Origin of the sequence: Streptococcus catagoni (genome assembly GCF_011421425.1) — a bacterium.
Lineage (GTDB): Bacteria > Bacillota > Bacilli > Lactobacillales > Streptococcaceae > Streptococcus > Streptococcus catagoni.
Genome location: NZ_WPCW01000005.1, coordinates 1 through 103,000, shown reverse-complemented (window position 1 = coordinate 103,000; position 103,000 = coordinate 1). Strand labels below are relative to the sequence as shown.

Annotated in this window: 112 protein-coding genes, 13 tRNA genes, 1 rRNA gene, 7 pseudogenes and 1 riboswitch; of the genes and pseudogenes, 130 read left to right on the top strand and 3 right to left on the bottom strand. The window is 39.1% G+C overall.

All coding sequences use genetic code 11. The features are described 5' to 3' along the window. The first annotated feature begins 53 nt into the window (after positions 1-53). The 28 genes and pseudogenes from HBN42_RS09205 to HBN42_RS09070 all read left to right on the top strand — a co-directional run bounded on the left by HBN42_RS09205 (position 54) and on the right by HBN42_RS09070 (position 16,940). Positions 54-126, top strand: a tRNA-Thr gene (locus HBN42_RS09205). A 13-nt stretch (positions 127-139) separates the two neighbouring features. Continuing rightward, positions 140-211: transfer RNA gene (locus HBN42_RS09200), tRNA-Gly, on the top strand. Between the two features lie 8 nt (positions 212-219). Continuing rightward, positions 220-304, top strand: a tRNA-Leu gene (locus HBN42_RS09195). Between the two features lie 14 nt (positions 305-318). Beyond that, positions 319-392: transfer RNA gene (locus tag HBN42_RS09190), tRNA-Arg, on the top strand. 6 nt (positions 393-398) lie between these two features. Continuing rightward, a tRNA-Pro gene (locus tag HBN42_RS09185) sits at positions 399-472 on the top strand. Between the two features lie 5 nt (positions 473-477). Further along, positions 478-551 (top strand) — tRNA-Met (locus HBN42_RS09180). A 26-nt stretch (positions 552-577) separates the two neighbouring features. After that, positions 578-651: transfer RNA gene (locus HBN42_RS09175), tRNA-Ile, on the top strand. 6 nt (positions 652-657) lie between these two features. After that, positions 658-747 (top strand) — tRNA-Ser (locus HBN42_RS09170). An 11-nt stretch (positions 748-758) separates the two neighbouring features. After that, positions 759-832, top strand: a tRNA-Met gene (locus HBN42_RS09165). Between the two features lie 22 nt (positions 833-854). Then, a tRNA-Phe gene (locus HBN42_RS09160) sits at positions 855-927 on the top strand. A 9-nt stretch (positions 928-936) separates the two neighbouring features. Further along, a tRNA-Gly gene (locus tag HBN42_RS09155) sits at positions 937-1,007 on the top strand. 26 nt (positions 1,008-1,033) lie between these two features. Then, a tRNA-Ile gene (locus tag HBN42_RS09150) sits at positions 1,034-1,107 on the top strand. A gap of 5 nt (positions 1,108-1,112) precedes the next feature. Next, positions 1,113-1,200, top strand: a tRNA-Ser gene (locus HBN42_RS09145). Between the two features lie 58 nt (positions 1,201-1,258). Continuing rightward, on the top strand, positions 1,259-2,077 hold the full coding sequence (gene mreC, locus HBN42_RS09140) for a rod shape-determining protein MreC (protein ID WP_165994728.1): 819 nt from the start codon (positions 1,259-1,261) through the stop codon (positions 2,075-2,077). Continuing rightward, a complete protein-coding gene (gene mreD / locus HBN42_RS09135) occupies positions 2,078-2,566 on the top strand; it encodes a rod shape-determining protein MreD (protein ID WP_165994727.1) in 489 nt (162 codons plus the stop codon). Positions 2,567-2,671: 105 nt separating this feature from the next. Next, positions 2,672-3,910 (top strand): peptidoglycan hydrolase PcsB, encoded by a 1,239-nt coding sequence (gene pcsB, locus HBN42_RS09130; protein WP_165994726.1) that lies wholly within the window; start codon positions 2,672-2,674, stop codon positions 3,908-3,910. A 113-nt stretch (positions 3,911-4,023) separates the two neighbouring features. Beyond that, entirely contained in the window at positions 4,024-4,983 is a 960-nt protein-coding gene (locus HBN42_RS09125) for a ribose-phosphate diphosphokinase (protein ID WP_165994725.1), read from the top strand. A 417-nt stretch (positions 4,984-5,400) separates the two neighbouring features. Beyond that, complete coding sequence (gene recO / locus HBN42_RS09120; RefSeq protein WP_165994724.1) at positions 5,401-6,174, top strand: DNA repair protein RecO; 774 nt, start codon at positions 5,401-5,403, stop codon at positions 6,172-6,174. Between the two features lie 145 nt (positions 6,175-6,319). Further along, positions 6,320-7,327 (top strand): phosphate acyltransferase PlsX, encoded by a 1,008-nt coding sequence (gene plsX, locus HBN42_RS09115; protein WP_165994723.1) that lies wholly within the window; start codon positions 6,320-6,322, stop codon positions 7,325-7,327. Next, the gene (locus HBN42_RS09110; RefSeq protein WP_165994722.1) at positions 7,320-7,574 is read left to right on the top strand and encodes a phosphopantetheine-binding protein; all 255 of its coding nucleotides are present in this window, start codon (positions 7,320-7,322) and stop codon (positions 7,572-7,574) included. Before plsX ends, HBN42_RS09110 begins: the two co-directional genes overlap by 8 nt. A gap of 283 nt (positions 7,575-7,857) precedes the next feature. Next, positions 7,858-8,565 (top strand): annotated as a pseudogene (purC, locus tag HBN42_RS09105) (phosphoribosylaminoimidazolesuccinocarboxamide synthase). Between the two features lie 70 nt (positions 8,566-8,635). Next, positions 8,636-10,401, top strand: a pseudogene (locus HBN42_RS09100) (AIR synthase-related protein). A 232-nt stretch (positions 10,402-10,633) separates the two neighbouring features. After that, positions 10,634-11,168 (top strand): annotated as a pseudogene (gene purN / locus HBN42_RS09095) (phosphoribosylglycinamide formyltransferase). An 89-nt stretch (positions 11,169-11,257) separates the two neighbouring features. Continuing rightward, the gene (locus HBN42_RS09090) at positions 11,258-11,773 is read left to right on the top strand and encodes a VanZ family protein (protein WP_165994721.1); all 516 of its coding nucleotides are present in this window, start codon (positions 11,258-11,260) and stop codon (positions 11,771-11,773) included. 13 nt (positions 11,774-11,786) lie between these two features. Next, positions 11,787-13,306: pseudogene (gene purH, locus HBN42_RS09085) on the top strand (bifunctional phosphoribosylaminoimidazolecarboxamide formyltransferase/IMP cyclohydrolase). 565 nt (positions 13,307-13,871) lie between these two features. Beyond that, on the top strand, positions 13,872-14,795 hold the full coding sequence (locus HBN42_RS09080) for a glycosyltransferase family 2 protein (protein ID WP_165994720.1): 924 nt from the start codon (positions 13,872-13,874) through the stop codon (positions 14,793-14,795). Then, complete coding sequence (locus HBN42_RS09075) at positions 14,792-16,555, top strand: glycosyltransferase family protein (protein WP_165994719.1); 1,764 nt, start codon at positions 14,792-14,794, stop codon at positions 16,553-16,555. The genes HBN42_RS09080 and HBN42_RS09075 overlap by 4 nt, the downstream gene beginning before the upstream one ends. Then, complete coding sequence (locus tag HBN42_RS09070; RefSeq protein ID WP_165994718.1) at positions 16,512-16,940, top strand: GtrA family protein; 429 nt, start codon at positions 16,512-16,514, stop codon at positions 16,938-16,940. The genes HBN42_RS09075 and HBN42_RS09070 overlap by 44 nt, the downstream gene beginning before the upstream one ends. Positions 16,941-17,097: 157 nt before the next feature. Here the strand turns inward: HBN42_RS09070 and scrM are convergent, their stop codons facing one another. Continuing rightward, a complete protein-coding gene (gene scrM / locus HBN42_RS09065) occupies positions 17,098-18,225 on the bottom strand; it encodes a peptidoglycan hydrolase ScrM (RefSeq protein WP_165994717.1) in 1,128 nt (375 codons plus the stop codon). A 578-nt stretch (positions 18,226-18,803) separates the two neighbouring features. Between scrM and HBN42_RS09060 the strand changes: the two are divergent. From HBN42_RS09060 to HBN42_RS09040, 5 genes and pseudogenes are all read left to right on the top strand, one after another. After that, positions 18,804-19,127, top strand: a pseudogene (locus tag HBN42_RS09060) (AIR carboxylase family protein); the annotation flags it as partial. Next, positions 19,114-19,633 (top strand): annotated as a pseudogene (locus HBN42_RS09055) (ATP-grasp domain-containing protein). The pseudogenes HBN42_RS09060 and HBN42_RS09055, both read left to right, overlap by 14 nt. 27 nt (positions 19,634-19,660) lie before the next feature. Continuing rightward, entirely contained in the window at positions 19,661-20,434 is a 774-nt protein-coding gene (locus tag HBN42_RS09050; protein WP_165994715.1) for a restriction endonuclease, read from the top strand. 124 nt (positions 20,435-20,558) lie between these two features. Further along, positions 20,559-21,851: an adenylosuccinate lyase gene (gene purB / locus HBN42_RS09045; RefSeq protein WP_165994714.1), complete on the top strand. Its 1,293-nt coding sequence runs from the start codon at positions 20,559-20,561 to the stop codon at positions 21,849-21,851. A gap of 84 nt (positions 21,852-21,935) precedes the next feature. Beyond that, positions 21,936-22,868, top strand: coding sequence for a helix-turn-helix domain-containing protein (locus HBN42_RS09040; RefSeq protein ID WP_235925366.1), 933 nt, complete (start codon positions 21,936-21,938; stop codon positions 22,866-22,868). Positions 22,869-23,031: 163 nt separating this feature from the next. Here the strand turns inward: HBN42_RS09040 and HBN42_RS09035 are convergent, their stop codons facing one another. Further along, a complete protein-coding gene (locus HBN42_RS09035) occupies positions 23,032-23,892 on the bottom strand; it encodes a hypothetical protein (RefSeq protein ID WP_165994713.1) in 861 nt (286 codons plus the stop codon). 519 nt (positions 23,893-24,411) lie between these two features. On the opposite strand from HBN42_RS09035, the gene ruvB reads away from it, so the two are divergent. From ruvB to rpsH, 24 genes and pseudogenes are all read left to right on the top strand, one after another. Continuing rightward, positions 24,412-25,410 carry a Holliday junction branch migration DNA helicase RuvB gene (ruvB, locus tag HBN42_RS09030; protein ID WP_165994712.1) on the top strand — a complete coding sequence of 333 codons (999 nt, stop codon included), beginning with the start codon at positions 24,412-24,414 and terminating at the stop codon, positions 25,408-25,410. A gap of 445 nt (positions 25,411-25,855) precedes the next feature. Beyond that, positions 25,856-26,296 (top strand): low molecular weight protein-tyrosine-phosphatase, encoded by a 441-nt coding sequence (locus HBN42_RS09025; protein ID WP_165994711.1) that lies wholly within the window; start codon positions 25,856-25,858, stop codon positions 26,294-26,296. Between the two features lie 28 nt (positions 26,297-26,324). Further along, entirely contained in the window at positions 26,325-26,726 is a 402-nt protein-coding gene (locus tag HBN42_RS09020; RefSeq protein WP_165994710.1) for an MORN repeat-containing protein, read from the top strand. Beyond that, positions 26,723-28,501, top strand: coding sequence for an acyltransferase family protein (locus tag HBN42_RS09015; RefSeq protein ID WP_165994709.1), 1,779 nt, complete (start codon positions 26,723-26,725; stop codon positions 28,499-28,501). The genes HBN42_RS09020 and HBN42_RS09015 overlap by 4 nt, the downstream gene beginning before the upstream one ends. A gap of 317 nt (positions 28,502-28,818) precedes the next feature. Then, positions 28,819-31,467 carry a bifunctional acetaldehyde-CoA/alcohol dehydrogenase gene (gene adhE / locus HBN42_RS09010; RefSeq protein WP_165994708.1) on the top strand — a complete coding sequence of 883 codons (2,649 nt, stop codon included), beginning with the start codon at positions 28,819-28,821 and terminating at the stop codon, positions 31,465-31,467. 270 nt (positions 31,468-31,737) lie between these two features. Then, positions 31,738-32,757: an alcohol dehydrogenase AdhP gene (gene adhP, locus HBN42_RS09005; RefSeq protein ID WP_165994707.1), complete on the top strand. Its 1,020-nt coding sequence runs from the start codon at positions 31,738-31,740 to the stop codon at positions 32,755-32,757. A 261-nt stretch (positions 32,758-33,018) separates the two neighbouring features. Continuing rightward, a pseudogene (thrC, locus tag HBN42_RS09000) lies at positions 33,019-34,287 on the top strand (threonine synthase); the annotation flags it as partial. Positions 34,288-34,315: 28 nt separating this feature from the next. Beyond that, positions 34,316-35,614 carry an MATE family efflux transporter gene (locus HBN42_RS08995; protein ID WP_165994706.1) on the top strand — a complete coding sequence of 433 codons (1,299 nt, stop codon included), beginning with the start codon at positions 34,316-34,318 and terminating at the stop codon, positions 35,612-35,614. Between the two features lie 198 nt (positions 35,615-35,812). Next, positions 35,813-36,121, top strand: coding sequence for a 30S ribosomal protein S10 (gene rpsJ / locus HBN42_RS08990; RefSeq protein WP_003046044.1), 309 nt, complete (start codon positions 35,813-35,815; stop codon positions 36,119-36,121). Positions 36,122-36,367: 246 nt separating this feature from the next. Further along, the gene (rplC, locus tag HBN42_RS08985) at positions 36,368-36,994 is read left to right on the top strand and encodes a 50S ribosomal protein L3 (protein ID WP_165994705.1); all 627 of its coding nucleotides are present in this window, start codon (positions 36,368-36,370) and stop codon (positions 36,992-36,994) included. Positions 36,995-37,017: 23 nt separating this feature from the next. Next, entirely contained in the window at positions 37,018-37,641 is a 624-nt protein-coding gene (rplD, locus tag HBN42_RS08980; protein ID WP_165994704.1) for a 50S ribosomal protein L4, read from the top strand. Continuing rightward, positions 37,641-37,937: a 50S ribosomal protein L23 gene (locus HBN42_RS08975; RefSeq protein ID WP_165994703.1), complete on the top strand. Its 297-nt coding sequence runs from the start codon at positions 37,641-37,643 to the stop codon at positions 37,935-37,937. The genes rplD and HBN42_RS08975 overlap by 1 nt, the downstream gene beginning before the upstream one ends. A gap of 17 nt (positions 37,938-37,954) precedes the next feature. Beyond that, positions 37,955-38,788 (top strand): 50S ribosomal protein L2, encoded by an 834-nt coding sequence (gene rplB, locus HBN42_RS08970; protein ID WP_165994702.1) that lies wholly within the window; start codon positions 37,955-37,957, stop codon positions 38,786-38,788. A 91-nt stretch (positions 38,789-38,879) separates the two neighbouring features. Further along, positions 38,880-39,158 (top strand): 30S ribosomal protein S19, encoded by a 279-nt coding sequence (rpsS, locus tag HBN42_RS08965; RefSeq protein WP_008087547.1) that lies wholly within the window; start codon positions 38,880-38,882, stop codon positions 39,156-39,158. A gap of 15 nt (positions 39,159-39,173) precedes the next feature. Continuing rightward, positions 39,174-39,518: a 50S ribosomal protein L22 gene (gene rplV / locus HBN42_RS08960; RefSeq protein WP_165994701.1), complete on the top strand. Its 345-nt coding sequence runs from the start codon at positions 39,174-39,176 to the stop codon at positions 39,516-39,518. A gap of 12 nt (positions 39,519-39,530) precedes the next feature. Further along, complete coding sequence (gene rpsC / locus HBN42_RS08955; RefSeq protein WP_165994700.1) at positions 39,531-40,184, top strand: 30S ribosomal protein S3; 654 nt, start codon at positions 39,531-39,533, stop codon at positions 40,182-40,184. 3 nt (positions 40,185-40,187) lie between these two features. After that, complete coding sequence (gene rplP / locus HBN42_RS08950; RefSeq protein ID WP_003086024.1) at positions 40,188-40,601, top strand: 50S ribosomal protein L16; 414 nt, start codon at positions 40,188-40,190, stop codon at positions 40,599-40,601. A gap of 9 nt (positions 40,602-40,610) precedes the next feature. Then, entirely contained in the window at positions 40,611-40,817 is a 207-nt protein-coding gene (rpmC, locus tag HBN42_RS08945; protein ID WP_003046054.1) for a 50S ribosomal protein L29, read from the top strand. A 27-nt stretch (positions 40,818-40,844) separates the two neighbouring features. Next, positions 40,845-41,105 (top strand): 30S ribosomal protein S17, encoded by a 261-nt coding sequence (gene rpsQ / locus HBN42_RS08940; RefSeq protein ID WP_165994699.1) that lies wholly within the window; start codon positions 40,845-40,847, stop codon positions 41,103-41,105. Positions 41,106-41,129: 24 nt separating this feature from the next. Further along, the gene (rplN, locus tag HBN42_RS08935; RefSeq protein ID WP_000615920.1) at positions 41,130-41,498 is read left to right on the top strand and encodes a 50S ribosomal protein L14; all 369 of its coding nucleotides are present in this window, start codon (positions 41,130-41,132) and stop codon (positions 41,496-41,498) included. 82 nt (positions 41,499-41,580) lie between these two features. Further along, positions 41,581-41,886, top strand: coding sequence for a 50S ribosomal protein L24 (gene rplX, locus HBN42_RS08930; protein WP_165994698.1), 306 nt, complete (start codon positions 41,581-41,583; stop codon positions 41,884-41,886). Positions 41,887-41,910: 24 nt separating this feature from the next. Beyond that, positions 41,911-42,453, top strand: a complete 543-nt coding sequence (gene rplE / locus HBN42_RS08925; protein WP_165994697.1) for a 50S ribosomal protein L5 — start codon at positions 41,911-41,913, stop codon at positions 42,451-42,453. A gap of 15 nt (positions 42,454-42,468) precedes the next feature. Next, on the top strand, positions 42,469-42,654 hold the full coding sequence (locus HBN42_RS08920) for a type Z 30S ribosomal protein S14 (RefSeq protein ID WP_012514742.1): 186 nt from the start codon (positions 42,469-42,471) through the stop codon (positions 42,652-42,654). Between the two features lie 157 nt (positions 42,655-42,811). After that, positions 42,812-43,210, top strand: coding sequence for a 30S ribosomal protein S8 (gene rpsH / locus HBN42_RS08915; protein WP_003102399.1), 399 nt, complete (start codon positions 42,812-42,814; stop codon positions 43,208-43,210). A gap of 79 nt (positions 43,211-43,289) precedes the next feature. On the opposite strand, the gene HBN42_RS08910 is transcribed toward rpsH, so the two are convergent. Then, on the bottom strand, positions 43,290-43,532 hold the full coding sequence (locus HBN42_RS08910) for a hypothetical protein (protein WP_165994632.1): 243 nt from the start codon (positions 43,530-43,532) through the stop codon (positions 43,290-43,292). A 108-nt stretch (positions 43,533-43,640) separates the two neighbouring features. Between HBN42_RS08910 and rplF the strand changes: the two genes are divergently transcribed. From rplF to HBN42_RS08545, 73 genes are all read left to right on the top strand, one after another. Next, positions 43,641-44,177, top strand: a complete 537-nt coding sequence (gene rplF, locus HBN42_RS08905) for a 50S ribosomal protein L6 (protein ID WP_165994696.1) — start codon at positions 43,641-43,643, stop codon at positions 44,175-44,177. 92 nt (positions 44,178-44,269) lie between these two features. Next, complete coding sequence (rplR, locus tag HBN42_RS08900) at positions 44,270-44,626, top strand: 50S ribosomal protein L18 (protein ID WP_165994695.1); 357 nt, start codon at positions 44,270-44,272, stop codon at positions 44,624-44,626. An 18-nt stretch (positions 44,627-44,644) separates the two neighbouring features. Next, on the top strand, positions 44,645-45,139 hold the full coding sequence (rpsE, locus tag HBN42_RS08895) for a 30S ribosomal protein S5 (protein ID WP_165994694.1): 495 nt from the start codon (positions 44,645-44,647) through the stop codon (positions 45,137-45,139). Between the two features lie 14 nt (positions 45,140-45,153). Next, a complete protein-coding gene (gene rpmD / locus HBN42_RS08890) occupies positions 45,154-45,336 on the top strand; it encodes a 50S ribosomal protein L30 (RefSeq protein ID WP_165994693.1) in 183 nt (60 codons plus the stop codon). Between the two features lie 211 nt (positions 45,337-45,547). Continuing rightward, the gene (rplO, locus tag HBN42_RS08885; protein WP_165994692.1) at positions 45,548-45,988 is read left to right on the top strand and encodes a 50S ribosomal protein L15; all 441 of its coding nucleotides are present in this window, start codon (positions 45,548-45,550) and stop codon (positions 45,986-45,988) included. A gap of 16 nt (positions 45,989-46,004) precedes the next feature. Continuing rightward, positions 46,005-47,309, top strand: a complete 1,305-nt coding sequence (gene secY / locus HBN42_RS08880) for a preprotein translocase subunit SecY (protein ID WP_165994691.1) — start codon at positions 46,005-46,007, stop codon at positions 47,307-47,309. Between the two features lie 135 nt (positions 47,310-47,444). Then, positions 47,445-48,083 carry an adenylate kinase gene (locus tag HBN42_RS08875; RefSeq protein ID WP_165994690.1) on the top strand — a complete coding sequence of 213 codons (639 nt, stop codon included), beginning with the start codon at positions 47,445-47,447 and terminating at the stop codon, positions 48,081-48,083. A 120-nt stretch (positions 48,084-48,203) separates the two neighbouring features. Next, positions 48,204-48,422, top strand: coding sequence for a translation initiation factor IF-1 (infA, locus tag HBN42_RS08870; protein ID WP_001040189.1), 219 nt, complete (start codon positions 48,204-48,206; stop codon positions 48,420-48,422). Positions 48,423-48,447: 25 nt separating this feature from the next. Beyond that, complete coding sequence (gene rpmJ, locus HBN42_RS08865) at positions 48,448-48,564, top strand: 50S ribosomal protein L36 (protein WP_000868345.1); 117 nt, start codon at positions 48,448-48,450, stop codon at positions 48,562-48,564. 17 nt (positions 48,565-48,581) lie between these two features. Further along, positions 48,582-48,947, top strand: a complete 366-nt coding sequence (gene rpsM / locus HBN42_RS08860; protein WP_165994689.1) for a 30S ribosomal protein S13 — start codon at positions 48,582-48,584, stop codon at positions 48,945-48,947. A 17-nt stretch (positions 48,948-48,964) separates the two neighbouring features. Beyond that, positions 48,965-49,348 (top strand): 30S ribosomal protein S11, encoded by a 384-nt coding sequence (gene rpsK / locus HBN42_RS08855; RefSeq protein WP_001118387.1) that lies wholly within the window; start codon positions 48,965-48,967, stop codon positions 49,346-49,348. 48 nt (positions 49,349-49,396) lie between these two features. Then, positions 49,397-50,335 (top strand): DNA-directed RNA polymerase subunit alpha, encoded by a 939-nt coding sequence (locus HBN42_RS08850; protein ID WP_165994688.1) that lies wholly within the window; start codon positions 49,397-49,399, stop codon positions 50,333-50,335. Between the two features lie 17 nt (positions 50,336-50,352). Next, a complete protein-coding gene (gene rplQ / locus HBN42_RS08845) occupies positions 50,353-50,739 on the top strand; it encodes a 50S ribosomal protein L17 (protein WP_003104597.1) in 387 nt (128 codons plus the stop codon). A gap of 720 nt (positions 50,740-51,459) precedes the next feature. After that, a complete protein-coding gene (locus HBN42_RS08840) occupies positions 51,460-51,915 on the top strand; it encodes a EutP/PduV family microcompartment system protein (protein WP_165994687.1) in 456 nt (151 codons plus the stop codon). Positions 51,916-51,960: 45 nt separating this feature from the next. Beyond that, positions 51,961-53,067, top strand: a complete 1,107-nt coding sequence (gene cobD, locus HBN42_RS08835) for a threonine-phosphate decarboxylase CobD (protein WP_165994686.1) — start codon at positions 51,961-51,963, stop codon at positions 53,065-53,067. Continuing rightward, positions 53,048-53,917 carry a GHMP family kinase ATP-binding protein gene (locus HBN42_RS08830; RefSeq protein WP_165994685.1) on the top strand — a complete coding sequence of 290 codons (870 nt, stop codon included), beginning with the start codon at positions 53,048-53,050 and terminating at the stop codon, positions 53,915-53,917. The genes cobD and HBN42_RS08830 overlap by 20 nt, the downstream gene beginning before the upstream one ends. After that, positions 53,918-54,979, top strand: coding sequence for a nicotinate-nucleotide--dimethylbenzimidazole phosphoribosyltransferase (cobT, locus tag HBN42_RS08825; protein WP_165994684.1), 1,062 nt, complete (start codon positions 53,918-53,920; stop codon positions 54,977-54,979). It begins immediately after the preceding gene. Between the two features lie 12 nt (positions 54,980-54,991). After that, positions 54,992-55,588, top strand: a complete 597-nt coding sequence (locus HBN42_RS08820) for a cob(I)yrinic acid a,c-diamide adenosyltransferase (RefSeq protein WP_165994683.1) — start codon at positions 54,992-54,994, stop codon at positions 55,586-55,588. 326 nt (positions 55,589-55,914) lie between these two features. Continuing rightward, positions 55,915-56,061: riboswitch (adenosylcobalamin (AdoCbl) riboswitch) on the bottom strand. 324 nt (positions 56,062-56,385) lie between these two features. Further along, positions 56,386-57,522, top strand: coding sequence for a 1-propanol dehydrogenase PduQ (locus tag HBN42_RS08815; RefSeq protein ID WP_165994682.1), 1,137 nt, complete (start codon positions 56,386-56,388; stop codon positions 57,520-57,522). An 88-nt stretch (positions 57,523-57,610) separates the two neighbouring features. Continuing rightward, complete coding sequence (gene eutS / locus HBN42_RS08810; protein WP_235925367.1) at positions 57,611-57,955, top strand: ethanolamine utilization microcompartment protein EutS; 345 nt, start codon at positions 57,611-57,613, stop codon at positions 57,953-57,955. Between the two features lie 20 nt (positions 57,956-57,975). Further along, positions 57,976-58,551, top strand: coding sequence for an ANTAR domain-containing response regulator (locus tag HBN42_RS08805; protein WP_165994681.1), 576 nt, complete (start codon positions 57,976-57,978; stop codon positions 58,549-58,551). Next, on the top strand, positions 58,538-59,971 hold the full coding sequence (locus HBN42_RS08800) for a sensor histidine kinase (protein WP_235925365.1): 1,434 nt from the start codon (positions 58,538-58,540) through the stop codon (positions 59,969-59,971). The genes HBN42_RS08805 and HBN42_RS08800 overlap by 14 nt, the downstream gene beginning before the upstream one ends. 109 nt (positions 59,972-60,080) lie before the next feature. Beyond that, positions 60,081-61,514, top strand: coding sequence for an ethanolamine ammonia-lyase reactivating factor EutA (eutA, locus tag HBN42_RS08795; protein WP_165994680.1), 1,434 nt, complete (start codon positions 60,081-60,083; stop codon positions 61,512-61,514). Positions 61,515-61,543: 29 nt separating this feature from the next. After that, positions 61,544-62,914 carry an ethanolamine ammonia-lyase subunit EutB gene (locus HBN42_RS08790; RefSeq protein ID WP_165994679.1) on the top strand — a complete coding sequence of 457 codons (1,371 nt, stop codon included), beginning with the start codon at positions 61,544-61,546 and terminating at the stop codon, positions 62,912-62,914. Positions 62,915-62,930: 16 nt separating this feature from the next. Next, a complete protein-coding gene (eutC, locus tag HBN42_RS08785) occupies positions 62,931-63,839 on the top strand; it encodes an ethanolamine ammonia-lyase subunit EutC (RefSeq protein ID WP_165994678.1) in 909 nt (302 codons plus the stop codon). Between the two features lie 19 nt (positions 63,840-63,858). Then, positions 63,859-64,512, top strand: coding sequence for an ethanolamine utilization microcompartment protein EutL (eutL, locus tag HBN42_RS08780; protein WP_165994677.1), 654 nt, complete (start codon positions 63,859-63,861; stop codon positions 64,510-64,512). Positions 64,513-64,528: 16 nt separating this feature from the next. Further along, positions 64,529-65,131 (top strand): BMC domain-containing protein, encoded by a 603-nt coding sequence (locus HBN42_RS08775; protein WP_165994676.1) that lies wholly within the window; start codon positions 64,529-64,531, stop codon positions 65,129-65,131. Positions 65,132-65,137: 6 nt separating this feature from the next. Beyond that, the gene (locus HBN42_RS08770) at positions 65,138-66,625 is read left to right on the top strand and encodes an acetaldehyde dehydrogenase (acetylating) (protein ID WP_165994675.1); all 1,488 of its coding nucleotides are present in this window, start codon (positions 65,138-65,140) and stop codon (positions 66,623-66,625) included. 68 nt (positions 66,626-66,693) lie between these two features. Then, positions 66,694-66,987, top strand: coding sequence for a BMC domain-containing protein (locus HBN42_RS08765; RefSeq protein ID WP_165994674.1), 294 nt, complete (start codon positions 66,694-66,696; stop codon positions 66,985-66,987). Positions 66,988-67,012: 25 nt separating this feature from the next. Beyond that, the gene (gene pduA, locus HBN42_RS08760) at positions 67,013-67,288 is read left to right on the top strand and encodes a propanediol utilization microcompartment protein PduA (RefSeq protein WP_002896373.1); all 276 of its coding nucleotides are present in this window, start codon (positions 67,013-67,015) and stop codon (positions 67,286-67,288) included. 98 nt (positions 67,289-67,386) lie between these two features. Continuing rightward, complete coding sequence (locus HBN42_RS08755; RefSeq protein WP_165994673.1) at positions 67,387-68,031, top strand: hypothetical protein; 645 nt, start codon at positions 67,387-67,389, stop codon at positions 68,029-68,031. A gap of 21 nt (positions 68,032-68,052) precedes the next feature. Continuing rightward, on the top strand, positions 68,053-68,679 hold the full coding sequence (gene eutD, locus HBN42_RS08750; RefSeq protein WP_165994672.1) for an ethanolamine utilization phosphate acetyltransferase EutD: 627 nt from the start codon (positions 68,053-68,055) through the stop codon (positions 68,677-68,679). 30 nt (positions 68,680-68,709) lie between these two features. Continuing rightward, positions 68,710-69,342 (top strand): ethanolamine utilization protein, encoded by a 633-nt coding sequence (locus HBN42_RS08745; RefSeq protein WP_165994671.1) that lies wholly within the window; start codon positions 68,710-68,712, stop codon positions 69,340-69,342. A 12-nt stretch (positions 69,343-69,354) separates the two neighbouring features. Continuing rightward, on the top strand, positions 69,355-69,630 hold the full coding sequence (locus tag HBN42_RS08740; RefSeq protein ID WP_165994670.1) for a EutN/CcmL family microcompartment protein: 276 nt from the start codon (positions 69,355-69,357) through the stop codon (positions 69,628-69,630). A gap of 21 nt (positions 69,631-69,651) precedes the next feature. Then, positions 69,652-70,746, top strand: coding sequence for an ethanolamine utilization protein EutH (locus HBN42_RS08735; protein WP_165994669.1), 1,095 nt, complete (start codon positions 69,652-69,654; stop codon positions 70,744-70,746). Between the two features lie 24 nt (positions 70,747-70,770). Next, positions 70,771-71,220: a cupin domain-containing protein gene (locus tag HBN42_RS08730; protein WP_165994668.1), complete on the top strand. Its 450-nt coding sequence runs from the start codon at positions 70,771-70,773 to the stop codon at positions 71,218-71,220. 271 nt (positions 71,221-71,491) lie between these two features. Continuing rightward, a complete protein-coding gene (locus tag HBN42_RS08725) occupies positions 71,492-72,853 on the top strand; it encodes a cobyrinic acid a,c-diamide synthase CobB (protein WP_165994667.1) in 1,362 nt (453 codons plus the stop codon). Continuing rightward, entirely contained in the window at positions 72,850-73,797 is a 948-nt protein-coding gene (gene cbiB, locus HBN42_RS08720) for an adenosylcobinamide-phosphate synthase CbiB (protein ID WP_165994666.1), read from the top strand. Before HBN42_RS08725 ends, cbiB begins: the two co-directional genes overlap by 4 nt. A gap of 10 nt (positions 73,798-73,807) precedes the next feature. After that, positions 73,808-74,506, top strand: a complete 699-nt coding sequence (locus HBN42_RS08715; protein WP_165994665.1) for a cobalt-precorrin-8 methylmutase — start codon at positions 73,808-73,810, stop codon at positions 74,504-74,506. Beyond that, the gene (locus HBN42_RS08710) at positions 74,507-75,199 is read left to right on the top strand and encodes a cobalt-precorrin-8 methylmutase (protein ID WP_165994664.1); all 693 of its coding nucleotides are present in this window, start codon (positions 74,507-74,509) and stop codon (positions 75,197-75,199) included. Between the two features lie 12 nt (positions 75,200-75,211). Further along, a complete protein-coding gene (gene cbiD / locus HBN42_RS08705; RefSeq protein WP_165994663.1) occupies positions 75,212-76,336 on the top strand; it encodes a cobalt-precorrin-5B (C(1))-methyltransferase CbiD in 1,125 nt (374 codons plus the stop codon). Further along, positions 76,327-76,986: a cobalt-precorrin-7 (C(5))-methyltransferase gene (locus tag HBN42_RS08700; RefSeq protein WP_165994662.1), complete on the top strand. Its 660-nt coding sequence runs from the start codon at positions 76,327-76,329 to the stop codon at positions 76,984-76,986. Before cbiD ends, HBN42_RS08700 begins: the two co-directional genes overlap by 10 nt. After that, on the top strand, positions 76,931-77,485 hold the full coding sequence (locus HBN42_RS08695; RefSeq protein WP_165994661.1) for a decarboxylating cobalt-precorrin-6B (C(15))-methyltransferase: 555 nt from the start codon (positions 76,931-76,933) through the stop codon (positions 77,483-77,485). Before HBN42_RS08700 ends, HBN42_RS08695 begins: the two co-directional genes overlap by 56 nt. Before the next feature lie 13 nt (positions 77,486-77,498). Next, entirely contained in the window at positions 77,499-78,257 is a 759-nt protein-coding gene (locus tag HBN42_RS08690) for a cobalt-precorrin-4 methyltransferase (protein ID WP_165994660.1), read from the top strand. Continuing rightward, the gene (locus HBN42_RS08685) at positions 78,247-79,308 is read left to right on the top strand and encodes a cobalt-precorrin 5A hydrolase (protein ID WP_413251934.1); all 1,062 of its coding nucleotides are present in this window, start codon (positions 78,247-78,249) and stop codon (positions 79,306-79,308) included. Before HBN42_RS08690 ends, HBN42_RS08685 begins: the two co-directional genes overlap by 11 nt. A 16-nt stretch (positions 79,309-79,324) precedes the next feature. After that, positions 79,325-80,050 carry a precorrin-3B C(17)-methyltransferase gene (gene cobJ, locus HBN42_RS08680; protein WP_165994658.1) on the top strand — a complete coding sequence of 242 codons (726 nt, stop codon included), beginning with the start codon at positions 79,325-79,327 and terminating at the stop codon, positions 80,048-80,050. Then, positions 80,047-80,808, top strand: coding sequence for a precorrin-6A reductase (cobK, locus tag HBN42_RS08675; RefSeq protein WP_165994657.1), 762 nt, complete (start codon positions 80,047-80,049; stop codon positions 80,806-80,808). The genes cobJ and cobK overlap by 4 nt, the downstream gene beginning before the upstream one ends. A gap of 10 nt (positions 80,809-80,818) precedes the next feature. Next, entirely contained in the window at positions 80,819-82,279 is a 1,461-nt protein-coding gene (cobA, locus tag HBN42_RS08670; RefSeq protein WP_165994656.1) for a uroporphyrinogen-III C-methyltransferase, read from the top strand. Positions 82,280-82,281: 2 nt separating this feature from the next. After that, on the top strand, positions 82,282-83,052 hold the full coding sequence (locus tag HBN42_RS08665) for a sirohydrochlorin cobaltochelatase (RefSeq protein ID WP_165994655.1): 771 nt from the start codon (positions 82,282-82,284) through the stop codon (positions 83,050-83,052). A gap of 3 nt (positions 83,053-83,055) precedes the next feature. Next, complete coding sequence (locus HBN42_RS08660; protein WP_165994654.1) at positions 83,056-83,760, top strand: cobalt-factor II C(20)-methyltransferase; 705 nt, start codon at positions 83,056-83,058, stop codon at positions 83,758-83,760. 27 nt (positions 83,761-83,787) lie between these two features. Next, on the top strand, positions 83,788-84,516 hold the full coding sequence (locus HBN42_RS08655; protein WP_165994653.1) for an energy-coupling factor ABC transporter permease: 729 nt from the start codon (positions 83,788-83,790) through the stop codon (positions 84,514-84,516). Continuing rightward, positions 84,513-84,797, top strand: coding sequence for an energy-coupling factor ABC transporter substrate-binding protein (locus HBN42_RS08650; RefSeq protein WP_165994652.1), 285 nt, complete (start codon positions 84,513-84,515; stop codon positions 84,795-84,797). Before HBN42_RS08655 ends, HBN42_RS08650 begins: the two co-directional genes overlap by 4 nt. A 23-nt stretch (positions 84,798-84,820) precedes the next feature. After that, complete coding sequence (gene cbiQ / locus HBN42_RS08645; protein ID WP_165994651.1) at positions 84,821-85,498, top strand: cobalt ECF transporter T component CbiQ; 678 nt, start codon at positions 84,821-84,823, stop codon at positions 85,496-85,498. 3 nt (positions 85,499-85,501) lie between these two features. Next, positions 85,502-86,308: an energy-coupling factor ABC transporter ATP-binding protein gene (locus HBN42_RS08640; protein ID WP_165994650.1), complete on the top strand. Its 807-nt coding sequence runs from the start codon at positions 85,502-85,504 to the stop codon at positions 86,306-86,308. Further along, positions 86,302-87,798, top strand: coding sequence for a cobyric acid synthase (locus tag HBN42_RS08635; RefSeq protein WP_165994649.1), 1,497 nt, complete (start codon positions 86,302-86,304; stop codon positions 87,796-87,798). The genes HBN42_RS08640 and HBN42_RS08635 overlap by 7 nt, the downstream gene beginning before the upstream one ends. 2 nt (positions 87,799-87,800) lie before the next feature. Beyond that, positions 87,801-88,382 carry a cob(I)yrinic acid a,c-diamide adenosyltransferase gene (locus HBN42_RS08630; protein ID WP_165994648.1) on the top strand — a complete coding sequence of 194 codons (582 nt, stop codon included), beginning with the start codon at positions 87,801-87,803 and terminating at the stop codon, positions 88,380-88,382. Between the two features lie 9 nt (positions 88,383-88,391). Beyond that, positions 88,392-88,835, top strand: coding sequence for a precorrin-2 dehydrogenase/sirohydrochlorin ferrochelatase family protein (locus tag HBN42_RS08625; RefSeq protein ID WP_165994647.1), 444 nt, complete (start codon positions 88,392-88,394; stop codon positions 88,833-88,835). Positions 88,836-88,838: 3 nt separating this feature from the next. Beyond that, positions 88,839-90,101 (top strand): glutamyl-tRNA reductase, encoded by a 1,263-nt coding sequence (gene hemA / locus HBN42_RS08620; protein WP_165994646.1) that lies wholly within the window; start codon positions 88,839-88,841, stop codon positions 90,099-90,101. Further along, entirely contained in the window at positions 90,088-91,008 is a 921-nt protein-coding gene (gene hemC / locus HBN42_RS08615; protein WP_165994645.1) for a hydroxymethylbilane synthase, read from the top strand. The genes hemA and hemC overlap by 14 nt, the downstream gene beginning before the upstream one ends. Continuing rightward, positions 90,993-91,709, top strand: a complete 717-nt coding sequence (locus tag HBN42_RS08610) for a uroporphyrinogen-III synthase (RefSeq protein WP_165994644.1) — start codon at positions 90,993-90,995, stop codon at positions 91,707-91,709. Before hemC ends, HBN42_RS08610 begins: the two co-directional genes overlap by 16 nt. A gap of 2 nt (positions 91,710-91,711) precedes the next feature. Then, the gene (hemB, locus tag HBN42_RS08605; protein ID WP_165994729.1) at positions 91,712-92,680 is read left to right on the top strand and encodes a porphobilinogen synthase; all 969 of its coding nucleotides are present in this window, start codon (positions 91,712-91,714) and stop codon (positions 92,678-92,680) included. 11 nt (positions 92,681-92,691) lie between these two features. Next, on the top strand, positions 92,692-93,978 hold the full coding sequence (gene hemL / locus HBN42_RS08600; protein WP_165994643.1) for a glutamate-1-semialdehyde 2,1-aminomutase: 1,287 nt from the start codon (positions 92,692-92,694) through the stop codon (positions 93,976-93,978). 4 nt (positions 93,979-93,982) lie between these two features. Then, a complete protein-coding gene (cobU, locus tag HBN42_RS08595) occupies positions 93,983-94,567 on the top strand; it encodes a bifunctional adenosylcobinamide kinase/adenosylcobinamide-phosphate guanylyltransferase (RefSeq protein WP_165994642.1) in 585 nt (194 codons plus the stop codon). Continuing rightward, positions 94,564-95,286: an adenosylcobinamide-GDP ribazoletransferase gene (gene cobS / locus HBN42_RS08590; RefSeq protein WP_165994641.1), complete on the top strand. Its 723-nt coding sequence runs from the start codon at positions 94,564-94,566 to the stop codon at positions 95,284-95,286. Before cobU ends, cobS begins: the two co-directional genes overlap by 4 nt. Next, a complete protein-coding gene (locus HBN42_RS08585) occupies positions 95,283-95,897 on the top strand; it encodes a histidine phosphatase family protein (protein ID WP_165994640.1) in 615 nt (204 codons plus the stop codon). Before cobS ends, HBN42_RS08585 begins: the two co-directional genes overlap by 4 nt. Continuing rightward, on the top strand, positions 95,875-96,978 hold the full coding sequence (locus HBN42_RS08580; protein ID WP_165994639.1) for an NADH-dependent flavin oxidoreductase: 1,104 nt from the start codon (positions 95,875-95,877) through the stop codon (positions 96,976-96,978). Before HBN42_RS08585 ends, HBN42_RS08580 begins: the two co-directional genes overlap by 23 nt. A gap of 55 nt (positions 96,979-97,033) precedes the next feature. Next, positions 97,034-98,650 carry a nickel ABC transporter substrate-binding protein gene (gene nikA / locus HBN42_RS08575; RefSeq protein ID WP_165994638.1) on the top strand — a complete coding sequence of 539 codons (1,617 nt, stop codon included), beginning with the start codon at positions 97,034-97,036 and terminating at the stop codon, positions 98,648-98,650. Then, the gene (locus tag HBN42_RS08570) at positions 98,647-99,615 is read left to right on the top strand and encodes an ABC transporter permease (RefSeq protein WP_165994637.1); all 969 of its coding nucleotides are present in this window, start codon (positions 98,647-98,649) and stop codon (positions 99,613-99,615) included. The genes nikA and HBN42_RS08570 overlap by 4 nt, the downstream gene beginning before the upstream one ends. Before the next feature lie 2 nt (positions 99,616-99,617). Beyond that, entirely contained in the window at positions 99,618-100,424 is an 807-nt protein-coding gene (locus tag HBN42_RS08565; protein WP_165994636.1) for an ABC transporter permease, read from the top strand. Then, the gene (locus HBN42_RS08560; protein ID WP_165994635.1) at positions 100,412-101,197 is read left to right on the top strand and encodes an ATP-binding cassette domain-containing protein; all 786 of its coding nucleotides are present in this window, start codon (positions 100,412-100,414) and stop codon (positions 101,195-101,197) included. Before HBN42_RS08565 ends, HBN42_RS08560 begins: the two co-directional genes overlap by 13 nt. Next, positions 101,190-101,912: an ABC transporter ATP-binding protein gene (locus tag HBN42_RS08555; RefSeq protein ID WP_165994634.1), complete on the top strand. Its 723-nt coding sequence runs from the start codon at positions 101,190-101,192 to the stop codon at positions 101,910-101,912. The genes HBN42_RS08560 and HBN42_RS08555 overlap by 8 nt, the downstream gene beginning before the upstream one ends. A 41-nt stretch (positions 101,913-101,953) precedes the next feature. Next, positions 101,954-102,520, top strand: a complete 567-nt coding sequence (locus tag HBN42_RS08550) for a flavin reductase family protein (RefSeq protein ID WP_165994633.1) — start codon at positions 101,954-101,956, stop codon at positions 102,518-102,520. Between the two features lie 398 nt (positions 102,521-102,918). Next, positions 102,919-103,000, top strand: a 16S ribosomal RNA gene (locus tag HBN42_RS08545); the annotation flags it as partial.

The window sequence follows — 103,000 nt, the reverse complement described above, 5'->3', positions numbered from 1 at the left end:
ATCTGGCGCTTAACGGCGTGGGGGTTCAAGTCCCTTAACCCGCATAATAAAAAGCCGGCTTAGCTCAGTTGGTAGAGCATCTGATTTGTAATCAGAGGGTCGCGTGTTCAAGTCATGTAGCCGGCATCACCAAGATTTTGCGAACGTAGTTCAGTGGTAGAACATCACCTTGCCAAGGTGGGGGTCGCGGGTTCGAATCCCGTCGTTCGCTTTTGAGGCGCCGGGGTGGCGGAACTGGCAGACGCACAGGACTTAAAATCCTGCGATGGTTCACATCGTACCGGTTCGATTCCGGTCCTCGGCATTAATTTAATAATAGCACCCTTAGCTCAACTGGATAGAGTACCTGACTACGAATCAGGCGGTTAGAGGTTCGACTCCTCTAGGGTGCATCAATTCGGGAAGTAGCTCAGCTTGGTAGAGTACTTGGTTTGGGACCAAGGTGTCGCAGGTTCGAATCCTGTCTTCCCGATTGATGGCGGTGTAGCTCAGCTGGCTAGAGCGTCCGGTTCATACCCGGGAGGTCGGGGGTTCGATCCCCTTCGCCGCTATTTATTGTTTTAATATGGATGACTTGGGACCTTTAGCTCAGCTGGTTAGAGCACTCGGCTCATAACCGAGCGGTCGTAGGTTCGAGTCCTACAAGGTCCATTATTTGGAGGATTACCCAAGTCCGGCTGAAGGGAACGGTCTTGAAAACCGTCAGGCGTGTAAAAGCGTGCGTGGGTTCGAATCCCACATCCTCCTTTTTAGACTATCGCGGGATGGAGCAGCTAGGTAGCTCGTCGGGCTCATAACCCGAAGGTCGTAGGTTCAAATCCTGCTCCCGCAATATACATAAGTTATGTAGAGTTGGCTCGGTAGCTCAGTTGGTAGAGCAATGGATTGAAGCTCCATGTGTCGGCGGTTCGATTCCGTCTCGCGCCATTATATAATGCGGGTGTAGTTTAGTGGTAAAACTACAGCCTTCCAAGCTGTTGTCGCGAGTTCGATTCTCGTCACCCGCTTTATAGTTTACCCAAGCTATATGCTTGGGCGCGTAGCTCAGGTGGTTAGAGCGCACGCCTGATAAGCGTGAGGTCGGTGGTTCGAGTCCACTCGTGCCCATTTCTGGAGAATTACTCAAGAGGCTGAAGAGGACGGTTTGCTAAATCGTTAGGTCGGGTAACTGGCGCAAGGGTTCGAATCCCTTATTCTCCGTATTGATAAACGAATATCTTTTGATATTTCGTTTTTTTTTATTTTCGTGAGGCATATTATGTTTAAATATAGATTTTCAAAATTCTTTTTCTGGTCCTTATCATCTTTAATTGTTTTTATTTTCTTTATTTTTTTATTTCGATCTTCTATTTCTCCCTATATTTCTTCTATGACATCAACCACATTATCAACCTTTGATGCTTTGGTGTCTAAGCCTTTTACTGTGGTTAAAGAGACCTTTTCTACTTCTAAAGATTTGGTAGGTGCTTTTGAAGAAAATAAAGTTCTCAAAAAAGAGCTAAGGGAACTTAAAAATAATAGCATGGATCTGGAAAAACTGAAAAAGGAAAATGAGGAATTGAAGGGCTTTTTAAAAGCTGATCTATCTGCTCCCTTTCAAGTAATGTCACAAAGTATTGTGCGTACACCGCAGTTATGGGATGAATCACTTGTTATCTCCTCGGGGAAAGCTGAAAAGATTAAGGAAAACATGCTTGTTACTGTAGATTCGGCATTAATTGGAAAGGTTACAAGCTCAACTTTGAATAGTTCACGTGTTGATTTATTAACAAATGGTAGAATTTTTGATTTACCTATTAAAATAGAGGATGGATCTACAGTTATCTATGGTAATTTGAAATCCTTTAATCAAGAAAAGAAGGTCATGCAAGCTAGCGAGTTCAATTCAAATGATAAAATTAGTAAGGGGTCGAGAGTTTTTACCAGTGGTTTAGATGGTGAAACTGTAGCGGATATTCCGATAGGTAAGGTTGTTTATGTCAAAAATGATGATGATAAATTGAAACGCCAATTTGACATCGAATTGGATGCGAACTTTTCTAATATCAATTATGTAAAGGTCATGGGGAAACAATAAATGACTAAAAAATCAATTTTTAATCTGATCTTACTCTTACCTTTAATGTTACTTGATCCACATATTTCAGAAGTATTGAATTTGTTGCTTCCAGCACCAATTACGGTGACTTCATTAGTTTTTGTGGTTTGCTATTTTTGGCTCTCTTTAAAAAGTGAAATGTACTTAAGGATAGTCTGTTCCTTGATATTAGGAATGATTTTTGATTATTATTATTTTGATTTTTTGGGTGTTATGATCCTTGCTCTCCCTCTTGCTACTATCATACTGTTGGTTATCAGGATGATCATGCCCCAGGACATTTCTATTTTTCAATCTCTCTTGTTATTTTCGATCTTTCTTTTTGTTTTACTGTTTGTCAGTTATTACTTGTTAGAATTATTTCGTTACTCAGGTATTTCCCTGCCCTACTTTATAACTTATAAGTTTTTACCGACCTTATTGTACAATTTAGTGATTTTTGTAACATTGAGTAAATATTTTCAATGATCTTTTATTGGTTACTACATATAAATGTAATATAGGCGTAACATTCTTTGACTCTTTTTCTGGTAGAATATAAGATGTCTTATCGAAAAGGAGTAGTTTTAAATAATGAAAAAGAGAATATTATCAGCCGTTCTTGTAAGTGGTGTGACCCTTGGAGCTGCAACAACAGTAGGAGCAGAAAATCTTGATTCGCAAATTGCTAAGCAAGAATCAGTTATTTCAAATTTAACTGAAGAACAAGCTGCTGCGCAGAAACAAGTTGTTACTTTACAAGGCCAAATTGGTTCATTGCAAACTGAGCAAGATAATTTAACTCAACAAAATGAAGAGCTTAAAGCACAGTCTGCTAAATTGAGCGAAGAGATTCAAGCACTTTCAAGCAAAATTGTTGCTCGTAGCGAAGCTTTGAAAAAACAAGCTCGTAGCACTCAAAAGGGAGTTACAACTTCTAGTTATATTAATACCCTTTTAAACTCACAATCAATTTCCGATGCTGTTAACCGTATCGTTGCTATTCGTGAAGTTGTAAGTGCAAACGCTAAAATGTTAGAGCAACAAAAGGCTGATAAACTTTCTTTAGAAGAAAAGCAAGCTGCTAATCAAAAAGCTATTAATACAGTGGCAGAAAATATGAAAACTCTTGCTGCAAATAAGGTTTCACTTCAAACTCAGCAAGCTAGTTTAGAAGTGGCGAAACTTGATCTGTCTGCTAAAATGGCTACAGCTCAAGATGAAAAAGATCGTCTGTTAAATAAAAAAGCAGAAGCTGAAAAAGCTGCTGCTGAAGCAGCAAGAGCACAAGCGGAAGCTCAGGCTAAAGCAGAGGCACAAGCTAAAGCACAGGCTGAATCTGTTGCTGCAGCACAGGCTGCTGTCCAAGCAGCTACTCAAGCTCCAGCAGCTTCCACAGCAGCAGCTCCAATAGCAGTATCTCAAGCGCCAGCTGCTTTACAATCTTCAACACCAGCCGCTGTGGCTCGTCCTGTATCAACTCCTAGACCAGTATATGGTACAGCCAATACTTATCCAGTGGGTCAATGTACATGGGGAGTTAAATCTCTAGCACCTTGGGTTGGTGATTATTGGGGTAATGGTGGTCAGTGGGCTTCTAGCGCATCTGCAGCAGGTTTCGCTGTTAGTTCAACTCCAGTAGTTGGATCAGTAGCAGTTTGGTCAGGTGGCGGTTATGGTCACGTTGCCTATGTTACAGCAGTTGAAAGCTCAAGCAGAATTCGTGTTATGGAATCTAACTTTAATGGCATTCAAACAATTGGTGATCACCGTGGTTGGTTTGACCCAACTTCAACTTACCAAGGATCAGCTGTTTATATCTATCCACGTTAATAATGTAGAGACCAGCATTTTCGCTGGTCTTTTTTGCTGAGATCACTGAATTCAATTGAAATCTAGGTTAAAAAACGTTAAAATGGTATAGGATTAAAACTTTGGAGGAAAAAATGTCGTATTCTGATTTAAAATTATTTGCCTTATCATCAAATAAAGAGCTTGCAGAAAAAGTTGCTTCATCAATAGGACTTCAGCTTGGGAAGTCTACTGTTCGTCAATTCTCAGATGGTGAGATACAGGTAAATATAGAAGAATCAATTCGTGGACAACATGTATTTGTCTTACAATCAACAAGTTCCCCTGTCAATGATAACCTTATGGAAATATTGATCATGGTGGATGCGTTGAAGAGAGCCAGTGCTGAGACAATCAGTGTTGTTATGCCATACTATGGTTATGCACGACAAGATAGAAAAGCTCGCGCTCGGGAGCCTATCACATCTAAACTTGTGGCTAATATGCTTGAAGTTGCTGGTGTCAATCGCTTATTAACTGTTGATTTACATGCAGCTCAAATACAAGGATTTTTTGATATTCCAGTTGATCACCTTATGGGTGCACCTTTAATAGCAGATTATTTTGATCGTCATGGCTTAATTGGAGAGGATGTCGTTATTGTTAGTCCCGACCATGGCGGTGTAACAAGAGCTAGAAAATTAGCTCAATTCCTCCATACACCGATTGCTATTATTGATAAACGTCGTAGTGTGACTAAAATGAATACTAGCGAAGTCATGAATATCATAGGAAATGTTAAAGGTAAGAAATGTATCCTAATTGATGATATGATTGATACCGCAGGTACGATTTGCCATGCTGCTGATGCTTTGGCTGAAGCTGGTGCAACAGAAGTTTATGCTTCATGTACTCATCCTGTCTTATCAGGCCCTGCTATGGACAATATTGAAAAATCAGCCATTAAAAAACTAATTGTTTTAGATACCATTTTCCTACCAGAGGAACGTTTAATTGAAAAAATTGAACAGATTTCTATTGCAGATTTAATTGGTGAAGCCATTATCAGAATTCATGAAAAACGTCCTTTATCACCACTTTTTGAAGTTGATTAAGGAAAGACAGATACATTTTTTAGAAATAAAGAAAAGAGCCTTAGAACAATAGCTTCTAGGGTTCTTTTAACTTAGTGTCAGTATTTTTAAAGTTGATAGGATAGCCTAAAAAAGATCCTTATGCAATTATGGATTATTTTGTGTATAATAAAAGTAATATTTTGGAGAGAGCCCATATGAATCTAACCCAAAGAACCAATAACATGGAGATAAAGTTGAAATATCACTGATTGGGGATTTTGTCCCAGCCATCTCTAGTAATCCAGGCATTGTAAGACTGATTTTAGGAGAAACAGTCCCATTATAGTACTATGAGTGGTTTGTTGGTATTAAGGGAAGCTCTTGCCACTAGCCCAGGTATGACTTTTAGAAAGTATGGAGAAGCAATGGATCATTTGAAATTGTTTATGGATAAGTATGAAAACTAAAGAATCACTAGGTATTGTCCTTTATAACCGCAATTACAGAGAAAATGATAAGCTTGTTAAGATCTTTACAGAACAAGCTGGAAAGCGGATGTTTTTTGTCAAACAAGCTGGTAAGTCAAAATTAGCTTCTGTTATTCAACCACTGACATCAGCCGATTTTATTTTTAGATTAAATGACAGTGGTTTATCTTATATAGAAGATTATAATGGTGTCCAGTTTTATAAAGCTATCAATCAAGACATTTTTATGCTCTCTCATGCAAGTTATGTTATCGCCTTAGCTGATGCTGCCATCTCAGATAATCAAGCTGATCCTCAGCTTTTTGCATTCCTAAAAAAAACCTTAGATTTGATGGAAGAAGGTTTGGATTATGAAATATTAACCAATATATTTGAAATTCAGATCTTAGAGAGATTTGGTATTGAGATTAATTTTCATGAATGTGCTTTTTGTCATCGTGTTGGCTTGCCCTTTGACTTTTCTCATCAGTATACAGGAGTATTATGCCCGCAACATTTATCAGAAGATAGGCATAGAAATCATATTGATCCCAATGTTATCTATCTCTTAGACAAGTTTCAAACGATTCACTTTGATGAGCTCAAAACTATCTCATTAAAAAAGGAGATGAAGGATAAATTACGCCATTTTATAGATGAGATCTATGAGGATTATGTGGGCATTCATCTTAAAAGTAAAAAATTCCTTGATGATTTGAGTTCCTGGGGAACTATCATGAAAGATAAAAATGATATCAAATGAAAGAAAAAGAATTCTTAGAAAATTACTGTTAGGAATCCTTTTTTGAAGTTTAGTGAAAGAGACTGGTAGTGTCAAAAAATTTAGAGTATGCTATAATAATGACATTGTTTCTATAGAGTTCATTCAAATAGTTAAAGGAGTTATCATGAAGAAAATAGCAATAGATGCGATGGGGGGAGATAATGCTCCTAAAGCAATCGTAGAAGGTGTCAATCAAGCTATTGAAGCTTTTCCAGATATTGAGATTCAGCTTTATGGAGATCAGGATAAGATTAAGCAATATTTAAAAGAGTCAGACCGTGTTAGTATCATACATACGAATGAAAAAATCAATTCTGATGATGAGCCTGCAAAAGCTATTCGCCGCAAAAAAAATGCTTCAATGGTCTTAGCTGCAAAAGCTGTTAAAGATGGTCAAGCCCATGCTATTCTCTCTGCTGGGAATACGGGGGCGCTACTAGCAGCTGGTTTGTTTGTAATAGGACGTATAAAGGGCGTAGATCGTCCAGGACTCTTGACCACTCTACCAACGACAAATCAAACAGGATTTGACATGTTAGATTTAGGGGCTAATGCTGAAAATACAGCTCAACATTTACATCAGTTTGCTATTTTAGGATCTTTTTATGCTAAGAATGTCAGAGGGATTAGTCGCCCTCGTGTTGGCTTGTTAAATAATGGAACTGAAGCTACAAAAGGAGACCCCTTAAGAAAAGAGACCTACGCCTTACTTGATGCTGAAGAGTCCATTAACTTTATTGGTAATGTAGAAGCGCGTGATTTAATGTTGGGCTCTGCTGATGTGGTAGTTGCTGATGGTTTCACGGGAAACGCTGTTTTAAAATCAATTGAAGGTACTGCTATAGGCATCATGTCACAATTAAAAAGGGCTATTAAATCTGGTGGCTTAAAAGCAAAATTAGGTGCGCTCTTATTAAAAAATAGTTTATATGACCTAAAGGATACACTAGATTATTCTAGTGCAGGTGGAGCAGTCTTGTTTGGGTTAAAGGCCCCAGTTGTTAAATCGCATGGTTCTAGTGACGCAAAAGCAATTTTTTATACTATCAAACAAATTCGACTGATGCTAGAAACAAATGTGGTTAATCAATTAGTTGAAGAATTTTCCAAGGAGACTAGTAATAATGACTAGAAAAATGATATTAGACAAACTACTTTATTTGATTAATGAACAAGATCCTAGTAAGACGGATTTGATTAATGAAAACTCAAGCTTAAAAGACGATTTAGGCGTTGATTCCATTGAGCTAACAGAATTTATCATTAATATTGAGGATGAGTTTAAGCTTTCTATTCCTGATGAGGCTGTCGAACAGATGGAAACAATCAGTGATATAATGACTTACTTAGAAAAACATTCACATACAAGAACAAAATAAAAAAGAGCTCGGCTTCAGATCGAAGGAAAAGTCTATTATAGACTGATTTTCTTCGGTCTTTTTATTTTTAGCTTAAGGGAAGATCAAAAAACGTATCTATTTTTTTAAGCCATATTTTTTCTGCCTTTATGATATATCTTGGACTTCCTTTTAAGGAATTGGCTTCTTTGACAGCTTAATACGAACGATAGTATAAAAAATAATTTAAATATCAATAAATCATTTAATATATTCTTTTCTTATGTTATTCTAAATAAAAAATATAGAAAAGACGAACGATTTTGTGATGAATCAACTTATTTATTCAGGCAAGGCTAAGGATCTTTACAGTACAGAAGATGAGGGAATTATCAAATCTGTCTATAAGGACCAGGCAACCATGCTAAATGGTGCTAGGAAAGAAAAGATTGACGGAAAAGGGATACTGAATAATAAGATATCGTCGCTTATTTTTGAAAAACTGAATCAGGTTGGTATTAAAACACATTTCATCAATCAGATTTCAGATACAGAACAGTTAAATAAAAAAGTAACCATTATTCCTCTTGAAGTTGTTTTGTGAAATGTAGCTGCGGGAACCTTTGCAAAGCGCTTTGCTATTGAAGAAGGTGTCAAACTTGAGACCCCCATCCTTGAGTTTTACTATAAAAATGACGACCTAGATGATCCTTTTATTAATGATGAACACGTCAAGTTCTTACAAATTGCAGATGATGAAGAGATTGCCTATCTTAAAGAAGAAACGCGTCGTATTAATGTCCTCTTATTAGAATGGTTTAAGGCTATTGACCTGCAACTGATTGACTTCCAGTGAAAATTTGGTTTTGATCTGGAAGGAAATATTATCTTAGCTGATGAGCTTTCACCAGATAATTGTCGTCTTTGGGATGCTGAGGGTAATCATATGGACAAAGATGTGTTTAGAAGAAACCTTGGTAGTCTAACTGATGTTTATCAAGTCGTTTATGACAAACTAAAAGCACTAAACTAAGAAGAGATTAGCAGATAGATTATGCTAACTAGTTACTACAGGGTGTAGGACTATTTGAATAGGAGATAAAATGGACAAACGTATTTTTGCAGAGAAAAAAGAAGATTTTCAGGTTAAAGCAGAGTCACTTGTAAAGGAATTAAATCATAAGCTTCAATTACAAAGTTTGAAAAGCCTGAGGGTTATTCAAGTTTATGATGTCTTTTCAATTGATGAGGCACTTCTTTAGAAAGCAGAGAAACGCATTTTTTCTGAACAGGTGACGGATACTTTTTTAGAAGAAGCTAAACTTTTAAAAGAATTAGAGACCTATGCTTTTTTGCTATTGAGTCATTACCTGGACAATTTGATCAGCGTGCCGCAAGTTCACAAGAGGCCATTATTTTACTTGGTGGTTCAAGTGATGTGAGTGTAAGCACTGCACAACTTTATCTGGTTAATCAGGATATTGAGGCTTCAGAATTAATGCTTCTGAAAAATTATCTCTTAAATCCAGTTGATTCACGTTTTAAAGATATTACACAGGCTATTAGCAAACATAATTTTTCTGAATCTGATAAAACTATTCCAAATCTTGATTTCTTTTCATCATATACAGCTGAAGATTTTAAAGCCTATAAATCAGAGACTGGTCTTGCCATGGAAGTTGAAGATTTACTTTTCATCTAAGATTACTATAAAACAATTGGGCGTGTGCCAACTGAGACAGAACTTAAAGTTTTAGATACTTACTGGTCTGACCATTGTCGTCATACAACTTTTGAAACGGAATTAAAAGCTATTGATTTTTCAGAATCTAAATTCCAAAAACAATTACAAGCAACTTATGATAAGTATCTTCAAATACGTCAAGAATTGGGACGATCAGAAAAACCTGAAACTCTAATGGATATGGCAACTGTCTTTGGACGTTATGAACATGTTAATGGACGCCTTAATGATATGGAAGTTTCAGATGAAATCAATGCCTGTTCTGTTGAAATCGAAGTCGACGTTAGTGGTGTGAAAGAACCTTGGCTTTTGATGTTTAAAAATGAAACACATAATCACTCAACAGAAATTGAACCTTTCGGTGGCGCAGCAACCTGTATCGGAGGGGCTATTCGTGACCCCTTATCTGGTCGCTCCGATGTTTATCAAGCTATGCGTATTTCAGGCTCAGGCGACATCACTATGCCAATTGCGGAAACGTGTAAAGGTAAATTACCACAACAAGTTATTTCAAAAACAGCGGCGCACGGCTATTCTTCTTATGGTAACCAAATTGGTCTAGCTATAACTTATGTTAAAGAATATTTCCACCCAGGATTTGTGGCAAAACGTATGGAACTTGGTGCTGTTGTGGGTGCCGCTCCTAAGGAAAATGTTGTTCGTGAAAAACCTGAGGCGGGCCATGTGGTAATCCTCTTAGGTGCCACAGGATCTTCTAAGGTTCAAACGGTTGAATCTGTAGAAACAGCTGATGCTGAAGTTCAAAAAGGAAATGCCATTGAAGAACGTAAGATTCAACGCCTTTTCCGAAATGGTCAGGTTACTCGTTTAATAAAAAAATCAAATGACTTTGGTGCTGGTGGTGTTTGTGTGGCTATTGGTGAGTTAGCTGATGGTCTTGAAATTGATTTAGACAAGGTGCCAGTTCTACCTATTTTCAAGGCTATTGAAAAATATAGGAATATCAGGCATGAAGAAATGTTTGAAATCTTTAATATGGGTATTGGTCTGATGATGGCCGTCAAAGCTGAAAATGTGGAAACCATCAGAGAGTTTCTAGATGAACCTCTTTATAAGATTGGACGTATCGTTAGCAAAGAAGACAAGAGTGTCGTGATTAAATGACATCATCTTTAACAGTAAAGACACCATAAATTTTAGAAAGGAAAGTTCAGTTCATTTGTCAAACTGGACACGGGACAATAATTTTTTAGCCTGCAAATAATAAAATGCGAATGAGTGGTAAATCTCCCTCTCGCTTTCACATTTCAAGGCTTGAGCCTCAGATAGTTGACAGAACTGTTTGAGTTTTCTACAAAAATTTTCAGCCAGCCGAATTGTCCTTTTATATCAAATTATGAAGATTGCAGTTTTTGCATCTGGTAATGGGTCAAACTTTCAAGTCATTGCGGAGCAGTTTTCTGTTGATTTTGTCTTTTCAGATAAAAGGGGAGCTTATGTTTTAGAGAGGGCAAAAAATCTGGGCCTTGCCTATTATAGTTTTGAACTCAAAGACTTTGCAAGTAAGGTTACCTATGAGGAAGCTATCGTGATCCTGCTTGAAAAGCATGACATTGACTTAATCTATTTGGCTGGTTACATGAAAATTGTTGGCCCAACCTTACTGAAGGCCTATAAAGGACGTATAAAGCCTATTTACCAGAATTTCCTGGCGCCCATGGATAGATGATGCCTGGGAAGCTGGTGTTGATCAGTCAGGTGTGACCGTTCATTGGGTTGATAGTGGTATTGATTCTGGTCAAATTATTAAACAAGTCAGAGTATCTCGTCTAGAAGATGATGCACTTGAAAGTTTTGAAGCCAGAATCCATGAAGCAGAATATAAGCTTTATCCACAGGTATTGGATAGTTTGGGAGTTAATAGAAAATAAGGCCTGGCCTAGTTGACTCTACTTATGAAAAGTTTTAGACTTAATGTGAATTAATACTGCTCTGATTGAGTCCATTGGAGGTGTTTTCATTGATAGCGTCTAAAAAGGTTACTACTTTTCTATTTTGTCTTTATTTATTATTACTCACTTGGTGTGTTTTATTTAAGTTCGAAACTCAGTTTCAGTATATTAACTTTTTCCAGGAAAAACGGATGATTAACTGGATTCTCTTTACCCAACCATTAATTGTCAATGGGGATATCGTTTTTGCAGAAATGGGATTCAATTTACTTTTCTTTGTTCCCTTGGGAGTTTCTTTGCCTTTAATGTTTCCTAAATGGTCTTATGTCAAAATAATAGGGTCAGGTTTTTTACTTAGTTTGATCTATGAAAGTTTACAATTTATTTTGGCTATAGGCAAAGCAGATGTAACTGACTTATTATTTAATACTTTGGGTCTCTGTATAGGTTTATTACTCTATCCCTTATTAGTTAAGCTATTTAAAAATCGAGTGAGATTCTGGATAAATGTTATTGGAATCGTATGTATAGGTATTCCCGCAATTGGGCTTATCCTATTTGTGATTATTGGATTATTAGTATGATTAAGGAGAAAAATTGACAAAACGTGCACTGATTAGTGTTTCAGATAAAACTGGCATTGTTGACTTTGCCAAAAACCTAAAAAATCTAGGTTTGGATATTATCTCAACTGGTGGGACAAAGACTGCCCTTGATGAATCAGGTATTGAAACCGTTGCTATTGAGGATGTGACTGGCTTTCCAGAGATGATGGATGACCCTTCATCCCGATATCCATGGAGGCTTACTTGCTCGCAGGGACATGGATATGCATTTAAAAGCTGCCAAGGATCATAAGATTGAACTCATTGATTAATCTTTATCCTTTCAAGGAAACCATTCTACGTCCAGATGTGACTTATAGCAAAGCTGTGGAAAATATTGATATCGGTGGGACATCAATGCTTCGTTCAGCAGCTAAAAACCATGCCAGTGTAACGGTTATTGTTGATCCAGCAGATTACGAGCTAGTACTGAAAGAATTAAGAGTAGTTGGCGAAACGGACTATGCACCCCGTCAACGTTTGGCAGCCAAGGTTTTCCGTCATACAGCAACCTATGATGTCTTGATTGCAGAGTACTTCACAGAGCAAGTTGGGGAAGAAAAACCTGAAAAGTTAACGCTAACTTATGATTTGAAACAAGCTATGCGTTATGGTGAAAATCTGCAACAAGAGGTTGATTTCTATCAAAAAGTTATTCCAACCGACTATTCTATTGCTTCTGCCAAACAGTTAAATGGGAAAGAACTGTCATTTAACAATATTCGTGATGCGGACGCCGCTATCCGTATTATCCGTGATTTCAAAGACAGACCTACGATTGTCGCCCTTAAACACATGAATCTATGTGGTATTGGCCAGGGTGATAGTATTGAAGAAGCTTGGGATTATGCTTATCAGGCCGATCCTGTTTCTATCTTTGGTGGCATTGTTGTCTTGAACTGTGAGGTTGATGCAGCGACAGCTGAGAAGATGCATCCTATCTTCCTAGAAATTATCATTGCACCAAGCTATTCTCAAGAAGCGCTAGCCATTTTAACAAAGAAAAATCTTCGTCTTTTAGAATTGCCATTTGATGCCCAAGAAACTAGTCAAGCGGAGCCGGAATTCACTGGTGTTGTGGGTGGTATGCTGGTGCAAAATCAAGATGTGATTGAAGAAAATCCAGAAGCTTGGCAGGTGGTGACAGATCGTCAACCAAGTGAGCGAGAAAAGGCAGCCCTTGACTTTGCTTGGAAAGCTATCAAATATGTAAAATCTAATGGGATTTTGATTGCCAACGACCATATGACTCTAGGTGTTGGGCCTGGTTAAGCCAACCGTGTGACTTCTGTTCGTATTGCCATTGAGCAAGCTAAAGACCGTCTTGAAGGCGCAGTTCTTGCTAGTGATGCTTTCTTCCCCTTTGCAGATAATATTGAAGAAACTGCGGTCGCAGGGATCAAAGCTATCATTCAATCTGGTGGTTCAGTTCGTGACCAAGATTCTATTGCTGCTGCCAACAAACACGGCATTGCCATGGTCTTTACAGGGGTTTGTCATTTTAGACATTAAACTTATTGGATTTAAGACTGTAAAACCCTTATAGGAAACACTAAAGAAGAGACTTTAGTATTTTTTTAATTTTCCTTTTGAAGAGCTATCTCTGACTATAAAAAATTAAAATAGGATTAATACCAGATTCTAAGGGAGAACTTACTCAGTCAAGAAGAGAAAAACTATCATAAAATAGCTGCCTAGCCTTGCTCTCATAATCTTTGTCTTAGTTAAGAAGGAAACTGTGAAATTAAGATTATTCTTATTTATGGCTTTTATAATGATGAGGACATTATTTTCTTTTTATAAAATTAAATTATTTTGCAGCTGTCTAGACCTCTTGTGTTATAATGTAAGAAAAAGTAAAGTAGCTATGCCCTATTTGCTTTAAGACGAGGACCAATCACAGTTTGGCTCCAAAAATTTTCTTAGTCTTTTGTCTGCCTGTTAAGGTTTTGGGGATGAGTATATCCTCTTAGAGCCTATCTTTTCTATGACAGGACATATAGGTAGTCATCTTGTTGGTAGTAGGATATAAACAAGCTAGTTTGCACTAGTTTTTTATAAATAGAAATGAGAAAGCATGAAAAAAATTAGTATCGTTGTTCCTTGTTATAATGAGGAAGAAAGTATTCAATTATTTTTAGAAGCCATATTTAAAGTTGAAAGACAGATACCAAACTATAGACTTGAGTATCTTTTTATTAATGATGGTTCAACAGATAAAACACTAGAAGTGCTTAGGGAAGTTAGTGATCGGTATGACAGAGTGCATTATCTCTCTTTTTCACGTAACTTTGGGAAAGAAGCAGGACTGCTAGCCGGTTTAGAATACTCTGTGGGAGACTACGTGGCAGTTATGGACGCTGACCTTCAGGATCCTCCTGAACTCTTACCTCAGATGATTTCTTTAATTGAAGAAGGCTATGATATTGTCGGAACGAGAAGAAAGGATAGAGAAGGCGAACCCTTTATACGTTCATGCTGTGCTAAATTATTCTATAAAATCATTAACAAGGTGTCAGATACAGAAATGGTAGATGGTGCTAGAGATTTTAGATTAATGACTAGACAGGTGGTAGATAGTATCTTGGAGCTAACAGAGGTCAATAGATTCTCTAAGGGTATCTTTTCTTGGGTTGGCTATCGGTCTACCTATATCAGCTTTGAAAATAGAGCGCGCGTGGCAGGAGAAACTTCGTGGAGTTTTTGGGCGCTGGTTAAATACTCTCTAGAGGGCTTTATCAATTTTTCAGAAGCACTGCTAAATTTAGCAACTTACAGTGGCATCTTATCATTTGTCGCTTCATTAATAGGAATCCTCTTTATTGTAATCCGTAAGTTAACCATTGGCAGGAGTGTTGATGGTTGGGCTTCTCTTGTAACTATTATTTTGTTTATAGGAGGCGTCCAACTTTTGAGCCTTGGTATACTTGGTAAATATATGTCTAAAGTGTTTTTGGAAACAAAAAAAAGACCCCTATATTTTATTAAGGAGAAAAAATGAAGAGAATAATTGATTATCTTGAGAATCATAGTATCATTCTAAGCTTGATTTTATTAGTTTGGTCTGTGATTTTTGCAAGTGTTTCAATGACAGTAATTAATGGTTATGTACCTGCCTATGACTTTAATTTTCATTTAGCCAGAATAGTAGGATTAGCTCAGTCATTCCACTATGGAGATTTTCTACCAAGCCTTAATAACATCTTTTCTTGGGGAACTGGTTATGCCAGCAATATGTTCTATGGGAACTGGCAATTTTATATCCCTGCATTCTTTTACCTGCTCACCAAAAACACAATTATAGCCTATGGTATCTTTGGCTGGATGCTCATTCTTTTTGATAGCTTTAGCACTTATTTTTTCTTATCAAAAATAAGTAAGAAGAAATGGAACAGTTTTCTTATTGCCCTAGTTTTTCCTTGCTTTTTTCCCGCTTATGGATTTGGAATGACTATGGTTGTTGGATTTGTCCCAATGTTGACCTATGCTTTATACAAGGTCATCTATGAAGATAAAACCAATCCCTTTTTACTGGCCATAACCATAGCTCTATTGATTCAGACCCATATCATATCTACCTTGGTTTTAGCCATTGCCTCTATGTTTTTTCTGCTCTTTAATATCAAAAGGATCACATTAAGGCATGTCATTTCATTTACCCTATCAGCTTGTCTTGGCTTGCTATTAACTTCGGGTTTTATTATTCAATATATAGAGCAGGTTAGGTCTCAGCCCTTCTTTTTCACCTGGAAGACACGGAATTTTCCCGTTAATAGCGATTTAATGTTTGATTTAAAAAAAAGCTTTAGTTCAGGCTTTCACCCCTTGACTAACTTTTTTGATATCCCTTTAAAATTGCTAGCTTTGCATTATCTCTTTAACTTTAAAAGCTTAAAAAGACCCTCAAAAGCTATCTTGTTTCTTGTCATTGCCATGTATCTATCAATGACCTCCTTATTGCCATGGAAGTCTCTTCTGAGATATACCATACTGGGAACCATGCAATATACAGAAAGGTTATCCTACTTTGCTCCTGCCTTTTTGTTAATGATAGTAACTATAGAAGCCAATATAAAATTTATAAAAAGTCTAGTAGTAGGTGTACTAGTAGTCTACTTCTTTAATATCGTCCAAGTCACGGGTGTAGCTAATGGAGAAGAAAATCAAAGACGGATCAATGATAATAATAGAAAAATGTCAGTCGTTTATGACAATCCTACAAGTGAATTTGTCAATCCTATTGGGAATGAATATTATACCATTGATTTTGACCATGTAGCAGTCAAGGATCATCACTTTTTAGATGTATCCAATGAAAAAAATGTTCTTGTAAACAGTATCAGATATGGTTATAATAAGGTCGAATTGAGCTATGAGATCATTGATCCTGCAGAGCCTGCGAGCTTTGTTATTCCAAGGATCTATTATAAGGGTTATAGGGCTAAGTATTCTGATGGGGCATCAGGAAGTCAGCCAATATTAGAAAAACGTCAAAAAACAGCTAAAGAAAAGAAATTGGCTGAAAAGCTTGGTATGCCTAAAACAGATGAAAAGATATTGAATAATGGGAAGATATATCTTAAATTATTTAAGAGTGGCAAAGTATTGGTTGAATACAAGAAAACACCACTACAAAAAATAGGTTACCTAATAGAATTTCTATCTTGGATAATTATTTTAGGACGTTTGGTAGCTATTAAGGTAAAGGATCGTAAGGATGAAGCAGATACTAGAGAACAAGACCTACAAAGAAGTTATTAATTACTTTATATTTGGAGTATTAACGACATTAGTTTATATTGTTACAAGGTGGTTGGTCTTTACGGTTAGTCAAAGAGTTTTAGTGGCAGCTGTCATCGCTAATGTCGTAGCAATTGTATTTGCTTTTATTACCAATGATAAGATCGTTTTTAAACAGGTGCAAGAAGGGCAATTGCTTCGCTTTATTAAGTTTGTCACTATGAGATTAGTTGCCTTAGTCTTGGATCTGCTTTTAGCCTATCTCTTTGTTAAAAGATACCCTGGATTGATCGGTTATTTTGTCAATAATGATATAGGGGCCATTAATTTGATTGAAACTCTTTTTTCACAAGGCGTTATCATCATCTTAAATTATATTTTGAGTAAGTTTATAGTCTTTAAATAAAAACTGTCTAGCTTAAGAATGATTTTATCTAAAATCTCTTATTAGGCTACGTCTAAAAATCCAATGAAATCCATGAAGATCTCATTGGTTTTTTAATATGTTATAAGTATTAAACTCTTTCACAATTTGGTCTAGAGACTAGTAGATTCTTGATTTTCTAGACTTTTTGGGCTTTAGCCATGGTTACCCATGTAGTGTAAGATCCAATTTGGACTTGGATACCTGCGGTTTTTTGATCAACTTGTAAGACCTTGTATTTACCTGGGATGGTTATGTATTCTCCGGGGTAAAGTCTTTGATCTCCGGCAATATTACCATGCTGGTCAGACTCATTGACTGGTCCTGGGTCGATCCAATTAAGTCTTGAAGGATGACCTCCAGCTAAATCTGCGCTTGAAATAAGAGCTCCATGACTTTGTGTCACTCTAAAAACACCGGGGAACGTGACGGTATCACCCCTAGCAATAGTTTGCGCTTGTAGATTTTCTTGCTTAAGCACGGGTTCTGAACTTGTTCGTTCTCCAATCTGAATGTAGCGACGATTGCCACTTGCGCCAATATAGCTTAACCATTGATAGCCGTCTGCAGTAATAATCTTGTCATAGTGAACAAATTGCCCGGCTTGATAATGTACCAGTTCTGGACTGGATAGTTTAGCTTCTGCGCGGACTATTCCTTTTTCTTTAAAGTAATAGGTTCCACTTGTTGGCAGCAAATCCCTTCTTTGGACACTAGAGTTGATGCTTGTTGATGGGTTTTCAGCTAAATCTTTAAAGTGGATAAAGCCGCTAACCTGGCTTTTGTGAAGTTGACGCTGATGATATTTTTCTGGACCTTGTCCTGCATTATAATTATATTCTTCCAAGGTGACGTAATCTCCATTGACGTCAGCGACCCAGGAAACATGGCCATAATCTTTGTGGGAGTGGTTAACTCCTTTATCAAACCAGGCTACAGATCCTATAAGTGGCTGGCTGTCAACCAGATAGCCCTGGCGACGAGCTATGTGACCCCAAGTATCAGCATTTCCATAGCCTCCAGGTAAGGAAAAACCGTTACTGTGACTTAGTCGGAAAGCCACAAAAGAAGTACACTGTCGCAAGAACATTCCCCATGAATCGGTTCCCCGACCAGTTTTCCAAATCATGGGATAGTTATCGCCAAGGACTGCAGCCTGAACACTTTTTGTAGTAAAAAGTGTTTCTTGAAGAGAACCTATGGGAAATACTGTAAAAAGTGTAGTAACCATAAGTCCAATTGATATGAAATGTTTTAGTTTTTTCATTTTCTACCTCCTGTAATTGATTATTCGAAAGTTGGTAGAAAAAAAGAGAAAAAGACATAAAAAAGATTGAGGAAAAAAGAGTTTTCTTCAATCTTAGTCAGTCTTTTAAGAGGTTCTAAAAAAGAGTTTCCTATTTAAAGGCTAATTCTGTTTATCTTTGTATATCAAGAGGGTTAATAAGGCGATAAAATTCACCCAAATTGGAAAGGACAAATCATTTAAATTAAATAAAACTGTACTAGAAAGTACGATAGTAGCCAATGTGCATAAGATAATAATCTTTTTTTCTCAAGTCAATTTTCATATTAAACCTCTTGTTAAAACTGTATTATTTTAAATAATGGTAACAAAGCACCTTGCTTAGTAAATCGCAAAAATGTCTTGTAGTAAGATCATGGGATGTTGAGCCTTCAGGGCTGATGCTTTAGCTGAGCCCTGTCTTCTGAGAGTTATAAATGATAAAGATAGATGATTTTCCGTCTATCTTTTTTAAATTCCGAACATATGCGTTATACCATCATTATAAAATTCGTAATAAGAGGTGGATGATGAAACTTTTAGTTCTGGGGTCAGGTGGTCGTGGTATTAAAATAATCATTGCAGGAGCTGGTGGCGCTGCCCACCTACCAGGTATGGTAGTAACAAAAACTAGCTTACCAGTCATTGGTGTGCCAATCAAATCACGCGCTCTTTCCGGGGTTGATTCTCTTTATTCTATCGTTCAAATGCCAGGCGGCTTGCCGGTGGCAACCATGGCTATTGGTGAAGCGGGAGCTACAAATGTCGCTCTCTTTGCTCTTCGTATCTTGTCCATAGACCATACAACTATTGCAAAAGCGCTAGCTGATTATACAGAAAAACAAGGAAAACTAGCAGAGGAGTCGATAAATGAACTCATCTAAAATCGTTGGGATTATTGGCGGCAGCCAAATGATGGCCATTTCGGCTATTTATATGGGTCATAAGGTGGTGGACTTTGGATCCGTCTGCTGATTGTCCGGCTTCTCGTGTCAGTGACATGATTGTGGCACCTTATGATGATATGGCGGCTCTGCGGGAGCTTTCTCAGCATTTGAATTTGGCTGGAAGGCTCTGCGTGGAAATGTTTGCTTCAGCAGATAAGATTGTGGTCAATGAAGTTGCCTCACGCCCTCATAATTCTGGGCACTATTATATTGAAGCTTGTGATTTCTCACAGTTCGACACTCATATTCTGGGTGTGCTTGGTTTGCCGCTGCCAGCTATTCATTTGCATACACCAGCAGTTATGCTAAATGTTTTGGGGTAATATACGAATAAAGCGAAGCAATTTCTTCAAGACAACCCTAGCGCCCACCTACACCTTTATGGTAAACTAGAAGCGAAGCATAACCGCAAGATGGGACATGTGGCGGTGTGTGGCAATTGAGGAGTTTTAGAAGTATGGAACGATAGTATGGTAAATACTGGAAAAAAATTAGAAGATTATGCACAATACGTGTATTCGCGTCTGCTAGAATTAAATGATTATGAAAATGTTTTAGTTTCAACAAAGGTTAAGATAAAGGGCCAAAGTGGAGCTACAAATGAATTTGATGTTTATTACCAATTCACACATTTAAATATAGAGTGTCGGGTTGGTATAGAATGTAAAGATTGGAAAAAAAGAGTCTCCGTTAAAGAAATACGTGATTTTTCTACAAAATTAAAAGATGTAGGAATGGGAAATATGATTGGGATAATGATTTCTCAAGCAGGATTTCAAGAGGGAGCTAAAATTTTTGCAGAATCTAATGGAATAAAGTTAATGACAGTAGCTGAATTACCAACTATTGTTGATGTACTTTCAGGTGTCCTCAAGAAAGGTTTTTTACCGGATGAGAAAGTGAAAGGTGAACCATTTTGGATGATTATGGAGCAATGTAATGGAGAGGTAACTGGTTCTCTTTACCAAACTCCAAATGGTAACAATGGTCCTGCAACTATTCCTTTATTTTATTCCAAAAATCTTGCGCAATTATATTATGAAAAAATTCCTGATAAAGAAAAATATTGTGTCAGAGGAGTTTCAAGGTATCAGTTAAAAGGGCTTGTTAAGATGGCAGAATTGATGCAGATACAATTTGTTCTGTTTCCACTTCCTTTTTCATTAGAGGGAACAGACTTGACACAAATCATTGCAATTACAGTATCCTATGAAGTAATAAAAAAAGATTATCTTGAGATTTAAGGAGGAATATTATGAGTGATATTTTATCAAAAATTGACCAGGAAAATAGTGATGATATAAAAAGAATTATTTAAAGATTTATTTGATACCTCAGATATTAGTCAAACTACATAAAGGAGAAAACATGTTAACACGTTATTCACGCCCGGAAATGGCGGAGATTTGGAGTGAGGAAAATAAGTACCGTGCTTGGTTAGAGGTTGAGATTTTGGCCGATGAAGCTTGGGCTGAGTTGGGTGAGATTCCTAAGGAAGATGTGGCTAAGATTCGTGAGCATGCGGATTTTGATGTGGACCGCATTCTTGAGATTGAAAAAGAAACCCGTCATGACGTGGTGGCTTTTACACGTGCTGTTTCTGAAACGCTTGGTGAAGAGCGTAAGTGGGTTCACTATGGTTTGACATCAACTGACGTTGTTGACACTGCCTACGGCTACCTTTACAAACAGGCTAATGACATTATCCGTCGCGACCTTGAAAACTTCACAAATATTGTGGCTGACAAGGCACGTGAGCATAAGATGACCATTATGATGGGGCGTACTCATGGCGTACACGCTGAGCCAACCACTTTTGGTCTTAAGTTGGCAACTTGGTACAGCGAAATGAAACGTAATCAGGAGCGTTTTGAACATGCTGCTGCTGGCGTTGAGGCTGGGAAAATCTCTGGCGCGGTAGGTAATTTTGCCAATATTCCTCCATTTGTGGAAGAGTATGTTTGTGGCAAACTTGGCATTCGTCCTCAAGAAATTTCAACTCAGGTATTACCACGAGACCTTCATGCAGAATATTTTGCTGTGCTTGCTAGCATCGCGACATCTATTGAACGTATGGCAACTGAAATCCGTGGTCTGCAAAAATCTGAACAACGTGAAGTAGAAGAGTTCTTTGCCAAAGGGCAAAAAGGTAGCTCTGCCATGCCTCACAAACGTAACCCAATTGGTTCAGAGAATATGACAGGCTTAGCGCGTGTTATTCGTGGGCATATGCTGACAGCTTATGAAAATGTGGCATTGTGGCATGAACGTGATATCTCGCACTCATCTGCAGAACGGATCATTACACCTGATACCACCATTTTAATTAACTACATGCTTAACCGCTTCGGCAATATCGTCAAAAACTTAACAATTTTCCCTGACAATATGCTTCGTAACATGAATTCTACCTTTGGTCTTATTTACAGTCAAAGGGTGATGTTGACGCTGATTGAAAAAGGCATGACACGCGAAGAGGCTTACGATTTAGTGCAGCCTAAAACAGCTTATTCGTGGGATAATCAGGTTGACTTCAAGACTTTGTTAGAAACAGATGAAGAAGTAACTTCCCGCCTCAGTCAGGCTGATATTGATGAATTGTTTGATCCTACTTACTATACTAAACGCGTTGATGAGGTGTTTGACCGTTTGGGACTTTAAAAAATAGAGAAAAAAGGCTACGGCCTTTTTAATTTCCGAAAAAATTCTATCATTTTATGTTAATCCTATTATAAACGTGTTATAATGGATAAAATAATTTTGGGGGATATTATGTGGAGAGATTTTGGTGAAAAAGTTAAGAATTTAAGAATTGCAAAGAAGTTGACCAGAGAGGACATCTGCGGGGATGAAAAAGAGTTATCCATTAGGCAGTTGGCTAGAATAGAGTCGGGACAGTCCATACCGAGTCTAGCAAAAGTTATGGTTATAGCTAAGGCGCTAGAAGTTTCAGTAGGTTTATTAACAGATAGTAAAGACTTTGAATTACCTAGAAGATATAAGGAATTAAAATATAGTCTCCTCAGAACTCCAACCTATACGGATGAATTTAGGTTGTCGCAAAGAGATAATCAACTTTCTGAGATTTTCATTGACCACTATGAGAGTTTACCAGAAGTTGAACAGATTATTGTTGATTGTTTACAGACTTCTATGGATGTAACCTTAAGTGATAATACCAATTATGGTTGTGAAATAATAAATGAGTATTTAGAACAATTAAAAATTAAGGAAAGATACTTAGCGAATGATTTAATATTAATTGACCTCTACCTTGTTTGTTGTAGAACTTCTAAATTTTCAAAAGAATGGTATGATGAAAAACTTTATAATTCTTTGTTAGACAAAGTTTTAGGTCAAATTGATCTATTAGATGTAGAAGACTTATTTTTGTTGAATCAACTATTAGTAACCTTTTTTTCTATCTCAATCCAATTAGAAAATAAAATACAAGTTAAAAAGATTGTTAAAGCTAGCAAAAAAGTGACAACTAAAATTCAGGATTTTCAAAGAATGCCTATACTAAATTTAATGGAGTGGAAATATAATCTTTATTTTAAAAAAGACCAACTAACTGCAGAAGTTTGCTATAACAAGGCACTCCAATTTGCCCTATTAATGGGAAATCATCATTTAGAAGAAAACATAAGGAGAGAATGGGAAAATGATATAAAGTGACATATATGTCATGTTACATTTTCTAAGTTTCTTTTATAATAGCTTTATAAAAAAAGGAGGTGGATTTATGAGAAAAACAACAAAAAATAAATTATCTATTTTGTTGACAATGTTAAGCTTAGCAGCATTAATTGCAGCTTCACATGAATGGTGGTGGCTCTAATTAAAAAGACTGGTGGAATATTGGATAAATAAGAACCTCAGTCAAGTTGACCAAGGTTCTTAGCTTTATATAGTTAGGTCTATGGTTCCTAGAAAGAGTGATCGTAAATGTTTTCAGTTGCTTATTAAATTGAACTTGTTTGGCAACATATTTTTGCCCATCTTTTCCAATAATAAGTTTTTCTAAGCCTTGATAGTTTTTGGAATTCTCATCAGAAATACTGTTTTTTCCAGTTTTTATAGTGACACCATTACATATGTAACTAGCTGGATAGGTCTGAGAATCTGAAACTTGTGATTCATCTATATAGGAGTGTTTCTGTTTTTTGGGACCGATAATATATTGTTCCCAAATGGAATCGCTATTATCAAGCTCTTTATTTTGTCCAAGTGTATCATGATAGATATAGTAGACTTGTCTTGCTTTCACTTCATATGAAAAAGCTTCTGGGAACTGATTATCATATAAAGTAATACGTCTTTTACCGTAATCTAACGTGTAATCTTCGTATAAAGTTGTTTTCAAACGCCCAACAATTTCATAATTTTGGAAGGCTGCATGATTGGCAATTAATGATTTTGCATAGTTTGTAAAATCAGCAGAGGTTATTTTTCTTCCAATAGCTAATGTATCAATGTGATCATTTTGGTAGGTCATATAAACAGAGAGTTGCCCTGTTGAGGGATCTTGTAGAAGAAATTGGGCACTATAAGACAATTTTACCTGACTGGCAGGATCAGTTATGGTAGTATTGACTTTTTCAAGTCTAACTGTCCCGTTAAGGCGATATTTCTTTTGGATGCGTTGCCGATCTCCATTTAGTATTATTTCTTCATTTTTAGTGTCATACTTTTTTTTCATTATCAGCTAGTATAATATCACTATTTAGACCTACAACCTTTAATGGCTGCTGAAGCCCCAATGCTTGTAACTTATCTGCAATGGCAGCTATTAACTCTTGTTTCTGAATACTGCTGCGTCCATTTAACTCGAAGTCAATAAAAGGAATATGAATAACCTTATTGGCATCGTTGTTTATTAGGCCTTCAACGTTAATAACAATAAAATCTCCGGAAGGCTCTACAGGTTGATGATCAAGAATATTGTCACCAGAAGTAATGGCTTCTACCCTATGAATTGAGCCAATAAAAACAGTAAAATGCTAAGGGAAAAATGATCGATATCTTTTTCATTAGTTAAAATCTCCTATCCTAAACTTTCATATAACTAAAAACAAAAGCGACACAATATACTTTTATATCTATCAACCGCCCCCTTAGACACCAATACGTCATTATAGCGCAATATTATAATTAAATTAACTGTTAACTCGTTAATCAATTAATTTTTAAATCACTTAAATCATGCTATAATAAGTCCATGGCTAGAATTTTAGATAAGGATTTAATGGGAGACGAAGAACTTGTGGAGAGAACCTTACGTCCCCAATACTTAAGAGAATATATTGGACAGGATAAGGTTAAGGATCAATTAACCATATTTATAGAAGCCGCAAAGATGCGCGATGAATCATTAGATCATGTCTTGCTTTTTGGGCCTCCAGGACTGGGTAAGACAACCATGGCCTTTGTGATTGCAAATGAGCTTGGTGTTAATCTCAAACAAACATCAGGACCTGCGATTGAAAAGGCTGGGGATTTGGTTGCCATTCTTAATGATTTGGAACCTGGTGATGTTTTATTTATTGATGAAATCCATAGGTTACCAATGGCTGTAGAGGAAGTTCTTTATAGTGCTATGGAAGATTTCTATATTGACATCATGATTGGTGCAGGAGATGGCAGTAGAAGTGTTCACTTGAATTTGCCTCCGTTTACGCTCATTGGAGCAACCACTCGAGCGGGGATGCTTTCTAATCCTCTTAGGGCTCGTTTTGGTATTACGGGGCATATGGAGTATTATCAAGTGGGAGACTTAACTGAAATTGTTGAAAGAACAGCAGACATTTTTAAGATGGAAATTGTTCATGAAGCGGCGCACGAACTAGCGCGTCGTAGTCGTGGAACCCCACGTATTGCCAATCGTCTCTTAAAAAGGGTTAGGGATTATGCGCAGATCTTGGGAGATGGGATCATCACCAGTCAAGTAACTGATAAGGCTTTGGATATGTTAGATGTTGACCGAGAAGGTCTGGACTATGTGGACCAAAAGATACTGCGTACCATGATTGAAATGTACAAGGGAGGTCCAGTTGGTTTAGGGACTTTATCTGTTAATATAGCCGAGGAAAGAGATACTGTTGAGGATATGTACGAACCTTATCTCATTCAAAAAGGTTTTATTATGCGCACTAGAACAGGACGTGTTGCAACTGAAAAAGCCTATAAGCATCTGAACTATCCTTTCCTTAATAAATAACATATTTTAAATAGTATAAGAAAATTAAAAGTTCTAGAGTGTCTAGGACTTTTTTTGGCTTTGCCTGAGAGGCTTAGAGCTCCGTCATTTTAAAAGTTTTTATATTAAAAATAGGAAAAATTTCGGAAATAAGTGAAAGCATGTTATAATAATTGGGATACTTGGCTTATACATTCTGAGAACCGAACGTTTATTTTTAAGAACTCATTTAAGTTAGCTATAAAAAGACTAAAGAAACTCCTCATTTATTGGAGAGCTTCTGTCTGTATCTTGTTTTATCAAATGTTTTTTAGGATAAGAACAACCTAAACTTAAGCACTCTTAAAAATCTTGGAAAGTCTATGAATTACTAATAATGGGATAGTGTAAATGATGTGAAAATAGTAAATCTATTTGAGCGTAATGAGATGATAATTTGTTATAATTTAAGACAAGGAGTATTTTGATGAAAAAAATTTGTTTTGTCTGTTTAGGGAACATTTGCAGAAGTACAATGGCTGAATTTGTGATGAAGTCTCAAGTTGGAAGTCAGGATTTTATCATCGAAAGTAGGGGAACTTCCAACTGGGAACATGGTAACCTTATTCATCCAGGGACTCAAAAGATACTTCAAAAATACGGAATTGACTATAATCACCAAAAAAAGTCCCAGCAAATTACTGAAGATGATCTAGCAGCATTTGACTATGTTATTGGTATGGATCAGGAAAATATAAAAGATTTACAAAAATTATCCAAGGGTAAATGGGATCATAAAATCCACTTGTTTAATGATAGTGGGGTGCCAGATCCTTGGTATACAGGTGATTTTGAAGAAACCTATCAGCTGGTTACAAAGGGCTGCCAACTTTGGTTGTCTCAATGGCAGGATCAGCAAAAACATTGATATATTTATTAGATTGAAGAGAGCAATGATGATAAAAGTAAAAGAGTTTATTCAAAAACTTAATATTTCACGAACTAAATTGGAGATTTTCGCGCTTATTGTGATTTTAGTCTGCGGACTCTCCGTTTTGACCGTTAATCATAAATCAAAAGCAGCACTGACCTTTAATAATGGCAAAATAAAGTATACTGGTTATGTTGTCAACCATCGTATGAATGGCAAGGGAAAACTCGTGTATGAAAATGGAGATTACTATGTAGGCGATTTTCACGATGGCGTTTTCGAAGGTAAAGGAACTTATAATGCCAAAACAGGCTGGTCCTATAAGGGCGACTTCAAAAAAGGGGAAGCTGATGGTAAAGGGGTTCTGAAAGCAAAAAATAATAAGGTTTACAAAGGGACCTTTAAGCAGGGGATTTTTCAAAAATGAGAATAAAATGGTTTTCTTTCATTAGAGTTACAGGCTTACTTTTAGTATTACTCTATCATTTCTTTAAAAATAGTTTTCCAGGTGGCTTTATTGGTGTTGATGTCTTCTTTACTTTTTCTGGCTTTCTGATTACTGCCTTAATGATTGATGAATATTCAAAAACAAAAACAATTGATATCATTGGTTTCTATAGAAGACGTTTTTATCGGATTGTGCCTCCCTTGGTCTTAATGGTTCTTTTTGTTATACCTTTTACCTTTTTGGTTAAGAGTGACTTTGTTGCAAGTATAGGCCATCAAATTGCTGCAACCTTTGGATTTACAACTAATTTCTATGAAATTTTGACAGGTAGTAGTTATGAAAGTCAATTTATTCCACACCTTTTTGTGCATACATGGAGCTTAGCCATAGAAGTTCATTTCTATATTCTATGGGCTTTAGTTGTGTGGTTTCTTGCTAAAAAGGATTATGAAGAAAAGCAACTTCGTGGTGTCTTGTTTATCATTTCTACGGCTATCTTCCTAGTTAGCTATTTAACTATGTTTATCAGGGCTTTCTTTACACCAAATCTGTCATTGATTTACTTTTCTAGTCTCTCACATATTTTTCCATTCTTTATTGGAGCTATGTTTGCAACTACAACAGGAATTAAGGACACAACACTTAGGTTTCAAAAAAATGTTCGTCTATGGCCACGTAAATATATGATAGGAGTTATGGTTGGTGCCTTTGCCCTTCTTTTTCTCCTTACCCTTTCTCTAGATTTTAACCATACTATGACCTACCTTTTTGGATTTGTTCTAGCAAGTCTTTTTACGGCAGTTATGATCTATGCAGCAAGAACTTTACACGAACAGACACCTGATTTGGAAGAGCCTAAGGTTGTCACTTATATAGCAGATATCAGTTATGGTGTTTACTTGTTCCACTGGCCCTTTTATATTATTTTTACGCAATTAACGTCTAATATTTTAGCTGTTATCTTGACACTTTTCTTTTCTACATTATTTGCAAGCTTATCCTACTATATTCTAGAGCCTCTGATTGCTGGGAAATCACCAAAACTTCTTGGTTTAGAGGTGGACTTTAAGCCTTATAAGAAATGGCTGTGCTTGGGAGCCTTGGCTCTACTCTTCTTAACGATTGGTCGGAGTTGGACAGCGCCTGCAGTGGGTAAATTTGAAAGAGAATTAACTGTTGGGGCTTTACAACAAAGTCAAAATAATATTAATCGTACGCATACTTTAGCAGCTGGGGATGCCAATGCCTTGAGTGATGTTAGTATCATTGGAGACTCAGTCGCCCTTCGTTCTAGCACTGCCTTTGCTAAGATAATGCCAGCAGCTCAATTAGATGCTGCAGTGAGTCGAAATTTTAGTATTGCCTATGATATTTTTGAAAACCATATTAAAAGTAAGACCTTGTCTAAGACAACTGTCTTGGCTGTAGGGGTGAATTCCTTGTATAATTACAAGGAAGACTTGCAAAAATTTATTGATAACCTACCAAAGGGAAGTCGATTAGTGCTTGTATCTCCTTACAATTCTAAAAACCCAGCTCAGACAGCAGAAGCTAGGGATTATGAGTTATCTTTAGCTAAGAAATATTCTTATGTCACAGTTGCGGACTGGTATAAGGTCGCTGTTGAAAACCCTGATATTTGGGTCGGAAGTGATGGTGTTCATTATAGCGATGCCGATACAAAAGGTGCCGAACTCTATGTGAATACGATTAAGAATGCTATTGAACAGGCAGCCAAAAAGAAAGCAAAATAAGATTTTAAAAAATTAGACACTCGCTAGGTTGGATTTTTCTGTCCAGTCTTGCGGGTGTTTTTTGTGTCTTTAAAGTCAAAGATTAATAAATAAAAAGGTAGTAAGTGTATAGACTTGTTTTAGGCTAAAGAAAACCCAGCTATATGAATGGATTGGGAGTTTTTTGGCTTTTAGGTATTTTCTGTTTTAAAGAAAGAGATTGAAAAAAATTTACAAAAATATTGTGAAACTATTTACAAACATTTGAAAAATGCTATAATAATTTCATAAAGAATATTGTGAAACATTTAACAAGTTTGTTTCTAGAGGAGATCAAAATGGTTGAACAAAAAAAGACACCAGAAGATAGATTAAAAGAAGCGCAGGTACATGTTGATGGACTTGTTCAAAAAGGCTTAGTCGCTTTAGATGACTTCCGCAAATTGAATCAAGAACAAGTTGACTACATTGTTGCTAAGGCTTCAGTTGCTGCCTTGGATGCACATGGCATCTTAGCTATGCACGCCTATGAAGAAACAGGACGTGGTGTTTTTGAAGATAAAGCAACAAAGAACTTGTTTGCTTGTGAGCATGTTGTTAACAACATGCGTCATACAAAAACAGTTGGGATAATTGAAGAAAATGACACAACTGGATTAACCTTGATAGCTGAACCGGTCGGTGTTATCTGTGGTGTTACTCCAACAACTAATCCAACGTCTACTGCTATTTTTAAATCATTAATTGCTTTGAAAACACGTAATCCAATCATCTTTGGTTTCCATCCATCAGCTCAAGAGTCTTCAGCTCATGCTGCTCAAATTGTTCGTGATGCAGCTATTGCAGCGGGCGCTCCAGAAAACTGTATCCAATGGATTTCAAAACCTTCTATGGAAGCAACTGGTGCTTTGATGAATCATGACGGTATTGCAACTATTCTTGCTACTGGTGGAAATGCCATGGTTCGTGCAGCATACTCTTGTGGAAAACCTGCTCTTGGTGTAGGAGCTGGGAACGTTCCAGCTTATGTTGAAAAATCAGCTAACATCCGTCAGGCAGCCCATGATATTGTCATGTCTAAATCTTTTGATAATGGAATGGTCTGTGCCTCAGAACAAGCTGTTATCATTGATAAAGAAATCTATGATGAATTCCTTGAAGAATTTAAATCTTATAAAACTTACTTTGTTAATAAAAAAGAAAAAGCCTTGCTTGAAGAATTTTGTTTCGGTGTTAAGGCTAAAAGCAAAAACTGTTCTGAAGCTAAGTTAAATGCTGATATTGTTGGGAAACCAGCTACATGGATAGCTGAACAAGCAGGATTTACAGTTCCAGAAGGTACCAATATTCTTGCAGCTGAATGTGTTGAAGTTGGTGAAAAAGAGCCTCTTACCCGTGAAAAACTATCACCAGTTATTGCAGTACTTAAGGCAGATTCAACTGAAGATGGTCTTAAAAAAGCACGTCAAATGGTTGAATTTAACGGACTTGGTCACTCAGCTGCTATTCATACAAAAGATGAAGCATTGGCAAAACGTTTTGGTACTGAAATGAAAGCAATGCGTATCATTTGGAATTCACCGTCAACCTTTGGTGGTATTGGTGATGTTTATAATGCCTTTATCCCATCATTGACATTAGGATGTGGTTCTTATGGACGTAACTCAGTAGGTGATAATGTTAGTGCTATCAACCTATTAAATATCAAAAAAGTAGGAAGACGTAGAAATAATATGCAGTGGTTTAAGGTTCCTTCAAAAACATACTTCGAAAGAGATTCTATTCAATATTTACAAAAATGTCGCGATGTTGAACGTGTCATGATTGTAACAGACCATGCAATGGTTGAGCTAGGTTTCTTAGATAGAATTATTGAGCAACTTGATCTTCGTCGCAATAAGGTTGTTTATCAAATCTTCTCAGATGTTGAACCTGATCCAGACATTTCAACAGTTATGAAGGGTACTGAATTAATGCGTACCTTCAATCCTGATACCATTATTGCTTTGGGTGGTGGTTCTCCAATGGATGCTGCTAAAGTAATGTGGTTATTCTACGAACAACCAGAAGTGGACTTCCATGACCTTGTTCAAAAATTTATGGATATCCGTAAACGTGCCTTCAAGTTCCCTGAGCTTGGCAAGAAAACTAAGTTTATTGCTATTCCAACCACTTCAGGAACTGGTTCAGAAGTAACACCGTTTGCAGTTATTTCAGACAAGAAAAATAATCGTAAATACCCAATTGCAGACTATTCATTGACACCAACGGTTGCTATTGTTGACCCATCACTTGTTATGTCAGTTCCAGGCTTTATTGCAGCTGATACAGGTATGGACGTGTTAACCCACGCGACAGAAGCCTACGTGTCACAGATGGCTAATGACTTCACAGATGGACTAGCTCTTCAAGCTATTAAGATTGTCTTTGAAAACCTAGTGTCTTCAGTGAATAATGGTGACTTTGAAGCTCGCGAAAGAATGCATAATGCATCTACAATGGCTGGTATGGCCTTTGCCAATGCCTTTTTGGGAATAAGTCATTCTATGGCTCATAAGATTGGTGGAGTTCACCACACTATTCATGGTCGTACCAATGCTATTTTACTTCCTTATGTCATCCGATATAATGGTACACGTCCTTCTAAAACAGCGACATGGCCAAAATATAACTATTGGAAAGCTGATGAAAAATATCAAGATATTGCAAGGTTGTTAGGCTTGCCAGCTTCAACACCTGAAGAAGCAGTAGCTTCTTATGCTCAAGCTGTTTATGACTTAGGTGTAGCAGTTGGTATCAAGATGAACTTCAAGGACCAAGGCATTGATGAACAAGAGTGGAATGATAGCTTGCATGAAATGGCTCTTCTTGCCTATGAAGACCAATGTTCACCAGCAAATCCACGTCTGCCAATGGTAGCTGACATGGAAGAAATCATGGCTGATGCTTATTATGGCTATGCAGAGCGTCCTGGACGGTTAAAATAAAGCTAGTTAATGACATAGATTCCTTCTATATTAAAGAGTAGCTAGCTTGATCTTAATGACCACACTAGCGACTATAATAAGATAAGATTTTGAGAAGGTTTTTGGGCCTTCTCTTTTTCTTAGCCTATAATGTTAACTGGTTAAGTATATTTTCAGAAAATTTGCAAAAAATGTAATAATCTTATTGACAAAGCTTGTGAAAAGTTATACAATTTAATGAGAAAGCGTTTTCAAATACAAGTTTTATCATTTCCTTGGAGGTAGTTAAATATGAAAGCAGTAGTCGTTAATGAGTCTGGTAATGGCGTAGAAGTTGTTGAACATGATCTTCCAAAACCTGGACATGGAGAAGCCTTGGTAAAAGTTGAGTACTGCGGAGTCTGTCATACAGACTTGCACGTAGCTCACGGTGATTTTGGTGCAGTTCCTGGCAGAATTTTAGGACATGAAGGTGTCGGAATTGTTGAAGAAATAGGACAAGGCGTTGATTCTCTCAAGGTGGGTGACCGTGTTTCTATTGCTTGGTTCTTTGAAGGCTGTGGACATTGTGAATACTGTACAACTGGACGTGAAACACTCTGTCGTTCTGTTAAGAATGCCGGTTACACTGTTGACGGAGGAATGAGTGAGTATGCTATTGTAACTGCTGATTATGCTGTCAAGGTTCCAGATGGTTTAGATCCTGCTCAAGCTTCTTCAATCACATGTGCGGGGGTAACAACCTATAAGGCAATCAAAGAAGCAGGGGCTGCTCCTGGTCAATGGATTGTCGTTTTTGGAGCTGGTGGTTTAGGAAACCTTGCCGTTCAATATGCCAAAAAAGTTTTCAATGCACATGTTGTAGCTGTTGATATTAATAATGATAAATTAAATCTTGCAAAAGAACTGGGGGCAGACATTGCTATTAATGGAAAAGAAGTTGAAGATGTTGCTGCAATGATTCAAGAAAAAACTGGCGGCTGTCATGGTGCAGTAGTTACTGCTGTATCTAAGGTTGCCTTTAATCAAGCTATTGATAGTGTTAGAGCTGGTGGAACTGTAGTTGCTGTTGGTCTTCCGTCTGAATATATGGAACTTTCTATCGTGAAGACTGTTCTTGATGGGATAAGGGTTGTTGGTTCCTTGGTAGGAACTCGTAAAGACTTGGAAGAAGCATTTGCTTTTGGAGCAGAAGGCTTAGTTGTCCCAGTTGTTGAAACCGTACCTGTGGATTCAGCTCCACAAGTATTTGAAGAAATGGAAAAAGGTTTGATCCAAGGGCGTAAGGTTCTTGATTTTTCAAAAATTTAGTTCAAACTTTAGTTTTTCGGTTTACAAGTCCTATAACAAGGAGTATAATGTAGCTGAAATTTAAAGTAGTTACAGGGGGTAAGGATAATGACTGAACGTATATTTGACGTTCTAGCATTGGTCTGGATTGGCATAGCGGGCACAGACTCTCGCTGGGTAAAATAGTCTGAAAAACCATTAGCCTTTTAGCTAGTGGTTTTTTTCTTTGAGACAAGAGAAGCGTTGGTAAAGTCTAGCTGAAATATGTTACAATAGCAAAAAGACTATTGTATCCGTTTAGCATATGATCATAAGTTTGATACTGACTTAATTGCTCCGCTGATTTCACTGACGGATTACCATAATTTAGAACTTTTCCATGGTCCTACTATTGCCTTTAAGGATATAGCTCTTTCTATCTTGCCCTATCTTTTAAAAATAGCTGCCAAAAAGCAAAAGGTGGATGCTAAAATTGTTATCCTTACCGCGACTTCTGGTGATACTGGAAAAGCCGCTATGGAAGCTTTTGCGGATGTTCCTGGGATAGAAATTCTTGTTTTTTACCCTAAAGATGGGGTTAGTAAGATTCAAGAATTACAAATGGTCACCCAAAAAGGGGAAAACACACATGTTATTGCAATTGATGGTAATTTTGATGATGCCCAAACAGAGGTGAAAAGGCTCTTTAATGATTCTCAACTAGCTAGGAAGCTGGGGGAAAAGAAGATGCAACTGTCTTCTGCCAACTCAATGACTATTGGCCGTTTGATTCCTCAGGTGGTCTATTATATCTACGCCTATGCTCAGCTGGTTAAAGAGGGTGCTATTGCTGCGGGGGATCAGGTTAACATTACTGTTCCGACTGGGAATTTTGGGAATATCTTGGCTGCTTACTATGCTAAGCAGATTGGTCTGCCGGTGCATCGTTGTATTTGTGCTTCAAATGAAAATAATGTCTTATCAGATTTTTTTGAGACTAATATTTATAACAAAAAAAGAGACTTTAAAGTGACTTCTAGTCCTTCCATGGATATCCTTGTGTCTTCCAACCTTGAAAGGTTGATCTTCCATTTATTAGGTAATGATGCCCAAAAAACTAAGGACTTAATGGAGACTTTGGATAAAGAGGGTTCCTATCAGCTGGATCAGTTCGATCAGGAAATCTTAGATTTGTTCCAGGCAGGTTACGCTACAGAAAGTGAAACCAGTTTAGAGATTAAAGAAATATTTGCTTCTGATCACTATGTGATTGATCCTCATACAGCTGTTGCCTCAGCGGTTTACCGCAAGTATCGAAAGGAAAGTCAGGATACGACTCCTTCCCTTATTGCTTCGACTGCCAGTCCTTACAAGTTTCCAAGGGTAGTGGTAGAAGCTATTAGTCAGCAGCCTATTTCAGATGATTTCACAGCCATCAAGCTTTTAGAGAAAATTTCTAAGGTCAAGATTCCAAAAGCAATTGATAAGCTATCAAGGGCGCCTATTAAGCATCATAGGGTGGTGACTTTAAAGGATATGCAAGAAGCAGTAGAAAATGATTTAGGAGTTTAAAAGGGGCTGAGAGGCTCTTTTATGGGGTATGAAAATAAAGCTACTTAATAGAAGAAAAATATATTCTCTAGCTCTACCAGCCATGGTAGAGAATATTTTGCAGATGGCCATGGGTTTTGTTGATAACTACCTTGTAGCTCAGTTTTCCCTAGCGGCTGTCTCTGGGATTTCCCTGGCCAATAACATTATTACGGTCTACCAAGCTCTCTTTATTGCTTTAGCTTCAGCAATATCTAGTTTGGTTGCTAGAAGTATCGGACAGGGTCAGGCTAAAAAACAAGTCAAGTTTATGGCTGACGCTATCGTTTTGACTGTTTTAGTCTCTCTTCTTGTCGGCCTTGTGAGTTTCTTTTTTGGAGAAAAGATGCTCTATGGACTTGGTGCCTCAAAAGCTGTCGCTGAAAAGGGGACTGCTTACTTAATGATTGTTGGTGGTGCTATTATTAGTTTAGGCTTGATGACAAGTTTGAGCGCTATTGTACGTGCCCAAGGCAGAGCTAAGATACCTATGCAAGTGAGCGTCCTTATTAATGTGGTCAATGCCATCTTGTCAGCTTCGTCTGTCTATGTTTTTGGCTTTGGTGTAGCTGGTGTTGCTTGGTCCACTGTTATTTCTAGGCTCTTTGGTATTGTCTTACTCTCTAGAGAGCTTCCTATGAAAGAGATATTTTCACAGATCACTTGGTCCTTGGATGAAGAGATGTTCACACTCTCCTTGCCAGCAGCTGGTGAAAGGCTGATGATGAGACTAGGTGATGTCTTGATTGTTAGCATCATTGTTCATTTTGGGACAAGAACCTTAGCTGGTAATGCCATCGGAGAAACCATATCACAATTCAACTATATGCCAGCCATGGCTATTTCGACAGCCACAGTTATTTTGGTTGCCAATTCGGTTGGTGAAAAAGACTTTTCCAATCTTAAAATGCTTGTCAGAGACTCCTTTATCATGTCTACAATGATAATGATCTTTGTCAGTTTGGCTATCTATCTTTTAGGGCCAGCTATCATAGGCTTGTTCACAGGAGATCAGGTCGCTAGTCAGGCAGCCATGATTGTCTTGTTATTTTCACTTTTAGGAGCACCGACAACTGCAGGAACCTTGGTTTATACGGCCTTATGGCAGGGACTGGGGAATGCTAGCTTACCCTTTTATACCACTTGTATAGGTATGTGGTTGATTCGGATTGTTATGGGCTATATTTTAGGAATCGTCTTGAACCTAGGTCTAAGTGGGGTATGGATTGCGACTTTGCTTGATAATTTAGTCAGATGGATGATATTAAGAATCATCTTTAGAAGATATGAAAAGGTTACCATTGATTAATGGTAATCTTTTTTTAAAATCTGATAATAAGCCTTGCAATATCAAGTCTAATCTGCTATTATATTATGGTGCTGTAAAAATTACAGCTATAGCTATGATACGAGAGGTTGCGACACGCTCGGTTGCATTGCCACGCAAGAGCTGTTGGTTTTTCTCGAGGAGCTAGCCTATTATCGTAAATAGACGAGAGGAGAAAAGATGGCAAACAAAAAAATCCGTATCCGTTTGAAAGCGTACGAACACCGTACACTTGACACAGCGGCAGAAAAAATCGTTGAAACTGCAACACGTACAGGTGCTACTGTAGCGGGGCCAGTTCCACTTCCAACAGAACGTAGTCTTTACACAATTATTCGTGCGACTCACAAATATAAAGATTCTCGCGAACAATTTGAAATGCGTACACACAAACGTCTTATCGACATTGTGAACCCAACTCAAAAGACTGTAGACGCTCTTATGAAATTGGACTTACCAAGTGGTGTAAACGTAGAAATCAAACTTTAATCAGTGAGATTTTGCAAGTACAGTTGGTGTTTAATGAAAATTGAACACGAGCTAAACTCTACGTGAAAAAGATAAATCTTCCTCGAAACTGAAGTTTCTGTGTCAGATTTCCTGTTTTCATTTTGAGTTTGACGCTCTTTGTATCTTGTTTGGAGCACAAAAAACGCTCGTAAAAAACTTTTTTGAGCATGAAAAACGCTCATAAAAAACTTTTTGAAATAATATAAGAAAAGGAAATATTTTCTCATGACAAAAGGAATCTTAGGGAAAAAAGTGGGAATGACTCAAATCTTCACTGAAACTGGTGAATTTATTCCTGTTACTGTCATCGAAGCAACACCAAACGTTGTGCTTCAAGTTAAAACTGTTGAAACAGACGGTTATGAAGCAGTTCAAGTTGGTTTTGATGACAAACGCGAAGTATTGAGCAACAAACCTGCCAAAGGCCATGTAGCTAAAGCTAACACAGCTCCTAAGCGCTTCATTCGTGAATTCAAAAACATTGAAGGCTTAGAAGTTGGTTCAGAAATTACTGTAGAAACTTTCGCAGCTGGAGATGTCGTTGATGTAACGGGTACTTCAAAAGGTAAAGGTTTCCAAGGTGTAATTAAACGTCACGGACAATCACGCGGCCCTATGGCTCATGGTTCTCGTTACCACCGTCGTCCAGGTTCAATGGGACCTGTTGCTCCTAACCGTGTTTTCAAAAATAAACACTTAGCAGGACGCATGGGTGGCAATCGTGTGACAATTCAAAATCTTGAAATTGTACAAGTTATACCAGAAAAGAACGCTATCCTTATTAAAGGTAACGTACCAGGTGCTAAGAAATCTCTTATCACTATCAAATCAGCAGTAAAAGCTGCTAAATAATAAGAAAGGAGAAAACAGTTAAAATGGCAAACGTAAAACTATTTGACCAAACTGGTAAAGAAGTTAGCTCAGTTGAATTAAACGACGCTATCTTCGGTATCGAACCAAACGAATCAGTTGTTTTTGATGTTGTAATCAGCCAACGCGCAAGCCTTCGTCAAGGTACTCATGCGGTTAAAAACCGTTCAGCAGTATCAGGCGGTGGACGTAAACCATGGCGTCAAAAAGGAACTGGACGTGCTCGTCAAGGTTCTATCCGCTCACCACAATGGCGTGGTGGTGGTGTGGTCTTTGGACCAACTCCACGTTCATATGGATACAAACTTCCACAAAAAGTTCGTCGCCTTGCTTTGAAATCAGTTTACTCAGCTAAAGTTGCTGACAAAAAATTTGTAGCTGTAGAAAGCCTTTCATTTGCAGCACCTAAAACTGCTGAATTTGCAAAAGTTCTTTCAGCGCTAAGTATCGATTCAAAAGTACTTGTTATTGTTGAAGAAGGAAATGAATTTGCAGCACTTTCTGCTCGTAACCTTCCAAACGTTAAAGTTGCAACTGCAACAACTGCAAGTGTTCTTGATATTGTAAATAGCGATAAACTTCTTGTCACTAAAGAAGCAATCTCTACAATTGAGGAGGTTCTTGCATAATGAATTTGTACGACGTAATTAAAAAACCAGTTATCACTGAAAAATCAATGGTTGCCCTTGAAGAAGGGAAATACACCTTTGAAGTGGACACACGTGCACACAAACTTCTTATCAAACAAGCTGTAGAAGCAGCTTTTGAAGGAGTTAAAGTTGCAACAGTAAACACTGTGACTGCTAAACCAAAAGCAAAACGCGTTGGTCGCTATACAGGCTTTACTTCAAAAACTAAAAAAGCTATCGTCACTCTTACAGCTGATTCAAAAGCAATCGAGTTGTTTGCAGCTGAAGCTGAATAATCTAAGGAGGAAATAAGGTGGGTATTAAAGTTTATAAACCAACGACAAATGGCCGTCGTAATATGACTTCTTTGGATTTCGCTGAAATCACAACAAGCACACCTGAGAAATCATTGCTTGTTGCTCTTAAAAACAAAGCTGGTCGTAACAACAATGGTCGCATCACTGTTCGTCACCAAGGTGGTGGACACAAACGTCATTATCGTGTGATTGACTTCAAGCGTAATAAAGACGCAGTTGAAGCAGTTGTTAAAACTATCGAGTACGATCCAAATCGTACTGCTAACATCGCTTTAGTACATTATACTGACGGTGTTAAGGCTTACATCATTGCACCTAAAGGTCTTGAAGTAGGTCAACGTATTGTATCTGGTCCAGATGCAGATATTAAAGTTGGTAATGCATTGCCACTTGCTAACATTCCAGTTGGTACAGTGATTCACAACATTGAAATGAAACCTGGTAAAGGTGGAGAACTTGTTCGTGCTGCCGGTGCATCTGCTCAGGTATTAGGTCAAGAAGGGAAATACATCCTTGTTCGTTTACAATCAGGCGAAGTTCGCATGATTTTAGGCACTTGCCGTGCAACAATCGGATCTGTTGGTAATGAACAACAATCACTTGTTAACATTGGTAAAGCCGGACGTAACCGTTGGAAAGGTGTTCGCCCAACAGTTCGTGGTTCTGTAATGAACCCTAACGATCACCCACACGGTGGTGGTGAAGGTAAAGCACCAGTTGGACGTAAAGCACCATCTACTCCTTGGGGTAAACCAGCGCTTGGTCTTAAAACTCGTAATAAGAAAGCTAAATCAGACAAACTTATTATTCGTCGTCGTAACGAAAAATAAGCGATTAGCTAAGGCTTATTAAACTTCCGCCAACTCGGTAGCCCAATGGGCAAGCCGTTGTGGTACAACATTTAAAGGAGAATACTACAAAATGGGACGTAGTCTTAAAAAAGGACCTTTCGTCGATGAGCATTTAATGAAAAAAGTTGAAGCTCAAGCAAAAGACGAAAAGAAAAAAGTAATTAAAACTTGGTCACGTCGTTCAACGATTTTCCCAAGTTTCATCGGATATACAATCGCAGTTTATGATGGACGTAAACATGTTCCTGTTTATATCCAAGAAGACATGGTAGGTCACAAACTTGGTGAATTTGCACCAACTCGTACTTACAAAGGTCACGCAGCTGACGACAAGAAAACACGTCGTTAATAGGAGGAGGACACAATGGCAGAAATTACTTCAGCTAAAGCAATGGCTCGTACAGTGCGTGTTTCACCTCGTAAAACACGTTTAGTACTTGATCTTATCCGCGGTAAGAACGTTGCTGACGCAATCGCAATCTTAAAATTCACTCCAAACAAGGCAGCTGTTATTGTTGAGAAAACTCTTAACTCAGCAATTGCAAACGCAGAAAACAATTTCGGTTTGGAAAAAGCTAACTTGGTAGTATCTGAAACATTTGCTAATGAAGGACCAACAATGAAACGTTTCCGTCCACGTGCGAAAGGTTCAGCTTCACCAATCAACAAACGTACAACTCACGTAACTGTAGTTGTATCAGAAAAATAAGGAGGTAAAATCGTGGGTCAAAAAGTACATCCAATTGGTATGCGTGTCGGAATCATCCGTGACTGGGATGCGAAATGGTATGCTGAAAAAGAATACGCGGATTACCTTCATGAAGATTTAGCAATCCGTAAATTTATTCAAAAAGAATTAGCAGAAGCTTCAGTTTCAACTATTGAAATTGAACGTGCTATCAATAAAGTTATTGTTTCACTACATACTGCAAAACCAGGTATGGTTATCGGTAAAGGTGGAGCAAACGTTGACGCACTTCGCGCTCAACTTAACAAATTAACTGGAAAACAAGTTCACATCAACATCATTGAAATCAAATCACCAGATCTTGATGCTCACCTTGTTGGTGAAAATATTGCTCGTCAACTTGAGCAACGTGTTGCTTTCCGTCGTGCTCAAAAACAAGCTATCCAACGTACAATGCGTTCTGGAGCAAAAGGTATCAAAACCCAAGTTTCTGGTCGTTTGAACGGTGCAGATATCGCCCGTGCTGAAGGTTATTCAGAAGGAACTGTTCCACTTCACACACTTCGTGCTGATATCGATTACGCTTGGGAAGAAGCAGACACTACATATGGTAAACTTGGTGTTAAAGTTTGGATCTATCGTGGTGAAGTTCTTCCAGCTCGTAAAAACACTAAAGGAGGCAAATAACATATGTTAGTACCTAAACGTGTTAAACACCGTCGTGAGTTCCGTGGGAAAATGCGCGGTGAAGCCAAAGGTGGAAAAGAAGTATCATTTGGTGAATACGGTCTCCAAGCTACAACAAGCTCATGGATTACTAACCGTCAAATCGAAGCTGCTCGTATCGCTATGACTCGTTATATGAAACGTGGTGGTAAGGTTTGGATTAAAATATTCCCTCACAAATCTTATACAGCTAAAGCTATCGGGGTTCGTATGGGATCTGGTAAAGGTGCACCTGAAGGTTGGGTATCACCTGTTAAACGTGGTAAAGTGATGTTTGAAATTGCTGGTGTATCTGAAGAAGTTGCACGCGAAGCTTTCCGTCTTGCTGGACACAAATTACCAGTTAAAGTAAAATTCGTAAAACGTGAAGCAGAATAAGGAGAAGACATGAAACTTGAAGAAATCAAAAAGTTTGTTGCTGAGCTTCGTGGCTTGTCTCAAGAAGAGCTTGCTAAAAAAGAAAACGAACTCAAAAAAGAACTTTTCGACCTTCGTTTTCAAGCTGCAGCAGGTCAACTTGATCAAACTGCTCGTTTGAACGAAGTTAAAAAACAAATTGCACGCGTAAAAACAGTGCAATCTGAAATGAAATAATAGATTGGGAAAGGAGAAATTCTAATAATGGAACGTAATCAACGTAGAACCCTTGTTGGACGTGTAGTATCTGACAAGATGGATAAAACAATCACTGTTATAGTTGAAACTAAACGTAACCACCCAGTCTATGGTAAACGTATCAACTATTCTAAAAAATACAAAGCACATGACGAAAACAACATTGCTAAAGAAGGCGATAAAGTTCGTATCATGGAAACTCGTCCACTATCAGCTACAAAGCGCTTCCGTCTTGTAGAAGTTGTGGAAAAAGCTGTTATTATCTAATCAAACTAAAAGGAGAAAATTGAAATGATTCAACAAGAAACTCGCTTGAAAGTTGCTGATAATAGCGGTGCCCGTGAGATCTTGACCATTAAAGTTCTTGGTGGTTCAGGACGTAAATTCGCTAACATCGGCGACGTTATCGTTGCTTCAGTAAAACAAGCTACTCCTGGCGGAGCAGTTAAAAAAGGTGATGTTGTGAAAGCTGTTATTGTTCGTACAAAAACTGGTGCTCGCCGTCCAGACGGCTCATACATCAAATTTGACGACAACGCTGCTGTAATCATCCGTGATGACAAAACTCCTCGCGGAACTCGTATCTTCGGCCCTGTTGCACGTGAATTACGTGAAGGTGGCTACATGAAGATCGTTTCACTTGCACCAGAAGTACTTTAATTTTAAAAATTAAACAAACTAAGTCCCCTAGGCTTTCCTAGGGTGCCCCTAGGGCGTAAGAAAATAATAGGAGAAACCCAGAATGTTTGTAAAAAAAGGCGACAAAGTTCGCGTTATTGCTGGTAAGGATAAGGGAACTGAAGCAGTAGTTCTTAAAGCTTTACCAAAAGTTAACAAAGTTGTTGTTGAAGGTGTTGCTATGATCAAAAAACACCAAAAACCTAACACAGAAAACCCTCAAGGAGCTATCGTAGAAAAAGAAGCTCCAATCCATGTATCAAACGTACAAGTACTTGATAAAAATGGTGTTGCAGGACGTGTTGGTTATAAAGTTGTTGACGGCAAAAAAGTTCGTTACAGCAAAAAATCAGGCGAAGTGCTTGATTAATCACGAAGGAAAGGAGAAGCATAAATGGCAAATCGTTTAAAAGAAAAATATACTAACGAAGTAATCCCTGCCTTGTCAGAGAAATTTAATTATACAACAGTTATGGCTGTGCCAAAAGTTGAGAAAATTGTTCTTAACATGGGTGTTGGTGATGCTGTTTCAAACGCAAAAAACCTTGAAAAAGCTGCTGCAGAATTAGCACTTATTTCAGGTCAAAAACCGCTTATTACTAAGGCTAAGAAATCAATCGCTGGCTTCCGTCTTCGTGAAGGTGTTGCGATCGGTGCGAAAGTAACACTTCGTGGCGAACGTATGTACGAATTCCTAGACAAATTAGTTAGCGTTTCACTTCCTCGTGTTCGTGATTTCCATGGTGTCCCAACAAAATCTTTTGATGGACGTGGTAACTACACACTTGGTGTGAAAGAACAACTTATCTTCCCAGAAATCAACTTCGATGATGTTGATAAAGTGCGTGGTCTTGATATCGTAATCGTCACTACTGCAAATACTGACGAAGAATCACGTGAATTGCTTAAAGGCCTTGGAATGCCTTTTGCAAAATAATAGGGGGTAAATAAATTGGCTAAAAAATCTATGATTGCTAAAAACAAACGTCCTGCGAAATATTCTACGCAAGCATATACACGTTGTGAAAAATGTGGACGTCCACATTCAGTTTACCGCAAATTTAAACTTTGCCGTGTTTGCTTCCGTGAGTTGGCTTACAAAGGCCAAATCCCAGGTGTTGTTAAAGCTTCTTGGTAAAACACACAATGTAGAAACCTTTCTCTGCTATTAATTAAGTTTAATGAGGAAGGTAGAACATTGTTTCTGGTATGGGATTATCCTCATACCACACCGCCTTCGGGCGCACTAACTAGCAAGTGATTATTCAAACTACTAGTAAAAGGAGAAATCAAAAATGGTTATGACTGACCCAATTGCAGACTTTCTAACACGTATTCGTAATGCTAACCAAGTAAAACACGAAATGTTAGAAGTTCCTGCTTCAAACATCAAAAAAGGGATTGCTGATATCCTTGTACGCGAAGGTTTTGTAAAAAACGTTGAAGTTATCGAAGATGACAAACAAGGAATCATCCGTGTTTTCCTTAAATATGGTCAAAATGGTGAACGCGTTATTACTAACTTAAAACGTATCTCAAAACCAGGTCTTCGTGTTTACACAAAACGTGAAGATGTTCCTAAAGTTCTTAATGGACTAGGAATCGCAATCATTTCAACTTCAGAAGGTCTTTTGACTGACAAAGAAGCTCGCCAAAAAAATGTTGGTGGGGAAGTGATCGCTTACGTTTGGTAATTAATAGCACAATCATTCCTATGCGATATTGCGTTGGCTTGTCTTGGTTAACTTCAAGTTATACCTTCGACTGCGTCGCCTAATCTCGCTTTGGACTAGCTGTACTATTAAAATAATGATACAAAAGCCGTAAGGAATAATCTAAAATTAGAAAACGGTTGTAGTTTGCTTGCAAACAAAATAGTTGGTCTATTTTAGATGGCAGTTCGCCGGCTGTGTTCAAATATTGAATACTATCTTTTAACAAACGTAAAAGAACTAATTGAACACGGGCTAAAGTCTGTGTGAAAAAGATAAACTTTTCTAGAAACCTTGGTTTCATAGTAAAGTTTCCTATTTTCACTTTGCCTTTTACGCCCTTAGTATCTTAGTTCGCCCCGTGAAAACTCGTCGCTTAAGCGGCCTGACAATTTAACAGGAGAAAATAAACATGTCACGTATTGGTAATAAAATAATTACTATGCCTGCAGGTGTTGAAATCAGTCAAGACGGAAACGTTGTTACTGTAAAAGGCCCTAAAGGCGAACTCACTCGTGAGTTCAACAAAAACATTGAAATCAAAGTTGAAGGAACTGAGATCACAGTTTCACGTCCTAACGACTCAAAAGAAATGAAAACAATTCATGGTACAACTCGTGCAAACTTGAACAACATGGTTGTTGGTGTTTCTGAAGGTTTCAAAAAAGATCTTGAAATGAAGGGTGTCGGTTACCGTGCTCAACTTCAAGGTACAAAACTTGTCCTTTCAGTAGGTAAATCTCACCAAGATGAAGTGGAAGCACCAGAAGGAATTACATTCACTCTTGCTAACCCAACTTCAATTTCAGTTGCCGGAATCAACAAAGAACTTGTTGGTCAAACAGCTGCTTATATCCGTAGTCTACGTTCACCAGAACCTTATAAAGGTAAAGGTATTCGTTACGTTGGTGAATATGTACGCCTTAAAGAAGGTAAAACTGGTAAATAATAGTTTAGTAGCTTTGTTAGTTAATATTAACCAAATACTGACTCATTTCCGTTTTGTATATAAATTAACTTAAAAATTAAGAGGTGAAAATTGTGATTTCAAAACCAGATAAAAACAAAACCCGCCAAAAACGCCATCGTCGCGTACGCGGTAAACTCTCTGGAACTGCAGAACGCCCACGTTTGAACGTTTTCCGTTCTAATACAGGCATCTACGCTCAAGTTATTGATGACGTAGCGGGTGTAACGCTCGCAAGCGCATCAACTCTTGATAAAGACGTTTCTAAAGGATCTAAAACTGAACAAGCCGTTGTAGTCGGCAAACTTGTTGCTGAACGTGCAGTGGCTAAAGGTATTTCTGAAGTGGTGTTTGACCGCGGTGGATATCTATATCACGGCCGTGTTAAAGCTTTGGCTGATGCAGCTCGTGAAAACGGATTGAAATTCTAATAGGGAGGACACAAAAAAATGGCATTTAAAGATAATGCAGTTGAACTTGAAGAACGCGTTGTTGCGATTAACCGTGTTACAAAAGTTGTAAAAGGTGGACGTCGTCTTCGTTTTGCTGCTCTTGTAGTAGTTGGTGATGGCAATGGCCGTGTTGGTTTCGGAACTGGTAAAGCTCAAGAAGTACCAGAAGCTATTCGTAAAGCAGTTGAAGCTGCTAAGAAGAGCATGATTGAAGTACCAATGGTTGGAACTACTATTCCTCACGAAGTTTTCACAAACTTTGGTGGAGCAAAAGTATTGTTGAAACCAGCTGTTGAAGGTTCTGGAGTTGCCGCTGGTGGTGCAGTTCGTGCCGTAGTGGAATTAGCAGGTATTGCTGATATTACTTCAAAATCACTTGGTTCAAATACTCCAATCAACATTGTTCGTGCAACTGTTGAAGGACTTAAACAACTTAAACGTGCTGAAGAAGTAGCCGCATTACGTGGTGTTTCAGTAGCTGACTTAGTATAAGAAAGGGGATCGTAATGGCTCAAATTAAAATTACTTTGACTAAGTCTCCAATCGGACGTAAGCCAGAACAACGTAAAACAGTTGTTGCTCTTGGACTTGGTAAATTAAACTCATCAGTAATTAAAGAAGATAACCCTGCTATCCGTGGTATGGTTAATGCAATCTCTCATTTGCTTACTGTTGAAGATGTTAAATAAAACTTTAAACTAAAGACCTTATTTTCAAAAAAAATAATCAATGCATAAAGCCGACTTTTGTAAGTTGTTAATCTTAACAACATGCAGTAGTCGGTTAGTGCATATATTAATCAATCGTTTCAAACGATTCAAACAATGTATAGGCGAGTTTCTATAGGAGGATCCTTTCTCTTCATAGAGGCGCTAGCATTTTACAAAAAAAGGAGAAAAAATGAAACTTCATGAATTAAAAGCTGCTGAAGGCTCACGTAAAGTACGTAACCGTGTAGGACGTGGTTCTTCATCAGGTAATGGTAAAACATCTGGACGCGGACAAAAAGGTCAAAAATCTCGTAGTGGTGGTGGCGTTCGTTTAGGTTTTGAAGGTGGACAAACTCCATTGTTCCGTCGCATGCCAAAACGTGGATTCTCAAACATCAATGCTAAAGAGTACGCTCTTGTTAACCTTGATCAATTAAACGTTTTTGAAGATGGTACAGAAGTAACTCCAGTCGTTCTTAAAGAAGCTGGAATTGTTCGTGCTGAAAAATCAGGCGTTAAAATTTTAGGTAAAGGCGAATTGACTAAAAAATTGACTGTTAAAGCAGCTAAGTTCTCAAAAACTGCTGAATCAGCAATTACTGCTAAGGGTGGTTCAATAGAAGTCATCTAATGAGGGGTAGCTCATTATGTTCTTAAAAATATTAAAAGATGCATTGAAAATAAAGAATGTAAGACATAAAATTTTTTACACTATCTTTATTATTCTAATATTCCGAATCGGGACTCATATTACAGTTCCTGGTGTTAATGCAAAAAGCTTAGAGCAGTTGAGTGAACTTCCCTTTCTAAATATGTTGAACTTGGTCAGTGGTAATGCCATGCGAAACTTCTCTGTTTTCTCAATGGGGGTAAGTCCATACATTACAGCTTCTATCGTAGTCCAACTTTTACAAATGGATATTTTGCCGAAATTCGTTGAATGGGGAAAACAGGGTGAGGTAGGTAGACGTAAGCTCAATCAAGCAACACGTTACATTTCACTAGTTCTTGCTTTTATCCAATCAATCGGTATTACGGCAGGCTTTAATACCTTATCAAATGTTGCTTTAGTGTCCACACCAAATGTCAAAACATATTTGTTAATTGGTGCTTTGCTAACAACAGGAAGTGTTATTGTTACCTGGCTTGGTGAACAAATTACAGATAAAGGCTTTGGAAACGGCGTTTCGATGATTATCTTTGCAGGTATCATCTCATCCATTCCAAATGCCATTGCAACTGTTCGTGATGATTACTTTGTCAATGTTAAAACTGGAGACATGCGTTCTTCATATATCATTGTCGGTATTTTAATTTTAGCAGTTTTGGCAATCGTCTTTTTCACAACCTTTGTTCAACAGGCAGAATTTAAAATTCCAATCCAATATACCAAACTTGTTCAAGGTGCGCCTACAAGTTCTTATCTTCCTTTGAAGGTTAATCCAGCTGGTGTTATTCCCGTTATCTTTGCTAGCTCGATTACAACAATTCCAAGTACAATCATACCGTTCTTTCAAAATGGTAGAGATATTTCATGGTTAAATAAATTACAAGAAATTTTTAATTATCAAACCCCAACAGGGATGTTAGTTTATGCCTTGTTGATTATCTTGTTCTCATTCTTCTATACTTTTGTACAAGTAAATCCTGAGAAAACAGCTGAAAATCTACAGAAGAATTCGTCCTATATTCCAAGTGTTCGACCTGGACGAGAAACAGAACAATTTATGTCATCATTGCTGAAAAAATTAGCAACTGTAGGGTCTGTTTTCTTAGCCTTTATATCTCTAGTACCAATTGCAGCACAACAAGCTCTCAACCTATCAGCAGGTATTGCTCTAGGGGGAACAAGTTTGCTCATTTTGATCTCAACAGGTATCGAAGGAATGAAACAACTTGAAGGTTATCTTCTAAAGAGAAAATATGTCGGATTTATGAATACAGCAGAATAGTATATAGGTTGACTTTGTCAACCTACTATTTTGTTTTAAGGTGATTGTAAGACTTTCATAGTATTTCTTATGATCATTTGAAAACAAAATGAAATGTTTCATTTAAACTAACTTTAAGTCAAAGAGGAGACTAACATGAATCTATTAATTATGGGTTTACCGGGTGCAGGTAAGGGTACACAGGCCGCAAAAATTGTTGAAGAATTTGGATTAATCCATATTTCAACTGGAGATATGTTCCGTGCGGCAATGGCTAACCAAACTGAGATGGGAGTTCTTGCTAAATCTTACATTGATAAAGGAGATTTAGTTCCAGATCACGTTACTAATGGTATTGTCAAAGAACGCCTTGCACAATCTGATATTAAAGAAAAAGGCTTCTTATTGGATGGTTACCCACGAACAATTGACCAAGCTCATGCATTAGATAAGACCTTGGCAGAATTAGACTTGAAACTTGACGGTGTGATTTCTATTGAAGTTGATCCAGCTTCACTTATTGAACGCCTAAGTGGACGGATTATCAACAAAAAAACGGGTGAAACCTTCCACAAAGTCTTTAATCCACCAGCTGGTGATTACGATGAAAATGATTTTTACCAACGTGAGGATGATAAGCCTGAAACTGTTAAACGTCGTTTAGATGTTAATATTGAACAAGGCCAACCAATCATTGATCACTACCGTAAAGAGGGTATTGTTCAAGATATTGATGGCAATCAAGACATTTCAGAAGTTTTCGTGGAAATCAAAAAAGTCATTGAAAAGCTATAATAAATTCGCATAAATAACTTGCGAAAGATGACTTGACATGCTATAATAGGCTAGTCTGACTTATAATTGTTACCTCTGTATTCAGAGGACATCAAATCGAAATTTAGGGGGTACTTTTGCGTGGCAAAAGAAGACGTGATTGAAATTGAAGGTAAGGTTGTTGAAACCATGCCAAATGCAATGTTTACTGTTGAATTAGAAAATGGACATCAAATTCTAGCAACTGTATCAGGAAAAATCCGTAAAAATTACATTCGTATTTTAGTGGGTGATCGTGTAACAGTAGAAATGAGTCCTTATGACTTAACACGTGGACGCATCACATACCGCTTTAAATAATCGAAATAATTGGAGGGATTAGAACATGAAGGTAAGACCATCGGTTAAACCAATTTGCGAATACTGTAAAGTTATTCGTCGTAACGGTCGTGTTATGGTGATTTGTCCAACAAATCCAAAACACAAACAACGTCAAGGATAATATAGAAAGGAGAACAAATGGCTCGTATAGCTGGAGTTGATATTCCAAATGATAAACGCGTAGTAATTTCACTTACTTATGTGTACGGTATTGGACTTGCAACATCTCAAAAAATCTTAGCAGCTGCAGGTGTTTCAGAAGACATCCGTGTTAAAGATTTAACTACTGATCAAGAAGATGCAATTCGTCGTGAAATCGATTCAATCAAAGTTGAAGGTGACCTTCGTCGTGAAGTGAACATGAACATCAAACGTTTGATGGAAATCGGATCATACCGTGGAATTCGTCATCGTCGTGGACTTCCTGTCCGTGGACAAAACACTAAAAATAACGCTCGCACTCGTAAAGGCAAAGCTACTGCGATTGCAGGTAAGAAAAAATAAAATAGGAGGTAAAACAATTGGCTAAACCAACACGTAAACGTCGTGTGAAAAAGAACATCGAATCTGGTGTTGCCCATATTCACGCTACATTTAATAACACTATTGTTATGATTACAGATGTTCATGGTAACGCTCTTGCATGGTCATCAGCTGGTGCTCTTGGATTCAAAGGATCACGTAAATCAACACCATTTGCTGCTCAAATGGCTGCTGAAGCCGCTGCGAAATCTGCCCAAGAACACGGACTAAAAACTGTTGAAGTTACTGTAAAAGGTCCTGGTTCAGGTCGTGAGTCAGCTATTCGTGCACTTGCTGCTGCAGGTCTTGAAGTAACTGCAATTCGTGACGTGACTCCTGTACCACATAACGGTGCTCGTCCTCCAAAACGTCGTCGTGTATAATCATAATTACTAATATAGTACACAAGTTTCGTTTCGAGGGGTGAAAAAATGATTGAGTTTGAAAAACCAATAATAACAAAAATTGATGAAAATAAAGATTACGGAAGATTTGTCATCGAACCATTAGAACGTGGTTATGGGACAACTCTAGGTAATTCACTTCGTCGTGTACTCTTGTCTTCACTACCAGGTGCAGCCGTTACGTCAATCAAGATTGATGGAGTACTACACGAATTTGATACAATCCCAGGTGTGCGTGAAGATGTCATGCAAATTATCCTTAATGTTAAGGGACTTGCAGTTAAATCTTACGTAGAAGACGAAAAGATGATCGAACTAGATGTTGAAGGACCAGCAGAAGTAACCGCTGGAGACATTTTAACAGATAGCGATATCGAACTTGTTAACCCAGATCATTATCTCTTTACCATTGCAGAAGGACACTCTTTGAAAGCAACAATGACTGTTGCCAAAAAACGTGGTTATGTTCCTGCAGAAGGTAATAAAAAAGATGATGCACCTGTTGGAACATTGGCTGTTGATTCTATCTATACGCCAGTGAAAAAAGTTAATTATCAAGTTGAGCCTGCCCGCGTTGGTAGCAATGATGGCTTTGATAAATTAACAATTGAAATCATGACAAATGGAACAATCATTCCTGAAGATGCCTTAGGTCTATCTGCTCGAGTTTTAATCGAACACTTGAATCTCTTTACTGACCTAACAGAAGTTGCAAAAGCAACAGATGTTATGAAAGAAACAGAAAAAGTTAACGACGAAAAGGTACTTGACCGCACAATCGAGGAACTTGATTTATCCGTACGCTCATATAACTGCTTAAAACGTGCAGGTATTAACACTGTATTTGATTTAACAGAAAAATCTGAGCCTGAAATGATGAAAGTCCGCAACTTAGGACGTAAGAGTCTTGAAGAAGTTAAGGTTAAACTTGCTGACCTAGGTCTAGGACTAAAAAACGATAAATAATAATAGAGGAGGACAAAATGGCTTACCGTAAACTAGGACGCACTAGCTCACAACGTAAAGCAATGCTTCGTGATTTAACGACTGATCTTTTAATCAACGAATCTATTGTAACGACAGAAGCACGTGCAAAAGAAATCCGTAAAACAGTTGAAAAAATGATTACTTTAGGTAAACGTGGTGATCTTCATGCACGTCGTCAAGCAGCAGCTTATGTACGTAATGAAATTGCATCAGAAAACTATGATGAAGCTACTGATAAATATACATCAACTTCAGCTCTTCAAAAACTATTTTCTGAAATTGCACCTCGTTATGCTGAACGTAACGGTGGATACACACGTATTCTTAAAACAGAACCACGCCGTGGAGATGCTGCTCCAATGGCAATTATTGAATTAGTATAATTTTTATCAATTTTGTTGAGTGTTATGATGATGGAATAGTTTCAATTCTATTCTTAGTCTAGCTCTGGTCTACCGCTAGGATTTATTCCTAGCGGGAACACTCATCATATTGTTAGTGGTAACGCTTGTTTACGAAATGGAGCTAAGGCTAGCCCCATTTCGTAAGCAGGCGTTTTGTCATCATGTCGGTCAATAAATCAAAAAGCCTTCTTTCCGAGAGAAGAAACGTATGACAGACAAAGTGACTAGCCAAAGAAGTGGGTCCTTAAAAAGAGAGGCATTCTAAACCGACTGCCCAAGATCCTTTTCTTTCAACAGCTGGGATACCCACATCTAGGCTGAAATTCCTAAATGATAGTGGTACTCATCTCTTCACTTAGAAAAAGTTTCAATCTGAGAGCTTCACAAGAGGCTCTTTTTTGCTTGTTAAGTATAAGCTCAGCTTATATTTATGGTTGACTGGAAGACAAGGATGCTATATAATAATTTTATTAAGCGGTTACAATTTTATAATCAACAAATGGCAAAGGGGCCTTATCTGAACGCAAAGAAGCGAGTATTTCAGACGATCAGGCTTTCCTATGCTCTTTTTTATTCCTCAAGATCCTGTCTCTAACTGAGCAAACCTAAGTTTAAAAGCTGGCCAGTACAGGTTCTAGGATAAAACAGATGATATAGGCTCATTAAGAAAACTCATAAGATGAAAAATTTGGAGAAGAAATGAAAAAAATTATGTTTGTTGGCCCTGTCGGCGTGGGTAAAACAACGCTGACGCAACGTCTGAAGGGACTAGATTTAAACTATTATAAAACACAATCCATTCAGTTTTATGACGCCATCATAGATACCCCAGGCGAGTTTTTACAACATCGTAAGTATTATAATGCTTTAAGTGTGACTGCAAACGAAGCTGATGTGATTGGACTTCTGGTCTCATCTCTGGAAAAAATGCAGACATTTCCCCAAGGCTTTGCCTCACTTTTTAATAAGGAAGTTATTGGTATTGTGACTAAAACAGATATGGCTGAATCCCTTTCACAGATTGAAAGGGCTAAAGAAGAGTTGAAGAATGCAGGAGCAAGTTCTATTTTTGAATTATCAGCTGTCAAAGATCAAGGAATTAGTCAACTCAAAGACTTCCTCTTGTCAGATGAAAAAGACAAAAGTGATAAATGAAATGGACTTCATAGGTAGACTAGCAGAAAGAAGGAGAAAAAATAGATGGAAATTGAACATGGAGGAAATGTTCAGCAATTAGCTAAGCAGTTGGGAATTAATGTTCAAGACTGCCTGGACTTTAGTGCCAATATCAATCCATATGGGCTATCCCCCAAGCTCAAAAAACATTTGATTGATCATTTAGAAAGCTTGACGCAGTATCCAGATATTCACTATCAAAAGGCAAGAAACTACCTGGCAGACTATCATGGCTATAGTCGTGATAATGTCCTACTTTCTAATGGTGCCGTGGAGATTTTTTACCAATTGGCCGATCAGCTCAAGCCAGAAAGACTTCTAACGCTCAGCCCCACCTTTATGGAATATCAAAAAGCCTTCAAGCAGGTTGGCGCAAGGATCAGTCATTTGCATTTAGAAGCTCCTCATTATCAATGGGATTTTCAAAGCCTATTATCTCAGTTAGAGGATTTACAAGAAGGAGATGTGGTTCTAATCTGTAATCCCAACAATCCCACTGGTAGCTTGGTCAATAATAAGGTCCTAAGAAAGGTGGCGAATTATCTAAAGGAAAAAGCTATCTTTCTGATCTTGGATGAAGCCTTTATGGACTTTATTGAAGATGATGAGGTCTATAGTTTTATTTCCTATCTGGCAGATTTTCCTAATGTTATTGTGGTTAGGTCTCTAACCAAATTTTATGCCATTCCAGGTTTACGCCTGGGCTATGCAGTGACCTGCCACAAGACTTGTTTGCAAGATATTGCCCAAAAAAGAGCCCCTTGGACCATCAATGCCTTGTCTGAAAGTGCTATTCCTCTATTGTTAAGTGATGAGCACTATATTGCGCAAACCAGACAATGGTTAAGAAAGGAACAATATTTTTTATATAAAGCCTTTACAGCTATTTCACAGATTAGTGCTGTCAAGCCGACTGCCAATTATTTGTTCTTTGAATGCCAGGCGCCCATAGATTTGCGTCAAGCATTATGGCAAAAGAAGATTTTTATCAGATCTTGTCAAAATTATGATCACCTCAGTGAGAAACATTATCGTGTGGCCATTCGTAGTCATGCTGAAAATAGCCTATTAGTAGAGGCCATAAAAGACATTTTGAAAGTAAGTGGAAGCCATGAAAAAGATTCGTGTTAGCTGTCCAGGCTCATGTGGCGAATTATTTCAGGGCGTTTACCAGGGTCAGGAAGTTTTACTCTCTTATAATATCAACAAGGTCAGCCAGATAACCCTATCCAGTCATCCCAAAAAGCACAAACTCCCCAAAAGAAAAAGCAAACTTAGGGCAGCTCTGCAATTATTACCCGACTTAGAGAAAATCAGGGTGGATCATAAAAGCCAATTGCCCATAGGTAAGGGCTACTCTAGTAGCACAGCTGATTTGGCTAGTTTTTTACAGGCAGCTTTTTTATATCAGGGAACTTTCAAGACAGCAGACGAAATCAGCAGACTCTGTGCCCAGATCGAGGCCACAGATTCGGTTGCCTTTTCAGATTGGACGGTCATCAATCCCTTGACAGGAGAGAGGATATGGCAGACATCTTGGAAGCCCGATCTATATGTCTATGTTTTAGAACCAGATGTTTCTATTGAGACAGACAAGATTAGAAGGATAACAGCCTGCGATAGTTATGCCACTGTAGAATCTGAAAACCTCTTCCCACTTTTTCAGGAGGCCTGCCAGGAAGAAAGTCTTGAAAAATTAGGAAAATTAGCCACCTATAGTGCCCTATTAAATAACAAACGTTTACCCAAACCTTACTTAGAAGAGGTGCTTGAACTGGTCTTTAGCAATCAGTACCTTGGCATAAATATTGCCCATAGTGGCAGTTTAATTGGTATACTACTGAAAAAAGAAGAACTTGCTAGTCTGGACAAATTTGAAAAGCAAATCAAAAACAGTCCCCTTGCAGCTTATTATAAGTCAAGAAGTCTCTGCCAGGTGACCTATCAAGGCATGGTAAATTTAGAGGAGGTGAGTAAATAGGTGATAAGCTTAGATGATATCCTAAAAGATATTAAACCTATTGATAGAGCTAAGGAAAAAGAAGGTCAGGCCTACTGTGATTCATTGGCTAAACCATTAGGTTCTCTGGGAAAGATGGAAAAGATCTATGCCAAGCTCTTTGCTATGTTTGAGGGGGAAATTAATCTGACCCCAAAAGTGGTGATGGTCTATTCAGCAGATAATGGCGTTGTGGCCGAGAAGATATCTGCCAATCCCCAAGAAACCACCTATCAGGTGTCAGAAAATATTCTTGCTGGGAAAACAGGCCTCTGTGCCATTTCTCAAGAGTTGGGATCAGATATTTATCTGATTGATATTGGCTGCAAAAAAAATATTTTTAGCACTTCTGAATCTAAGGTCATGGCAGGAACCCATAATATGCTCGAAAAGCCAGCTATGAGTGCTGAAGATTGCATAAAAGCTATCTTGGTTGGTTATGAGAAGACTCAAGAGCTGATTAAAGAAGGTTATAGCTTGTTTGGCACTGGCGAAATGGGTATTGGAAACACCACTACCTCAGCAGCTGTCATCAGTGCCATATTAGAATTAGCTCCAGAAGAAGTCACTGGTTATGGGGCTGGACTGACAGAACCTATGAAGGCTCACAAAATAGCAGTGATTAAGGCAGCTATTAAAAAGCATTCCCCATTCAAGGATGTCCTAGACATCGTAGCTAAGGTTGGAGGACTTGATATGCTTGGGATAGCAGGAACTTTTTTGGCATGTGCCCAGGCTCAGCTTCCCTGTGTAGTTGACGGTTTGATCTCTGTGACAGGCCTACTGATTGCCAGTCAATTATGTTCCCATGTCCTAGATTATAGTTTTGCTTCGCATGTCTCTACTGAGCCAGGTTATGACAAGGTTAGTCAATATTTAGGCTTAGAGCCCATGCTTATGATGGATATGCGATTAGGTGAAGGATCGGGTTGTCCCTTAGCCTTTTCCTTGATAGAAACTTCTGTTTCGACAATCAGGAAAATGCCAACCTTCTCCCAGACTCAATTAAATAAAGAAGATTATATTGATATCCGTAAAGGATAGAATGGAGGAACTATGCAATTATATACCAAAACAGGTGATAAGGGCCTAACAAAATTAGTAGGTGGCCAAAGCATCGCTAAGGATGCTGCCCGTGTAAAGGCCTATGGCACAATTGATGAATTGAATTCTTGGATTGGTTACATTATCTCTAAGCTAAAAGCAGAGGACCAATTAAAAGATGAACTGCTTCAACTACAACATTACTTGTTTGACTGTGGTTCAGACCTATCAACTCCCCAGGGAGTTTATCCTTATAAGGTGGATCAAGACCTGATTGACTGGATTGAAGAAAGAATAGATACCTACGCAGATATCCCTCCAGCTCTTGAAACCTTTATCTTGCCAGGAGGTAGCGAGATAGCTTCCATGGTACATGTGGCAAGAACAATTGCAAGACGAGCAGAACGCCACATTGTGTCCACCATGTGGTCAACTGATATTAATAATCAGGTGCTTATTTTTGTCAATCGACTATCTGATTACTTCTTTGCTCTAGCGCGCGTGGTGAATTATAGCCAGAAACAAAAGGATATTGCCTATGAACGTGGCGAAAAAGTCTTTCATAATATTACCAAGGCGGATGTCGAAAGATGGTCGCAGTCACAGTAGAGTGTAGGAGTAGTTAAGTTATAAGATTTAAGGATTTGACCAAAGAAAAAGGCTTTCTGTTTATACAGAAAGCTCTTCTTTTTTAGAAAGAGTGGTCTACTAAAAAACTCCCTACCATAAGCTGGTAGAGAGTGTGATTAGCAAAAAGAAAGAAAGCCCTATACGTCACTGTACGATTTACTAAGCGTCGTTGGTTAGCTGCAGCTTTCCCCATTATTGACCCTGCGCCATTGCAAGTAAGATAAGATAAATCTTATCTTTAGAAATTGATACGTACTTATACGTAGAGCCAATAATGGAAACTGCTGTTGACGTAGTATCCAATTATGACATCACCGCCTTACATCGAGACAAGTGAAATCTACTAAAATTTAAGCATAAAGACCTGACTTAAAGCTGACGCTTATCACAGTGGCGGGACCGCGTTGGATTTTCACCAAACTTCCATATCCTTAAAAGTACTAAAATCAGTTTCTAGTAATTTCATTCTAACACCTTTCATTATCTTTGACAAGCCTGATCTTCTTAAAAGTTTTAAGCACTAGCTTTTCTTAGCCAAAACTTCCTATCTCTTTATGGTGTACCTACTAGCACAGGCCTGACTTTAACAGAAATTATTTTTAAGAATTGAATTGCACTGAAAGCGCTTTTGTGTTATAATGCTCTCAAGGTACAAAGGGGTACTAATGAATACGAAGCAATGTTGCTGCGTGAGGAAACTACACTGATGAAAGAGTAGTTTGTTTCATGCGGCTTCTTTTATTTGTCAGATATTTTGTTAGGTGAAAGGAGTGAAAATGTACAGTATTTTCTATAAAACAAAATTATTTGTCGGTAAAGGTGCTTTGGAACAATTGAGTGTTTATAGGGACCAACAAATTTTAGTGGTAACAGATCCCTTTTTAAAAACGTCAGGTCAACTAGACCAAATATTAGGACATCTTGATCCAAGTAATGATCTTACCGTTTTTGACGAGATTGTTCCTGACCCTCCTATTGATACAGTGGTTGAAGGAATAAAAAAGGCAGGAGACAAAGCCATAACTATTATTCTTGCTATTGGTGGGGGCTCTGCCATTGATGCGGCTAAGGCCATGTATTACTTTGCAAAAAAGAAATCTATCTTTCCTCAAGCAACATTAATAGCAGTACCGACTACAAGTGGAACAGGTTCTGAAGTGACGGATTTTTCTGTCATTACAGATGCTGAAAAAGGGACCAAATATCCTTTGGTTTCTAAAGAAATTTTACCCGACATAGCCATCTTAGACTCTAATTTGGTCTTGTCACTACCCAGTCAGATAACAGCTGATACGGGTATGGATGTTCTAACGCATGCCATCGAAGCTTATGTTTCAACAAAAGCGACTGATTTTTCAGATGCTTTGGCAGAAAAAGTTATTAAGTTAGTTTTTGAGTACTTACCTAGGGCCTTTAAGGATGGCTCAGATAGTGAAGCGCGTGAGAAAATGCATATTGCCTCTACCTTAGCAGGTATGGCTTTCAATACCGCTTCACTGGGAGTTAACCACAGCCTAGCCCATGCAGCTGGAGCTAAGTTTCATATTCCTCATGGACGCTTAAATAGCATACTGCTGCCTCATGTTATCAGATATAATGCTGACTTAGGCCAGCGGGTATCAGCTGATATGAACAAAGAGACCGCTCAACGCTACCAGGCCATTGCCAAGCTACTAGGCTATAGTGCTTCTAATCCAGCTTTGGGGATTAGACAATTATTAGAAGCTATCAAAAAGCTTCAAAGGCAGTTAAAGCTTCCGATGTCTTTATCTAGTTATGGTATTTCTAGCCAGGACTTTAATAGTTATAAGGCAGAAATTGCGGAATCAGCTTTGCAGGACAAGTGCACAGTGACCAATCCAAGAGATTCTTCGTCCCAAGAATTATTAAAAGTTTTAGAAAACTCCTTTTGAAATAATATTGAAATTTTATTTACAAAATATTATAATACTAGGAGCATGAGCTAGACTTCTAAATCACAAGGAAGAAAGGTTTATGATGTTGGAAGAAAAACAAAGAATGATCCAAGAGTATGTGCCTGGTAAACAGGTGACACTGGCGCATCTCATTGCCAATCCTGATCAGATTATCTTTGAAAAACTTGGTCTGCAAGTGGAAGATAAAGGTGCCATAGGGATTTTAACCATTACACCAAGTGAAGCAGCTATTATTGCTGTGGATATTGCCACTAAGGCGGCAGGTGTTCAGATTGGCTTTGTAGACCGTTTTAGTGGCTCTGTTGTCATGTCGGGTGATGTGTCATCCGTTGAGACTGCTCTTAATTCCGTTTTACAAGGATTGGAGCAGATTTTAGGCTTTTCAAGCACTACAGTAACAAAAACATAATATAATCGCCGGGGGAACTTATGAAGGGTAGAATACTTCTTGTTGACGATGATCCGATAGTTAGACTAGACATTCGCAGCATTTTGGAAGCAGCGCATTATGAAGTCGTTGCTGAAGCTTCAGATGGCTTTGAGGCCATAGAGCTGTGCCAAAAACACAAGGTTGATCTAGTGATAGTAGATATCAAGCTACCACTACTAGATGGTCTAACAGCTAGCAAGAAGATTCTAGATGATGCTTTAGCTCATAGTGTCATTTTACTTTCTGGCTATAGCGATGATCACTATATTCAAAAAGCAAAGCGTTATGGAGCCAGTGCCTACTTGGTAAAACCATTAGACGCTAAGTCCCTAATACCTATGGTTGAAGTTTGTATTGAAAAGGGAAGGCATTTGCAAAAATTATCCAGTGAGATGGTCAAACTGTCAAAGAAGATTGATGACCGTATCGTCATCGAAAAGGCAAAAGGTCTATTGATGTTACGCGATAATTTAACAGAGCCTGAAGCATTTAAACAAATTCGAACAATCAGTATGAAAAAAAGGGTTCCCATGGTTGAAATTGCAAAATTACTAGTACTTAATGATGAAGTATAAAGAAAAAATTAAACAAATTTGTCAAGAGCAAACCGATCTGGAAGAAAGAGACATTGATTATCTGGTATCAAAAGCAGATGAATTGTTGATGGATTCTGCCTATGCCAATGATGATGTGTTTATAGATGTTAAGAATGTCTATACCGCTGATAATGCTATCGTTATCTTTCATAAAAAACCCAAAACAAGAAATAGTCTTTATGAAAAGACAGTTGTTGGCGCAGAAGCCTACCTGCAAAATGAGCCGGGAGTGATACGAACCCTGCAAACAGGAATGCCTTCCATCGGCTTGTCAGCACTTTCCCAAGAGGGAGTCCAGATTTATCAGACCGTTTTTCCCATCTTGAGAAAACAAAAGGTCATTGGAACACTGATTGTGGAAACAGATTCAACACAACTATCACCTAGTTTTGTCTTGAAGAAGCAGTTACAAAGTGATGTTTATGAGGTTGTTGAACAAAGCTTAGCAGAACGCTTTGCTATGCTAAATTATGTTGATGATGTTATCTTAATCTTCAATTCAGAAGGCTACCTTGTCTACCACAATGAGATGGCTCAAGAGGTTTACTGTCATCAACTAGGTTACCTTGATTCCATTGAAGGCATGCACTATGATAATCTTGTCCTAGATAATGTCCAATTTGAAAATATTTGGCATTGTTACTTACAAGAGTCACAGCAGTATGCCGAAACGGAAGTGGAATATGGCAGTTATCATTTCTTAATAAAGCGGCATTTTATCAAGGCTGATAATGCCCTAGTAATGATTTGTAAGGATATTACACATCTTAAAAGTGTGGAGTTTCAGCTTTTAACACAGGTCACCTCCCTACGTGAAATGAATCATCGTGTTAAAAATAATCTGCAAACAGTGGTTTCCCTACTACGCCTACAAGCAAGGCAAAGTCAGTCAGAAGAAACCCAGAAAGCATTGGTAAATGGTGTCAATCGCATCTTGTCAATTGCCAGTATGCATGATATCTTATCCTCTGGTAGTGACGCCTCAGTCTCTGTGGAAATACTGCTTAAAAAGGTATTAGAGAATGTTCAGCGCTGCTTCTTAGGGCATCTGGATATCTCAGTGACCTATGATATTAAGACAACTGTTTTTTTAGATAGTAGCCGAGCAACCTCAATGGCTCTAATAGTCAACGAGCTCTTGCAAAACAGCTATGATCATGCCTTTAATCAGGCCGATCAGAAAAAGCCACAGATCCATCTTAAACTAGATTCAAAAGCGGGTTTAACGAAAGTTTCTGTAAGCGATAATGGTAGCGGTTACAATGCAAAAGGTTATTTCTCCAATAACCATTTGGGACTGTTGCTGGTCAGTCGATTTGTCCAAAGTAAGCTACAAGGCAAACTGGATGTCCATTCAGATAGTAATGGAACAACCACAACTATTACATTTAAAAATTGAATACCAATAGCTAACACTGATGTTAGTCATAAAAAAAGCAATGGCGCTTAAAGGATATAAACGTTTCCTCGTTTATATTCTTTGAGTGTCTTTTTTTGGAGGTTTAAAAATGTCAGATCGGATTTTGAGCGTTGGCCTTGATATTGGAACAGCGACCACTCAGCTCGTTCTATCAGAGTTAACCATTGAAAATATTGCATCTGTTTTTACCATCCCACGCGTCTATATAACAGATAAAAAGGTTTTATACAAGAGCGATATTATCTTCACCCCCATTTCTGATCAGCTCTTGATAGAGGTTGATCAGATCAAAGATTTTGTCATTAAAGAATACGCAAAAGCGGGCATTCAAAAAAGTGATATCCAAATGGGAGCTGTCATTATAACAGGGGAAACAGCTCGTAAAGACAATGCTAGTCAGGTTTTACAAGCTCTGAGTGGTTATGCTGGAGATTTTGTCGTGGCAACGGCAGGACCTGATTTAGAAAGTATTATTGCAGGTAAGGGGGCTTGCAGTCATCAGTATTCTCAAGAACATCATACCTCAGTAGCCAATATTGATATTGGTGGAGGAACCTCTAACATAGCCGTTTTTAGAGAGGGAGACGTCATTGATACCGCGTGTTTTGACATAGGGGGACGGCTAATCAAATTAGATCCTCAGACTCACTGTATTTCTTATATAGCACCTAAATTAAAAACCATTATTGCTGATAAAAGCTTAGCTTTGACAGTGGGAGAAAGGGCTAAGAAAGAAGATCTAGAGGAGTTGATCCAAGAAATGGTCACAGTACTAGAAGAGGCAGTCGGCATTGATCATCAAAGTCCCTACTATGATTTACTCCAGACAAACCACGGTCTGAGTTTGGCCTATGATATCAACTGTATCTCTTTCTCAGGTGGTGTGGCAGATGCTATTTTGGAAGCAGAAGATTCTCTGGATGATTTTAAGTATGGTGATATCGGAATCCTATTAGGACGAGCTCTACAGAAATCTAAGATCTATGCAGAAAAACGTGTTATTAAATCTGCCGAAACCATCCGAGCAACGGTTGTTGGAGCAGGTAGTCACACCACAGAAGTTAGTGGCAGCACCATTACCTATATAGCAGATACCCTCCCTATCAAAAATATTCCCGTTCTTAAGCTAAGTCAGTCTGATGAAAGCTGCGGCGCAGAAGAGCTGCAAGGAGTTATCAAAGATAAGCTGAGATGGTTTATGCTGGAAAATGAAGTGCAACAAGTTGCCCTAGCCCTTGATGGCCAAAAGAGCCCATCATTCAGTCGAGTACTTGACTATGCCCAAGCTATTGTAGGAGGAATGAAAGAAAGTATTGAAAAAGATATACCCTTAATCATTGTCGTTCGTGAAGACATGGCAAAAGTCTTAGGACAGTGTCTCTATGCACAACTACCAGAACATTACCCTTTTGTTTGTATTGATTCTGTTGATGTTCAAAATGGCGACTACATTGATATTGGAAATCCAGTGATTGAAGGATCGGTATTACCAGTCGTTGTTAAGACACTGGTCTTTAACTAACATTTAAATAAAAAAGGAGGATATACTCAATGATTTTGAAAACAAAATTATTTGGTAGAATCTATGAATTTAAATCCGTCAAGGAAGTTCTTGCCAAAGCTAATGAATATAAGTCAGGCGACCAGCTAGCAGGTGTTGCAGCAAGCTCAGCAGAAGAGCGCGTAGCTGCAAAAGTTGTCTTAGCTGAATTAAAGTTATCTGATTTATTTAACAATCCAGTCGTTCCCTATGAAGAAGACGAAGTAACCCGTATCATCATTGATGATGTTAACTTACGAACCTATGAAAAAATTAAAAATTGGACAGTCCAAGAACTAAGAGAGTGGATCTTGGATAACAAAACAACAAATATTGATATCCAATGGATTTCCAGAGGTCTAACATCTGAAATGGTTGCTGCTGTGGCCAAATTAATGACCAACCTAGACTTAATTGTCGGTGCCAATAAAATTATTATTACAAAGACAGCCAATACAACCATTGGTCTACCAGGAACATTTTCATCTCGTTTACAACCAAACCACACAACTGATGACCCAGATGGGATCATGGCTTCGACCATGGAAGGATTTGCCTATGGTTGTGGGGATGCTCTCCTAGGTCTGAACCCCGTTGATGATTCGGTTGAAAGTACCAAACGGATCCTTCACAAATTTAATGACTTTATTGAGGAATATAAAATTCCAACACAACATTGTGTCTTGGCCCATGTCACCACACAAATTGAAGCCATGAATCAAGGAGCTCCGACAGGACTTGTCTTCCAATCCATTGCCGGTTCTGAAAAAGGAAATACAGCCTTTGGTTTTGATGCTAAGACTATTCAAGAAGCAAAAGACACAGCTCTTAAAGTCGGCTCAGCTGCTGGTCCTAATGTCATGTACTTTGAAACAGGACAAGGTTCAGAGTTGTCATCAGATGCCCATCATGGTTCAGACCAAGTCACCATGGAAGCTCGCTGTTATGGTTTTGCTAAACGCTTTGATCCTTTCTTAGTCAACACCGTTGTCGGCTTCATTGGTCCAGAATACCTCTATGATTCAAAACAGGTTATCCGTGCAGGTCTAGAAGATCACTTCATGGGCAAACTAACAGGTATCTCAATGGGCTGTGACATCTGCTACACCAACCATATGAAGGTTGACCAAAATGATGCTGAAAACTTATTAGTCCTATTGGGAGCAGCCAATGTTAATTATATTATGGCTATTCCACATGGTGATGATATTATGTTGAACTACCAAACAACAGGTTATCACGAAACCGCTACCATACGTGACTTATTAGGTAAACGTCCAATTAAAGAATTCGAAATCTGGATGGAGAAAATGGGCTTGATGGAAGATGGTCATCTTACTAGTATCGGGGGAGATGGCTCGGTGTTTATGAAGTCAAATTAATAAGGGGGAAATCATTGTGGATGAACAACAATTAAAAGAAATGATTCGTTCAATGTTAAGCGAGATAGCCGAGGATTCAGAAGCTAAAAAGGCAGAAACTGAGACAGATTCATCAAAAGAAGACTTAAAAGAGAATAAGAATCAAGAAGAAAGTACTATTGAAGATGGCTGTATTCCTGATATTACAGAAGTTAATATCCAGGAACAATTTCTAATACCACATGCTATTAATGAAGAAGCCTATCGTAAAATCAAAAAATTTACCCCGGCACGTCTTGGTCTATGGCGAGCTGGAAACCGTTACATGACCCAGTCAATCTTACGCTTTAGAGCAGACCATGCGGCAGCACAAGACGCAGTATTTTCTTACGTTTCAGACGATTTCGTGAAAGAAATGGGCTTTGTCGCTGTGCATACCATGCCTAAGACTAAAGACGAATATTTGACCCGTCCAGATTTAGGCAGAATCTTTTCTGAAGACCAACAAAAGATTATTCAGGAAAAATGTCAAAAAAATGCTAAAGTTCAAGTCATTGTTGGTGATGGACTCAGTTCTTCAGCTATTGAAGCCAATGTCAAAGACTTCTTACCAGCCCTTAAACAAGGTTTGAAAATGTTTGGCTTAGACTTTAATGAAGTTCTCTTTATCAAGCATGCCCGGGTAGCAGCTATGGATAAAATTGCAGAGCTAACTGGCGCAGAAGTAGTTTGTATGCTGGTTGGTGAGCGTCCTGGGCTTGTGACAGCAGAATCAATGAGTGCTTATTTAGCCTATAAGCCAAGTGTAGGCATGCCAGAAGCTAAACGCACAGTCCTTTCTAACATCCATAAGGGTGGGACTCCTGCTGTTGAAGCGGGTGCCTATGTAGCCGAAATTATTAAGAAGATTCTTGAACATAAAAAATCTGGAGTCGATTTGAAATAACTGATAGGAGGTAGTTGTTTTGAAAAATGAACGTTTAGGAGCAACCGTTTTAAGTGCTCTTCTCATTTCAAATGTTGATGCGGGCTTAGCATCATCTCTCAATTTAAAACCCTATCATCGAAGCTTGGGAATTATCACCTCTGACTGCGATGATGTGACCTATGTTGCCTTAGATGAGGCAACCAAAGCAGTAGACGTTGAAGTCGTCTACGCACGTAGTATGTATGCTGGGGCTGGCAATGCGTCAACAAAATTAGCAGGTGAAGTTATTGGGATCATTGCTGGTCCAAATCCTGAAGAAGTACGCAGTGGTTTGGATGTGGTTGTTCAAGAAATTGAAAATGGAGCAAGTTTCTACAGTGCTAATGATGACAATAGCATTCCTTACTTTGCCCACTGTATCTCAAGAGCTGGTACCTACCTATCAGAAGGTGCCAACGCAGAAGAAGGAACAGCCATTGCTTACTTGATAGCTCCACCAGCAGAAGCCATGTTAGCACTTGATGCTGCCTTAAAGGCTGCGGATGTAACCATTGGAGCCTTCTACGGACCACCTAGTGAAACAAACTTTGCAGGAGGACTTTTGGTAGGATCCCAATCAGCCTGTCGTGCAGCCTGTGATGCCTTTGCTAATACAGTCCTAACGATCGCAGAAAATCCGAAGAATTATTAAGTTAGGGGTTAATGAGATGGCAAATAAAGCATTAGGCTTAATTGAGATACGTGGTTATCTAGGTGCCATTGTCGCAGCAGATGCAGCTCTCAAGGCAGCAAATGTATCACTACTAGCAATTGAGACCATCAAAGCAGGTTTAAACACGGTACAACTTATTGGAGATGTCAGTGCTGTTAAATCTGCTGTAGATACAGCGGTCAATTTGGTGCAGGAAAAACCTTACTATATAACTAGTCATGTCATTGCTAGGCTTGATCAGCAAACCGAGACCCTTTTTCCAAAGTCAGACCCAAAGAAAACCATTGAACAAAATGAAACCTTAATGGGAGGATATGTCTCCAGTCAACCTCAAGAAGATAAGCCAGCCAAAGAGGATTTAAGAGGAAATGAGTTCAAAGAAAGACCTCTAGCCCTTGAAGTTCCAGAGCCCATAGAGCTTGAAAAAGAAAAAAGTCATAAGAAATATACACGAATGGAACTTGAAAGACTAAAAGTTGTCCAGCTCAGAAGTCTAGCTTATAGAGAAGACAAGGTTCGACTAAGTAAGAAAGAAATTAAATTTGCTAACAAGCTCTTATTAATTGATGCTTTGACAGAAATAGAAAGAGAGGAGTAAGAGTGAATGTATTTAGAAGATAAAGACCTTGTATCAATCCAAGAGACACGTAAACTAGTTCGTGGTGCCAAAAAAGCCCAAGAAGAACTAGCAAAAATGAGTCAGGAACAGATTGATACCATTGTAAAAGTTGTTGCGAAGGCTTGTTATGATAAGCGTGAACAACTAGCAAAATTAGCAGCCAAAGAAACAGGTTTTGGCCGTTGGGAAGATAAGGTTTTAAAGAATGCCTTAGCTTCAAAGGGTGTTTTTGAAGAAATCAAAGACATGCGAACAGTCGGTATCCTCAGTGAGGATAAGGAAAAGAAAGTTTTAGAAGTGGGTGTTCCGGTAGGGGTGATTGCAGGTCTTGTTCCTTCAACCAACCCAACCTCTACAGTTATCTATAAGGCACTTATTTCTTTAAAGGCTGGAAATAGTATTGTTTTTTCTCCCCACCCAAGTGCCCTCAAATCTATCATTGAAACCGTTAAGGTGATTCAAGAAGCCGCTAAAACAGCAGGTTGTCCTGATGGTGCAGTGTCAGTTATCGAAAAAGTTTCCCTAGCTGCCACAAGTGAGTTGATGAAACATAAGGATACTAATCTTATCCTGGCAACCGGTGGAACAGCAATGGTCAAGGCTGCTTATTCATCAGGAACACCAGCTATAGGAGTGGGACCAGGAAATGGCCCAGCCTTCATTGAAAAAACAGCTGATATTCCAAAGGCTGTTAAGCAGATCATAGACTCTAAAACCTTTGATAATGGCGTTATCTGTGCTTCAGAGCAATCTGTCATTGTTGAAGAAGAAATGAAAGCAAGTGTTATTTTAGAATTTAAAAAGCAAGGCGCTTACTTTGTCCCAGAAGAGGATGCCAAGATCTTAGGTAACTATATTATCCTACCAAGTGGTGCTATGAATCCTAAGATGGTCGGAAAGACTCCTCAGGTTATTGGCCAACTAGCAGGAATAGATGTTCCAGCAGATGCCAAGGTTCTCATTGCTGAAGAAAGTAGAGTTGGTAAAGATGCCCCTTACTCAATGGAAAAATTGGCCCCTATCCTAGGTTTTTACACTGTTAAGAATTGGCAAGAAGCTTGCGAATTAAGCATTAAAATCTTACACCATGAAGGCGCTGGACATACACTAGCTATTCACACACAAAATGAAGACATCGTTCGTGAGTTTGCCCTCAAGAAACCTGTCTCAAGAATACTGGTTAACACAGCAGCAGCCTTGGGAGGTGTAGGAGCAACCACAGGACTATTCCCAGCCTTTACACTTGGTTGCGGAGCTGTGGGTGGCAGTGCCACTTCAGATAATGTTAGTCCACTAAACTTATACAATATTCGACGTGTGGCCTATGGAACATCAGAACTATCAGACCTACGCCAAGCAGAAAATCAACAAATAGCTGATAAATCATCTCACAAGGTTCAGATTGTTAATCTGGACGACGACAAACTCCTTGATCTTGTCGTTAAACGTGTCTTATCACAAATTGGAAAATAAAATCAGTAGAACTCATTCAAAGGGGATAACCCTTACTTAATATATTTGAAAAATTGGAGGAAAAGAATATGGCAAACGCAAATGCATTAGGAATGGTAGAAACAAAAGGTTTAGTAGGAGCAATAGAAGCAGCTGATGCAATGGTAAAAGCAGCAAATGTTACCCTAATTGGAAAAGAACAAGTAGGAGCAGGCTTAGTAACTGTTATGGTACGTGGTGATGTAGGAGCAGTCAAAGCAGCCACAGATGCCGGAGCAGCAGCTGCAGAAAACGTAGGTGAATTGATCTCAGTACATGTCATCCCACGTCCACACGCAGAAGTAGAAGTCATCTTACCAGAACAAAAAAGCAAAGAATTATAAAAATAGATATTAGGAGGAAAAGAATATGGCAAACGCAAATGCATTAGGAATGGTAGAAACAAAAGGTTTAGTAGGAGCAATAGAAGCAGCCGATGCAATGGTAAAAGCAGCAAATGTTACCCTAATTGGAAAAGAACAAGTAGGAGCAGGCTTAGTAACTGTTATGGTACGTGGTGACGTAGGAGCAGTCAAAGCAGCTACAGATGCCGGAGCAGCAGCTGCAGAAAACGTAGGCGAGTTGATTTCAGTACATGTCATCCCACGTCCACACGCAGAAGTAGAAGTAATCTTACCTAAATAAGTTTCAGTGGCTCTATTCAGGCACATATATCGTAATACTGCTTTTCAGTCATTGCGGTATATGCTGTCTTAATTTATTCAATAAAAGGAAGTGAATACATGCCAGTTTATACAGAAACAAAGATTAGAAAATTATTTAGGGAGTCACTTATTTCTGATCATGGTCTTTTAGAGATAAGAGATAAAGACAGGCTAACGCCAGCAGCAAAAAGTTTCTTAAATGATCACCATGTTAGAATCCGCTATGTTGATCAGAAATCCAACAAGCACTCAGATACAGATGACGAAGGCTTATTAGAACCCATTTCAAGTCTTGAAGATTCGGCTGTGTATCCACGACTATTTCACTTGAGCAAGCTATATCCTTATCTCTTAAGGACACAAAAAGAAGTGCATCTAGCATTTGAAATGGCTAAGCTTGAACAGATCCAGTCAATCATTGATATCGTAGATCAGGTGCTTGATGGCCAAATACTAGCTGATCCTAGTCATTACCGACAAGAGCTAGCTGGTGGAGAGGACTTAGAAGCTATCCGCCTAAGAGAGGGTCTAGATCAGCTTAGAAGACCAGATTATAAAAGTAGTGACTGGCAGCTTTCTTGCTATCAAACCTATATTGAGACAGTGTTTCTGCGTAAAGAATTCCAGACGCTGCTTAAGGGGGACAGAGATTTATTTGCTTGTCAATTAGTGAGCTTATTAAAATCGCTGGAAGTGCTCTTATGGCTTGTAATGAGTGAATAAGGAAGAGAAAGAAGATTGGTGATGACTTTAGAAAATTTGATAAATAAAATTGTTGTTAAAGTAGAAGAGGAGTTAGCAGGAAGCTTTGAAGTGGAAGCCAGTGGACGTCATATCCATTTAAGTCAAAAGGATTTAGAGGCCCTCTTTGGCCCAAATTACCAGCTGACAAAGGTTAAGGATTTATCCCAACCAGGTCAATTTGCCTGTCAAGAAAGGCTAACAGTTCTTGGCCCTAAGGGTCAGTTTCACAATGTTATTATACTGGGACCTGTTCGTAAGGAATCACAGGTGGAAGTTTCTCTGACAGACTGCCTCCAATTAGGAGTAAAGGCTCCAATTAGAGAAAGTGGTGATATCGGAGGAACACCAGGAATCATTCTCACCAATGGAAATCGCTGTATTGCCTTAGATAAAGGCTTAATAGTGGCCAAACGTCACGTTCATATGACCCCTGAAGATGCCCAAAAGGCAAATGTTCAGAATCATGAAATTGTCCAAGTGAAAGTAGACGGTGAGCGGCCTATGATTTTTGATGATGTGGTCATCCGTGTCAGCCCTAAATTTGCAACCTATATGCACATTGACTATGATGAAGCCAATGCTTGCGGCTTTAAAAAAGGGCTACGTGGTCGCATCCTTAAAAAATAAAAACAGACATAGGCGGAAAGGTTGAAAATAATGGTAAATATAGACAAATTGGTTCAAGAAATAACTGACCGTTTATTAGAAAACCTCCATCAAGAGTCAATGGCTAAAAAAGTCTATGTGATTGGGCAAGTTGAAAATGAAAGCCACTTGCTTCAAGAAGGTTATAAGATTGTCGACCAAGAAGACAGTGCCGATTACCTCATTGTCACTAGTCTTTCTAGGGATTCCCTCTTGAGGGTGGCTTCACTCTGCCCAACCAGCAAAGAAGAATCCATATTATTATCTGCCCTCTTAGAAGGAAAGCCGGTCTTTGTATGGTCAGCTTGTTTACAACTGGCTCATTATCAAAAAAAGGCTAAGTCTTTACTTTATCGTGAGATGTTGGAACAAAAAAGAAAATTAGACAATTATGGAGTTCAATTTTATGAAAAAGAGACCTTAATGGCTCTTTTAAAGAAAAAGCAGCAGCTTAAAAAAGCTGAGCTTCAAGGCGATCAAAAACTTAACAAAAAAGTCTCTAAGAAAAAGAATTTGATAACAGAAGCCAAGCTAAAAAATTTGCAGTTAAGAGCTGGTCAGTTCTTTAGACTAGAAGAAGATATGATCATAACAGATCTAGCTAGGGACTACTTAAAAAGGCATCACATTATAATTGAAGAATAGGAGTGTAAAGAGATGTTTGTTGGGAATGTAAAAGGCAGTCTATGGGCTACTAGAAAAGATGAAAAATTGAATGGTCTGAAATTTTTAGTGGTGGAACGCCAACTAAATGAACATCAAACAGACTCTGCTCTTGTTATTGCAGCCGACTGTATTGGTGCTGGAGAAGGAGACCAAGTTCTAGTGACTACAGGCAGTGCTGCACGAATCAACTTAGGAAAAGATAATATACCAGTTGATATGCTTATCGTCGGAATTATTGACAAAGTTGATTATCAAAATGATCAATAAAAAAATTAAAAGGTGACAAATATGAGTATAAATGAAATCATCATTTACATCATGGTTCTATTTATGGTAATCGGTGCAATAGATAAGTGCATCGGTGGAAAATTAGGATTAAGTGAAAAATTTGAAGAAGGTATCATGGCAATGGGAGCACTTGCCCTTTCAATGGCAGGGATCATGGTTGTGGCTCCTATACTTGCTAGCGTTTTAAAACCAATAATAGTTCCCTTATATGGTTTAGTTGGAGCTGACCCTTCGATTTTTGCAACAACTTTTATTGCAAATGATATGGGTGGAGCACCATTGGCACTTAGCTTAGCCCAAAATGAAACTGTAGGGAACTTTGCAGCCTATGTTTTAGGCTCTATGATGGGACCAACCATTGTCTTTACCATACCAGTTGCTTTGGGAATCATTGACAAAGAAGACCGTCCCTTGTTAGCACGAGGTATTTTATATGGCTTAGTAACCGTTCCTATTGGATGTTTGATCGGGGGTCTCTTAGTTCCTGGTTTACCTGCAGGAACCTTACTCATCAATTTAATTCCAATTATCATTGTATCAGCTCTAATCTTCGCTGGTCTTTTATTGGCTCCAAATGCCATGATAAAAGGTTTTGAAGTCTTTGGTCAAATTATTGTCATTATAGCTACACTAGGTTTAACACTAGGAGCAGCTCAGCTTCTAACAGGTAACCAATGGTTGATTAACCTTTATCCTAAAGGTCCAGATACCTTAAAAGAAGCCTTTGTAGTGGTTGGGACAATTGCCGTTACCTTAGCCGGAGCTTTTGGTCTTGTGGCTGTCTTTACCAAAGTAGCTAATAAACCCCTATCAAAAATTGGTAAAACCTTGGGCATGAACGAAGTTGGTGCTGCAGGTTTGGTAGCTTCTTTAGCTAACAATATTGCCATGTTCCAAATGTTGAAGGATATGGATAAGCGCGGTAAGATTATCAACGTTGCCTTTGCTGTTTCAGCTTCATTTGTTATAGGAGACCATTTAGGATTTACAGCTGGGCAAAATGCAGAAATGATTGTTCCAATGATGGTTGGCAAATTAGTAGGTGGTATTACAGCAGTGCTTCTAGCCTTTTTCTTAACCAAAAAGGAAGCTTAATAAGGCTTGTAAGGAGATGATATAATGGAAGATATTAAGAAATCAGATTTAGAAAGCTTGGTTCGTCAGATTTTACTAGAAGAGCTGGCAAAAACAGATTCCAGTAAAAAAGTTAGCAAGTCCGGAGTGGCTTCAATTGCTTTGAAATCAGTAGATGTACGTCCAGAAGATCGCTTGGATACTGGCAATGCTAATGACTCTGTCTATACAAGGGATCTCTTAAGCTTAGAAGAAAGTCCAAGACTTGGGCTAGGCTTAATGACCATGGAAGAAACAACTTTCCCATGGCACTTGGACTATGATGAAGTTGACTACGTTATTGAAGGTCAGCTAGATATCATAGTTGGTGGTGAGGTGATGAGCGCAGGTCCTGGTGAACTACTTTTCATTCCTAAGGGAAGTGATATTAAGTTCTCAGTTAAGGGTAAGGCTCGCTTTATCTACGTCACTTATCCAGCTGACTGGCAGTCTTAAATAGTAAAGGTTATCAGTCTGTAAGAGCCTTTTTAATCAGTCAAAAGCTATCTATCAAGCTCAAGCAAAAGGAAGCAGCAGTGCTTTTGTAAGAGCTTACCCACCTTCGAAAAAACTTGACGAAGGATAACTTTTATATTAAAATTGATGTAAGGTTAGGGTAAGCCCTTACATAAACACAACGGAGTGTTTCCAATAAGAGAGCAACGGTGCTACAAAAAATAGAAATATTTTTTGTAGCTTTTTTATTTCATCAAAAAAGTGAGATCCAATGAAACAATTTATGATAGCAGGTGTATCAAGTGGCGTTGGTAAAACAACCATAACTTTAGGACTATTAAAGGCCTTGGCAAATAGAGGCTATAAGGTGCAACCTTACAAAGTTGGTCCTGATTATATTGATAGTTCTTATCACAGTCGCATTACAGGCAGAGCATCACGAAATTTAGATAGTTTTATGATTCCAAATAGGGACTACTTAAACTGGGCCTACTATCATTGTCAAGAAGACGCAGATGTGGCTCTTGTTGAAGGAGTCATGGGTTTATTTGATGGTCTGGGTACAGACAAGGATTGTGCTTCTTCAGCAGATATAGCTAAAAAACTAGATCTTCCAGTTATTCTGCTTGTAAATGGCAAGTCCAGCTCTACTTCAGTAGCGGCCATAGTACACGGCTTTGACACTTTTGATCCTCATTTGCAGATAGCAGGTGTTATTATCAATGGTCTAGCTTCACAGGGACATTATCAGTTGATCAAGAAGGCCATTGAACGCTATAGTCAAGTCCCTGTCTTAGGCTATTTCCCTAAAAACACAGAGTTCAAATTACCTTCCAGACATCTAGGGCTTGTTCCTGACGTCGAACTAGAAGATTTTGAGAAGACCATGACCCTCCTTGGGGACATGGCTCAAGAGCATATTGACCTTGATCAGCTCTTAGAAGTAGTGGAAAGACCAAAACGTCCTGTGAAGAATCCTTTTACCCTTTGGAAAGGAGAATCCTTAAGGATTGCCTATGCTCTGGATCAAGCTTTTCATTTCTATTATGAGGATAATCTTGAATTACTAAGGTCTTTGGGAGTAAGCTTACTTCCTTTTAGTCCCCTAAAGGATCAGCAATTGCCAGAGGCAGATGCTTATTACTTTGGCGGCGGTTTCCCAGAGGTTTTTGCCAAGCAATTGTCAGACAATCATAGCTTTCGGAAGTCAGTCTTAAAAGCTCATAAAGAGGGAATTCCCATCTTTGCAGAATGTGGCGGTCTCATGTACCTAGGAAAAGACTTACAAATAGAAGAAGATTGCTATGACATGGTTGGTATTTTTGAGGGAGAAAGTATCATGACTTCAAGGCTCAAACGTTTTGGCTACTGTCAGGCGAAGACAAAGACAGACGGTTTATTTGGGCCAAAAGGTACAGAAATCAGAGGGCATGAGTTCCACCACTCTGTATTTCAAACCAAGGAAGAGCCAGTTCTGTCCATGAAAAAAGTCAGAGATCAGGAGCTGGTTGCTACTTGGGAATGTGGTTACCAAAAAGGCCACAGCTTTGCCAGCTATCTTCATATTCATTTTTACCAAGATGAGGCTCTACTGGCTCATTTCTTAGACTATATTAGGAGGGCAAAGAAATGACACTGATTGCCATCTTACTGGCTCTCTTACTAGATTGGACCATTGGAGATCCTTACTCCTGGCCCCATCCCATAAAAGCCATTGGTTCTTATATTAACTTTTTTCTACAACTAAAAGATAAGTTTCTTTTTTCGGACTATCTTTTTGGGGCACTTCTATGGCTATCTACCATTAGCTTGAGCCTAGGTCTAACAGCTGGTCTTTTATGGTTTAGTTCGACCATTCATTGGCTTTTCTATTGGCTTATTTGGATTTATCTGGCCTATGCTTGCTTGGCTACAAAAAGTCTTGCCCATGAAGCTAGAAAGGTCTATGAAAAGCTGACCACAGCTAGTCTAGATGAGGCAAGAGATCAGGTTGGCATGATTGTTGGACGTCAAACCTCTGAGCTCTCAGAAGAAGAAATTACAAAAGCAACCATAGAAACAGTTGCTGAAAATACCAGTGATGGGGTCATTGGCCCCCTTCTCTGCCTCTTTCTAGGCGGCCCGCTCTTAGCTATTTTTTATAAGGCTGTCAATACCTTGGATTCCATGGTGGGCTACAAAACCAAAAAATACTTTAAAATTGGCTATGTTTCTGCCAAAATAGACGACCTTGTCAACCTTATTCCAGCAAGGCTAACCTGGCTAAGCTTATTAGTGGCCAGCTACATGCTTGAATTGGACGGAGTTTGTGCACTTAGGATTGGTATTCGAGACCGTTACCAACATGCCAGTCCCAACAGCGCCTTTCCAGAGTCAGTTGTAGCAGGTGCCCTCGGCATTCAACTGGGTGGCGGCCATTATTATCATGGGGAATTTCTTGACAAGCCAAAAATTGGTGACAATAGGAGAAAAGCTTGTCCAGAGGATATCAAAAGCTGCCTGTCCTTACTCTATATGTCTACCATGATAGCCCTTATCTTAGGCATTATCGGCTACCTTATTTTAAGCAATTTATAGGAGAACTTTTATGTCATATGTCAAAAATCCTTCCTCCATTGAGGAAAAAAGCTTTCAAATCATACAATCAGAGATTGCAAAAGAGCATCCTGATTATCAGTTTGAAACAGCTATGCAAGAGGCCATCATCAAAAGAGCCATCCATACCACAGGAGATTTTGACTACCTCTATAATATGCGTTTCACCCATGGTGTTAATGAGGTCATAGAAGAGATCTTTAAAAACAAAGGAACCATTATTGTGGACTCCACCATCTCATTAAATGGAATTAATAAGCGTGTTTTAGATCAGATGGGGGTTAACTATACCTGTTTATTGACAGATCTCAGGGTTAGCCAACTGGCTAAAGAAAAAGAGATCACCCGCTCAATGGCAGCTGTAGAACTTGCAAAATCAATCAAAGGCCCCAAACTCTTTGCCTTTGGAGGAGCACCTACCGCCTTATCCCATTTACTGACCTTAGTAGAACAAAAAGAGCTAGTAGCAGATGCCCTTATCGGGGTACCAGTAGGTTTTATCCAAGTGGAAGAATCTAAAGAAGCTCTACTAGCCTCTCAGATACCAGCCATTATTACAGTAGGTCGTAAGGGAGGAAGTACCATTGTGGTAGCTACGATCAATGCCATTCTTTACCAGTTAAAGGCAGTAGCAACAGAAGATTACATTCGCTACTCTTCTGACTATATTCGAAAAGAAGGAGAAAAATAGATGCCTTATCTAAGACAGGCTCATGAGATTGAGCAAGCCAGCTTCCAAAAAATTCAAGCTATCATTGATCAGGAACATCCATCTATCCACTTTTCAGATCCTTTTGAAGAAGCTATTTTAAAGCGTGTGGTCTTTACCAGTGCTGACTTTGATTACCTCTATAACATAAGTTTTTCAAATGATGTCATAGCAAAAATATGTCACGTCTTAAAAGAAAAAGGCACCATTTTTACAGATACAACCATGGTCTTGGGTGGTTTTAACAGGAAACTATTAGACCAGATGGAGGTAAGCTATCGTTGTTTGGTCAATGAGCCAGAAATCTTCAAAGAAGCTAAAGAAAAAGGCATCACAAGATCAATGGCAGCAGTGGAATATGCAGCCAAGTGTAAAGGGCCAAAGCTTTTTGTCTTTGGCAATGCCCCAACTTCCATTTTCAAGGTGCTAGATATGGTGGGTGAAGAAAGGCTTGAAGCAGATGCAGTCATTGGCGTTCCGGTTGGTTTTGTCGGAGCAGCAGAATCAAAGCTAAAGCTCCATGAAAGTTCTTTACCTTCCATTGTCGCTTTAGGTCGTAAGGGAGGAAGTACCATTGCAGCTGCCATTGTCAATGCTATTTTATATCAGCTCCTAACTGATATAAAGGATGACAAGGATGATACTGTTCCAACAAGAGATCATAAGGGTGAGTGAAGGTGCTTGCAGATGGAAGAATATACCTATGTTAATGGTAAAAAATTAAAAAAAGGTTTCACTACAGGAACCTGTGCCACCGCAGCTACTGTTGCTGCTCTTAATATGATTCTCAATCAAGAAATTGAAGAAGAAGTAAGAGTTAAAACAGCTTCTGGCCTTGAAGTGAATATGACTGTTTGTGATCCTTCTTATGGACCACAAGAGGCTACTGCTGCTATTGAAAAAGACGGTGGAGATGATGCTGACGCCACACACGGGCTCTTGATCTATTCAACAGTAACTTTACTAGCAGACCAAGAAACCATTAGCATTGATGGTGGAGAAGGTGTTGGGCGCGTGACCCAGGCAGGCTTAGCAGTTGGTGTTGGCTCTGCGGCCATTAATCCAACACCCAGACGGATGATAGAAGAGTCGGTCAGACAAATCATCGGTCCAGACTGTGGTGCCAAGGTCCTTATATGGGTGCCAGAAGGAGAAGAAAGAGCCAAGCAGACCTATAATTCACGTCTAGGGATCGTAGGTGGCATCTCTATTCTAGGAACCACAGGCATAGTCAATCCCATGTCAGAAGAAAGTTGGAAGGCTGCTATCACTATTGAGCTAAGCATGCTCTATAATCAGGGTCACCGTTCAGTCGTCCTTGTTCCTGGTAATTATGGTGAAGGCTTTGCGGTCTCAGCTTTGGGATTGCCTAAGCATAAGATCGTCAACATGAGTAACTTTGTCGGTCATGTCCTAAAAGAAGTGCAACGCATAGGTTTTACCAAGGTTTTGATGGTTGGTCATCTGGGAAAATTTGTTAAGGTAGCAGCAGGCATCTTTTCGACCCACAGTAAAGATTCTGATGCCCGCATTGAAACTCTCATTGCCAATCTAGCTCTAATGGGAGCCCCTCTTGACTTCCTTGAAAAGATTGATGCCTGTATCACGACTGAAGCAGCAGCTGCTCTTATCGAGGAATACCATTTTGAAGGTCTTTATCAGATTTTGGCTGATAAGATCAAAAAGAAGAGTGAGCGTCTTTTAAGATTCCGTAAACCAGAGGTTAGTGTAGATGTACTGATCTTTACTTCAGAAAGAGGCTATCTAGCCTCTACAAAAAGTCTAGATCAGCTAAAGGAGGAATGGAAATGATTGATCTTATTGGCATTGGTCCTGGGAATCAGGCATACAGCCTGGTCGGCCATCAAAAACTCTTTCAAGAGGCGGACCTTATTTTAGGAAGTGAACGGCATTTAGCTATTTTGCCAAGTGTCTATAAGGAAAAAGGGCAGATAGCTCCAAAGAAATTGCAAGCCCTAGAAGAACTGCTCCGCCATTTACCTGAAGAAAGGAAGGTTCTTTATCTAGCTTCAGGAGATCCCTTGATCTATGGCCTAGGAAGGTGGCTGGCAGAAAAATTTCCCAGTCGTGTCCGTATTATGGCAGGTGTCAGCGCTATGCAATACTTGGCCAGTCGAATTTGTCTGTCTATGAACGATGCCTACCTAACCAGTAGTCATGCTAAAGCTCCCAATTATGATCTAATCATGTCTTTGCCTAAGGTTTTTATGGTAACAGACCAAAAGACTGGTCCCTACCAGATTGCTCAAGAGATTCTTAGAAGAGGCTTGAAAAAACAGCTTGTTATTGGGGAGCAGCTCAGCTATCCAGACGAAAAAATTACAATTTTACCAGCAAAGCAAGTGCTGGATAAAGAATACAAAATGAATGTAGTGGTGGTATTAGATGAAGGATTCAGAATTTATCAGAACCAAGGTCCCTATGACCAAAGAAGAAGTTAGAGCTATTAGCCTAGATAAGTTGGCTCTGCATAGAGCAAAACGACTCTTAGATGTAGGCTCAGGTACAGGTAGTGTCAGTATTCAGGCAGCCAAGGCCTATCCCCATTTAGAAGTGGTTGCCATTGAAAGAAATCCAGAAGCAGTGGCTCTAAGCAAGGAAAATAGCCTATCTTTTAATTGTCACAATGTCAGGATCCATGAGGGCCTAGCTCCTATGTCTGTTGAAGGGCAATTTGACGCTATTTTTATTGGTGGAACAGGTGGAAATTTAGCAGAGATATTGGAGTGGGCTGACCACCTAATGTCATCTGGTGGACGCCTGGTTTTGAACTTTATTTTACTAGAAAATGCCCTAGGAGCTATTGAACTGATGGAAAAGATGTCTTGGAAAGACATCGAAATGGTCTCTATTCAAGCCAGTCGCTGGACTGGATTAGGTAAGGGACATTACTTTAAACCCCAAAATCCGACCATCATTATTTCCTGTCAAAAATCATAAAGTGAGGTAACTTATGTCAAAAGTACATTTTGTTGGAGCAGGGCCAGGCGATATCGAATTAATCACCTTAAAAGGCTACAACTACTTATCAAAAGCAGATGTTGTTATTTACGCAGGGTCCTTAGTTAATCCTGATTTACTAACTTATTGCAAAAAAGAAGCTACCATCTATAACAGTGCTCACATGCACCTTACAGAAATCATTGATGTCATGGAAGATGCAGTTAAAGAAAATAAAGAAGTGGTCCGCTTACAAACAGGTGACTTTTCTATCTATGGTTCTATTCGTGAGCAAATCGAAGAAATGAAAAAAAGAGATATTGACTTTGATTGCATTCCAGGTGTTAGTTCCTTTTTAGGAGCGGCTTCTAGTATTGGAGCTGAATATACTGTACCTAAGGTATCGCAAAGCTTAATTATCACTAGGATGGCGGGAAGAACGCCTGTGCCTGAAAAGGAAAGCCTAAGGAGCTACGCTCAACATAGGACCTCAATGGCCATTTTTCTATCTGTTCAAGGCATTGAGAAGGTGGTAGCTGAGTTGGTAGAAGGAGGCTATCCACAATCAACGCCAGTAGCTGTTATTTATAAGGCTACTTGGCCAGAAGAAAAGAAGGTGTTTGGAACTTTAGAAGACATTGCTAAAAAAGTTAAGGAAGCTGATATTAGTAAAACAGCTCTCATTTTAGTAGGTGATTTTCTAGGACAAGAGTTCTATTACTCAAAATTATATGATAAAGAGTTTGCCCATGAATACCGCAATTTCCAGTAAAAAAAGGCGCCCCTATGCCATTGTAGCCCTTACAGAAAGTGGGAAAGAGACAGCCCTTTCTTTGCAGGCTAAGTTGGAGCAAGACTCAGAGGTCTACACAACAGAAAAACTAGCTGATCAAAGAAGCCGCCCTTTAAGTGGAAGTCCAAGAGCTGCCATAGCTAAACTCTTTACAGAAGTAGATGTCTTAATAGGCATTATGGCAACAGGTATAGTGGTAAGAGCTATTGCGCCGGTGATTGTGGACAAGGAAACCGATCCGGCAGTCATTGTCATGGATGAAAAGGGGCAAAATGTCATCAGTCTCCTCAGTGGACACCTTGGAGGTGCTAATAAGCTGACCAAGGAGATTGCTAGGCTCATGGGAGCCCATCCTGTTATCACAACAGCAACGGATGTTCAAGATGTGGTGGCTCTAGATACCCTAGCTCAATCTGTCAATGGCTGGCGCAGTGATCTGAGACCCCTTGTTAAGCCCTTTAATCAGTTGCTAGCTAGTGGGCAGCCTCTCTATTTTTACCAAGAAAAAGCTTGGATAGATGACTTTAGAGGTCTGATCCCTTTTAAAAAAGAAGAACTTAAAGAAAAGCTCCAGGGAAAAGATCCTCTGATTATAATCTCTACCGAAGTTGTTGGAAAAGACAGAGAAAATCTGGCTCTCATCCATCCCAAGCCCTATGTTTTAGGTGTCGGAGCACGAAAAAATACTGATCCCCAACTATTTAAGGTTGGTTTTGAACAATTCTGTCAAAAAGAGCAAATAGATCCTAAGGAAATTGGTAAGATAGTCAGTATTGATTTCAAAAAAGATGAAAAGGCTATCTTGGCCTTGGCTAAAGAATTAGCTTGTCCCTTTGAAACCTACAGCAAAGAAGAATTACTGACAGTAGCTGATAAGTATCCTCAGTCAGAATTTGTCAAAAAAACCGTAGGAGTAGGCAGTGTGGCTCAGGCTAGCGCCGATCTGGCAAGCCAGGGTCAGGTTTTAAGCCAGCGTTTTGCATACAAGGGCTGTACCTACGCCTTAGGTAAATGGAATCTTAATAAATAGTAAAGGATAATCAAAGATGTTATATGTCATTGGTCTAGGACCAGGAAAAGAAGCCTTAATGTCCAAAGAAGCTCTGCAAGCCATTGAAGATTGTGAGATCATCGTAGGCTATGCAACCTATATGCGCCTTATCCGTGATCTTGTAAAGGATAAAGAGCACGTGGCAACAGGGATGCGGCAAGAGATTGATCGCTGTCAAAAAGCCATTGATTTGGCGCGTGAAACAGGTAAAAATGTTGGCGTTGTGTCCAGTGGTGATGCTGGTGTCTACGGCATGGCAGGTCTTATTTTAGAGCTCTTAGGAGACAGCACAGATCTGGCAGTAAAAGTTATCCCTGGTATCACAGCAAGCTTAGGAGCGGCCGCTGCAATGGGAGCACCCTTGATGAATGATTTTTGTCATATTAGCCTTAGTGACTTAATGACACCTTGGGAAATGATTGAAAAAAGGCTACATGCTGCTGCACAAGGTGATTTTGTCATTTGTCTTTATAATCCAAAAAGCAAGGGACGGCCAGATCATTTGGCAAAGGCAGTCCAGATCATCTCCCAATACAAAGCCTTGGATACTGTAGTTGGTCTAGGAAAAGATATTGGACGTAAGAAAGAAAAGGTAATCTTAACCACACTTGAGGATATAGATGACAGCTTAGTGGATATGACCACCATAGTTATCATTGGCAATAAAGAAACCTATGTTAAAAATGGATTGATGATCACTCCAAGGGGTTACAGCCTATGAAAAAATTGTTGCTAGGTGGCACTTCTGACAGTACAGCTATTTTAACCCTATTAAATCAGTTGAAAATTCCTGTTATAACTTCGGTCGTGACAGACTATGGCAGACACCTGGCTGAAAAATGGGGGCAACCCGTACATCAGGGTTCAATGACAGCATCTGATATGCTTGCTTTTATCAATCACCATCAAATAGATGAGATTATTGATGCCACACATCCCTTTGCAGATGTAGTTTCAAAAGAAGCAATGACTGCTGCCAAAGAAGCTGGTATTTCCTATATTCGTTTTGAAAGACAAAGAAGTATGGATTTGACGGGAGCTATTCTTGCGACTTCAACCCAGGAAGCCATTGACATTTTAAGAGCCAAAAACTACCAGACCATTTATTTGGGAACTGGCAGCAAGACCCTTCCTTTATTTGTTAATCAACTAAGGGACAGACGGATTGTAGCTAGGGTTTTACCCACCTCAGAAGTCCTCTTGGCTTGTGAAAAATTAGGCCTAGTAGCTGATCAGATTGATGCTATCAAGGCTCCCTTTTCAAAAGCCTGTCACAGGGAATTGATTGCTAGGACAAAAGCAGATGTTTTTGTCTCAAAAGAAAGTGGGACAGTTGGTGGCGTCAGAGAAAAAATTGATGCCTGTATAGAACTAGGAATAGATTGCATTATCATATCAAGACCTCAGATGGATTACCCCAAAATGGTATCAAGAATTGAGGAGCTAGAAGCTTATTTAAATGATGGCAGTGAAAAGTAAAGGAGAAGAGATGCTAGGAAAAGTCACGCTTTTAGGAGCTGGTCCAGGCGATGAGGAGCTCTTAACAGTAAAGGGAATGAGACGCCTAAAAGAAGCAGATGTGCTAGTCTTTGATCGGCTTATTAATGCTAGCTTATTGGCATATGTCAGGCCAGATTGTGAATTAATTGATGTTGGAAAAAGACCAGGACAGGCTTCAATCAGTCAAGAAGCCATTGAGGCTATTCTTGTTGAAAAAGCTCAAGCAGGCAAAAAGGTACTTCGTCTAAAGAGTGGTGACCCCTATGTCTTTGGACGTGGTGCCGAAGAGGGACAATCCCTAAGAAAGGCAGGTATTCCTTTTGAAGTTGTTCCTGGTTTGACATCTGCCATCGCAGGCCTTACCTATGCTGGCATTCCCATCACCTACCGTGATGTGGCGACAAGCTTTCACATTTTTACAGGGCATTTAAAGGATGAAGAGGCTTCTTTAAACTGGTCAGCCATTAGTCAGCTCAAGGGAACCCTGGTTTTTCTCATGGGCATGAAGAATCTCTCCAAGATTGTTGGTCAACTTCTTGCAGCTGGCTATACTAAGGACAAGCCGGTTGCCATTATTGAGTGGGCCACTCATCCACAGCAGCGCTCTATTGATGGAAATCTTGGCAACATCCTTTCTCTTGTGGAAGAAAATCACTTTAAGGCACCCAGCCTAATTGTAGTGGGAGATGTGGTTGCTTTTAGAAGAGAGCTTAATTTCCATGAAGCCCTCCCCTTATTTGCTAAGAGAGTGTTAATCCAAGAATCAGAAAAAGGAAGACTTCCTCATTATCTTAAGGATGCCGGTGCTAGCCTAGTAACCTTTCCAGCAAGAACCAAGATCAATCCCAGGGATTTTCTGTTACCAGACTTATCAGAACTTGAAGGGCTTATCTTTGCAGATGTGGAAAGTTGGTTCCAATTCCTGACTTATCTTAAGAAAAGATCCATTGATATCAGAAGCTTGCTCTCTCTTAAGCTGGTAGCTACTGGGCATCATACTATTAAAGCTATTGAGGAATCAGGATTCATACTTTACCAAAAAAATCAAGACCTATCAGATAGAGACTGGTTGGACACCTTGCCAAAGACAGAAAAAGATTGGCTTATTCTAGCACCTCAGCACAAGTTAAGAGATTTGAGCAGGTCTTGTTCTTTACCCATAGTAGAAACCCATCTGATGGATTTTGAATCAGCTCCGTCACTCCCTAAAAGTTTTTCAGAAGTAGACTGTATTTGTCTACCAAACTCTGTAGCAGCTGGCAACTTTGTGGCTTTAAAAGAAAAAGGCTACTTTGCTGAACTACCTAATAACTGTCCCATAGTTGTGATGGGTCAAAGTACCAGGGCTGTTTTAGAAGCTTCTGATTTTACTAGGATTGTTGATAGTGACCAAGCGACGCTAGCATCCATGCGGGATAAGTGTATTGAGCTAGTGACGAAAGGAGAATAAAGATGACAAAGGCTATTTTGGTTGTTAGCTTTGGAACGACCCATGCAGACACTCGTCAAAAAACAATAAAAGCTTGTGAAAAAGCTATAAAAAGAAGATTTCCTGCCTATCTTGTTGAGTCTGCTTTTACATCGACCGTGGTCATTAGACGCATCAAAGAGCAAGAAGGGTTACTGATTTCCACAGTTAAGGAAGCTCTAGAAAGTTTAAAAAGCCGAGGCATTAAGGAAGTTTACATCCAACCTCTTCATATTATCCTAGGTCAGGAGTTTGAAAAAATACTGTGTCAGGCTAAAGCCTTTAAGACTGTTTTTGACAAGATAGAGATTGGCAAACCCTTGTTAAATACTATGGCTGATTATCAGGCTGTTAAAGATACCTTGCTTAAATACTATCAGCCTAAGGATAGCCATTCAGCTACTGTATTGATGGGGCATGGCAGCCGCCACTATGCCTTCACAGCCTATTCTGCCTTAGATCATATGCTTGATGCTAGCTCTGTCTATTTGGCCTGTGTAGAAAGTTATCCTTATATTGAATTAATTGAAGAAAAGTTGGCAAAAAAGAACATCAAGAAGGTTAAACTAGCTCCCTTCATGCTAGTTGCTGGGGAACATGCTAAGAATGATATGACCTCAGAAGAGGCAGATTCCTGGTATTGTTTCTTTAAAGAGCGTGGCTATGAGCTAAGTACAGAACTCACTGGCTTGGGGGAATTTCCTGAAATAAAGGAACAGTATATCAGGCACTTAGAAGAGATCATTAAGGAGTAGCAGATGGCAAAATTTTATGGAATTGGTATAGGCCCAGGAGACAGCCAACTTATTACGGTTAAGGCAAGTAAACTTCTGGGAGAGCTGGATATTATTTATACACCAGAGGCAAAAAAAGCTGGGAAAAGTCTAGCCTTAACTATAGCAGAGCCCTATTTATCAGAAGCTGTAGAGATCAAACAAAGGCACTTTCCAATGGTTGCTTGCCAGTCTGAAAAAGAAGCTCAATGGCAAAGCATTGGTCAAGAAATTATAGCAGATGTTCTTTCAGGTAAGAATGTGGCCTTTATCACACTAGGTGATGCCATGCTTTACAGTACCTATAGCTATCTTTTAGAAATAGTAGGCTCACAAATAGAGACACAGACCATCCCAGGGATTACTTCTTTTTCTACTATGGCCTCGGTCTTAGGCCAGCCTCTGACCATGGATGAGGAATCTTTGGCAGTTGTGCCAGCTACGGCCCCTGCTTCAAAAATAGAGGCAGCCTTACAGATCCATGATAGCCTTGTCCTAATGAAGGTTGCTAATCACTTGGATAAAATCCTCCCCCTTTTAGAAAAATACCAACTATTAGACAAGACTTTTCTTGTCAGTCATGCTTCAATGCCAGAGCAAAAAATTCTTCGTGGGGTGTCAGACCTAAGACTTGATAGCAAGCTCAGCTATTTCACAACAATGATTGTCAAAAAAACAATCTTATCTTAATTATTTTTAGACATTGAGGAGTTTACGATGAAAAAACATCAAAAGTTCTATTTTATTGCTTTGTTAATCTTGCTTGGATTTTTGAGTTCCCAGACAGTCTACGCTATGCACATTATGGAGGGTTATCTGCCACCCATTTGGTGCCTTTTGTGGTTTGTTCTTTTCTTACCTTTTTTCATAGCAGGGCTTCTAAGAATTAAAAAAGTTGTAGCAGAAAATCCTAATGCTAAGACCATGCTGGCCTTATCAGGAGCCTTTATTTTCATTCTATCGTCACTAAAAATACCCTCTGTCACAGGATCAAGTTCTCATCCCACCGGTGTTGGACTTGGAACAGCTATGTTTGGACCTTCTGTCATCAGTGTCTTAGGGACAATTTGCCTGCTTTTTCAGGCCTTACTCTTAGCACATGGTGGTTTGACCACTCTAGGGGCAAATGCCTTTTCAATGTCTGTGGTTGGTCCTTTTGTCGGCTTTGCCATTTATAAACTGGCTCGGTCAATGAAGGTCTCAAAGCCTGTCTCATTATTTTTATGTGCTTTTCTTGCTGACCTATCTACCTATGCCACAACCTCTATCCAACTGGGTCTGGTTTTTCCAGATGCTAAGGCTGGTATAGTAGGAGCTACCTTTAAATTTTTCGGAGTCTTTTTGATCACTCAGCTGCCTATTGCAGTGGTTGAAGCTTTATTAACCGTTGTTTTATTTAATCTTATTTCAGAAAATATCAAGGGAAAAGAGGATTTATTCATATGAAAAAACATAGAAATCTTATCTTAGTAGGTCTTATTATCATCATTACCCTAAGTGCCTTTGTCTTTGCACCAAAAGGCGTAGAATACAGTGGAACAGACGATGCTGCTGAGACAGCCATTAGCAGCTTGAAAAAAGATTATAAACCTTGGTTTTCACCCATATTTGAACCAGCAGGGGAAGTGGAAAGCCTTCTCTTTACTTTGCAAGGCAGCATCGGTGCAGGCATCATTTTTTATGTGATTGGCTATCACAGAGGTAAACAACAAGGCTCTAAGGACTAAGAGCTCAATCAGGAGGCTGTCAGATGTTTCTTATTGATAAATATGCTTATCAAAATCGTATTAAAAACCTACCACTTAAGCTAAAGGTGCTAAGCTATGTCGTCTTTTTGATCATGAGTTTCTCAGGAGTGCTTCCTTTACAGCTGCTTGTGATTTTTGCTTTGGCACCCTTGACTTGCTATCTGGCGAAAGTTCCCTTAAAACGATATATCAAATGGTATCTTCATGCCAGTATTTTTATCGCTATTAGTTTAGTGACCTTCTTGATTAGCTTTAGCAAAAACCAAGACCAATTCTTATACTTTCTACCAATGGGTATGGGTTATCTAGGTTGCACTAGAGAGGCACTTGAACAAGCTTTCTTTATTCTTTTAAGGGTCTACTCCTCCTTGGTCTCAACCTATTATCTGACCTTGACAGTCCCTTTTGCCCAGCTTTTGCAGCTTTTTAAGAGATTGTCTTTTCCGACCATACTACTTGAAATAATAGTCTTGATGTATCGTTTTATCTTTTTGGTTTTATATGAATTTGTCCTAACGCGAGATAGTCTTGACTTGAAGTTTTCTTTTTACCGCAAGAGAGCTTCTTACCAGACGTGGGCACGCTTAGCTCATACCGTCTTTTTGAAGATATTAGATGATAATGAAAAAATTAATGATGCCCTCCAATTAAGATATGATGGCAAGGGAAACGGGGAATAAAGCATGTTAGAAGTCAAAGGACTGACCTTTGCCTATGATGAAAGGCACATTTTAAAAGATCTGACACTGTTCTTTAAGGAGCATCAGATTACAGGGATCCTCGGAGCAAATGGTTCAGGCAAGTCAACCTTGATGAAGCTGATGACCAAGCTTCTCAAGCCTAGGACGGGGACTATCTGCCTAGATGGGCACACCATTGGCCATTCCAAGAAGGAGATTTACCACTATAGGCAAGAGGTTAATATGGTCTTACAAGATCCAGAGCAGCAACTCTTTTATGCCATTGTTGAAGATGATGTTGCCTTGGCTCTTAGAAATCTAGATTACTCAGATCAGGATATAGAAAAAAGAGTATCCAGAGCCTTGGAGCAAATGGACATTAGTCATCTTAGGTATGAGCCTGTGCATTATTTGAGCTATGGTCAAAAGAAGCGAGTAGCCATAGCAGGGATGTTAGCCTTGGAGCCCAGGTATCTCCTTTTGGATGAACCTACAGCGGGACTTGATCCTAAGGGTCGCAGTAAGATGATGTTGACCATGAAAAAATTAGTGGCCTCAGGCACCAGCATTATCATTTCTAGTCATGATATGGATCTTATGTATGATTGTTGCGACTTTGCTTATTTGCTATCTGATGGAGCTTTAATAGGCCAGGGTGACAAATATGACTTGTTTCAAAAAAGAGATCTGCTTGAAGAAGCAGACCTAGGCATACCCTGGGTCGTAAAATTACACCAGAGCCTAGGAACTCCCCTAGCTCATGACGAAGAAAGCTTTTTTAAAGAATTTTCAGGAGGGAAAAAATGGTGAAATCAATCATGGTACAAGGAACAGCTTCTGATGCTGGTAAAAGTATCATTGCAGCTGGACTCTGTCGTATTTTTAAAGAAGATGGCTTTGCAGTTGTCCCCTTCAAGTCACAAAATATGGCCTTAAATTCATTTATTACAAAAAGTGGGCATGAAATGGGAAGAGCCCAGGTGGTTCAGGCAGAGGCCGCCGGTGTTGAACCCGATGTGAGAATGAATCCTGTCTTACTTAAACCTAGCTCAGACCGTAAATCACAGGTCATCTTCATGGGCAAAGTTTTAAAAGATATGGATGCTCTTGATTACCATGAATTTAAGCAAGAACTCCTACCCCAAATTAAAGAGGTTTATGATCAGCTGGGTGCTGAAAATGATATCATTGTCCTAGAAGGCGCTGGTAGTCCAGCTGAAATCAATCTTAATGAAAGAGATATTGTCAATATGGGCATGGCTAGACTGGTTGATGTTCCTGTGATATTAGTTGCAGATATTGATAAGGGTGGTGTTTTTGCTTCAATTTATGGAACCATTGAATTGATGTCAAAGGAAGACCGAAATCGTATCAAGGGTGTCATCATCAATAAATTCCGAGGAGATGTGGCCTTGCTACAATCAGGTATTGATATGATTGAGGAGCTCACCCAGGTGCCTGTTATCGGAGTAGTCCCTTATGCTCAACTTGCCATTGACAGTGAAGACAGTGTCGCTTTGCAGCAAAAAAGGCGTGACTTTGATCGCAGTAAGAGCTTAGATATTGCTATTCTTGGCCTGCAGAGACTGTCTAATTTTACGGATTTTCATAGTCTAGAGATTCAAGAAGACCTTTCTGTACGTTATGTCATGCCAGGTGATGCTATTGGTTTACCAGATCTCTTGATTTTACCAGGAAGTAAAAATACCATAGAAGACATGGCTTATTTGAGACGATCTGGTCTAGATAAAGAGATTTATAAGTGTTTTAAAGAAGGTATTCCTATCTTTGGCATATGCGGAGGCTATCAGTTACTTGGTAAATGCATTTCAGATCCTCTTCATGTGGAGACTGAGCAAGAGAGTATTCAAGCTTTAGGCTTAATTGATGCAGAAACTGTCATGCAAGAGGTTAAAAAAACAAATCAAGTCCGGGCACGTCAAGGAGACTATGAACTCAGTGGTTACGAGATACATATGGGTCAAACCTTGCTCAAAGACGGAGTGGAGCCATTTTCATTAATCTTTGAAGAAAATGGCAATGAGACCCAGCGTTATGATGGTGCGGTAGTTCATAATGGACAAGTCCAGGGTACTTATTTACATGGTATTTTTGATAATCCTGAGTGGGCGCGTCACTATCTGAACCGTATCCGCCAAAACAAAGGTATGGACATTCTAGAAGATAAGCCACTATCAGTTCAGGCATTCAAGGAAAAAGAATATGCTAAATTAGCAGATCTCTTGAGAAATTCCTTAGACATGACTAAAATCTATCAGATATTAAATGGAAAAGGCTAGCAATGAGAATTTATACAAAATACGGAGATAAAGGCTTTACCAGACTCTATGGTGGGGATCGTGTTAGTAAGACCCATGTTAGAGTAGAAGCCTATGGCACAATGGATGAACTCTGTTCCTTGCTAGGGATCATTGTATCTCACATGGCAGATTACCAAGCTCTAGAGGATCTAAGAAAAGATTGTCAAGCAATTCAACAACAGCTTTTTGATTGCGGCAGTGATTTAGCAACTCCCAGAGAGTTAAGACCTTATAAGCAAGAACTCAGTGATGTCAGCTGGCTAGAGGAACGAATCGACTGCTACATGACTATTCCTCCTAAACTAGAGCACTTTATTATCCCAGGTGGACACAAAATAGCCAGTCTCTTACATATGGCCCGCACTATTACCCGTCGTTTAGAGCGTCGGATGGTTGCTCTTTTGGAAGCTGGTGAGACCTTAAATGACTTTGGTTTGCAATATATCAATCGTTTATCGGACTATTTTTTTGTACTAGCCAGATTAGTTAATGATCGATTAGGAGAGGCTGATACAGTCTATGAGCGTAGTCCTAAGATTTTTCGACATAAAAAAGAAGGTTAAAAGACTAATATGTATCCTATTATGATAAATATACGTGATCAGAAAGTGGTTTTGGTTGGTGGTGGCGAGGTCGCTGCCAGAAAGATCAAAGGGCTCTTACAAGAAGGTGCAGATCTTCTTGTCATTAGCCCTGACCTTGACTCAGGGATTCCTAAGGATCAGATCCATTGGTTAGCCAGAAAGTATCAAAAAGGGGATCTGTCTGATGCCAAATTGGTCTTTGCTTGTACCAATGACCTGGCTCTTAATGAACAGATTATGAGAGATGCTCACCCCAGCCAATTGGTCAACAACACTTCTGATAAGCACTATTCCGACTTTTATAATGTTGCCATCACTCAAAAAAATGATCTTTCAGTCATGATCTCAACCAATGGTTCATCCCCAGCACGTTCAAAGGCCATTAGAAAACAGCTAGAAGAAATTTTAGATCACTTAGAGGAAGAAAAATAAAAAATGCATTTGTTATATATTGGAATAACCTATAAGGAAACTCCCTTCTCCCTACTTGAGAAAGTCCATTTTTCAGATGCTGCCATAGGCTCTGCTCTCAGGCAATTAAAAGAAGAGAAAAGTGTTTTAGAAGATGCCATCGTCTCAACCTGTAATCGGACAGAACTTTACTTGGTCGTTGACCAACTGCATACAGGTCGTTATTATGGGAAGCACTTTTTGGCCAACTACTTTGGCATTCCAATTGAGGATTTAGAGCCTTATCTGATTTTTAGGGAGTCAGACCAGGCCTTGGTTCATCTTTTACGGGTGTCTATTGGTCTTGAATCCAAAATTATTGGAGAGACCCAGGTCTTAGGTCAATTGAAGCAGGCCTTTACTAAAGCACAGGAAATGAAGACGACGGGCATTGTTCTCAACCAGCTCCTCAAGCAAGTTTTAACCTTTGCTAAAAGGATGCACGAGAAATATAGGATTAATGCTCGGCCGATTTCACTAGGGCTAACAGCTATGCAGCAATTAGATAAGCTTTTAGTGGACTATCCCTCATTGACAGTGGCTGTGATTGGTCTAGGTGAGATGGGACAATTGGTAAGCAAGTATGTCGTCAAAAAGCCATTTTCTTCTATTATACTAGTCAATCGCAGCCTTGAAAAAGCTCAGCCCTTTTTAGGGGATCCCCGTGTTTCGGTCAAGCCATTTACTGACCTAGAGCAAGTCATTCCAGAGGCAGATGTGATTTTTTCAGTGGTAAAAGTAGACGGCTATATCATCTTTCCGCATATGCTTAAGGCAGATGCCATTGTCTTTGACCTTTGTTTGCCAAGAACCTGCCACCCAGCTGATCATTTGCGGCTCTATAATATAGAGACCTTGAGCAATCAACTAAGTGTCTATAAGGCTGAGCGCCAAGAAATTGCAGAGAAGATTAGTTTGGAAATAGAAGATGAAGTGCTTAAGTTCAACGACTGGAAAAAACAGCTAGGGATCATTCCTTTGATCAAGGAGATTAGAGAAAACGCCTTGGACGCTCAAGTTTCAGCCATGACCAGTTTGACACAAAAGCTCCCTGATTTAACAGAACGTCAGCAAAAGCAAATTACCAAGCATATGAAAAGTATTATTAACCAAATGATTAAGGAGCCGATCTTGCAGCTCAAGGAACTATCAGTCGGCGATCATTCTGATTATAATATTGCCTTGATCGCTAAAATTTTTGGATTACAGTCTATTAAGAAAGAGGATAAGAGAGATGACCGTCATTAGAGTAGGAACACGTCAAAGTAAATTAGCACTGACTCAGACTCAGCTGGTTCTTGATGCCTTGAAAAAATGCCATCCTCAACTTAGCTTTGAATTGATCCCTTATAAAACAAAGGGCGATCGTTTAGTCAATGTGGACCTTCAAAAAATTGGAGGAAAGGGTGTCTTTGTCAAGGATATTGAGCAGGCCTTACTTGATAAAGAAGTTGATTTAGCAATTCATAGTCTCAAGGATGTACCCGCGAGACTAGCTGAAAATTGTATCATTGCTGCTGTTTCGGAGCGTGAAGATGTCAGGGACTGCCTGATTTTTAGAGAAGCTCATATGACACTTGATAACTTGCCTGAAAATGCCATTGTTGGGACAAGTAGTATTAGGCGACAAGTGCAGATTCAAAAACTTCGGCCAGATCTTATTTGCCAGCCTCTGAGAGGGAATATCGATACTCGGATAAAAAAACTAGAAGATGGTCAATATGATGCTATCGTTCTAGCAATGGCTGGTCTTAAACGGATGGGTTGGACAGAAAAAGGGCTCCTAAATATAGAGCCGCTAGACTTAGATAGGTGCCTTCCTGCCATTTCTCAGGGCGCCCTAGCAATGGAATGTCTTTCTGACAATAAAGACCTATTAGAAATCCTAAAGTCTATTCATGATCCCAAAACAGCCGAGGCTGTTAAGATTGAACGCCAGCTATTAGCTTTAATGAATGCAGACTGTACCTTCCCTATTGCTGCCTATGCTCAAGAAAAAGGTTCTCTTTATCAATTAGATGCCATGCTAGCTGACAAGGATAATAAGTGTATCTATGTCAGAGTGGAAGGAGAAGACCAAAGCTGTTTAGCGGATCAAGCTTTAGTCTTATTGAAAGAAAAGGGAGCCTTTGAGATACCATGCCAAAAAAAGTAGTGATTAGCAGACAGGAAATGCTTGCTAAAGACAGTCTACAGGCTCTAACTAAGGCAGGATTTCAACCCTGTCACTTGCCCTTGATTTCCTGTCTTAAAAGACCGATAGAAGAAAGGGTGTCCAGTCAGCTTGCGCGTGCAGATTGGGTCTTTTTTACCAGTGCCCTAGCAGTAGATTTTTTTAAGGATGCTTGCAGAGTTCACTTAAAAATAGCTTCTCTTGGTCATCAAACCAGCTTAGCTATCAAAAGGCAGGGACTAAAAGTAGATTTTCAGGCAGAAAGTCATTATGCTCTTGATTTTGTGCAGGAATGGCTGGATCTGTCTTTACCTGCTCAACTGATTTTGCTGCCTCAGAGTAGTCTATCAAATCCTCTTATTGCTCAAAAACTGCGTCAGGCTGGTCATACAGTCATTGATTGGATCTTATACCAGACAGTCAGCTCTGCTATTGGCCAAAAAAAGGCTCTGACTTATTTACAAGAGGAAGGGGTCATCTGGACCTTTGCCAGCCCATCTGCCTGGGCCAGTCTTTATCAGCTTTTACTTAAGACTCCACTGCCGGCCAGTCATAAAATAGCTGTCATCGGAAAGAGTACAGCAAAGGCGGTTCAAAGCTGTGGGTACAGGGTTGATTTTATGCCCCCAGAACCATCAGTTGATGCCATGATAAAAACAATTATCCAGGAAGAAAGAGAGTAGTCATAATGTTTACAAGACATCGTCGATTGAGAAGGACAAGTGTAATGCGTCAATTGGTCAGAGAAACTCAGCTCAGCTGTGATGACCTCATTTACCCCCTCTTTATCAAGGAAGGTTTAAAGAAGAAGCAAGAAATTAGTTCAATGCCAGGAATTTATCAGTTATCTATGGCGGATCTTCTGGATGAGGTGGCCTCTTGTCTTTCAAGGGGACTTAAGTCCTTTATTATCTTTGGTATTCCTCAACATAAGGATCCTATTGGAAGTCAGGCTTCAGATGATAATGGAATCGTTCAACAGGCCATTGGTCTGATCAAAAAACATTATCCAGAGGTTTTACTTATTGCTGATACCTGCCTTTGTGAATTTACCAGCCACGGCCATTGCGGCCTATTAGATGGGCAAACAGTCCTTAATGATGCCTCCTTAGAAAGACTAGTTGATGTAGCCCTTAGCCAAGCAAGAGCAGGAGCTGATATTATTGCTCCATCAAATGCTATGGATGGCTTTGTTTATGCCATTCGTAAGGCTTTAGATTCCTCTGGCTTTGAAGATATCCCCATCATGTCCTATGCTGTTAAGTTTGCTTCCAGTTTCTATGGACCTTTTAGGGAAGCCGCTGAGGGAGCTCCTTCTTTTGGTGATCGCAAGACCTATCAGATGGATCCGGCCAATCGCTTAGAAGCTCTTCGTGAGGCCCAAAGTGATGAAAAAGAAGGGGCAGATTTCTTAATGGTCAAGCCAGCCATGGCCTTTTTGGATATTCTAAGAGATCTTCGCCAAGAAAGTAAGCTGCCCCTAGTAGCCTATAATGTCAGTGGGGAATATGCTATGATTAAAGCAGCTGCCCAAAAAGGGTGGATCAATGAAAAAGCCATTGTCTTAGAAACCTTATTAGGTATGAAAAGGGCAGGGGCAGACCTCATCATCACTTACTTCGCTAAAGATGTGGCCAATTATTTACAAGAATAAAAGGAGTAGCAATGAAAAAAGACATTTCCAACCATTATTTTGAAGAAGCCAAGCATATTTTTCCTGGAGGGGTCAATAGCCCTGTTCGTGCTTTCAAAGCAGTAGGTGGCAATCCTATTTTTATTAAAAACGCAAAAGGTTCCCACTTATATGACGTTGATGGAAATACTTATATTGATTATGTCATGTCCTGGGGACCAATGATATTGGGCCATGCTCCTGAGCAGGTTTTGGAGCAGGTCAACCAGGCTATTTGGCAAGGAACAAGCTTTGGAGCACCAAGTCTTCGTGAAGTCAGCTTGGGAAAACTATTGAAAGAAAGATTGCCTTATCTAGAAAAGATGAGAATGGTTAATTCCGGAACAGAAGCAACCATGAGTGCTATTCGCCTGGCAAGAGGTGTCACCAAACGTTCCAAAATTATAAAATTTGTTGGTTGTTACCATGGGCATAGTGATTCTTTCTTAGTTCAGGCTGGTTCAGGTGTGGCTAGCTTTGGTATTGCGGATTCTGCAGGTGTTATTGAACAAGTTGCCAGTGAGACCATTGCCTTGCCCTATAACGACGTCAAGGCTCTAGAAGAAACTTTCTTAAAGCAAGGAGACGATATTGCCTGCGTCATCGTTGAAGCAGTTGCGGGAAATATGGGCTTAATTCCAGGAGACAGCAGCTTCATCAAGGCTATTGAAAATCTCTGTAAAGAGCACCAAGCCCTCTTTATTGTCGATGAAGTGATGACAGGCTTTAGAGCCCATTATCAGGGAGCAGTCGGCCTCTATGATTTGGATCCTGATTTGGTTTGTCTGGGCAAGGTTATAGGAGGAGGTTTTCCTGTAGCAGCCTTTGGAGGGAAGGCCATTTATATGGATCAAATCGCACCACTAGGACCCATCTACCAGGCTGGAACCTTGTCAGGTAACCCCATTGCTATGACCGCTGGCTATGAAACCCTTAAGGAACTTACTGCAGATATTTTTCAGTCCATTGCGCAGAAGACGAGCTTTCTCTGTCAAGGGATCAAGGAAGCCGCTGACCGTCATGGCATTGATTTACAGGTGGTTTGCCAAGGGACAATGTTTGGATTCTTCTTTGCCAAAGATCCTGTTCGTCATTTCGAAGCTGCCAAGGCTTCTGACCATAAACTCTTTGCCCAATTGCATGGCTTACTCCTTGAAGAAGGGATCTATCTTGCACCTTCCCAATATGAGTCAAACTTCTTATCCAGTCAACATAGTCAAGAAGATTTGGAAAAGACCATCGCAGCATTTGATCGGGTCTTTCAGATGATAAAAGGGTGAACTTATGGCCAGACTAAAAGTCGTAACAGGAGGTGCCAAGAGTGGCAAATCTGCCTTTGTGGAGGCGACAATAAAAGATAAAAAAGAGGTCTGCTATATTGCAACAGGCCTTGTAAAGGAGAAAGACCCAGAATGGCAGGCTCGTGTTTTGGCACATCAAAAAAGACGACCTGATAGCTGGGTAACTCATGAAGCTTATTTAAACCTAGATCTTTGGATTAGTGATCAATCTTATCCTACTTATTTATTAGATTCAGCAACCATGCTTACAAGCAATCTCTTATTTGACTTAGTTGCAGCTCAGTATCCTGATAAGATAGCCTTAAGTGATGAGCATTTTCTAAGCCAAGAAGAGCAGGACCACTTGTCTCAATCCATCATGGCCAAATGGCATTCTCTCATAGAAGCTCTTAGAGAAAAAGAGGCTGAGGTCTGGATTGTGACTGATGAAGTTGGTCTGGGCATTGTTCCTCAAACAAAACTTGGTCGCTTTTTTAGAGATCTTCAAGGAACGCTCAATCAAGAATTAGCAAAGGAGGCGAGTGAAGTTTACATTGTCATATGTGGTCTCGCTCAACAAATAAAATGATTTCAGCACTGATTATTTATACGCAGTTTTTTAGCCGTATTGTTATTTCAAAGCAGGTAGACATTACCTATGTGAAAAAAGGAGTGCCCTATATCACTTTATTTGGCTTTCTTTTGGGAAGCCTAACAGCAGGATTTTATGCTTTATGTCAGCTTTTTCTACCAGGTCAGATTGCTTGGATTCTATACTTATTAGCTGATCTTTTGCTGACTGGCGGTTTTCATCTAGATGCCCTAGCTGATACAGCAGATGGTTTGTTCTCGTCTCGGAAAAAAGAACGGATGCTAGAAATCATGAAAGACAGTCGCATTGGTAGTAACGGCGTCTTGGCTCTTATTCTTTATTATGCCTTCATGATTAGTATCTATCCTTATCTACCTCATGCTAGATGGATCCTGATTATCTCTTTAGCAACTATTGGTAAGGCAGGCCTAGCCTTACAGCTCTATCATATGGTCTATGCCAGAGAAAAAGAAGGTTCAGGGAATTTTTTTGTAGGGACAAAAACCATCCATATAGTTTTGGCTCAGTTTCTGCCCATAGCGCAATCCTTGGTCGCCTTTCACTGGAAAGGTGCCTTAGCCTATAGTTTTGTTCTTGTGGGTGCAATAGTGTACAGACAGTTTGTCTATAAAAAAATTGACGGGCATACCGGAGATACACTAGGAGCCTTTGTGGAAATGGCCCAAGTACTCTATTTATTAGGATTAATCTTATGAACAATCAGAAATGGTATTTAATGAGACATGGGGAAACAGACTTTAACAAGAAACGCTATTTTTATGGAAGTAGTGATGTGTCTATCAATTCAAAGGGCAAAGAGCAGGCCAAGAATTTAGCAAAACTGATGGCCCATCAAGAACTTGATGCCCTTTACACAAGTCAACTAAAGAGAAGTCAGCAAACAGCCCACTTGGCCTTTCCAGGCCAACTTACTTATAAACTGTCTGACTTTAATGAACGAGACTTCGGGCAATGGGAAGGGCTAGATGCAAATGCTATTGATGCCAAGTTTCCAAGAGAGTGGCAGGATTGGATTGAAAGTCCCTTTGAAGTGACCCCTCCCCAAGCAGAAGATTTTAAGTCTTTTCAAGAACGAGTTTGGAAAAGAACAGACCAACTTCTTAAGTCTGACAAAGGGAGGATAGCTATAGTTGCCCACCTAGGTGTCCTACGCTTAATCTATCAGTATATCATGGGACAAACTACAGATTTTTGGTCCATTGATATTCCCCAAGGAAGTGTTTTGGTTTTGGAATGTCAGGATGGAGAATGGACAAAATATGATTTGGAAATGAGGACAGACGATGACTGTGAAAATTCAGAATAGTTTTACCTTTACTAATGGTCTGACAATGCCAAACCGCGTGGTTCTGGCACCAATTACCCTAGCTGTTTCAAAAGCAGGAGGCTATGTATCAGAAGAAGATATTGCCTTTTACAAAAGGCGCTCAGCCGCTGTAGGGATGGCTATTACAGGGAGTGCCTATATTGATCCTAGTGGACAGGCCTTTCCAAATAGCTTCAGTGTGGCTGAAGATGATAAAATCCAAGGTCTGAAACAAGTAGCCCAGGCTATCCAATCTCAGGGAGCTCTAGCTATCTTACAAATTTATCATGGTGGCCGTATGGTTCCTCCACAGATGACTGAGACAGATCCTATTGCACCAAGTAGTATTAGGGCTCTTCGTGGGACAGTTTCCCAGCCTCGGGCTCTGGAATATAAGGAAATTGAAGAAGTCCTTGCCCTCTTTATCAAGGCCATTGAAAGAGCTATTGAAGCAGGGTTCGATGGTGTGGAGTTACATGGGGCCAACACTTACCTAATTCAACAATTTTTCTCACCTCATTCCAACAGACGTAAAGATAAATGGGGCGGAACCCTCAACAATCGCATGCGCTTTGCTAAAAGCTTAGTCAAAAAAGCAAAGCAATTACTAAAAGAAAAATCGGATCGGCCATTTTTGATAGGTTACCGATTGTCACCAGAAGAAATAGAAGAGCCAGGAATAACCCTATCAGACACACTCCAATTGGTAGAACAGTTGATCCATTTACAGATTGATTACCTGCACCTTTCTATGGACAATGTCTGGCAGAGCTCTCTAAGAGATAAAAGTCAAAAAGAGCCTCTTATCTGGGCACTGAAAAAGAAAATCAAGGGTAGGGTTCCCTTGATTGCAGTTGGAAAGATTAAGAGTGTAGCAGATGCTCAGAAGGTCTTAGATGAAGGAATCCCCTTGTTTGCTCTGGGACAGTCTCTTTTATTGGAGCCGGACTGGACACAAAAAGTTCTAGCTGGACAAGAAGATCAGATTATAAGAGCCTACCGCGATGATTTGCACGATCAAGTTGGTCTACCAGATGCCTTCATTGATGAATTTCGCGATTTTTTAGAAGGGAAATACTAAGCTTATTATTCAAACACCTAAGAAAAATCAAAAACTAAAGAAAGGGTATCATCATATGAAACGTAAACTATTGTTAGTAATCACGAGCCTGACAGTCCTAACCTTAGGAGCATGTAAAGGCCATGGAAATGAAAGCCAGAAAGTTGCATCCGCTGATAAGTTGACACTTGCCTTTGGAGAAGACTTTGGTGATATTAATCCCCACCGCTACAACCCAGACCAGTTTGTCATACAAGATATGGTTTATGAAGGCTTAGTGCGCTATGGTGATAAGGGAAAGATAGAACCAGCCTTGGCAGAGAGTTGGACCATCAGTCCAGATGGCAAGACCTATACCTTTAAGCTTCGCCATGCAAAATTTTCTGATCACAGTGACTTTACTGCGGACAATGTCAAACGTAATTTCGACAGCATTTTTTCCCAAAAGAATAGGGCTAATCATAATTGGTTTGACTTTACAAATCAATTGGCCTCTTATAAGGTCATTGACGATCATACCTTTGAATTGACTCTCAAGCAGGCCTATAGTGCTACCTTGTATGATTTATCCATGATCCGCCCCATCCGTTTCTTAGCTGATAAGGCTTTTCCTAAGGGAGATGATACTACTAAAGATAATATCAGAAAACCAATCGGAACAGGTCAATGGGTGGTAGATCGTAAAAAAACAAATGAATATATTACCTTCAAACGAAATGAACAGTATTGGGGTAAAAAGCCTAAACTCAAAGAAGTTACCATTAAAATTATTCCAGACGCACAGACAAGAGCCTTAGAATTTGAAGCAGGAAAGATTGATCTCCTCTATGGCAACGGACTAATTGGTTTGGACACCTTTGTACAATATGCTAAAAACAAGGATTATGTAACAGCTATTTCACAGCCTATGTCAACACGTTTGCTCCTTTTAAATGCACAGAGACCAGCCTTTAAGGATAAAATTGTCCGTCAGGCCATGAATCATGCTGTTAATAAAAAAGCTATTGCAGAGCACACCTTTAGAGGAACAGAAAGACCAGCAGATACCATCTTTTCAAAAAGTACCCCTCACTCAGATGCTAAATTAAAACCCTACGACTATGACCAAGCAAAGGCGGAAGAACTCCTAGATCAAGCTGGTTGGATCAAGAAGAGCGACGGTATCAGACAAAAGGATGGAAAAAAATTAAGTCTTACCCTTCCCTATATTTCAACCAAAGCGACAGATAAAGATTTGGTTCAATACTTTCAAGGTGAATGGAAAAAAATGGGTATTGATGTTCAATTGAAGGCTATGGACGAAGATAGTTATTGGGCAAATGCTAAGACTGGCCAGTTTGACATGATGTTGACCTATTCTTGGGGTGCACCCTGGGATCCACATGCCTGGATGACAGCTCTAACAGTAAAAGCAGACCATGGACATCCAGAAAATGTTTCTCTGGAAAGCCTGCCGTCAAAAGCTGAAATAGACCGCACCATTAAATCCATTTTAGTTGAACCTGATGAGAAAAAGGTTGATCAAGGCTATAAAAAGGTTTTGACCTTATTACATGACGAAGCTGTTTACATCCCCTTAACTTACCAGTCCGTTGTGTCAGTCTACCGTAAAGGCGAATTTAAGAAAATGCGCTTTGCAGCTGAAGAAAATTCTTTTCCACTACCATATATTGAGAAAGCTAGTGGGAAATGATCCAGAATAAAAGACATTTATTAGGCTATCAAAAGAACAGAGGACTTCAAAAAATAGCTGCCTTTATTTCGGCACTTTTAATCATTTCTTTTTTAACCTTTCTGCTGATAAAGCTATCTTCTTCAGATCCTGCAGAAGCTTATTTGCGAGCTTCTAAAATTGGGATAACATCTGATGCTCTAGCAGAAGCAAGGCAATTTCTTGGTCTGAATAAACCTTGGTGGCAGCAGTATTTTGACTGGCTCAGTAAGGCTATAAGAGGAGACTTTGGCAGGTCATATCTCTTGAAGACGCCTGTCTTGCCTCTGGTCCTTGAAAGATTTACAGCAACTCTTTACTTAGGGACCGTTTCTTTTTTCATTGTTTGTCTGCTTTCAATCCCTTTAGGCATAGCAAGTGGATTATTCAGAAAAAGTCTTTTTGCCAAAGTCCTTCGCTTTTTCTCTTTCGCAAGCGTCTCTTTGCCAAGCTTTTTCTTAGGCTATCTTCTCATTCTCGTATTTGCTCTTAAGTGGCAACTCTTACCTGTTTCAGGCAAAGAAGAGCAAACAAGTGTTATTTTACCAAGTATCAGCCTCAGTCTCTCATTGATTGGACAATACACAGAACTCATTAGTAAGGCTATAAGCCAGCAGCTCTCTAGTCTTCATGTTGAAAATGCCAAATTACGTGGTGTCAAATACACTTATATCATCAGACACCATCTGATTAGAAATGCCCTACCTTCAATTGTAACGGGACTAAGTCTGACTTTTATCTATCTGCTTACAGGCTCTTTAATTGTGGAGGAGGTTTTCTCTTGGAATGGTATCGGAAGTTTATTTGTCCATAGTTTACAAACCCTAGATCTTCCAGTCATTCAGGCTTGTATGATCTTATTTGGCAGCTTGTATCTTCTCAATAATATCTTCACCGAAAAACTTGTCTTATGGGTTGATCCAAGGCTTAGAAATCAGGAGAAATAGGCATGTCAAAACGCTTTATTTTTGCAGTTGCCATTATGGTTTGCATTCTGACTGGTGCTTTTTTTGCCCCTTATCTTACAAATGGTGACCCACAATATATTGATGTTTCTCAAAAACTTATGGCTCCCAGTCAGCAGCACTGGCTTGGTACAGACCAGCTAGGAAGAGATGTCTTTACAAGATTACTGTATGGAGCCAGATATTCCTTAAGCATAGCTCTTATCATTAGCCTTTTAGAACTTTCTATTGGCTTTTTGGTAGGCTTAGTTGTGGGGTGGTACCAAGGTAAAATAGAGAGTCTCTTTTTATGGCTAACGAATATTATTGCGGCCTTCCCTAGTTTTCAACTAGCCCTTGCTACGGTAGGCATCCTTGGACAAGGAATGACCAACATGATTGTTGCTATCGTTTTGATTGAATGGGTGTACTATGCCAGGTTAGTCACAAATTTGGTCAAAAGTGCCAAGGCAGAACTCTACGTTTTGAATGCCCAAATGATGGGAATGTCAGTGATCCACATTCTAAGAAAACATATTTTTCCTTTTATCTATAAGCCTATCTTAGTTTTGGGGCTAATGAACATAGGAAATATTATTTTAATGATTTCAAGCTTTTCCTTTTTAGGAATAGGTGTCCAACCTAATTTAACAGAATGGGGAATGATGTTACATGATGCCAGAACTTATTTTAGAACAGCCATTTGGATGATGGTATCACCAGGGCTAGCTATTTTTCTAACAGTTATAGCTTTTAACATCTTGGGAGAACATTTTGATCAGAAAGGATGGACAAAGAAATGGAAGAACTAATAGTCACAGACCTCAATGCTTATTGTAAAGACAAGAGACTCCTAAAAAATCTTCATTTCAAGCTTCCTCTAGGCCATTGTCTGACCATTATTGGTGAAAGCGGATCAGGAAAGACACTCTTGACCAAGCTACTCATTGGCCAAGCACCAAAGGGAATCACAATGACAGGTTCCATTACTTATAGGGGAAGCCGATTAGACCAACTTAGTCAGAAGCAGTTCCGAGCCATTAGAGGAAAGCAGATAGCCTATCTAGTACAAAACCCTATGGCCATGTTTAACCCCTTTCAAAGAATAAAGATCCACTTTCTAGAAAGCCTTTTAAGTCATGAAAAATGCTCTAAACAGGATTGCCTTCAAAAAGCAGTGACTACTATGAAAGAATTACAACTAAATCAGACAGAAGAGCTCTTGGAAAAATATCCCTTTGAGTTAAGTGGAGGCATGTTACAGAGGATTATGTTGGCTATTGTACTTTGTATGGATCCACAGACTATCATACTTGATGAGCCGACCTCCTCTTTGGATGCCAATAATCGCAATAATATTATTGACATTTTGAAAGGTCTTATCCAAACGAAAAAGACGCTAATCATTGTGACACATGACTATCAACTAGTAAAAGCGATAGAAGGAGAAGTATTGGTTATGCAAGAAGGTAGCATTGTAGAACGGGGAAACAGTCAATCATTATTGCGGCTCCCTAAAAATTCTTACAGCAAGGATCTGCTCTTAAAAAATCATTTTCAACGATTGGTAAGTGAATATGATTGATTGTAGACACGTTACCAAGTATTATCAAAAGAAATTAGTGCTAAAGGATTGCCATTTTTGCGTCAAAGAAGGTGAAATCTTAGGCATAATGGGAGAAAGTGGGAGTGGTAAAAGCACATTAGCTAGGCTACTTGTAGGTTTGGAAAACCCAACTTCTGGTCAAATGCTTTTCCAAGGTGACTCATACTCAGTTAAAAAGCAGGGAGCCCAGATCTTCTTAGTTTTTCAAGATGCCTTACATGCAGTTAATCCACTATTTACAGTTGAAAATATCCTTTATGAGGGCCCAAAAAGTCAAATTGCTAGGAGCCAAATGCTTCAACTGCTATTAGATGTAGGACTAGATCAGACGATCCTTTCAAAAAAAGCAAATGAACTGAGTGGGGGACAGCTACAGCGTGTTTGCATTGCAAGAGCTATTCTCTTAAAACCAAAGCTAATCATCTTTGACGAAGCCTTGTCTGGGCTTGACGCAGTCATACAAGGAAAGCTCTTAAAGCTCTTATATGACTTAAAGAAAAAATACTACTTAACTTATATCTTTATCTCGCACGATTTTCACTTATGTCAAGCTATTTGCCACCGCCTTTTAGTCATGTCAGAAGGGCAAATGGTGGATGAAATCAGGGATTTTCAAAGGCCAATAGCAATTGGACACCCTGCAACAGGCTATTTATTAGCGGCAGCAGGAGAAAGATATTCAACTACTTACTGATTCAAATAAGAAAATAAAGAAGAAATAATATAGGAACGATTATGACAAAACGTAATTTTGAAACAAGAAAACTCTATTTTGGATTCCCAGTATTTTTCCTTGGTTACAAGGATGAACAACATGAATACAACATAACCACATCAAGCTCAGTCTATTCATTAGGAAGTATGATTGTTATTGCTATGCGAACTAAAGGCAATGCTATTACACAGATTAGCAAATACCAACAATTCACAGTCAACCTACCAACCAAAGAGCTCATGACAGAAATTGAGATAGCAGGCTTTAATAGTCAAAAAAACAAATTTGACTTAACAGGATTAAGCTATACTATTGGAGAAAGTACTGATGTTCCCTTAGTAAATGAGTGCCCAGTATCTATGGAGTGCCAGGTCATTGAAATGACAGAATGTGGCGCCTTAACAAATGTAGTTGCCCGTGTTACAAAACGCTGGGTAGAAGATGACTTAATTGATGAGGACAATGCCTTTAAGAGTCACCTTTTCTCACCAGTTAGTTATATAGGAGATGGACAAGCCAGACAATATCGTTACTATAATAATGAAACCCTTAAGATGGGAAGTATCGCTAAAAAGCTAAAGGAATAAGAGTAGTACGACAACTATGTCGTATCTAAGGCCATTCAAAAGAAAAAGGGGATCCAGATTGTTCACGAGAAACAGGGTTAGAAAATGATATTTGAGAATATTTTAATAAAATTCAAAAATCCTCTTGACAAAGGTGTCTATAATGGCTATACTAATAAAGCTGTCAGGAGCCAGTAGCTTAAGAAAGAAAAATAAAAAGCTTAAAAAAGCAAAAAAGATATTGACAAAGTTAACTGCACCTGATAGAATAAAATAGTTGTCTCGTAAGAGAAACAAGACCTTTGAGAACTGAATAAGACGAACCAAACGTGCAGGGTGATATGATTATGCATATTACCTGTCAATAAAAAACGAAAAAATCTGTCAGCGACAGAAACAATGAGTGAAAGACTCAAACTTTTAATGAGAGTTTGATCCTGGCTCAGGACGAACGCTGGCGGCGTGCCTAATACATGCAAGTAGAACGCTGCGGACTGGTGC

Bases quoted from the DNA above. Each gene is read 5' to 3' on its own strand.
- HBN42_RS08975 (WP_165994703.1), top strand. From the start codon at position 37,641: ATGAATTTGTACGACGTAATTAAAAAACCAGTTATCACTGAAAAATCA.
- HBN42_RS08745 (WP_165994671.1), top strand. From the start codon at position 68,710: ATGGTAAATATAGACAAATTGGTTCAAGAAATAACTGACCGTTTATTA.
- rpmC (WP_003046054.1), top strand. From the start codon at position 40,611: ATGAAACTTGAAGAAATCAAAAAGTTTGTTGCTGAGCTTCGTGGCTTG.
- HBN42_RS08640 (WP_165994650.1), top strand. From the start codon at position 85,502: ATGTTAGAAGTCAAAGGACTGACCTTTGCCTATGATGAAAGGCACATT.
- HBN42_RS08770 (WP_165994675.1), top strand. From the start codon at position 65,138: ATGTATTTAGAAGATAAAGACCTTGTATCAATCCAAGAGACACGTAAA.
- HBN42_RS08815 (WP_165994682.1), top strand. From the start codon at position 56,386: ATGTACAGTATTTTCTATAAAACAAAATTATTTGTCGGTAAAGGTGCT.
- HBN42_RS08910 (WP_165994632.1), bottom strand. From the start codon at position 43,532: ATGAAACCAAGGTTTCTAGAAAAGTTTATCTTTTTCACACAGACTTTA.
- hemL (WP_165994643.1), top strand. From the start codon at position 92,692: ATGAAAAAAGACATTTCCAACCATTATTTTGAAGAAGCCAAGCATATT.
- ruvB (WP_165994712.1), top strand. From the start codon at position 24,412: ATGGCTAGAATTTTAGATAAGGATTTAATGGGAGACGAAGAACTTGTG.
- rpsH (WP_003102399.1), top strand. From the start codon at position 42,812: ATGGTTATGACTGACCCAATTGCAGACTTTCTAACACGTATTCGTAAT.
- rpmD (WP_165994693.1), top strand. From the start codon at position 45,154: ATGGCTCAAATTAAAATTACTTTGACTAAGTCTCCAATCGGACGTAAG.
- cobS (WP_165994641.1), top strand. From the start codon at position 94,564: ATGATTTCAGCACTGATTATTTATACGCAGTTTTTTAGCCGTATTGTT.
- HBN42_RS08995 (WP_165994706.1), top strand. From the start codon at position 34,316: ATGAAAATAAAGCTACTTAATAGAAGAAAAATATATTCTCTAGCTCTA.
- HBN42_RS08550 (WP_165994633.1), top strand. From the start codon at position 101,954: ATGACAAAACGTAATTTTGAAACAAGAAAACTCTATTTTGGATTCCCA.
- HBN42_RS08775 (WP_165994676.1), top strand. From the start codon at position 64,529: ATGGCAAATAAAGCATTAGGCTTAATTGAGATACGTGGTTATCTAGGT.
- HBN42_RS08655 (WP_165994653.1), top strand. From the start codon at position 83,788: ATGAAAAAACATCAAAAGTTCTATTTTATTGCTTTGTTAATCTTGCTT.
- secY (WP_165994691.1), top strand. From the start codon at position 46,005: ATGTTCTTAAAAATATTAAAAGATGCATTGAAAATAAAGAATGTAAGA.
- HBN42_RS08740 (WP_165994670.1), top strand. From the start codon at position 69,355: ATGTTTGTTGGGAATGTAAAAGGCAGTCTATGGGCTACTAGAAAAGAT.
- HBN42_RS08555 (WP_165994634.1), top strand. From the start codon at position 101,190: ATGATTGATTGTAGACACGTTACCAAGTATTATCAAAAGAAATTAGTG.
- rplD (WP_165994704.1), top strand. From the start codon at position 37,018: ATGGCAAACGTAAAACTATTTGACCAAACTGGTAAAGAAGTTAGCTCA.
- HBN42_RS09020 (WP_165994710.1), top strand. From the start codon at position 26,325: ATGATAAAAGTAAAAGAGTTTATTCAAAAACTTAATATTTCACGAACT.
- HBN42_RS09080 (WP_165994720.1), top strand. From the start codon at position 13,872: ATGAAAAAAATTAGTATCGTTGTTCCTTGTTATAATGAGGAAGAAAGT.
- HBN42_RS08800 (WP_235925365.1), top strand. From the start codon at position 58,538: ATGATGAAGTATAAAGAAAAAATTAAACAAATTTGTCAAGAGCAAACC.
- hemC (WP_165994645.1), top strand. From the start codon at position 90,088: ATGACCGTCATTAGAGTAGGAACACGTCAAAGTAAATTAGCACTGACT.
- hemA (WP_165994646.1), top strand. From the start codon at position 88,839: ATGCATTTGTTATATATTGGAATAACCTATAAGGAAACTCCCTTCTCC.
- rpsJ (WP_003046044.1), top strand. From the start codon at position 35,813: ATGGCAAACAAAAAAATCCGTATCCGTTTGAAAGCGTACGAACACCGT.
- HBN42_RS08850 (WP_165994688.1), top strand. From the start codon at position 49,397: ATGATTGAGTTTGAAAAACCAATAATAACAAAAATTGATGAAAATAAA.
- HBN42_RS08695 (WP_165994661.1), top strand. From the start codon at position 76,931: ATGAAGGATTCAGAATTTATCAGAACCAAGGTCCCTATGACCAAAGAA.
- mreD (WP_165994727.1), top strand. From the start codon at position 2,078: ATGACTAAAAAATCAATTTTTAATCTGATCTTACTCTTACCTTTAATG.
- HBN42_RS08570 (WP_165994637.1), top strand. From the start codon at position 98,647: ATGATCCAGAATAAAAGACATTTATTAGGCTATCAAAAGAACAGAGGA.
- HBN42_RS08790 (WP_165994679.1), top strand. From the start codon at position 61,544: ATGATTTTGAAAACAAAATTATTTGGTAGAATCTATGAATTTAAATCC.
- cbiD (WP_165994663.1), top strand. From the start codon at position 75,212: ATGGAAGAATATACCTATGTTAATGGTAAAAAATTAAAAAAAGGTTTC.
- rplP (WP_003086024.1), top strand. From the start codon at position 40,188: ATGTTAGTACCTAAACGTGTTAAACACCGTCGTGAGTTCCGTGGGAAA.
- HBN42_RS08565 (WP_165994636.1), top strand. From the start codon at position 99,618: ATGTCAAAACGCTTTATTTTTGCAGTTGCCATTATGGTTTGCATTCTG.
- cobU (WP_165994642.1), top strand. From the start codon at position 93,983: ATGGCCAGACTAAAAGTCGTAACAGGAGGTGCCAAGAGTGGCAAATCT.
- HBN42_RS08625 (WP_165994647.1), top strand. From the start codon at position 88,392: ATGTATCCTATTATGATAAATATACGTGATCAGAAAGTGGTTTTGGTT.
- HBN42_RS09015 (WP_165994709.1), top strand. From the start codon at position 26,723: ATGAGAATAAAATGGTTTTCTTTCATTAGAGTTACAGGCTTACTTTTA.
- rplX (WP_165994698.1), top strand. From the start codon at position 41,581: ATGTTTGTAAAAAAAGGCGACAAAGTTCGCGTTATTGCTGGTAAGGAT.
- HBN42_RS09050 (WP_165994715.1), top strand. From the start codon at position 19,661: ATGGTAAATACTGGAAAAAAATTAGAAGATTATGCACAATACGTGTAT.
- HBN42_RS08580 (WP_165994639.1), top strand. From the start codon at position 95,875: ATGACTGTGAAAATTCAGAATAGTTTTACCTTTACTAATGGTCTGACA.
- HBN42_RS08690 (WP_165994660.1), top strand. From the start codon at position 77,499: ATGTCAAAAGTACATTTTGTTGGAGCAGGGCCAGGCGATATCGAATTA.
- HBN42_RS08650 (WP_165994652.1), top strand. From the start codon at position 84,513: ATGAAAAAACATAGAAATCTTATCTTAGTAGGTCTTATTATCATCATT.
- HBN42_RS09070 (WP_165994718.1), top strand. From the start codon at position 16,512: ATGAAGCAGATACTAGAGAACAAGACCTACAAAGAAGTTATTAATTAC.
- HBN42_RS08820 (WP_165994683.1), top strand. From the start codon at position 54,992: ATGCAATTATATACCAAAACAGGTGATAAGGGCCTAACAAAATTAGTA.
- rpmJ (WP_000868345.1), top strand. From the start codon at position 48,448: ATGAAGGTAAGACCATCGGTTAAACCAATTTGCGAATACTGTAAAGTT.
- cobA (WP_165994656.1), top strand. From the start codon at position 80,819: ATGCTAGGAAAAGTCACGCTTTTAGGAGCTGGTCCAGGCGATGAGGAG.
- adhP (WP_165994707.1), top strand. From the start codon at position 31,738: ATGAAAGCAGTAGTCGTTAATGAGTCTGGTAATGGCGTAGAAGTTGTT.
- eutD (WP_165994672.1), top strand. From the start codon at position 68,053: ATGACTTTAGAAAATTTGATAAATAAAATTGTTGTTAAAGTAGAAGAG.
- HBN42_RS08710 (WP_165994664.1), top strand. From the start codon at position 74,507: ATGCCTTATCTAAGACAGGCTCATGAGATTGAGCAAGCCAGCTTCCAA.
- rplN (WP_000615920.1), top strand. From the start codon at position 41,130: ATGATTCAACAAGAAACTCGCTTGAAAGTTGCTGATAATAGCGGTGCC.
- nikA (WP_165994638.1), top strand. From the start codon at position 97,034: ATGAAACGTAAACTATTGTTAGTAATCACGAGCCTGACAGTCCTAACC.
- HBN42_RS08875 (WP_165994690.1), top strand. From the start codon at position 47,445: ATGAATCTATTAATTATGGGTTTACCGGGTGCAGGTAAGGGTACACAG.
- cbiQ (WP_165994651.1), top strand. From the start codon at position 84,821: ATGTTTCTTATTGATAAATATGCTTATCAAAATCGTATTAAAAACCTA.
- cobD (WP_165994686.1), top strand. From the start codon at position 51,961: ATGGAAATTGAACATGGAGGAAATGTTCAGCAATTAGCTAAGCAGTTG.
- cobJ (WP_165994658.1), top strand. From the start codon at position 79,325: ATGTTATATGTCATTGGTCTAGGACCAGGAAAAGAAGCCTTAATGTCC.
- rpsS (WP_008087547.1), top strand. From the start codon at position 38,880: ATGGGACGTAGTCTTAAAAAAGGACCTTTCGTCGATGAGCATTTAATG.
- rplF (WP_165994696.1), top strand. From the start codon at position 43,641: ATGTCACGTATTGGTAATAAAATAATTACTATGCCTGCAGGTGTTGAA.
- HBN42_RS08765 (WP_165994674.1), top strand. From the start codon at position 66,694: ATGGCAAACGCAAATGCATTAGGAATGGTAGAAACAAAAGGTTTAGTA.
- rpsM (WP_165994689.1), top strand. From the start codon at position 48,582: ATGGCTCGTATAGCTGGAGTTGATATTCCAAATGATAAACGCGTAGTA.
- HBN42_RS08725 (WP_165994667.1), top strand. From the start codon at position 71,492: ATGAAACAATTTATGATAGCAGGTGTATCAAGTGGCGTTGGTAAAACA.
- HBN42_RS09110 (WP_165994722.1), top strand. From the start codon at position 7,320: ATGACTAGAAAAATGATATTAGACAAACTACTTTATTTGATTAATGAA.
- HBN42_RS09075 (WP_165994719.1), top strand. From the start codon at position 14,792: ATGAAGAGAATAATTGATTATCTTGAGAATCATAGTATCATTCTAAGC.
- rplC (WP_165994705.1), top strand. From the start codon at position 36,368: ATGACAAAAGGAATCTTAGGGAAAAAAGTGGGAATGACTCAAATCTTC.
- HBN42_RS08715 (WP_165994665.1), top strand. From the start codon at position 73,808: ATGTCATATGTCAAAAATCCTTCCTCCATTGAGGAAAAAAGCTTTCAA.
- HBN42_RS08610 (WP_165994644.1), top strand. From the start codon at position 90,993: ATGCCAAAAAAAGTAGTGATTAGCAGACAGGAAATGCTTGCTAAAGAC.
- HBN42_RS08830 (WP_165994685.1), top strand. From the start codon at position 53,048: ATGAAAAAGATTCGTGTTAGCTGTCCAGGCTCATGTGGCGAATTATTT.
- HBN42_RS08805 (WP_165994681.1), top strand. From the start codon at position 57,976: ATGAAGGGTAGAATACTTCTTGTTGACGATGATCCGATAGTTAGACTA.
- pduA (WP_002896373.1), top strand. From the start codon at position 67,013: ATGGCAAACGCAAATGCATTAGGAATGGTAGAAACAAAAGGTTTAGTA.
- HBN42_RS08560 (WP_165994635.1), top strand. From the start codon at position 100,412: ATGGAAGAACTAATAGTCACAGACCTCAATGCTTATTGTAAAGACAAG.
- HBN42_RS08635 (WP_165994649.1), top strand. From the start codon at position 86,302: ATGGTGAAATCAATCATGGTACAAGGAACAGCTTCTGATGCTGGTAAA.
- eutA (WP_165994680.1), top strand. From the start codon at position 60,081: ATGTCAGATCGGATTTTGAGCGTTGGCCTTGATATTGGAACAGCGACC.
- rplE (WP_165994697.1), top strand. From the start codon at position 41,911: ATGGCAAATCGTTTAAAAGAAAAATATACTAACGAAGTAATCCCTGCC.
- adhE (WP_165994708.1), top strand. From the start codon at position 28,819: ATGGTTGAACAAAAAAAGACACCAGAAGATAGATTAAAAGAAGCGCAG.
- cobK (WP_165994657.1), top strand. From the start codon at position 80,047: ATGAAAAAATTGTTGCTAGGTGGCACTTCTGACAGTACAGCTATTTTA.
- rplO (WP_165994692.1), top strand. From the start codon at position 45,548: ATGAAACTTCATGAATTAAAAGCTGCTGAAGGCTCACGTAAAGTACGT.
- HBN42_RS08700 (WP_165994662.1), top strand. From the start codon at position 76,327: ATGGAAATGATTGATCTTATTGGCATTGGTCCTGGGAATCAGGCATAC.
- rplQ (WP_003104597.1), top strand. From the start codon at position 50,353: ATGGCTTACCGTAAACTAGGACGCACTAGCTCACAACGTAAAGCAATG.
- HBN42_RS08585 (WP_165994640.1), top strand. From the start codon at position 95,283: ATGAACAATCAGAAATGGTATTTAATGAGACATGGGGAAACAGACTTT.
- HBN42_RS08665 (WP_165994655.1), top strand. From the start codon at position 82,282: ATGACAAAGGCTATTTTGGTTGTTAGCTTTGGAACGACCCATGCAGAC.
- plsX (WP_165994723.1), top strand. From the start codon at position 6,320: ATGAAGAAAATAGCAATAGATGCGATGGGGGGAGATAATGCTCCTAAA.
- rplV (WP_165994701.1), top strand. From the start codon at position 39,174: ATGGCAGAAATTACTTCAGCTAAAGCAATGGCTCGTACAGTGCGTGTT.
- HBN42_RS09125 (WP_165994725.1), top strand. From the start codon at position 4,024: ATGTCGTATTCTGATTTAAAATTATTTGCCTTATCATCAAATAAAGAG.
- rpsE (WP_165994694.1), top strand. From the start codon at position 44,645: ATGGCATTTAAAGATAATGCAGTTGAACTTGAAGAACGCGTTGTTGCG.
- HBN42_RS08730 (WP_165994668.1), top strand. From the start codon at position 70,771: ATGGAAGATATTAAGAAATCAGATTTAGAAAGCTTGGTTCGTCAGATT.
- HBN42_RS09025 (WP_165994711.1), top strand. From the start codon at position 25,856: ATGAAAAAAATTTGTTTTGTCTGTTTAGGGAACATTTGCAGAAGTACA.
- HBN42_RS08660 (WP_165994654.1), top strand. From the start codon at position 83,056: ATGGCAAAATTTTATGGAATTGGTATAGGCCCAGGAGACAGCCAACTT.
- purB (WP_165994714.1), top strand. From the start codon at position 20,559: ATGTTAACACGTTATTCACGCCCGGAAATGGCGGAGATTTGGAGTGAG.
- HBN42_RS08755 (WP_165994673.1), top strand. From the start codon at position 67,387: ATGCCAGTTTATACAGAAACAAAGATTAGAAAATTATTTAGGGAGTCA.
- scrM (WP_165994717.1), bottom strand. From the start codon at position 18,225: ATGAAAAAACTAAAACATTTCATATCAATTGGACTTATGGTTACTACA.
- mreC (WP_165994728.1), top strand. From the start codon at position 1,259: ATGTTTAAATATAGATTTTCAAAATTCTTTTTCTGGTCCTTATCATCT.
- pcsB (WP_165994726.1), top strand. From the start codon at position 2,672: ATGAAAAAGAGAATATTATCAGCCGTTCTTGTAAGTGGTGTGACCCTT.
- recO (WP_165994724.1), top strand. From the start codon at position 5,401: ATGAAAACTAAAGAATCACTAGGTATTGTCCTTTATAACCGCAATTAC.
- HBN42_RS08735 (WP_165994669.1), top strand. From the start codon at position 69,652: ATGAGTATAAATGAAATCATCATTTACATCATGGTTCTATTTATGGTA.
- rpsQ (WP_165994699.1), top strand. From the start codon at position 40,845: ATGGAACGTAATCAACGTAGAACCCTTGTTGGACGTGTAGTATCTGAC.
- HBN42_RS09035 (WP_165994713.1), bottom strand. From the start codon at position 23,892: ATGAAAAAAAAGTATGACACTAAAAATGAAGAAATAATACTAAATGGA.
- cbiB (WP_165994666.1), top strand. From the start codon at position 72,850: ATGACACTGATTGCCATCTTACTGGCTCTCTTACTAGATTGGACCATT.
- HBN42_RS09040 (WP_235925366.1), top strand. From the start codon at position 21,936: ATGGATAAAATAATTTTGGGGGATATTATGTGGAGAGATTTTGGTGAA.
- HBN42_RS08630 (WP_165994648.1), top strand. From the start codon at position 87,801: ATGAGAATTTATACAAAATACGGAGATAAAGGCTTTACCAGACTCTAT.
- HBN42_RS08840 (WP_165994687.1), top strand. From the start codon at position 51,460: ATGAAAAAAATTATGTTTGTTGGCCCTGTCGGCGTGGGTAAAACAACG.